Annotated in this window: 93 protein-coding genes, 3 tRNA genes and 2 pseudogenes; 36 read left to right on the top strand and 62 right to left on the bottom strand. The window is 44.2% G+C overall.

All coding sequences use genetic code 11. The annotated features are described in order from the left end of the window. Positions 1–84: 84 nt before the first annotated feature. Positions 85–726 (bottom strand): fumarylacetoacetate hydrolase family protein, encoded by a 642-nt coding sequence (locus C8322_RS01685; RefSeq protein WP_108675540.1) that lies wholly within the window; start codon positions 724–726, stop codon positions 85–87. A gap of 31 nt (positions 727–757) precedes the next feature. Beyond that, positions 758–1,255 carry a YcxB family protein gene (locus C8322_RS01680; protein WP_004809751.1) on the bottom strand — a complete coding sequence of 166 codons (498 nt, stop codon included), beginning with the start codon at positions 1,253–1,255 and terminating at the stop codon, positions 758–760. A 171-nt stretch (positions 1,256–1,426) separates the two neighbouring features. Here C8322_RS01680 and C8322_RS01675 point away from each other — a divergent pair, with 171 nt between their 5' ends. Beyond that, positions 1,427–2,728 carry a hypothetical protein gene (locus C8322_RS01675; RefSeq protein WP_108675541.1) on the top strand — a complete coding sequence of 434 codons (1,302 nt, stop codon included), beginning with the start codon at positions 1,427–1,429 and terminating at the stop codon, positions 2,726–2,728. A gap of 101 nt (positions 2,729–2,829) precedes the next feature. Here C8322_RS01675 and C8322_RS01670 read toward each other — a convergent pair. The 3 genes from C8322_RS01670 to C8322_RS01660 all read right to left on the bottom strand — a co-directional run bounded on the left by C8322_RS01670 (position 2,830) and on the right by C8322_RS01660 (position 3,385). Then, a tRNA-Arg gene (locus C8322_RS01670) sits at positions 2,830–2,906 on the bottom strand. 296 nt (positions 2,907–3,202) lie between these two features. Continuing rightward, positions 3,203–3,279, bottom strand: a tRNA-Arg gene (locus C8322_RS01665). A gap of 16 nt (positions 3,280–3,295) precedes the next feature. Continuing rightward, positions 3,296–3,385, bottom strand: a tRNA-Ser gene (locus C8322_RS01660). A 262-nt stretch (positions 3,386–3,647) separates the two neighbouring features. Between C8322_RS01660 and rnr the strand changes: the two genes are divergently transcribed. The 6 genes from rnr to C8322_RS01630 all read left to right on the top strand — a co-directional run bounded on the left by rnr (position 3,648) and on the right by C8322_RS01630 (position 10,439). After that, positions 3,648–6,095: a ribonuclease R gene (gene rnr, locus C8322_RS01655; RefSeq protein WP_008302611.1), complete on the top strand. Its 2,448-nt coding sequence runs from the start codon at positions 3,648–3,650 to the stop codon at positions 6,093–6,095. A 119-nt stretch (positions 6,096–6,214) separates the two neighbouring features. Continuing rightward, positions 6,215–6,592 carry a hypothetical protein gene (locus tag C8322_RS01650; protein WP_004809758.1) on the top strand — a complete coding sequence of 126 codons (378 nt, stop codon included), beginning with the start codon at positions 6,215–6,217 and terminating at the stop codon, positions 6,590–6,592. Positions 6,593–6,755: 163 nt separating this feature from the next. After that, complete coding sequence (locus C8322_RS01645; RefSeq protein ID WP_004809760.1) at positions 6,756–8,795, top strand: M3 family metallopeptidase; 2,040 nt, start codon at positions 6,756–6,758, stop codon at positions 8,793–8,795. A gap of 40 nt (positions 8,796–8,835) precedes the next feature. After that, entirely contained in the window at positions 8,836–9,036 is a 201-nt protein-coding gene (locus tag C8322_RS01640) for a YheV family putative zinc ribbon protein (protein WP_171056624.1), read from the top strand. Between the two features lie 28 nt (positions 9,037–9,064). Next, on the top strand, positions 9,065–9,496 hold the full coding sequence (locus C8322_RS01635) for a hypothetical protein (RefSeq protein ID WP_004809764.1): 432 nt from the start codon (positions 9,065–9,067) through the stop codon (positions 9,494–9,496). A gap of 55 nt (positions 9,497–9,551) precedes the next feature. After that, positions 9,552–10,439: a DMT family transporter gene (locus tag C8322_RS01630; protein WP_004809765.1), complete on the top strand. Its 888-nt coding sequence runs from the start codon at positions 9,552–9,554 to the stop codon at positions 10,437–10,439. 43 nt (positions 10,440–10,482) lie between these two features. Here the strand turns inward: C8322_RS01630 and C8322_RS01625 are convergent, their stop codons facing one another. From C8322_RS01625 to C8322_RS01605, 5 genes are all read right to left on the bottom strand, one after another. Next, positions 10,483–12,678 (bottom strand): TRAP transporter large permease subunit, encoded by a 2,196-nt coding sequence (locus tag C8322_RS01625; RefSeq protein WP_008302626.1) that lies wholly within the window; start codon positions 12,676–12,678, stop codon positions 10,483–10,485. 176 nt (positions 12,679–12,854) lie between these two features. Continuing rightward, positions 12,855–13,433: a rhombosortase gene (rrtA, locus tag C8322_RS01620; protein WP_008302628.1), complete on the bottom strand. Its 579-nt coding sequence runs from the start codon at positions 13,431–13,433 to the stop codon at positions 12,855–12,857. A 59-nt stretch (positions 13,434–13,492) separates the two neighbouring features. After that, positions 13,493–14,533, bottom strand: a complete 1,041-nt coding sequence (locus C8322_RS01615; protein WP_034592054.1) for a hypothetical protein — start codon at positions 14,531–14,533, stop codon at positions 13,493–13,495. Positions 14,534–15,068: 535 nt separating this feature from the next. After that, complete coding sequence (locus C8322_RS01610) at positions 15,069–15,455, bottom strand: hypothetical protein (RefSeq protein WP_008302633.1); 387 nt, start codon at positions 15,453–15,455, stop codon at positions 15,069–15,071. Beyond that, positions 15,448–15,705: a succinate dehydrogenase assembly factor 2 gene (locus C8322_RS01605; protein ID WP_008302635.1), complete on the bottom strand. Its 258-nt coding sequence runs from the start codon at positions 15,703–15,705 to the stop codon at positions 15,448–15,450. Before C8322_RS01605 ends, C8322_RS01610 begins: the two co-directional genes overlap by 8 nt. 176 nt (positions 15,706–15,881) lie before the next feature. Between C8322_RS01605 and C8322_RS01600 the strand changes: the two genes are divergently transcribed. Beyond that, entirely contained in the window at positions 15,882–17,054 is a 1,173-nt protein-coding gene (locus tag C8322_RS01600) for an acyl-CoA dehydrogenase family protein (protein WP_004809773.1), read from the top strand. A 63-nt stretch (positions 17,055–17,117) separates the two neighbouring features. Here the strand turns inward: C8322_RS01600 and C8322_RS01595 are convergent, their stop codons facing one another. From C8322_RS01595 to C8322_RS01450, 30 genes and pseudogenes are all read right to left on the bottom strand, one after another. Further along, the gene (locus C8322_RS01595) at positions 17,118–18,623 is read right to left on the bottom strand and encodes a flavin-containing monooxygenase (RefSeq protein WP_111810308.1); all 1,506 of its coding nucleotides are present in this window, start codon (positions 18,621–18,623) and stop codon (positions 17,118–17,120) included. A 219-nt stretch (positions 18,624–18,842) separates the two neighbouring features. Further along, positions 18,843–19,208, bottom strand: a complete 366-nt coding sequence (gene rplQ / locus C8322_RS01590) for a 50S ribosomal protein L17 (protein ID WP_004786886.1) — start codon at positions 19,206–19,208, stop codon at positions 18,843–18,845. Positions 19,209–19,226: 18 nt separating this feature from the next. Beyond that, a complete protein-coding gene (locus C8322_RS01585) occupies positions 19,227–20,234 on the bottom strand; it encodes a DNA-directed RNA polymerase subunit alpha (protein WP_004809777.1) in 1,008 nt (335 codons plus the stop codon). A 16-nt stretch (positions 20,235–20,250) separates the two neighbouring features. Next, a complete protein-coding gene (rpsD, locus tag C8322_RS01580) occupies positions 20,251–20,877 on the bottom strand; it encodes a 30S ribosomal protein S4 (protein ID WP_004809780.1) in 627 nt (208 codons plus the stop codon). A 12-nt stretch (positions 20,878–20,889) separates the two neighbouring features. Further along, the gene (gene rpsK / locus C8322_RS01575) at positions 20,890–21,276 is read right to left on the bottom strand and encodes a 30S ribosomal protein S11 (protein ID WP_001040166.1); all 387 of its coding nucleotides are present in this window, start codon (positions 21,274–21,276) and stop codon (positions 20,890–20,892) included. A gap of 19 nt (positions 21,277–21,295) precedes the next feature. After that, complete coding sequence (gene rpsM / locus C8322_RS01570; RefSeq protein WP_004281492.1) at positions 21,296–21,652, bottom strand: 30S ribosomal protein S13; 357 nt, start codon at positions 21,650–21,652, stop codon at positions 21,296–21,298. 107 nt (positions 21,653–21,759) lie between these two features. Further along, positions 21,760–21,876: a 50S ribosomal protein L36 gene (gene rpmJ / locus C8322_RS01565; RefSeq protein WP_000867907.1), complete on the bottom strand. Its 117-nt coding sequence runs from the start codon at positions 21,874–21,876 to the stop codon at positions 21,760–21,762. Between the two features lie 19 nt (positions 21,877–21,895). Then, positions 21,896–23,215 carry a preprotein translocase subunit SecY gene (secY, locus tag C8322_RS01560; protein WP_171056626.1) on the bottom strand — a complete coding sequence of 440 codons (1,320 nt, stop codon included), beginning with the start codon at positions 23,213–23,215 and terminating at the stop codon, positions 21,896–21,898. Between the two features lie 45 nt (positions 23,216–23,260). Further along, positions 23,261–23,701, bottom strand: coding sequence for a 50S ribosomal protein L15 (gene rplO / locus C8322_RS01555; RefSeq protein WP_004809786.1), 441 nt, complete (start codon positions 23,699–23,701; stop codon positions 23,261–23,263). 3 nt (positions 23,702–23,704) lie between these two features. After that, a complete protein-coding gene (rpmD, locus tag C8322_RS01550) occupies positions 23,705–23,881 on the bottom strand; it encodes a 50S ribosomal protein L30 (protein ID WP_004809788.1) in 177 nt (58 codons plus the stop codon). 5 nt (positions 23,882–23,886) lie between these two features. Next, positions 23,887–24,384 carry a 30S ribosomal protein S5 gene (gene rpsE, locus C8322_RS01545; protein WP_004657688.1) on the bottom strand — a complete coding sequence of 166 codons (498 nt, stop codon included), beginning with the start codon at positions 24,382–24,384 and terminating at the stop codon, positions 23,887–23,889. A gap of 2 nt (positions 24,385–24,386) precedes the next feature. Next, a complete protein-coding gene (rplR, locus tag C8322_RS01540) occupies positions 24,387–24,737 on the bottom strand; it encodes a 50S ribosomal protein L18 (RefSeq protein WP_004281497.1) in 351 nt (116 codons plus the stop codon). Between the two features lie 14 nt (positions 24,738–24,751). Continuing rightward, on the bottom strand, positions 24,752–25,285 hold the full coding sequence (gene rplF / locus C8322_RS01535) for a 50S ribosomal protein L6 (protein WP_004809790.1): 534 nt from the start codon (positions 25,283–25,285) through the stop codon (positions 24,752–24,754). 13 nt (positions 25,286–25,298) lie between these two features. Then, on the bottom strand, positions 25,299–25,694 hold the full coding sequence (rpsH, locus tag C8322_RS01530) for a 30S ribosomal protein S8 (RefSeq protein WP_004809793.1): 396 nt from the start codon (positions 25,692–25,694) through the stop codon (positions 25,299–25,301). A gap of 12 nt (positions 25,695–25,706) precedes the next feature. Then, positions 25,707–26,012 (bottom strand): 30S ribosomal protein S14, encoded by a 306-nt coding sequence (gene rpsN / locus C8322_RS01525; RefSeq protein WP_004809795.1) that lies wholly within the window; start codon positions 26,010–26,012, stop codon positions 25,707–25,709. A 9-nt stretch (positions 26,013–26,021) separates the two neighbouring features. Then, positions 26,022–26,558, bottom strand: a complete 537-nt coding sequence (gene rplE / locus C8322_RS01520) for a 50S ribosomal protein L5 (RefSeq protein WP_004809796.1) — start codon at positions 26,556–26,558, stop codon at positions 26,022–26,024. A 16-nt stretch (positions 26,559–26,574) separates the two neighbouring features. Then, positions 26,575–26,892 carry a 50S ribosomal protein L24 gene (gene rplX, locus C8322_RS01515; RefSeq protein WP_004809797.1) on the bottom strand — a complete coding sequence of 106 codons (318 nt, stop codon included), beginning with the start codon at positions 26,890–26,892 and terminating at the stop codon, positions 26,575–26,577. A 9-nt stretch (positions 26,893–26,901) separates the two neighbouring features. After that, positions 26,902–27,270: a 50S ribosomal protein L14 gene (gene rplN, locus C8322_RS01510; protein WP_001982634.1), complete on the bottom strand. Its 369-nt coding sequence runs from the start codon at positions 27,268–27,270 to the stop codon at positions 26,902–26,904. 91 nt (positions 27,271–27,361) lie between these two features. After that, positions 27,362–27,619 (bottom strand): 30S ribosomal protein S17, encoded by a 258-nt coding sequence (gene rpsQ, locus C8322_RS01505; protein ID WP_004809803.1) that lies wholly within the window; start codon positions 27,617–27,619, stop codon positions 27,362–27,364. Beyond that, on the bottom strand, positions 27,616–27,813 hold the full coding sequence (rpmC, locus tag C8322_RS01500) for a 50S ribosomal protein L29 (RefSeq protein WP_004786915.1): 198 nt from the start codon (positions 27,811–27,813) through the stop codon (positions 27,616–27,618). Before rpmC ends, rpsQ begins: the two co-directional genes overlap by 4 nt. Then, positions 27,813–28,226, bottom strand: a complete 414-nt coding sequence (gene rplP / locus C8322_RS01495) for a 50S ribosomal protein L16 (RefSeq protein ID WP_004809805.1) — start codon at positions 28,224–28,226, stop codon at positions 27,813–27,815. The genes rpmC and rplP overlap by 1 nt, the downstream gene beginning before the upstream one ends. Next, positions 28,205–28,982: pseudogene (gene rpsC / locus C8322_RS01490) on the bottom strand (30S ribosomal protein S3). The gene rplP and the pseudogene rpsC overlap by 22 nt, the downstream one beginning before the upstream one ends. 1 nt (position 28,983) lies before the next feature. Continuing rightward, positions 28,984–29,313, bottom strand: a complete 330-nt coding sequence (rplV, locus tag C8322_RS01485) for a 50S ribosomal protein L22 (protein ID WP_001982638.1) — start codon at positions 29,311–29,313, stop codon at positions 28,984–28,986. Between the two features lie 11 nt (positions 29,314–29,324). After that, positions 29,325–29,600: a 30S ribosomal protein S19 gene (rpsS, locus tag C8322_RS01480; protein WP_004673001.1), complete on the bottom strand. Its 276-nt coding sequence runs from the start codon at positions 29,598–29,600 to the stop codon at positions 29,325–29,327. Positions 29,601–29,619: 19 nt separating this feature from the next. Further along, on the bottom strand, positions 29,620–30,444 hold the full coding sequence (gene rplB / locus C8322_RS01475) for a 50S ribosomal protein L2 (protein WP_004809807.1): 825 nt from the start codon (positions 30,442–30,444) through the stop codon (positions 29,620–29,622). Positions 30,445–30,455: 11 nt separating this feature from the next. Further along, positions 30,456–30,776, bottom strand: coding sequence for a 50S ribosomal protein L23 (gene rplW, locus C8322_RS01470; protein ID WP_004809809.1), 321 nt, complete (start codon positions 30,774–30,776; stop codon positions 30,456–30,458). Continuing rightward, positions 30,773–31,375, bottom strand: coding sequence for a 50S ribosomal protein L4 (gene rplD, locus C8322_RS01465; RefSeq protein WP_004786925.1), 603 nt, complete (start codon positions 31,373–31,375; stop codon positions 30,773–30,775). Before rplD ends, rplW begins: the two co-directional genes overlap by 4 nt. A gap of 11 nt (positions 31,376–31,386) precedes the next feature. Next, on the bottom strand, positions 31,387–32,025 hold the full coding sequence (gene rplC / locus C8322_RS01460) for a 50S ribosomal protein L3 (RefSeq protein ID WP_004809812.1): 639 nt from the start codon (positions 32,023–32,025) through the stop codon (positions 31,387–31,389). A 60-nt stretch (positions 32,026–32,085) separates the two neighbouring features. Further along, the gene (gene rpsJ / locus C8322_RS01455) at positions 32,086–32,397 is read right to left on the bottom strand and encodes a 30S ribosomal protein S10 (RefSeq protein ID WP_000070912.1); all 312 of its coding nucleotides are present in this window, start codon (positions 32,395–32,397) and stop codon (positions 32,086–32,088) included. A 274-nt stretch (positions 32,398–32,671) separates the two neighbouring features. Further along, complete coding sequence (locus tag C8322_RS01450; RefSeq protein WP_004809814.1) at positions 32,672–33,406, bottom strand: type 1 glutamine amidotransferase; 735 nt, start codon at positions 33,404–33,406, stop codon at positions 32,672–32,674. 162 nt (positions 33,407–33,568) lie between these two features. Between C8322_RS01450 and C8322_RS01445 the strand changes: the two genes are divergently transcribed. The 7 genes and pseudogenes from C8322_RS01445 (at position 33,569) to C8322_RS01415 (ending at position 40,847) form a co-directional block, all read left to right on the top strand. Continuing rightward, positions 33,569–34,771, top strand: coding sequence for a PLP-dependent transferase (locus tag C8322_RS01445; protein WP_004809816.1), 1,203 nt, complete (start codon positions 33,569–33,571; stop codon positions 34,769–34,771). Positions 34,772–34,789: 18 nt separating this feature from the next. Continuing rightward, positions 34,790–36,373 (top strand): helicase HerA-like domain-containing protein, encoded by a 1,584-nt coding sequence (locus C8322_RS01440; protein ID WP_004809820.1) that lies wholly within the window; start codon positions 34,790–34,792, stop codon positions 36,371–36,373. A 152-nt stretch (positions 36,374–36,525) separates the two neighbouring features. Beyond that, positions 36,526–37,734, top strand: coding sequence for an NO-inducible flavohemoprotein (hmpA, locus tag C8322_RS01435; RefSeq protein WP_004809822.1), 1,209 nt, complete (start codon positions 36,526–36,528; stop codon positions 37,732–37,734). An 85-nt stretch (positions 37,735–37,819) separates the two neighbouring features. Next, positions 37,820–38,260: an RrF2 family transcriptional regulator gene (locus C8322_RS01430; RefSeq protein WP_034424017.1), complete on the top strand. Its 441-nt coding sequence runs from the start codon at positions 37,820–37,822 to the stop codon at positions 38,258–38,260. A 99-nt stretch (positions 38,261–38,359) separates the two neighbouring features. After that, positions 38,360–39,136, top strand: a pseudogene (yihA, locus tag C8322_RS01425) (ribosome biogenesis GTP-binding protein YihA/YsxC); the annotation flags it as partial. 249 nt (positions 39,137–39,385) lie between these two features. Then, entirely contained in the window at positions 39,386–40,330 is a 945-nt protein-coding gene (locus C8322_RS01420) for a metal-dependent hydrolase (RefSeq protein ID WP_004809828.1), read from the top strand. Positions 40,331–40,427: 97 nt separating this feature from the next. Further along, positions 40,428–40,847: a VOC family protein gene (locus C8322_RS01415; protein ID WP_004809829.1), complete on the top strand. Its 420-nt coding sequence runs from the start codon at positions 40,428–40,430 to the stop codon at positions 40,845–40,847. Here C8322_RS01415 and C8322_RS01410 read toward each other — a convergent pair. Beyond that, positions 40,829–42,079 carry a dicarboxylate/amino acid:cation symporter gene (locus C8322_RS01410; RefSeq protein WP_004809831.1) on the bottom strand — a complete coding sequence of 417 codons (1,251 nt, stop codon included), beginning with the start codon at positions 42,077–42,079 and terminating at the stop codon, positions 40,829–40,831. The two genes, C8322_RS01415 and C8322_RS01410, sit on opposite strands and share 19 nt — an antisense overlap. A gap of 199 nt (positions 42,080–42,278) precedes the next feature. Between C8322_RS01410 and C8322_RS14660 the strand changes: the two genes are divergently transcribed. Beyond that, entirely contained in the window at positions 42,279–42,407 is a 129-nt protein-coding gene (locus C8322_RS14660; protein ID WP_005223361.1) for a hypothetical protein, read from the top strand. Positions 42,408–42,465: 58 nt separating this feature from the next. On the opposite strand, the gene C8322_RS01405 is transcribed toward C8322_RS14660, so the two are convergent. Beyond that, entirely contained in the window at positions 42,466–43,338 is an 873-nt protein-coding gene (locus C8322_RS01405) for an acyl-CoA thioesterase (protein WP_004809832.1), read from the bottom strand. A 285-nt stretch (positions 43,339–43,623) separates the two neighbouring features. Here C8322_RS01405 and plsB point away from each other — a divergent pair, with 285 nt between their 5' ends. Continuing rightward, entirely contained in the window at positions 43,624–46,185 is a 2,562-nt protein-coding gene (gene plsB / locus C8322_RS01400) for a glycerol-3-phosphate 1-O-acyltransferase PlsB (protein ID WP_111810307.1), read from the top strand. Positions 46,186–46,305: 120 nt separating this feature from the next. On the opposite strand, the gene C8322_RS01395 is transcribed toward plsB, so the two are convergent. Continuing rightward, the gene (locus tag C8322_RS01395) at positions 46,306–47,124 is read right to left on the bottom strand and encodes an NAD-dependent epimerase/dehydratase family protein (protein ID WP_111810306.1); all 819 of its coding nucleotides are present in this window, start codon (positions 47,122–47,124) and stop codon (positions 46,306–46,308) included. Positions 47,125–47,158: 34 nt separating this feature from the next. Here C8322_RS01395 and recG point away from each other — a divergent pair, with 34 nt between their 5' ends. Together recG and C8322_RS01385 are read left to right on the top strand one after the other, a co-directional pair. Next, the gene (recG, locus tag C8322_RS01390; RefSeq protein WP_008303014.1) at positions 47,159–49,204 is read left to right on the top strand and encodes an ATP-dependent DNA helicase RecG; all 2,046 of its coding nucleotides are present in this window, start codon (positions 47,159–47,161) and stop codon (positions 49,202–49,204) included. Next, complete coding sequence (locus C8322_RS01385; protein ID WP_004809839.1) at positions 49,191–49,826, top strand: ComF family protein; 636 nt, start codon at positions 49,191–49,193, stop codon at positions 49,824–49,826. The genes recG and C8322_RS01385 overlap by 14 nt, the downstream gene beginning before the upstream one ends. Before the next feature lies 1 nt (position 49,827). Here C8322_RS01385 and C8322_RS01380 read toward each other — a convergent pair whose 3' ends face one another. Together C8322_RS01380 and C8322_RS01375 are read right to left on the bottom strand one after the other, a co-directional pair. Then, the gene (locus C8322_RS01380) at positions 49,828–50,229 is read right to left on the bottom strand and encodes an NUDIX hydrolase (protein WP_004809841.1); all 402 of its coding nucleotides are present in this window, start codon (positions 50,227–50,229) and stop codon (positions 49,828–49,830) included. Positions 50,230–50,260: 31 nt separating this feature from the next. Continuing rightward, entirely contained in the window at positions 50,261–50,851 is a 591-nt protein-coding gene (locus C8322_RS01375; RefSeq protein ID WP_008303018.1) for a TIGR00730 family Rossman fold protein, read from the bottom strand. Between the two features lie 153 nt (positions 50,852–51,004). Between C8322_RS01375 and C8322_RS01370 the strand changes: the two genes are divergently transcribed. Beyond that, a complete protein-coding gene (locus tag C8322_RS01370) occupies positions 51,005–52,018 on the top strand; it encodes a CorA family divalent cation transporter (protein ID WP_004809844.1) in 1,014 nt (337 codons plus the stop codon). A gap of 270 nt (positions 52,019–52,288) precedes the next feature. On the opposite strand, the gene C8322_RS01365 is transcribed toward C8322_RS01370, so the two are convergent. The 8 genes from C8322_RS01365 to dxs all read right to left on the bottom strand — a co-directional run bounded on the left by C8322_RS01365 (position 52,289) and on the right by dxs (position 61,088). After that, positions 52,289–52,579 (bottom strand): STAS domain-containing protein, encoded by a 291-nt coding sequence (locus C8322_RS01365; protein WP_004809846.1) that lies wholly within the window; start codon positions 52,577–52,579, stop codon positions 52,289–52,291. A 12-nt stretch (positions 52,580–52,591) separates the two neighbouring features. After that, positions 52,592–53,227 (bottom strand): MlaC/ttg2D family ABC transporter substrate-binding protein, encoded by a 636-nt coding sequence (locus C8322_RS01360; protein WP_004809849.1) that lies wholly within the window; start codon positions 53,225–53,227, stop codon positions 52,592–52,594. 17 nt (positions 53,228–53,244) lie between these two features. Then, positions 53,245–53,922 carry an outer membrane lipid asymmetry maintenance protein MlaD gene (locus C8322_RS01355; protein WP_004809851.1) on the bottom strand — a complete coding sequence of 226 codons (678 nt, stop codon included), beginning with the start codon at positions 53,920–53,922 and terminating at the stop codon, positions 53,245–53,247. After that, positions 53,922–54,701, bottom strand: a complete 780-nt coding sequence (gene mlaE / locus C8322_RS01350) for a lipid asymmetry maintenance ABC transporter permease subunit MlaE (protein WP_004809853.1) — start codon at positions 54,699–54,701, stop codon at positions 53,922–53,924. Before mlaE ends, C8322_RS01355 begins: the two co-directional genes overlap by 1 nt. Beyond that, positions 54,698–55,516, bottom strand: a complete 819-nt coding sequence (locus C8322_RS01345) for an ABC transporter ATP-binding protein (RefSeq protein ID WP_004809856.1) — start codon at positions 55,514–55,516, stop codon at positions 54,698–54,700. The genes mlaE and C8322_RS01345 overlap by 4 nt, the downstream gene beginning before the upstream one ends. A 401-nt stretch (positions 55,517–55,917) precedes the next feature. Next, the gene (locus tag C8322_RS01340) at positions 55,918–57,783 is read right to left on the bottom strand and encodes a DEAD/DEAH box helicase (protein WP_111810305.1); all 1,866 of its coding nucleotides are present in this window, start codon (positions 57,781–57,783) and stop codon (positions 55,918–55,920) included. Positions 57,784–58,233: 450 nt separating this feature from the next. Beyond that, on the bottom strand, positions 58,234–59,064 hold the full coding sequence (locus C8322_RS01335) for an inositol monophosphatase family protein (RefSeq protein WP_004809859.1): 831 nt from the start codon (positions 59,062–59,064) through the stop codon (positions 58,234–58,236). 119 nt (positions 59,065–59,183) lie between these two features. Then, complete coding sequence (gene dxs / locus C8322_RS01330) at positions 59,184–61,088, bottom strand: 1-deoxy-D-xylulose-5-phosphate synthase (protein WP_004809861.1); 1,905 nt, start codon at positions 61,086–61,088, stop codon at positions 59,184–59,186. 310 nt (positions 61,089–61,398) lie between these two features. Between dxs and ribA the strand changes: the two genes are divergently transcribed. After that, positions 61,399–62,001, top strand: coding sequence for a GTP cyclohydrolase II (ribA, locus tag C8322_RS01325; protein WP_048881805.1), 603 nt, complete (start codon positions 61,399–61,401; stop codon positions 61,999–62,001). Positions 62,002–62,139: 138 nt separating this feature from the next. On the opposite strand, the gene hemN is transcribed toward ribA, so the two are convergent. Beyond that, the gene (hemN, locus tag C8322_RS01320; RefSeq protein WP_111810304.1) at positions 62,140–63,513 is read right to left on the bottom strand and encodes an oxygen-independent coproporphyrinogen III oxidase; all 1,374 of its coding nucleotides are present in this window, start codon (positions 63,511–63,513) and stop codon (positions 62,140–62,142) included. A 238-nt stretch (positions 63,514–63,751) separates the two neighbouring features. Here hemN and hemF point away from each other — a divergent pair, with 238 nt between their 5' ends. From hemF to C8322_RS01295, 5 genes are all read left to right on the top strand, one after another. After that, on the top strand, positions 63,752–64,696 hold the full coding sequence (gene hemF / locus C8322_RS01315; protein ID WP_111810303.1) for an oxygen-dependent coproporphyrinogen oxidase: 945 nt from the start codon (positions 63,752–63,754) through the stop codon (positions 64,694–64,696). 282 nt (positions 64,697–64,978) lie between these two features. Beyond that, the gene (locus C8322_RS01310) at positions 64,979–65,185 is read left to right on the top strand and encodes a hypothetical protein (RefSeq protein WP_004809869.1); all 207 of its coding nucleotides are present in this window, start codon (positions 64,979–64,981) and stop codon (positions 65,183–65,185) included. A 91-nt stretch (positions 65,186–65,276) separates the two neighbouring features. Continuing rightward, positions 65,277–66,065 carry a shikimate dehydrogenase gene (gene aroE / locus C8322_RS01305; protein ID WP_111810302.1) on the top strand — a complete coding sequence of 263 codons (789 nt, stop codon included), beginning with the start codon at positions 65,277–65,279 and terminating at the stop codon, positions 66,063–66,065. Between the two features lie 391 nt (positions 66,066–66,456). Beyond that, complete coding sequence (locus C8322_RS01300) at positions 66,457–68,280, top strand: acyl-CoA dehydrogenase C-terminal domain-containing protein (RefSeq protein WP_071319837.1); 1,824 nt, start codon at positions 66,457–66,459, stop codon at positions 68,278–68,280. A gap of 356 nt (positions 68,281–68,636) precedes the next feature. Continuing rightward, a complete protein-coding gene (locus C8322_RS01295; protein ID WP_004786992.1) occupies positions 68,637–68,846 on the top strand; it encodes a cold-shock protein in 210 nt (69 codons plus the stop codon). A gap of 340 nt (positions 68,847–69,186) precedes the next feature. Here C8322_RS01295 and C8322_RS01290 read toward each other — a convergent pair whose 3' ends face one another. Both C8322_RS01290 and hemW read right to left on the bottom strand, forming a co-directional pair. Then, entirely contained in the window at positions 69,187–70,149 is a 963-nt protein-coding gene (locus C8322_RS01290) for an HNH endonuclease (protein ID WP_111810301.1), read from the bottom strand. A 119-nt stretch (positions 70,150–70,268) separates the two neighbouring features. Beyond that, positions 70,269–71,423 (bottom strand): radical SAM family heme chaperone HemW, encoded by a 1,155-nt coding sequence (gene hemW, locus C8322_RS01285; RefSeq protein WP_108675556.1) that lies wholly within the window; start codon positions 71,421–71,423, stop codon positions 70,269–70,271. 124 nt (positions 71,424–71,547) lie between these two features. On the opposite strand from hemW, the gene C8322_RS01280 reads away from it, so the two are divergent. Both C8322_RS01280 and C8322_RS01275 read left to right on the top strand, forming a co-directional pair. After that, on the top strand, positions 71,548–72,006 hold the full coding sequence (locus C8322_RS01280; RefSeq protein ID WP_048881797.1) for a DMT family transporter: 459 nt from the start codon (positions 71,548–71,550) through the stop codon (positions 72,004–72,006). A 40-nt stretch (positions 72,007–72,046) separates the two neighbouring features. After that, on the top strand, positions 72,047–73,405 hold the full coding sequence (locus C8322_RS01275; protein ID WP_005223401.1) for an MATE family efflux transporter: 1,359 nt from the start codon (positions 72,047–72,049) through the stop codon (positions 73,403–73,405). 238 nt (positions 73,406–73,643) lie between these two features. On the opposite strand, the gene C8322_RS01270 is transcribed toward C8322_RS01275, so the two are convergent. Further along, on the bottom strand, positions 73,644–73,853 hold the full coding sequence (locus C8322_RS01270) for a DUF1737 domain-containing protein (RefSeq protein WP_005223403.1): 210 nt from the start codon (positions 73,851–73,853) through the stop codon (positions 73,644–73,646). Between the two features lie 255 nt (positions 73,854–74,108). Between C8322_RS01270 and C8322_RS01260 the strand changes: the two genes are divergently transcribed. Then, positions 74,109–75,407: an ABC1 kinase family protein gene (locus C8322_RS01260; RefSeq protein ID WP_004809887.1), complete on the top strand. Its 1,299-nt coding sequence runs from the start codon at positions 74,109–74,111 to the stop codon at positions 75,405–75,407. 117 nt (positions 75,408–75,524) lie between these two features. Continuing rightward, entirely contained in the window at positions 75,525–75,776 is a 252-nt protein-coding gene (locus C8322_RS01255; protein WP_004809889.1) for a type B 50S ribosomal protein L31, read from the top strand. 62 nt (positions 75,777–75,838) lie between these two features. Here C8322_RS01255 and crcB read toward each other — a convergent pair whose 3' ends face one another. Continuing rightward, positions 75,839–76,219, bottom strand: coding sequence for a fluoride efflux transporter CrcB (crcB, locus tag C8322_RS01250; protein ID WP_008303056.1), 381 nt, complete (start codon positions 76,217–76,219; stop codon positions 75,839–75,841). A 167-nt stretch (positions 76,220–76,386) separates the two neighbouring features. Here crcB and C8322_RS01245 point away from each other — a divergent pair, with 167 nt between their 5' ends. After that, positions 76,387–76,719 (top strand): HopJ type III effector protein, encoded by a 333-nt coding sequence (locus C8322_RS01245; protein ID WP_005223408.1) that lies wholly within the window; start codon positions 76,387–76,389, stop codon positions 76,717–76,719. A 79-nt stretch (positions 76,720–76,798) separates the two neighbouring features. Here C8322_RS01245 and C8322_RS01240 read toward each other — a convergent pair whose 3' ends face one another. Further along, positions 76,799–77,350, bottom strand: coding sequence for a hypothetical protein (locus C8322_RS01240; RefSeq protein ID WP_004809895.1), 552 nt, complete (start codon positions 77,348–77,350; stop codon positions 76,799–76,801). Between the two features lie 195 nt (positions 77,351–77,545). Between C8322_RS01240 and C8322_RS01235 the strand changes: the two genes are divergently transcribed. Next, complete coding sequence (locus C8322_RS01235) at positions 77,546–78,184, top strand: class I SAM-dependent methyltransferase (RefSeq protein ID WP_004809897.1); 639 nt, start codon at positions 77,546–77,548, stop codon at positions 78,182–78,184. A gap of 2 nt (positions 78,185–78,186) precedes the next feature. On the opposite strand, the gene C8322_RS01230 is transcribed toward C8322_RS01235, so the two are convergent. Both C8322_RS01230 and C8322_RS01225 read right to left on the bottom strand, forming a co-directional pair. Continuing rightward, complete coding sequence (locus tag C8322_RS01230; protein ID WP_004809899.1) at positions 78,187–78,765, bottom strand: hypothetical protein; 579 nt, start codon at positions 78,763–78,765, stop codon at positions 78,187–78,189. Positions 78,766–78,776: 11 nt separating this feature from the next. Then, the gene (locus C8322_RS01225; protein ID WP_004809901.1) at positions 78,777–79,253 is read right to left on the bottom strand and encodes a Holliday junction resolvase-like protein; all 477 of its coding nucleotides are present in this window, start codon (positions 79,251–79,253) and stop codon (positions 78,777–78,779) included. Between the two features lie 123 nt (positions 79,254–79,376). On the opposite strand from C8322_RS01225, the gene C8322_RS01220 reads away from it, so the two are divergent. The 4 genes from C8322_RS01220 to C8322_RS01205 all read left to right on the top strand — a co-directional run bounded on the left by C8322_RS01220 (position 79,377) and on the right by C8322_RS01205 (position 82,479). Continuing rightward, on the top strand, positions 79,377–80,021 hold the full coding sequence (locus C8322_RS01220) for a ParA family protein (RefSeq protein ID WP_004809903.1): 645 nt from the start codon (positions 79,377–79,379) through the stop codon (positions 80,019–80,021). A 116-nt stretch (positions 80,022–80,137) separates the two neighbouring features. Further along, complete coding sequence (locus tag C8322_RS01215; protein WP_076754433.1) at positions 80,138–81,277, top strand: AI-2E family transporter; 1,140 nt, start codon at positions 80,138–80,140, stop codon at positions 81,275–81,277. A gap of 128 nt (positions 81,278–81,405) precedes the next feature. Beyond that, complete coding sequence (sodC, locus tag C8322_RS01210) at positions 81,406–81,969, top strand: superoxide dismutase family protein (RefSeq protein ID WP_004809907.1); 564 nt, start codon at positions 81,406–81,408, stop codon at positions 81,967–81,969. 213 nt (positions 81,970–82,182) lie between these two features. Beyond that, positions 82,183–82,479: a DUF3817 domain-containing protein gene (locus tag C8322_RS01205; protein ID WP_111810300.1), complete on the top strand. Its 297-nt coding sequence runs from the start codon at positions 82,183–82,185 to the stop codon at positions 82,477–82,479. Positions 82,480–82,728: 249 nt separating this feature from the next. On the opposite strand, the gene C8322_RS01200 is transcribed toward C8322_RS01205, so the two are convergent. Further along, positions 82,729–83,958 (bottom strand): MFS transporter, encoded by a 1,230-nt coding sequence (locus C8322_RS01200; RefSeq protein WP_111810299.1) that lies wholly within the window; start codon positions 83,956–83,958, stop codon positions 82,729–82,731. Positions 83,959–84,101 lie beyond the last annotated feature (143 nt).

Here is an 84,101-nt window from a genome sequence, read left to right as displayed (position 1 = left end):
GTTAGGACTCAGGTTTTTTTATTTAAAGCAAACTATGGGACAGCAGTGGCCTTTCGACTCCCTTATTTCCACGCAAGACTCAGCTTATTTCACAAAGGTGGTCCAGATATATTCCTGGTTTTTACCCTTTAAGGTCATTTTCAGCTGTTCACCGGAGTGCAATGCTGCTACACCCGCTGGTGTACCAGTCATTACCACATCCCCTTCTTCTAGGGTAAATACCTGACTGATATCTGCCAGCAATGTTCCCACATCAAAGATCAGTAAAGCAGTATCGCCTTTCTGACGCAGTGCATCATTTACATGCAGCGTATAGTGTACATCTTTCCAGTCATTTACTACGTCTTCAACTGACACCCAGTCAGAGAGCAGGCAAGCGCCATCGTAAGCCTTGGCACGTTCCCATGGCTGGCCTTTTTTCTTAAGGTCATCCTGCAAATCACGTAAAGTCAGATCCAGACCCAAAGTCACAGCACCCACTGCTTCTAAAGCTTTTACAGGATCAGTTTCATTTTTCAGGGTACGGTCAATACGCAGGCTCAGCTCACATTCATAATGACAGCTGCCCAGATCACGATTCCATTCAATTCCTGCATCCAGATCGCCTAATGCACTTGGTGGCTTGATAAACAGGACCGGTCGATCCGGAATGGCATTACCCAGCTCTTTGGCATGATCTGCATAACTGCGGCCGACACAAACGATCTTGGATGGACGTGTACTCATGATTGACTATTTTCCCTTTTAAATATTGAAATTATTTCTTGAAAGTACGTTCGAAAATGCTTTGTTCGGTGGCATCGGCAAAGGCGCGTTTAGGTACGATCACCACAGTACGATTTTTAAGTTCCAGCATATAGGTCAGCTTGCCTTTGGCAAAGTTTTGCACTTCACTGTAATGCACGATCTTGTTGCGGCCATTATGGAAGATTTCAGCATGGTCCTGATACAGGTCAATACCCTGCTCGCTCTTGCCGAACTGGTATTTTACAAACTGGCGTTTGAACATCATCGGCAGGAACCAGTAACGCATGATGCCCTGTAAAAGCAGAAAGAATGCACCCAGTGCCACGTAATAACGCCCTACCCCATCAAAGCCCATAGAAAAGCCCCAGATGATGATCCCGACACTCACCAAAGGAGTCAGAAATCGGCTGATCTGCTTTTTGCCAAAAGTGGCCAAAGCAAATCCATCCTGAGATTCTTCTAAAGTCAGAAAATAGCGGGTCGATAAAGTCGGTGCTGACTCAGTCATAGCATCACATCAAAATATAAAAATCCTTGGCTCATACTATATCAAATTCACTGCTATCCCCATTAGCAAAATGTATTCGGAAATGAATTACATATCTTTGCTTCCGCTGGTTATAAAAATCGTTTTTAATCCACAACTATCAGAATAATAAAATGCACAACAGGACGTTGTATGAAATCACTAAAATCGTGTCTGCTTCTTTGCCTCTGCACAACTTATATTCCTTTCAGCTGGGCGAAAATTATTCCCTGGACGCCGGCACTTCCGAGCAGTATCGATGTCTTTTCCGGTATTCCACAGCAGCTAGCGGATTTGACCGGTGACCGACTATTCATCTATGCACATCCTCGACAATCCTTACAGCTTCCGACCTTTAAGCAGGCAACTGCCCAAAGCGTGCAATTTTACAGCAGTGCGGTGATATTATCGATTCCTGAAGCTCAGGTTAAAAAACATCTTTTAAATTATCAGGGCTATGCCGGCCTGTTTCCAGCGCTCAAGTCCGCTCAAATTCTGGAGTCCCGCGGACACATCCAGCAGGTGCGTTATCAGGTACATATTCCTACGCCTATTCCAGTACTGAATTTCAAGGAAAATGTGGTGATGCAGCATCATGTGTCAGAAAACAGTATTGAAACTTTAATTGTGGATGCCCCGATTCCTTATGGTGCTGGACGGCTGGAATGGTTTGCACTTGGAGCAAATAAAACTTTGGTCACCGTGACGCAATGGGGCGACTTAAATCAGCCGAAAGGCTTTCTATTTAGCAAAATTTTAAATGCCTTACCTGAAGCTAAACTGGGTATTCCTGCTGGCACCAATGCTTTCCTGCTTGAAGCTTTACAGCAACGTTTTAAATCCCAGTCGAGCATTCCATTATCTGCAAGCCAGATCCCTCAAGTACATTTTAATGCCGGGCAAATTCAGAAGATCACTCAACTGAGTCAGCAGTCTGCCCAGCCTGTCAGCTTTATTCTGCCTGCACGTCAGCTCAAATATGGTCAAGCCTCAGAAAACATGCGTTTTAGTAGCAGTTTTCATTATTATCCACAACCGGTTCAGAAACTGCAGCCTTGGCTTGCAGCTGATGCCAGTCAGCAATTATTCCCACGACAGATTCGTAAAGTGGAACTCAATCCAGTGAATCGTCAGCAGATGGATGCTAACTATAAGGTATCGGTTGGATTGGGAGTGATCCAGATTCCATTCGATTTTAAGCTTCGTTATCAGCAGCCCTCGCCTTTACAAAGCCAGTTTGATGCGATTGGCGGAGATTTAAAATTTGTAAAGGCAGGAATGAAACTGCTGCCACAAGCTCATGGCACTTTATTTCAAATGACCAGCAGCATGAAGATTCATGATCAGGCCCCATTTTTATTACGTGCCATGCGCAGTATGCCTTATCACGATATTCTGCCAGCAGTTGGAGCAAATACGGTCTATGCACTTAAAGTACAGCAAAAGCTGAAGTAAATTTAAAAGCAGTTATTGTTTTTTTATATCTATAAATCAAAAACTACAGACATAAAAAAACCGCATCAATGTGCGGTTTTTTTGAGAATTCTCATCAAGATTGGTGCGCTCAGAGAGATTCGAACTCCCGACCCCTTAGTTCGTAGCCAAGTGCTCTATCCAGCTGAGCTATGAGCGCGACGTCTTGATGGGGTGCATTATATATGTTTTTCTAAACTTGTTAAGTCTTTTTTAATAAAAACCCAACCGAACGTACAGTAAATAAACGATATAGTTAAATTCAGGTTTTATAGGTGAATTTTCCTGCAGATTTATACCTAAAAGCAATTAATAGCGTATCAGCTTTCGACCTTAAGCTAGTTTAGTTATCAGATTGATAGTGGCATAGCGAAAATTAAGCGCTGGCATTTGAGCCTAATTCCAGAAAATTTCAGGCACAAAAAAACCGCAACATGTGCGGTTGATTGTTCAAGTTGGTGCGCTCAGAGAGATTCGAACTCCCGACCCCTTAGTTCGTAGCCAAGTGCTCTATCCAGCTGAGCTATGAGCGCGCGACGTAAGTAAGCGTGGCGGTGAGAGAGGGATTCGAACCCTCGATACAGTTACCCGTATGCGTCCTTAGCAGGGACGTGGTTTCAGCCACTCACCCATCTCACCGTAACGTGCCGCCATAATACAAATTTCGGCATAGCACTGCAAGCAAAGCTTTAAAAAAAAGTGCAGTTTTTTGCTCGATTAAATACTTTTTAAACAATTCATCTGTTTTTCTACACTTATTGCGCGAAAAAGCTCCGCTTTCTAACCAATAGTCGAAAATCCGCCGAAAAACGGAAACTTAAACAGATTATTGCAATCATTTACGTGCAGTCTGAGCGCACATGTCTTATGCTAATCCCATCTCCTAGGAAAATTTAAAGACATGATGAAAAATTGGGTCGATCCTGAAGCAAAAGCTGAAGCTGAACGTTATGACAACCCTATCCCAAGTCGCACGCTGATTTTAGAAACCATAGAAAAGAATAATGCCCAGTCGCATGCCGACCTGGTGGAACATTTTGAAATTGCAGATCAAAAAAGTATTGATGCCCTGAGTCACCGCTTGATTGCCATGGTGCGTGATGGCCAGTTAATGAAAGATGGTTATAAATTCCAGATTGCTACTGAACAACCGGAATATGAAGCCACGGTGTATATCAATTCTAAAGGCATGGGTACAGCCAATATTTCCGGTCAGGATGATCTGTTACTGCCCGAGCGTGAATTGCGCCAGGTCTTTAATGGTGACCGCGTTAAAGTCCGCCAAACTTCAGTCGACCGCAAAGGTAAGGCCTGGGGTTTTATTACTGAAGTGATACAACATCGTGTCAAACAGGTTATTGGTAAAGTCTGCCAGCATGAAGGTGAATATTTCGTACAACCTGCCAGTCCGAATGCGCATCAGCCCATCACCCTAGAAAAAGAACTGATTGAACATGCTCAGGTTAAAGTTGGTGATTCGATTCGTGTTGCGATTGATACTTACCCAACCAAAGAAGAATTTGCGACTGCGCATATTATCCAGTCAATGGCAGATAAAGCAGATACGGAAATCATCATTCCACAAACCATTCTGGAATATGGCCTGCCTTACGAATTCCCTGATGAAGTTATCAAAGAAGCAGAAAGTTTTAAAGAACCCAATGCTAAGGATCGAGAAGGTCGTATCGACCTGCGTGACCTGGCCTTAGTCACCATTGATGGTGAAGATGCCCGCGACTTCGATGATGCGGTGTATGCAGAGAAACGTCCTGGCGGTGGTTATCGTGTTGTCGTGGCAATTGCAGATGTGAGCCATTATGTCCGTGTTGGCAAGCCACTGGATGACGAAGCTCAGGAACGTGGTACATCGGTTTACTTCCCGCATTATGTCTTGCCGATGCTGCCTGAAGCACTCTCCAATGGCTTATGTTCCTTAAACCCGCATGTTGACCGTCTCTGTATGGTCTGTGATTTAAAACTGTCACGTGCAGGCCGTGTGACCAGTTTTGAGTTCTATCCTTCTGTGATGCATTCCAAAGCGCGTCTGACCTATAACCAGGTTGCGCAGTATTTTGATGGTGACAGTAACGCGATTACTGAAGATCGTGATGTACGCAAATCACTCAATACACTATTCCAGCTGTATCAGGTGCTGAAAGAATTGCGTGCGGATCGTCATGCGATGGAATTCGAAACTGTCGAAACCTATATGACTTTCGATGAGCTGGGTGGTATTCAAGAAATTCTGCCACGCACCCGTAATGATGCGCATAAGCTGATTGAAGAGTGCATGTTGCTCGCCAACGTGGCGGCGGCTGAATATGCGCTGAAAAATGAAATTCCAATGCTGTACCGTGTGCATCAGCCACCAGAGTTTTCCCGTATTCAGAAAGTACGTGACTTCGTCAAGCTACTCGGTCTGAAATTCCCGGAACAACCCACCCAGAAAGATTATCAGGAAGTGATTGAAGCGACCAAAGACCGTATTGATGCCCCAAGTATTCATGCAGTCCTGTTACGCTCAATGATGCAGGCCTACTACGGCGCGAAGAATGATGGTCACTTCGGTCTGGCATATGATGCCTATACGCATTTCACCTCGCCAATCCGCCGCTACCCTGACCTGTTGTTACATCGGGCGATTAAAGCACAGTTGGCACAAAAACCATATCCGATTTCGGGTGCATCACTGGATGATGCCGGTGAGCATTTCTCTTCAACTGAACGTCGTGCTGATGAAGCTTCACGTTCTGTAACGACCTGGTTGAAATGTCACTACATGCAGCAGCATCTGGGTGAAGAATTTGTTGGCATTATCAGTGCGACTGCAGAATTTGGTCTGTTTGTTACCCTGAAAGATCTTTATGTAGATGGCATGGTACATGTCAGCCAGCTCGGTGATGATTTCTTTGTCTTTGATCAAAGCAGCCAAAGCCTGGTCGGTCAGAACCGTGGACAAATCTTCGGTCTGGGGGATGAAGTCAAGATCAAGGTTGCCGGGGTAAATCTGGAAGAACGTAAGATTGACTTTGAACTGGTACAACAGTTAACTCATGCTGGCCGTCAAATCCGCGCCCGTGCCCCCCGTGTCGCAGAGAAAAAGCCTTTAGTCCGTCCGGAAGCGACTGAACAAGTCTTTGGCAAACATGAACGCGAGTCCAAAGCCAAAGATAATGCAGATGGAGAACAACCCATACGACGCAAAAAAGACAAAGGAAAACCCAGTTCCTACAGCAAAAAGCCTGCTAAAAAATCTGCAGGAAAGCCTGAAACAAAGGATAAAGGTAAAGTAAAGAAAAAAGCCAAAGTGAAAAAGAAAAAATCCAATGCAAAGCCAAAGGGTGAATGATTTTCACAGTTAAAAAGAGCGCTACGGCGCTCTTTTTTATTTTCTATAGACCTAAATCTAAACAGCTTGACTAAATTATTGGAAAAGATATCTTTTAACATTTTTAAAAGGGGTAACAAATGAAAAAGATTCTAACACCTATTCTAGCTGCATCATTTCTCTTCAGCGCAGGGTGTGCAACTATGTTTAATGGGTCAAGTCAAACTGTAAATATTCGCAGTAATGATGCCGAAGCTAAACTTTATGTGAATGAAGAATATATGGGGAAAAATAACGCCGTTTATACTTTTAAAAAGAAAGAAAATTATGTACTAAAAGCTGAAAAAAATGGCTGCAAAACAACAACAGTGATCCCTCAGAAAACTTTTGATCCTACTACTCTTCTAGGTGTATTTATTGACTGGGGTATTATTTCTATTTTAGTAGTCGATGGTGCTGCTACAGGCGCATGGCAAAAATTTAATCAAACAAGCTACATTGTAGATCCAGACTGTTAAAATTTAATAGCCTATAATTTTATATTTATAGGCTTTTTTAATAATTTTCATAGAAAATTTCTTTCTCTCAATATTCAAATAATAAATACCAGTTTCACCTTGATTTCCTTGCCAATAAGCCCTACATCTAAATTTAACATAGGAAATAAATCGGCAGACCGACATGACTTTAGAAAAGGCAACTTTGCCTGTTCCACAATTTGATCAGATTACACTAGCAGAACTGAAACAAAAGATTGAAAGCTGTATTGCTGAAGGTCAAAAATTCCTGAATGAACTTACCGAAACACCGGATTCAGCTCAGGAACAGCTTGCCATTTTGGAACATGTCGACACACTTGAAAATAATATGAGTGAGGCTTGGGGCATTCTCTCGCATCTCAATGCCGTGAAAAACAATGCGGAAACGCGTGAAGTTTATCAAGCCTTATTACCGGGCTTAAGTGAATACTATACCCAACTCGGCCAACATACGGCCCTGTATCAAACTTATCAGCATGTGCATGATGCGCCGGTATTTACTGACCTGCCTACAGCACAGCAAAGCGCGATTAAATTAGCACTGCGCGACTTCAAACTTTCGGGCGTAGCGCTAGAAGGTGAAGCGAAAAAACGTTATGCAGAAATTTCCGCACGTTTATCTCAGCTATCTTCAGATTTTTCCAACCATGTATTGGATGCGACTCAAGCCTACTTCAGACCATTAAATGAGGATGAACTGGCAGGCTTATCGGCAAGTAATATTGAACTGCTCAAACAGTATGGCAAACAGCATGAACTGGATCAACCCGTAGCCACTCTAGATTTCCCGTCCTATTTAGCCATTATGACCCATTCAGAAAACCGCAGTCTGCGTGAGGAAATCTATAAGGCCTATACCACACGTGCATCAGATCAGTCCGACAAATCTGAATTTGACAATACAGCTGTGATGGAAGAAATCCTGAGTCTGCGTCAAGAAATGGCTGCACTCCTCGGCTTTAACAACTATGCTGAATATTCACTGGCCAGCAAAATGGCACCAAGTGTTGACGCCGTAGATGAGTTTTTACGTGATCTGGCTGAGCATGCGCGTGCGCCTGCTAAAAAAGAGATTGCCGAGCTGAAAGCAATTGCAGCAGAAGATGGTATTACCGAGCTGCAACCTTGGGACAGCAGTTATTATTCTGAAAAGCTGAAAATGCAGCAGTTCAGCCTGTCACAGGAAGCACTGAAACCTTATTTTCCGACCCCAAAAGTAATTCGAGGTCTATTCAGCATTGTGAACCGTCTGTATGGCATTCAGGTCATCGAACGTGAAGCTCCGCTTTGGCATCCGGATGCACATTATTTTGAACTGGAAGATCAGGGTGAAGTCATCGGTGGTTTCTACTTTGACCTGTATGCCCGTCAAGGTAAACGTGGTGGTGCCTGGATGAGTGGTTTCCGCTCTCGCATGCGTACCCATGACGGCGTACAAAAGCCCATCTGTTATATGGTCGGCAACTTTACCCCACCGGTCGGCGACAAACCTGCCCTGCTAAGCCATGATGAAGTGATTACCCTGTTCCATGAATTTGGTCATGGTCTGCATCATATGCTGACTGAAGTAGACAATATCTCTGTTGCCGGTACACATGGTGTGGCTTGGGATGCAGTTGAGTTACCAAGTCAGTTCATGGAATTCTGGGCCTGGGATCAGGACAGTCTAAATCTGCTCAGCGAGCATATAGAAACCAAGGAAGTCCTACCAGCAGATCTGCTGAAAGCCCTGCTAGATGCCCGTTTCTTCCAGTCAGGCATGCAAACCTTGCGTCAACTCGAGTTTGCCCTGTTCGATCTGACCATTCATCGTGCCAATCCAGCGCTGAATGCTGAACAGGTTCAGGCGACCTTGAATGAGATCCGAGACAAATATGCCGTGTTGGCAACGACACCGTATAACCGTTTCCAGCATAGCTTTAGCCATATCTTTGCAGGTGGCTATGCTGCCGGATATTATTCTTACAAATGGGCAGAAGTACTCGCCAGTGATGCCTTTGACCGTTTTGAAACAGAAGGCATTTTCAATACTGATACGGGTCATGCTTTCCGCAAGAACATTCTGGCAGTTGGTGGAAAAGACACTGCACTAGATGCTTTTGTAAACTTCCGGGGCCGTGAGCCGAAAATTGATGCCCTACTCCGTCATCAAGGTTGGACGAATACATTAAAAAATGCTTAAACTAGCTGTTTAAATTAATCAACAGGTGAGTATGATGACCATCAAGCGTCGTTTCATTGCAGGTGCTAAATGTCCAAAATGTCAGGCGATGGATCGGATTGTCATGCTGACCTCTGGCGAGAATGAATGGATTGAGTGTATTGAATGTGGCTATGAGGAAAACCGTCCAACCCACGTTGAGCAACCTGAAGTTCCTGCTGTACCTGATGAAGTGGGTGTGATTCAGTTTAAACCGCGTTAAGTATAGAAAAATAAATAAGGTTGAACATATGAGTGTAGAGCAAAGGCATAGTTCTAAACTTTTAATGGGGATTATTGGGGCTTTAGTTACTGTCGTGATTCTGGTATTTGCTTATCAGTGGTTTAGTGCATCTTCATCTCAGGAAATACCTGAACAGGAAACTGTAACAGTTACTCCTGCTCAAGAGCCTATTAAGACTGAGGCAACGGCTCAAGTAGCTCCAATTGAAACAGAAGCAAATCTTGCCAATCGATTGGTACAGGACGATCTCATTAAAGCTCCAGTACCTGAAAATCCTGCACTGGCCAAAGAGGAAATATCCCGTCTGGAAGATATCCAGTCACAGCTAGATGAGCAAAAAGCCATGCTAGATGCTCAGCACAAGGATGCCGATGAACTGATCAGGCTGAAGGAAGAACAGCTCAAGCTACTGGAAGCCCAACTTGCAGAAGAATCATAATTTTTGATCAAATAGTTCGCTAGAATATTCCACAATCTTCTAGCGATGCTTTCTTATGCCCAGCGCAGCCCCTTCTGATCTAATTAAAGCCATCCTTCTGCTCACCTGCTCGGCTTTGCTGTTCTCTATGATGGGGGTGTGTATTCGTTATGCTTCACATACGGTTGATAACGCGACTGTCGTATTTTTCCGTAATGCGGTGGGTATGTTGTTATTCCTACCTTTGCTGCTCAGTAAAGGTGTTGGTTTCTTTAAAACTGAAAAGTTATGGATGCATGTCTGGCGTTCTGTGGTGGGTTTAATGGCAATGTATGGTTTCTTCTATGCCATTGCCCATCTCAAGCTGTCTAATGCCATGGTGTTTACCTATTCCTCTCCAATTTTCATTCCCTTCATTGCCTGGCTATTTTTAAAAGAAAAGATCACCAAAGCGATGCTGCTTGCCGCTGCTATCGGATTTATTGGTGTCTTGTGTGTAACAAAGCCAGATTCGGGGCTGTTTAATCTCATGTCAGTGATTGGACTCAGTGCCAGCTTTTTAGCGGCTATGGCTTTTGTCACTGTACGTGCGCTGACAGATACTGAACCACCAGAACGGATCGTGTTCTATTTTTGCTTTATTGGCACACTGGTTTCAGTGATTCCGATGTTCTGGCACTGGCGCCCTTATCATCTGACTGAACTGGCTTATCTGATTGCAGCAGGCGTTTTGACTAATATCAGCCAGATCCTGATGTCCAATGCCTACAAGCTGGCACCTGCCGGACAGATCGGACCTGTCAACTATGTGGCGATCATCTTTGCCGGAATTTGGGGCTATATCTTCTGGAAAGAAATCCCCGATATTATGGGCCTGCTTGGACTGGCTCTGATTTTCTCAGCCATTTTGCTATGTAGTCCTCTATTACAAAACAGCTTTAAACGAAATCATCCGTCCTCTTAAAGGCAGAAAAAAGCACCCGTAGGTGCTTTTTTAATATCCGGTGTTAGTGATACCAGCCGAACAGCTTGAACAGGTAGGGGACATAGGCAATGATCAGCATTGCTGGCAGTAACACAATTACGGGTAGAATCCAGCGTTCATAGCGGTAATAGAAAGACAAATGTCGTACCTCTGCATCTGCTTCTGCCACTTCAGCATCACCAATCGACTGCCGGGCCAGCAGATGATTCAATGCTACTGGTGGCGTCACATACCCCAGTTCAAAGCCAATCAGGGTGATCATCCAGAAATGTACCGGATGAATGCCATATTGGTACGCTACCGGCGCTACCGTTGCAGAAATCAGAATCACAGCGCCGAACGGATCCATGATCATGCCCACAAAGATCATCAAGCCAACAATCATGGTAATGACCAGAATCGTGCTGTTAATATCTGTCGGGAAAGCTTCCATGATTTCCAGACGTTCCAGCAAACCGCCAACGCTGACGGACAAAGCCATCAAAATGACCAGTGCACCGATATGCCCTACTGTTTCGCTGCTGGAGATATGCATGGATTTCCAGAAACCGAACTGACGTAAGGATGAACCAGGTGACGATTCAGGCTGTGCTGCTGTACCACCAATCCCATTCAGATTCATATTAAGACTTTCATCCCAATGCCCTACTGGTGGTATTGGTGCAGGCTGATGGCGCAGTTTGTCATACAGTACAATCATTAACAGGATGACTGGCATCATTACTGGTGCAGTGAACTCGTTCAGATTGGTCGACAATGCATATTTGTAGAACATCCAGATCAGTACAAAGATCACGATGTATGGAATCACAGCCAGGAAGGCACGACCTGATTGTGGTGCTGCTACGCCTGCTGGGGCAATACGGAACTTGCTTTCAGCAAAAAACAGTGAAATTACCAGGAACAGGGTCGAGCTCAGCAAGAATACATACACACCGTAGTGATACAGCAAGTCTGTCGTTACTTCTTTATTTAATGAGGCTACAACCACAATTAACAGACATGGACGTAATACGACACCCAGAGAGCCCGACATGGCAGTAGCTGCCAAGGCAAACTGACGGCGACCGCCGGCATTCCAGACTTCCTTATAGATAATCGCACCAGCAGCAATGACGAAGATCCCTGATGCCCCGGTATAAGCGGTTGGCAATGCAGCTGCCAGCAGGATTAACCAGGTCAGGGTTTCCGGTGCCAGATTCCATGGACGCAGAATATTCAGGAACATATCCACGACACGGGTCTGTTTCAGCAACATGCCGGCCCAGATAAACAGCGCCAGGTTCAGGAAGATGCTAGAGAACTCGACCAGCTGACCTAGATAAATCCCTTGCCCCATTGGATAATCCATGAAGAAGGTAAAGTTAATCCCGGTACTGATGGCCATATAGGCATACAGCGGTACGCTCAGGAAAGCCAGACCAAAACTGCCGCCTTCACGGGTAGGCTTCGGCAACTTAATCACCTGGAACAAGCTGATCAGGGTTAAGGTGCTAAACAGAATCATCCACAGCCAGTAGATATATTTCATCTCTCCCATGGCCACGCCAGAGTTCAGTACTGACTGATACTGGCTATAGGAGGAGAATGCCAGGAAAGCATTTGCGACGAGCATAGCCAGTGTATAGACCCGGAAATCAATTTTGGTGGCTGGGCTGCGCAGACCAATATGATGAGTTTTTAGGGTCGCACTAATGGCAGCAAATACCACCATAATCACCAGCAGCAACGCACGGTTTTCCACACCAAACTTGAACAGACCAAAGAAACTGGTTTCAAAGCTACGGTAAGCACGAATACTCGGATGAGCATTGATATGATTTATGGCCTGGGTATAGAAAGCATGAGACTCTTCACAAACCTGTTGCGCCTGCATGACTGCTGCACGTACATCCGCCTCGGAGCGCACTCCAAAGAAATCGGCATATTCATCGGCAGCATCAGCTTTCATCTGCTGTTGGACACGGCTATCGACATCGATGTTCCGTTCACATTGCGGTCGGGTTGGTTCAGCACGTAGGAATGAATACTGCATCCCCGTAGCTGGGTCGCCATAAAGCCGTTCACCCATGCGCAGCAATTGCCCATGGATCATTTCACCCGTACCAATGACAAGAGTCAGTAACAGCAAGACCAGTACGACAAATGTCGAGATCCATTCTGTCCAGATATAACGCAACAGACCTATTCCCGATCTGTTTTCAGCATCATTTTGCATGTGTATTCCTATTGTTATTCTCTGGGAATGTCTACCATACTTGGCTTCCCTTTCCCTTTGTCTTGTAAGTCCGATTTACAGACCAATCTGATTATTATGCTTCTGACTCTGCACCAGACTGTGCGAAATGAAAATGACAATTTACATTTTCTTTTTTGTTATTTATGCCAACTGCATCATTGATCCAGCCAGTAATTACCAATGATATATAGATTGGTCACTACAATCCCCCAGATCACACCCAGCAAATGCGCTTCAACCAGTACCGGACTACCAATCAATTGGGCCGTGCCCTCACTGCCGATGGTATTTTCCCAGACCAGCTTGGCAAAAATCAGAAACAATACCAAGGCTGCAAAACTGCGTTCTTTCTTATACAACAGATGCACACAGGCCACAGCGGCATACGCACCATGCAAGACACCCGACAGTCCAGCATAAGCCTCAATATCTGGCAGGAAATAATAAAAGCTAAGACTGATCAGCGGAGGCAAGACCAGTAGAATACTGACGAAGTTCCACACCGAAACACGTGGAAAGATAAAGGGCAAGCAGATAAAGGCCAGCATATTCAGGAAATAGTGCGTCCAGCCAACGTGCACCCAATGTGCCGTCCACAGCCGCCAGGGCTCACTTATCAGGCTAGCTTGCCAAAAGATAAAACTATCTTTAAATATCTGCAGCCATGCGCAGAAAGCAACAAAGACTGCCAGAAAGACAATCTTGTTACGAAGATAGTGATCATGCATCTGCATTGCTTAGTCCCTTAGCGTATGTCAATTTAGGTCCGCCTTAACGTACGGACCTGACTGGATCAGGAATCCGCATTAAACAGATCATCAAGGTCAGATGCTGTATCCGCTTCATCCCAGAAACGTTGCATGCCATCGTCTCCAGTACGAACACCGGTATGCTCGGTCCAGTAACGGTCTGCAATGCCACCCACCATAATCGAAGCCATACTGTCGATCAGCTTGAATTGTGGATTGACCGGTTTTTCATCAGAACGTGCCTGTGCAAAAGTTTTCAGCGCATCACGTAACTTGGCATCATCACCTGATGCCTGAGCAGCTACGGCATAAAGTGCATGTGATAAACGCACACCTTTCTGTTCACCAATCTGGGTCGACTGTTTCAAGGTCTGATATGGATCCGGCTTTCCATCACCTGCGCCTGGCAACAAGGTCCAGATCACGGCACGTGTAGCATTTGGTGCGCCCCAGAATTTTTCATTGTTCAGACAGGTCATCCCGCGTTCTACCACAGCAGCGATGTCCTTCGGTACCTGCACCGCTCCACCCGAGTTAATATCATTGGTCATGGCTTGTAGGCCACTGAGCATGCCCAGCAGATAGACAGTCTGTTCTGTATCACCCTTCAAGGTTGGGCAACTTTCACCCAGCGCGACATTATATTTTTTCTCGTAACGCTTCTGGAACATCTGGTAACCGGTATATTGACGCTGTGCAGCCAATGCTGCCCAACGTTTCTGCTCTACGCGAGCATCCTGCGCCTCAGTAACCTGATTGGCTTTAGATGCACGCATATAGCGTAGTTCGGCATCTAGCGCTTTCTGCTCCGCACAAATACCGGCTGCAGAGTACATCAGTACTGCAACACGGGTCGGATCTGCCCCCATCTCCTTGGTTGACATGATCGCTGGTGTTAAGGCATTGCCTGAATTACACACCATTTCTGCATCATCCATCGCCAGAATTGGTGGCACTATATGTTTTTCAGTGAAACCCAGCGCCACATTGGCACCCGTTTTAACCACCTGTGAGCAACCTGTTAAAGCCGTTGTTGTTATTACTATGGCCGCCATACCCTGGCATATTTGTTGGACTTTTGACATTTTCCTGTCCTCTATAATTGTGATTATGTCCATGCTGCTAAACATAGCAGATGAACTATATGAATTAAAGAGTATTTACTCTAAATTAGATGAGTCACTTTGCCATTGATTACCGGTTCTGCAATTGACTTGATCGAAAGAAATACTGAATTTTGGGCAAAAAAAAGTAGCATTGCGACGGTTCAGCACATGCTACTTATTAACTGGGAAAGCTTTAACTTATCGTTTTAGCTTGTTAATGTGATTGAGTTGAAATTTGTTCCCTAACTATAGTGCCGAGTCGTCCAATGACCAGTGCCAGAATTACCGCGATTACTGGAAATATCCACGTTGGAAATTCCATATTAATCTCCTCTGTTGACTTCGGTGATTCAAATGTACCTGTTTAAAATAAAAGCAATTAAGAAAATTGTCCGACAATTCAAATATTTTCCGAAGAATTATGTGAATTGTCTGACAAAGGATCAGTATATAAAGATAAGAATTTGAAAAATATATAATTTTAATTTTGATGAAAATACCGATTGCCTGGCAATCAGATCATTTTCGTAAGGACTTTCAATGACTTCCATTGTTGTGTTGGTAACTGGTCACACCAGATCAGCAATGGCGGTATTTTGGCATGCTGAAAATACACCACCAGATAAGCTTGGTGATCAATCACATGACTGATCTGGGCACGCTGTATGCGCTGATCATGATGGGTAATGGTCCATTCCCGACCATCCAGATATTCAAACTGGGCGATCTGCGGACGCTTGCGATAAAACAGATGATAGATGATCAGTCCTGCAACCAGACAGATTCCCCATAGCCATAAGGGCAATAACTGGTACATCACAAACATCAACACAATAAAAATGAAAAACTGAAACGTAAGTGCAAGCAGGCTGCGTTTCAGCTGATAACAACGATTATCCATGAACGTAGTGTTTAAGCTTGTTAATAAACTCGCGTAATTCAGGACGTGGCGGTTCGGATACTTCCATAAACCAGTCCAGCAGGTCCGGGTCTTCTTGCGCTACGAGTTCAGCAAACATTTCTTTTTCAAATGGGTCTGCTGTCAAATAGCAGTTTTTGACATAGGGATCAAAATACACATCCAACTCTTTAAGACCACGACGTGCGCGGTAAATCACTTTACGCTCTTCCAGGCTGATGTCTTCAGTCATCATATTTCCCCAACGTGTTAAAAACATGAGTAGTTTACCTAAGCGCCAAGTAATTTTCGAGGGAATTGGCGGAAAGCATCAGCATTATCTGTATTTTGTACATTTCGCACATTGTCCCCAGATAGACCCTGCCCTTATGTTCATGAGAACAATAACCAGAACAAGGAATCCTGATCATGCAATCTGCTGCGATTCGACCAATGTCGCATCTTTTACCGCGTACTTTGTTTAATGCTGAGCATGATGCTTTCCGCGAGACGGTGCGCAAATTCTATCAAAAGGAAGTCATTCCGCATACCGAACGCTTCGAACAGCAACAACACGTAGATCGCGAACTATGGAATAAGGCAGGAAGCCTAGGGCTACTCTGCCCGACTTTACCAGAACAATATGGTGGTTCAGGTGTGGATCGGCTTTACAGTATGATTCTGATTGAAGAACAAGCTTATGCCGGTGATTCAGCGACCGGTTTTTCCCTACATTCCGATATCGTCGCGAATTATATTCTGAATTTCGGCAATGAAGCCCAGAAACAGCAATGGCTAGCAAAAATGGCCAGTGGCGAAGTGATTACTGCGATTGCGATGACTGAACCCGGCACAGGTTCAGATCTTCAGGCTGTACGCACCAGTGCCGTGTTGGAGGGTGATGAGTATGTGATTAATGGCTCGAAAATATTTATCACCAACGGCTATCTTTGCGATATGGCAATTGTAGTGTGTAAAACAGGCGATAGTGACAAAGGCTCAGCTAATCTTTCATTGATCATGGTAGAAGCTGACCGTGCTGGTTTTAGTAAAGGCAAACCGCTAAATAAAATCGGCATGAAAGGCCAGGATACCTGTGAACTATTCTTTGATAACGTGCGTGTTCCTAAAGAAAATTTATTGGGTATGCCCGGTATGGGTTTTATGATGCTGATGAAAGAACTGGCCTGGGAACGCCTGATTGTGGCAATGATCTGTCAGGCAGGCGCTGAAGCTGCTTTTGCACATACGGTGAAATACACTAAGGAACGTCAGGCTTTTGGCAAACCTATCTCAGCATTTCAGAACACTCGTTTTAAGCTGGCGGAACTACGTACTGAAATCGAAATCTGTCGAGCTTATCTGGATTGTTGTATGCAACAACAGTTACAGCAACAGCTAGGCGTAGATGCAGCTGCTGCCGCAAAATACAAAATTTCAGAAATGTTCAGTAAGGTAGTCGATGAATGTCTGCAACTACATGGTGGATATGGCTATATGCTGGAATATCCAATTGCTCGTGCCTACATCGATCATCGTGCGAACCGTATATATGCTGGAACCAATGAAATCATGAAAGAATTGATCTCACGAGCAATTTAATTAAGATCATATAAACAGATAACAAAAGGAGCATTTAATGCTCCTTTTCTATAGGTTCAGATATTAAGATACTAGACGTGGTTTAACTTTTTTGCCGTTAACTTTTCCCTGTTCAACTTTAGATTTAAACTGAAGAATATCATCCTCGAAAGTTGCAGTTTTAAGATCTTTACGGTCAGCTAAATAATTATTGCTGACACGCCAAGGGCCATGCTTACCTTGTTTTGGCATGACGTTTGCGGCACGGGCAATATAACCTGAGGTCAGGCTACCCATCACCGTATCTTCGAGTAACTCTGCAGCATTACCTTCGGGTAATACCTCATCAAAACCGTTCATATCCATATAGTTCAGCAGACGGCAGATATATTCGGCTGCGATGTCTACTTTCAGTGTCCAAGATGCATTGATATAGCCAATAATCAGCGCCATATTCGGAATATCACTCACCATCACGCCGCGATACAGCATATGTTTGGAAGTATCGATGGGCTTGCCATCGATGAAAGCCTGCATCCCACCCAAAATCTGAATATTTAATCCTGTTGCTGATACGATAATATCGGCATCAAGATGTTTACCGGATTTAAGCTGAATACCGGTTTCAGTAAATCTATCGATATGGTCAGTTTCTACCGATGCACGACCTTCACGTAAAATTTTGAATAAATCTCCATCCGGTACCACGCACAGACGCTGATCCCAAGGCTCATAGTCCGGGGTAAAGTGTTTCATATCCACCTTACCCTTAAGTTGGAACTTCACCGCATTTAAAAGCAGCTTTTTAAGCAATTTCGGCTGTTTTTGTGCCAGCGCATAAATCCCGCGCTGCATACCAATGTTTCGTGCACGGGTAAGCTTATAAGCCATATCTTCAGACAGATACTTACGCATCTTGTCATAGACCATATCAATGGATGGTACAGAAGCAATATAGGTCGGTGAACGCTGCAACATAGTCACATGGCCTGCTCCACCTTTGACCATCGCTGGAACTAACGTAATAGCAGTTGCACCACTACCAATAATTACCACTTTTTTACCGCTATAATCGAAGTTCTCAGGCCAATGTTGCGGATGAATAAAAGTTCCTTTAAATGCATCCTGATTTGGAAATTCTGGTTGAAAACCTTGGTCATAATTATAATAACCAGTACAACCCAAAACAAAATTCGCTACCCAGGTTTCAGTCTTAGCTTGAGCATTTTCGATTTTCACTGACCATTTATGCGTATGCGTATCATAATTGGCATTTAAAACACGGTGCTGATAGTGAATTCTGGATTCAAGTTGGCATTCTTCTACTACTTCAGACAGATAGTTTTTAATTGATGCACCGTCAGCCAACACACTGGCTTTTTTCCAAGGTTTAAAATTAAAGCCAAAAGTCGACATATCAGAATCTGAACGGATGCCTGGATATTTAAATAAATCCCAAGTACCACCTACGCTTTCCCGACGTTCAATAATTTCAAAAGAACGCTTCGGACAATTTTTAGAGATATGTGCTGCTAAACCAATTCCCGAGATACCTGCACCCACAATTAAGATATCAACCTGTTTTTCCATATTCTTCTTTTAACCCAAGTTTGTCATTTATTTTATTAAAGCACAAAACTGACAATACTCTATGTCAAGTTTGTGTGTTTGCCCTATTTTTTTTATCTTTTGGGGACAATTTTATAGCTAAACCGATAATCAATTTATAAAAAGATAAATTTTAGGTATTAAAAAAGGCCGGTTTATTCAACCGACCTTTCCGAACAACGTTTGCTGCTCTTCACGAAATTAGTTAACTTCGCGATCTACTAGCTCAACGTAAGCCATCGGTGCAGCATCACCTGCACGGAAGCCCGCTTTAAGAACACGTAGATAACCGCCGTTTCGCTCTTTGTAACGAGGGCCAAGAACGGTAAATAATTTACCAACAGTTGCAGCTGAACGAGTACGAGCAAACGCCAAACGACGGTTTGCTACTGTATCGACTTTAGCTAAAGTGATTAAAGGCTCAGCAACACGGCGTAATTCTTTTGCTTTAGGCACAGTTGTTTTGATCAACTCGTGCTCGAACAAAGAGTTAGCCATGTTTTGGAACATCGCTTTACGATGACTGCTTGTACGGCCTAATTTCACACCACTATTACGATGACGCATGGTGATAGTCCTACTTAATTAACGGCTACGATAGGCGAAACGATCGTCCATACGGAGACTAGCTGGTGGCCAGTTCTCTAAACGCATGCCGAGTTGTAAGCCTTTAGAAGCCAGAACATCTTTGATCTCAGTAAGCGATTTTTTACCCAGGTTAGGAGTTTTAAGCAACTCAACCTCAGTACGCTGTACAAGATCACCAATGTAGTAAATATTTTCTGCTTTCAAACAGTTAGCAGAACGAACAGTTAGCTCTAGATCATCTACTGGACGAAGCAAAATCGGATCAACTTCTTCACGAGGTTCTTGAGCAACAGGAGCTTGATCTTTCTGAAGATCAACAAAGATTGCAATTTGTTGTTGCAAGATTGTTGCCGCTTTGCGGATTGCTTCTTCAGGATCAACTGTACCGTTGGTTTCAAGATCAATGATCAGTTTATCAAGGTCAGTACGTTGTTCTACACGAGCATTTTCAACTGTGTAAGACACACGTTTGATCGGGCTGTAAGATGCATCTAACTGTAAACGACCCACTGGGCGAGTCTCGCCTTCTGGGAAACGTGAGTCAGAAGTCTCGTAGCCACGGCCTTGAGCCACTTTCAGGCGCATCTTAAGATTGCCTGAAGCACTTAATGTGCCGATCAAGTGTTCAGGGTTAACCACTTCAACATTATGAGGTAAACGAAGGTCAGCCGCAGTTACATCGCCTGGACCTTGTTTCTCTAATGTTAAATAAGCTTCATTTTGATCGAACAGCTTAATAGACAATCCTTTTAGGTTCAGCAAGAGCTCGACGATGTCCTGCTGCAAGCCTTCCAAAGTACTGTACTCGTGCTCAACACCTTCAATCTCAACTTCAACCACAGCAGCGCCAGGCAAAGAAGACAGAAGGATGCGACGTAAAGCATTGCCCAGAGTATGACCAAAGCCACGCTCTAAGGGTTCTAGAATAACTTTTGCCGAGGTCCCGCTTGCCGCTTCGACCTTGATCGCTTGCGGAGTTAGAAACTCATTTGCAGTACGCGTCATATTGCTACCTCAAGGATTATTTAGAATACAATTCTACAATCAAGCTTTCGTTGATTTCAGCAGGTAAATCAGAACGATCCGGTGCAGCTTTGAACGTACCTTCTAGTTTAGAATGATCTACTTCCATCCAAGAAGGAATGCCACGTTGAGCAGCTAATTCAATTGCGTTTTTGATACGTAATTGTTGTTTAGCGCCTTCGTGAACTGCAATCACGTCACCAGCTTTAACTTGGATAGACGCGATGTTAACGCGACGGCCATTTAAAGTGATTGAACGGTGAGATACTAACTGACGAGCTTCAGCACGTGTAGAACCAAAACCCATGCGATAAACAACGTTATCAAGACGGCTTTCAAGTAACTTTAACAAGTTCTCGCCAGTTGCGCCTTTAACACGAGCTGCTTCTTTATAGTAGTTACTAAATTGACGCTCTAAAACACCGTACATACGACGTACTTTTTGTTTTTCACGTAATTGTAGTGAGTACTCAGATTGTTTGCTGCCACGCGCACCACCGTGTTGGCCAGGCGCTTTAGCATGTTTTTTAGTCTTAACGTCAAATGGTTTAACGCCAGATTTTAATTGCAGGTCTGTCCCTTCGCGGCGAGAGAGTTTGCATTTTGGACCAATATAACGAGCCATGAATGTTTCTCCTTACACGCGACGTTTTTTAGGTGGACGGCAACCGTTGTGAGGAATTGGAGTCACATCGGTAATGCTATTAATTTTATAACCCACTGCACCTAAAGCACGAACCGCAGATTCACGACCTGGACCAGGGCCTTTAACAAGGACGTCCAAGTTTTTCAAACCGTAATCCAAAGCTGCTTTACCAGCAACTTCAGCAGCTACCTGAGCAGCGAACGGAGTTGATTTACGTGATCCACGGAAGCCTTGTCCACCTGAAGTGGCCCAAGCCAGTGCATTACCTTGACGATCGGTAATAGTCACAATGGTGTTATTAAAAGAAGCGTGAATGTGTGCAACACCTTCAGAGACGGTACGAGTGACCTTCTTGCGTGTGCGAGTATCTTTAGCCATCTTTTAGCTTCCAGAAATCTTATTTCTTAATTGGTTTGCGCGGACCTTTACGGGTACGTGCGTTAGTTTTGGTGCGTTGACCACGGACAGGCAAGCTGCGACGATGACGAAGACCGCGGTAGCAGCCTAAATCCATTAAACGTTTGATGTTCATGGAAATTTCGCGACGTAAATCACCTTCGGTCGGAACCTTGGCAACTTCTGCACGAATCGCATCAAGCTGAGCGTCATCTAACTCACGGATCTTAGTCGTTGGAGCAATACCTGCAGCAGCTAAGATAGCTTTTGAAGTATGGCGACCAATACCAAAGATATACGTTAGAGAGATAACAGCATGCTTGTTATCCGGAATGTTTACACCGGCAATACGAGCCATTCAATTTTCTCCAAAAAGGCAGTAGAGATAATCAACCGCCCCACAAAAATCTTGAGGGGCGGATAATAACCTAATTCGCCTACTGAAATCAACAGGTCTTGATCAGATTAACCTTGACGCTGCTTATGACGAGGTTCTGCGCTACAAATTACGCGGATAACCCCATTACGACGGATAACTTTACAGCTACCACAAATTTTCTTTACAGAAGCTTGTACTTTCATGATGAAACCTCTAAGTGCGCTATCCCTTAGGATGAGCAGTCGTTTTTCTCATTAATGTTTGATTGTCATACTGGTGCGAAGTGAGATGTGCTTGTAGCTGAGCCATAAAGTCCATCACCACCACTACCACGATTAGCAACGATGTTCCGCCCAAGCTGAATGGAATACCAAAAGAACTCTGCAGGATCATCGGCATTAAACAGATGACAGTGATGTAAATCGCGCCAATGAAGGTCAAACGATTGAGAATATGATCTAAGTAACGAGCAGTTTGCTCACCTGGACGAATACCAGGCACGTAAGCTCCGCTGCGTTTCAAGTTTTCTGACACTTCTTTCGGGCTAAATACTAGCGCAGTATAGAAGTAACAGAAAAAGATAATTAACGCACCAAAGAGCACCAAATACAACGGCTGACCAGGCGACAACACCAATGCCAAATCTTGCAGACTACGCTTGATAATTCCTGCATCAGGATCTGCACTGCCAACCCACTGACCTAAGCTCGCTGGGAACAAAAGCAATGAACTTGCAAAAATTGCAGGAATCACACCGGCCATATTGATTTTTAATGGCAAATGTGTCTGCTGTGCAGTAAATACGCGACGACCCTGCTGCTTCTGAGCATAGTTGACCGGAATACGACGTTGCGCCTTCTCGATAAACACAATTGCTGCAAGCACGGCGATGGATAACAATGCAAATATCGCCAGACCAATAAGACTAGACTGACCATTATCGACAGAAGTCAGGGACTGCATAACCAAAGTTGGCAGACCTGCAACAATACCTGCGAAGATGATCATGGAAATACCATTCCCCACCCCACGCTCGGTAATCTGTTCACCCAACCACATCAGGAACATGGTCCCCGCAACCAATGAGGTTACCGCAGGAACATAAAAAGCCAGACCAGAGGTCAGGGTAATTCCCTGGCTGATCAAGCCCGCGCACATACCGACCGCTTGCACAAATGCAAGGAACAGTGTGCCCTGTCGTGTGTATTGATTTATTTTACGTTTGCCTTGCTCGCCTTCTTTCTTTAAAGCTTCCAGCGAAGGAACGACTGTTGACATCAGCTGCACGATAATCGATGCAGAGATGTATGGCATAATCCCAAGAGCAAGAATAGACATTCGCTCCAATGCACCACCCGAGAACATGTTAAACAAACCAAGGATCGTACCTTGGTTTGCATTAAACAAATTCTCCAGCGCAGCATTGTTAATGCCCGGTACTGGAATATGTGCTCCCAGTCGAAACACCAACAACGCACCAATGAGAAACATCATTCGACGAATAATTTCACGGTATTTCACATGAAATGGTTGGCCTTTCATCATGTTGACATGACCTGAAGAACTAGGAGACATAGACACTGGAGATTACTCCTCGACTTTACCGCCAGCAGCTTCAACAGCAGCTTTAGCGCCTTTAGTCAACACAACACCTTGTACAGTGAATGCGCGAGTAATTTCACCAGAAAGTACGATACGTGCACGAGTCATGTCTTTACGTACAACGTTCGCAGCTTTTAAAGTTTCTAGAGACACGATGTCACCTTCAACTTTAGCAAGCTCAGATAAACGTACTTCAGCAGTTTTCAAAGCCTGTTGGCTAGTGAAACCGAATTTAGGCAAACGACGATAAAGTGCTGTTTGACCGCCTTCGAAACCTGGACGAGTACCACCGCTCTTACGTGAGTTTTGACCTTTGACACCACGGCCACCGGTCTTACCAACGCCAGAACCGATACCACGGCCTAGACGCAGGTTGTCACGCTTAGCACCTTCTGCAGGTGCAATAGTATTTAAACGCAGAGTCATGGCTTATTCCTCTACACTAACCATATAGTAGACTTGGTTGATCATACCACGGTTAGATGGAGTATCTAACACTTCAACAGTATGACCAATACGACGCAGACCTAAACCTTTAAGGCTCAGCTTGTGATTTTTCAAGCGATGCGATGCAGATTTAGTCTGGGTAACTTTAATCGTTTTCATGATTATTACCCTTGAATTTGTTCTACTGAAAGACCACGTTTCGCAGCAACTTTCTCAGGAGAAGTCATGTCACGCAGACCTTTGAAAGTCGCGTTAACTACGTTAGCAGCGTTAGTAGAACCGTAACATTTAGCAAGTACGTTGTGTACACCAGCAGCTTCAAGAACGGCACGCATAGCGCCACCAGCGATTACGCCAGTACCTTCAGAAGCAGGCTGCATGTAAACACGGCTTGCACCGTGACGAGCATTCACAGGGTGTTGTAAAGTCGTACCAGCAAGATCTACAGTGATCATGTTGCGACGAGCAGCTTCAAGTGCTTTAGAAATAGCAGCTGGAACTTCACGTGCTTTACCACGACCAAAACCTACGCGACCATTACCATCACCTACCACAGTTAATGCTGTGAAAGAGAAGATACGACCACCCTTAACAACTTTGGCTACACGATCAACGGCAACCAGCTTTTCAACAAGACCTTCGTTTTGTTCAACTTTAGCCATGATTAGAACTCCAAGCCGTTTTCACGAGCAGCATCAGCCAAGGCTTTGATACGACCATGATATTTGAAACCAGAACGGTCAAATGCAACTTTAGTTACACCAGCTGCCTTAGCGCGTTCTGCGATTAAAGCACCTACTTTTTGAGCTGCTTCAACATTACCAGTTGTACCAGCACGTAGAGTAGCGTCTAGTGTAGAAGCTTGCGCTAATACTTTGCCACCATCTGCTGAGATAACTTGAGCATAGATGTGACGCGGAGTGCGGTTTACACACAAACGAGTCGCACCCAATGCACGGATGTGCAAGCGTGTGCTTTTCGCACGACGCAAACGGGATTGTTTCTTTTCGTTCATAAGAACCTCGCGCCTTATTTCTTCTTAGCTTCTTTACGAAGTACAACTTCGTCAGAATAACGAACACCTTTACCCTTATACGGCTCTGGTGGACGGTAACCACGGATTTCCGCAGCAACTTGACCTAATTTTGCTTTATCAGCAGATTTTAGGATAATTTCAGTCGCTGTAGGAGTTTCTGCAGTTACACCTTCAGGAAGGTTGTAGTCAATCGGGTGAGAGAAACCAAGGTTAAGGTTAACAATGTTACCTTTAACCGCAGCTTTATAACCAACACCGATAAGTTGTAACTTACGTTCGAAACCTTCGCTAACACCTTTAACAAGGTTGTTAAGCACAGCGCGAGCAGTACCAGCCTGCATCCAAGCGTCTTTAGATTCAGCTTTAGGAGCAATAACTAGAGTACCGTCTTCCTGTTTTAGCTCGACCAGCGCATGCAGGTTGAAAGACAATGTACCTTTAGTGCCTTTCACTTCGACCTGCCGGCCGTTCTGAGTAACTGCTACACCGTTAGGTACAGTTACTGGGGCTTTAGCCACACGAGACATGAGGAATCACCTATTAAGAAACAAAAGCAATAACTTCACCACCAATGCCTGCAGCACGTGCAGCGCGATCAGTCATGATGCCTTTGCTTGTAGAAACAATTGCAATACCTAAACCTTGCTTAACGCTTGGAAGTGCATCTTTACCGCGATACTGACGTAGACCTGGACGGCTTACGCGTTTCACAGTTTCGATAACTGGTTTGCCTTCAAAATATTTTAACGTAATAGTTAAAGTTGCTTTGCCTTCAACATCAGCAACTTCTACGTTTGAAATGTAACCTTCTTGTTGAAGAACGTTTGCAATAGCAACCTTCAACTTAGAATTAGGCATAGAAACAGTTTGTTTCTTCGCCATTTGCGCGTTACGAACACGTGTTAGCATGTCGGCAACGGTATCTTGCATACTCATTTATAGTGCTCCTTACCAGCTTGCCTTAACAACGCCAGGTACATCACCTTGCATTACTTTTTCGCGTACCATGTTACGGCTTAAACCGAACTTACGGAAGTAACCATGAGGACGACCAGTTAAACCACAACGGTTACGTAGACGTACTGGAGATGCATTACGTGGTAATGCTTGTAATTTCATCATCGCTTCGAAACGTTCTTCGTCTGATGCATTTACGTTAGCAATAACAGCTTTTAATTCAGCACGTTTTGCAGCGTATTTAGCAACAGTAGCTTCGCGTTTCAATTCGCGATTAATCATACCTTTCTTAGCCATTTCGACCTCTTATTTGAACGGGAAGCCGAATGCACGCATAAGCGCACGGCCTTCGTCATCGGTGCGAGCAGTCGTAGTGATGGTAATGTCCATACCACGAATACGGTCAATCTTGTCAAAATCGATCTCAGGGAACATGATCTGTTCTTTAAGACCCATTGAGTAGTTACCACGACCATCAAATGATTTCGCTGAGAAACCACGGAAGTCACGGATACGAGGAATCGCAATAGAGATCAAACGGTCTAAGAATTCGTACATGCGTTCGCCGCGTAAAGTAACTTTACAACCAATCGGCCAACCATCACGGATTTTGAAACCAGCGATAGATTTACGAGCTAACGTAAGTACTGGTTTTTGACCAGCGATAGCTTGCATATCAGAAAGAGCACCATCAAGGAGTTTCTTGTCAGCAGCAGCTGCGCCAACACCCATGTTGATAGTGATTTTAGTGATGCGAGGGATCTCCATCACATTCTTAACACCCAATTGTTCTTGTAATTGAGCTTTAAGTTCGTCGTTGTAACGTGCTTTAAGTCTGGCCATTGCCTTTTTCAACCTATTACTTCGCTACCGCCACTGATTCACCATTTGATTTGAATACGCGAGTTTTCACGCCATCAATCACTTGGTAACCAACACGGTCAGCCTTTTGGGTTGTAGCATTAAAAAGTGCCACGTTTGAGATGTGAAGAGAAGCTTCTTGAGTTACGATGCCGCCTTCAGCGCCAGTAGCTCGGTTAGGCTTCTGATGTTTCTTAACTAGGTTAAGACCTTCTACCTTCACTTGGTCATTTGAAACAGACAGAACAGTACCCTGTTTGCCTTTTTCTTTACCTGCGATCACAATTACTTGATCGCCTTTTTTAATCTTAGCCATGATTGCCTCTTATAGAACTTCAGGAGCCAATGAAATAATTTTCATGAACTGTTCAGTACGAAGTTCACGAGTCACTGGTCCGAAAATACGAGTTGCAATCGGCGCTTTGTTGTTGTTCAAAATAACAGCAGCGTTATCGTCGAAACGAATCACTGAACCATCTGGACGACGGATGCCGAATTTAGTACGAACTACAACTGCATTCATCACGTCACCTTTTTTAACACGTGCGCGTGGAATTGCTTCTTTTACAGTAACTTTAATAATGTCGCCAACAGAAGCATAACGACGATGTGAACCACCAAGTACTTTAATACATTGTACGCGGCGAGCACCACTGTTGTCTGCTACGTCGAGCATAGTTTCGGTCTGAATCATTGCCCTACTCCAAAACCGAGCATCACCGGTCGCAAATTCGAAAGGCTCAAAGAGTACTCGAATTTGACCGATGATGCAACAAGAACGTTAATTACTCAGCAGCTGCTTCAATAACTTCAACTAGAGTCCAAGACTTAGTTTTAGAAATTGGGCGGCTTTCTTTGATTGTTACAACATCACCAGTTTTAGCTGTGTTGTTTTCATCATGAGCATGTAATTTTGTTGAACGGCGGATTGATTTGCCATACAACGGGTGTTGAACACGACGTTCGATAAGCACAACAATAGACTTGTCCATTTTGTCGCTTACTACTTTGCCTGTTAACGTGCGGACTGTTTGTTCACTCATTGTCCGTTCCCCTGTTTTTCGGTAAGGAGGGTCTTGATACGAGCAATAGTCTTGCGAGTTAATTGCACTTCGTGCGATTTACCCAATTGACCAGTTGCTTTCGCCATACGAAGACGGAATTGGTTAAGCTGTTGCTCATCAAGCAAAGCCGTCAACTCTTCTACCGACTTTTCACGTAGATCTTTAGTTTTCATTACATTACCGTCCGAGTCACGATAGTGGTTTTAAACGGAAGTTTAGCAGCTGCAAGCGTAAATGCTTCGCGAGCCAATTCTTCGTTAACACCATCAATTTCGTACAAGACTTTACCTGGTTTGATTTGGCAAACCCAGTATTCCACAGAACCTTTACCTTTACCCATACGAACTTCAAGAGGTTTAGAAGTAATAGGTTTGTCTGGGAAGACACGGATAAAGATCTTACCACCACGTTTAATACGACGGCTGATAGTACGACGCGCTGCTTCAATTTGACGCGCAGTCATTTGACCACGTTCAATTGATTTAAGAGCGATTGTACCGAAAGATACTGAACTACCGCGGTGTGCAAGACCAGTGTTACGGCCTTTTTGCACCTTACGGAATTTCATACGTTTAGGTTGCAACATGGATTATTCTCCTTTTTCAGCAGAACGATCATTGCGACGACCACGACGCTCTTGACCTTCACCACGACCGCGACCGCGTTTAGCTGGACGTTCTTCAGCTGGAGCCGGGTTCATGACTTGTTTCATGCCGCCCAAGATCTCACCACGGAAGATCCAAACTTTAACACCAATCGTACCGTAAGTAGTTTCAGCACGCATAGTAGCATAGTCGATGTCTGCACGAAGTGTATGTAGAGGTACACGACCTTCACGATACCATTCAGTACGAGCGATCTCAGCACCACCTAAACGGCCTGAAACTTCAACTTTGATACCTTTAGCGCCAGCACGCATTGTGTTTTGAACCGCACGCTTCATAGCACGACGGAACATTACACGTTTTTCTAATTGAGAAGCGATAGCTTCAGCAACAAGACGTGCGTCTAAGTCTGGACGATCGATTTCGTTGATGCTTACTTGCGCAGGAACACCCATGATAGATGTTAATTCGCGTTGTAATTTCTCAATGTCTTCGCCTTTTTTACCGATCACGATACCAGGACGAGCAGTGCTAATAGTTACTTTAGCAGCGCCTGTAGGACGTTCGATAAGAATATTGCTGATCATTGCATTCTTAAGTTTTTTAGTTAAAAACTCACGAACTTGCAAATCTTTAAGCAAGTATTCAGCGTATTGTTTCGGACTCGCATACCAGTTAGCGTTATGACGTTTCACAACACCTAGGCGGATACCGATTGGATGAACCTTCTGACCCATATCAAACCCCTACCTTAACGGTAATGTGACAAGTACGCTTAGTAATACGATCTGCACGGCCTTTAGCACGTGGCATAATACGTTTCAGGCTCATGCCTTCATCAACGTAGATCGTAGAAACTTTAAGGTCGTCTACATCTAAACTGTTATTGTGTTCAGCGTTTGCAATTGCAGACTCTAACGCTTTCTTAACCAGGACTGCAGCTTTTTTGTTGCTGAAGTTCAAAATGTTAAGTGCGTGCGCAACAGATTTGCCGCGGATAAGATCTGCAACCAAACGAGCTTTTTGTGCCGAGATAGCGGCACCGCGTAATTTAGCAGTTACTTCCATCATAGCACCTATTAACGTTTAGATTTCTTGTCAACACCGTGACCACGGTAGGTACGAGTCGGTGCAAATTCACCAAGCTTGTGTCCAACCATATGTTCAGAGATGATCACTGGAACATGGTTACGGCCATTGTGTACAGAAATTGTTAAACCAACAAAATCCGGGAGGATCATCGAACGACGCGACCAAGTTTTGATCGGCTTACGGTTATTAGCCGCGATAGCCGCTTCAACCTTAGCGAACAAGTGCGCATCGACGAATGGGCCTTTTTTCAGAGAACGAGGCATTGTCAGATTCCTTTACTTGTTACTTAACGCGACGGTCGCGAATAATCATCTTAGTCGTACGCTTGTTGGTACGTGTCTTGTACCCTTTAGCTTTTTGACCCCATGGGCTTACAGGTTGAATACCTTTGCTACGACCTTCACCACCACCGTGCGGGTGATCTACCGGGTTCATCGCCATACCACGAACGGTAGGACGAACGCCACGCCAGCGCGCTGCACCAGCTTTACCCAATGAACGAAGGTTGCTTTCTGAGTTAGATACTTCACCTAACACAGCGCGACATTCAACGTGTACTTTACGCATCTCACCTGAACGAAGACGGATGATAGCGTATGAACCGTCACGACCCAACAATTGAGCAGATGTACCAGCAGAACGTACTAACTGTGCGCCTTTACCGATTTTAAGCTCGATGTTGTGAAGAGTAGAACCGATAGGCATGTTACGAAGTGGTAAACAGTTACCTGGACGAATTGGAGCATCGTTACCAGATTGTACTGAATCACCAGCGCGTAAACCTTTAGGCGCGATGATGTAGCGACGTTCACCGTCAGCATACTTCAACAACGCAATGTGCGCAGAACGGTTTGGATCGTATTCGATACGCTCAACTACAGCTGGGATGCCGTCTTTGTTACGTTTGAAGTCTACGATACGGTAGTGTTGCTTGTGACCGCCACCAACGTGACGAGTCGTAATGTGACCGTTGTTATTACGGCCGCCAGTACGTTTTTTAGCTTCAACTAGTGGAGCATAAGGAGCACCTTTGTGAAGATGGTCGTGAACGACTTTCTCTACAAAGCGACGTCCTGGAGACGTTGGCTTACATTTTTGAATAGGCATAGTTTTCGTCCTTATTCCGCTGCGCTTTCAGCGGCATCGCCCAAGTCAGCCATTTCTACATCTTGGCCAGCTTTCAGGGTGACGTATGCTTTTTTAACATCAGAACGACGTCCGATAGTTTTACCAAAGCGTTTAGTTTTACCTTTAGTGATCGTAGTGTTAACTTTAACAACTTGAACACCAAACAATTGCTCAACTGCTTTTTTGATTTCAAGTTTAGTTGCATCAGTAGCAACTTTAAAAACTTGAACACCAGCAGTTTCACCTAAAACTTGTGCTTTTTCTGAGAAAACAGGTCCTTGCAGGACTTGATATAAACGTTCGTTGTTCATCCGAGTTCTACCTCAATTTTCTTAGCAGCAGCTACAGACATAACAACTTTATCGAACGCGATCAAGCTAACAGGATCGATTGCAGTCGCATCAACCACATCTACGTGTGGAAGGTTACGAGCAGCTAGATACAAGTTCTCATCAACAGCATCAGTAACGATCAATGCACGAGTCGCATTTAAGTCGTTAAGTTTTGCAAGCAATTCTTTAGTTTTTGGAGCTGCAACAGCAAACTCTTCAACTAAAACTAAGCGATCTTGACGAACAAGTTCAGCCAGGATGCATTGCATAGCACCGCGGTACATTTTACGGTTTACTTTTTGAGACCAGTCTTGTGGACGAGCAGCAAAAGTTTTACCACCGCCAACCCAGATTGGGCTACGAATAGAACCAGCACGAGCGCGGCCAGTACCTTTTTGACGGAATGGTTTTTTACCACCGCCAGAAACGTCTGCGCGTGATTTTTGAGCTTTAGAACCTTGACGACCACCAGCTAGGTAAGCTGTAACAACTTGGTGTACAAGAGCTTCATTAAATTCACGACCGAACGCAACTTCTGATAATTCAACAGCAGAGCCGGAAACAGTATTTAAATTCACGTTATTTCCCCTCAGGCCTTGATCGTAGGACGAACAGTTACGTCGCCACCAGTAGCACCAGGAACCGCGCCTTTAACCACTAGAACTGAACGTTCAGTGTCGATAGCAACGATTTCAAGACCCTGTGTAGTTACGCGTTCAGCACCTAAATGGCCAGCCATTTTTTTGCCTTTGAACACGCGACCAGGAGTCTGGTTTTGACCTGTAGAACCTAGAACACGGTGAGAAACAGAGTTACCGTGAGTAGCATCTTGAGTACGGAAGTTCCAACGCTTAACACCACCCTGGAAACCTTTACCTTTAGAAGTACCAGTTACGTCAACGATTTGACCTACTTGGAACAACTCAACAGTAAGCGTACCACCAACTTCACGACCTTCAAGCTCAGCTTCTGAAACGCGGAATTCTTGAACCAGACGACCAGCAGCAACACCCGCTTTAGCGAAGTGACCTTTCTGAGCGTTAGTTACGCGAGATTCGCGACGTTCACCAGTAGTGATTTGAATCGCTTGATAACCATCAGTTTCAAGCGTTTTGATTTGAGTGATGCGGTTAGGATCAACCTCAATCACTGTAACAGGCACAGAAACACCAGCATCTGTAAAGATACGTGTCATACCGCACTTGCGACCGACTAAACCAATAGCCATGTGCATAAACCTCTAAAAAAGCGGCCTAATTAACTTAGAGCGTTAATTAACCCGAAAGCCTTAACCCAATGCGATCTGAACATCAACACCAGCTGCAAGATCTAACTTCATCAATGCATCTACAGTTTTGTCTGTAGGTTGAACGATGTCGATCAAACGCTTGTAAGTACGGATTTCGTACTGGTCACGCGCGTCTTTGTTTACGTGTGGTGATGTCAAAACGTTAAAACGTTCAATGCGTGTAGGCATTGGAATTGGACCACAAACTTGTGCGCCAGTACGTTTTGCTGTTTCTACGATTTCTTGAGCTGATTGATCAATTAGACGGTGATCAAAAGACTTAAGACGGATACGAATTCTCTGGTTAGACATACCAGTAAACTCCAAGCCAAATATATAAAGAATCACTCTTGACGCATCTCACCCCACTAATTTTTGAGGTAAGTGTCAAGAGCAGTGAATTATCACTAAGGTCATGATCGATGCCACGACTGTAACGATAGTTAACTACTTTCTTCGCAGTTAACATCCTTCCTATCGAAGGGTGGCTTATTATAGCCATTGTTTAATGCATAAGCAAATGCCTTTTATAGTTTTCGTCTGCAAATCAATTTGGTTGCTAAATCAAGAGTTTGTTTTTCACCCGTCAGGCTGATTTCTCTACCACATATTCGATTGCGCGATTTAGTATTTGATTTCCTTCAATAAAATTAGATTTTGGGCTTTTTCTGAGCTCATGCACAGGCTGCACATATTTTCCTGAAAATTTTAGCAACTCCTCTTCATCTTCTAAAAACAGAGCCAAGGTTTCCGGGGTTATTTCTGGATGGAACTGGAAACCGAGAACATTTTTGCCCAATTGATACATCTGGTTGCGACAGGCTTCATTTTCTGCCAGATGTACCGCCCCTTTGGGAATTTCAAAGGTCTCGCTATGCCACTGCATGATCCGGAATTGCTCAGGCAAACTAAAACAGTCTGCTGGCACATTGGCCACTTTACTGACAGACATCCACCCCAGTTCCTGTTCTGGATTATAACTGACTGCTGCCCCCAAGGCATTGGCAATCAGCTGTCCGCCTAGACACAAACCAATCGCTGGCTTCCCCTGGGATAAGTAACGACGTAACCAGCGTTTTTCTATTTTCAACCAAGGGAAATTTGCTTCATCATTTACACTCATGGTGCCGCCCATAATAATGAGCAAATCTACTTCTTCTACTGCAGGTAGCGCTTCTATTTCCAAAGGACGATCCACAGGTAAAGCAAAAAATTCAGTCGCTGTAATTTGCGCCTGATGCTGCTTTAAAAATTCATGACAACTACCGTAACCTTCACCAGCAATATGCTGAAAATAATGTACTCGTAAATGCGACTTCATGCGCTCGAACCTGTTCTTGTATCTATATAGGCTAGGTTTTGCAAAAATGAAGCCAACTTTTTATTTTATGTGAGGTTTTTAAACAATTGATAACGCAAGTAGCGCTAAAGCAAAGATTCTCTTAAGCTAAAGCTGTTTTTGACTCCAGATATGAGCTGCAGCATGAAAAAAAATCCTCAAACCGCCCTGATTCATGCACCACGAAAGGCCCCTCAGTACATTTCGACGGTTCAACCTCCCCTCTATCGTGCATCAACCATTATTTTTAACAATACCGATGCCCTGTTTAATCGCCATTGGACCGATGATTATGACTATAGCTATGGCACACATGGTACCCCAACCACATTTACCTTAGGTGATAACATTGCCCAGCTCGAAGGTGGGCTCTACCATTTGCTTACACCTAGCGGTTTATCTGCGATTAATCTCGTGAATTCCTGCTTTTTAAGTCAAGGAGAGGAAGTTTGGGTACCGGACAATATTTATGGCCCAAACATGGAGCATCTACGCAACCTGGAAACACGTTATGGCATTCAGGTACAAGTTTATAATCCATTATGCCTGGAAAGCTTTAATCCTTCAGATAAAGCCAAACTGATCTGGCTGGAAGCAGCTGGCTCAGTCACACTGGAATTTCCGGATTTAAATGGTCTCGTGAAGAAAGCTCAAGCACACAATATTCTGACTGCACTGGACAATACTTGGGGCGCGGGTCTGGCCTTTAATGCCTTTGATTTTGGTGATGAACACCTGAGTGTAGATTTATCCGTACATGCGCTGACCAAATATCCAAGCGGTGGTGGTGACATTCTGATGGGTTCAGTGGTCACGCGCGATAAAGAACTGCATCACCAACTGTTCCGCGCACATGCCATTCAAGGCATTGCTGTCTCAGGTGATGACGTTGCTCAGGTGCAACGTAGTCTTGCTTCCATGCAGCTGCGTTATGCACATCAATCCAGTAGTGCACTCAACATTCTCACCTGGTTAAAACAGCAAGCGGAGTTTGTGCAGGTACTGCATCCAGCCGATCCGCATAGCGCAGGTCATCAATATTGGAAAGAAATTTGCAAGGAAGGTCATAGTGCCGGTCTGGTCAGTGTAATTTTTGACAGTAAATATGAACTGCAAGATATCCGCAGTTTTTGTGACAACTTAAAACTGTTTAAGCTTGGTTTTAGCTGGGGTGGTCCTGTTAGCCTGGTCATGCTATATAACTTAAAAGATATGCGTGTGCTGGAACATTCACACTTGAAAGAAGGCTTCCTGGTGCGCTTCTGTATTGGACTAGAACATCCGGAAGATCTGATTGAAGACATTCAACACGCTCTACAAAACATGAAAAAAGTTAAAAATGAATAAATAACAATAGGAAATTATATGGGTACACCAATCGTAATCGCTAAAAAAACCGCCGATACCACCCAGGATATCGTGCTGCATTCTCAGCTTGCCAACCGTCATGGCCTGATTGCCGGGGCAACCGGTACTGGCAAGACCGTGACATTAAAGGTACTGGCAGAAAGTTTTTCCCGAATTGGTGTACCGGTATTCTTGGCCGATGCCAAGGGCGATGTTTCCAGCTTGGCGAAAGCCGGGGAAAGTAATCCCAAATTTGATGAACGCATTAAAAGCCTGAATATCGAATCCATCCCTTTTTCAGCGTCGCCTGTGGTGTTCTGGGATTTATTTGGCGAGCAAGGCCATCCGATTCGCACCACCATTTCCGAGATTGGCCCTCTCCTTCTTGCCCGTATTTTGAATCTGAACGACACTCAGGAAGGTGTGCTCTCTGCCATTTTCCGTATTGCTGATGATCAGGGACTATTACTGATCGACTTTAAAGATTTAAAGGCCATGATTAGTTATGTCAGCGAACATGCCGCAGATTTTAAAGCGGACTATGGCAATCTGTCTCCTGCCAGTCTGGGCGCGATTCAACGCAATCTGCTTGCCTTGGCTGATCAAGGTGGTGAGCAATTCTTTGGTGAACCAGCGCTGGATCTGATGGATTTTTTACAAACCGACAGTCAAGGTCATGGCAATATCAACTTGCTTGCTGCTGACAAGCTGATGAACACACCCAAGCTATATGCTACTTTCCTGTTGTGGATGCTTTCGGAGCTGTTTGAACAGTTACCGGAAGTCGGCGACCTGGATAAACCTAAACTGGTGTTCTTCTTTGATGAAGCCCATTTGCTATTTGATAATACTAGCCCTGCCTTGCAAGAAAAGATTGAACAGGTGGTGCGTTTGATTCGTTCTAAAGGTGTGGGGATTTACTTTATCACCCAGAATCCACTCGATTTACCCGAAAGCGTTTTAGGTCAACTCGGCAATCGGGTTCAGCATGCTTTACGTGCTTTTACCCCTAAAGACCAAAAAGCGGTAAAAACGGCGGCAGATACTTTTCGAGCTAATCCAGAATTTAAAGTTCAGGATGCCATTACCGAACTGGCTGTCGGTGAAGCACTGATTAGCTGTCTGGATGAAAAAGGCACACCGCAAATTGTAGAACGCGGCTGGGTGATGCCACCACACTCCTCTTTTACCCCCATTTCTCCTGAAGAACGCAAAACTTTAATGCAACAAAGCATTGTGGCTGAGATTTATGAACAGCAAGTTGATCGTGACAGTGCGCATGAAATGCTGCAAAACAAAGTCACTGAACGCCAGCAACAGCTTCAGGCTGCGGAACTTGCCAAACAGCAAGCCAAAGAACAAGAAGCGTATGCCAAACAAGTCGCAAAAGAGCAGGAAACATTTGCTAAGCAGCAAGCCCGCGAACAGGAACGTCTTGCACGCGAACAGCAGAAAGAAGCTGAACGTGCAGCGAAACAGCGTGAAAAGTTCACCCAAGACATTGTTGGCACCTTTGCTAAAAGTGCCGCACGCACTTTGGGTAGCACTACCGGCCAGAAAATTGTCCGTGGTTTATTAGGGTCATTATTTGGTAAGAGATAACCCTTCTTTCTCCGATTATTTTCTTTATTTTTATGGGATATTTTAATATCCCATAATTTTTTCATGGTTTTTACTTAAAGATGTATTGTGAATATATCTTTAAAGATGTATTTTAAATACATCTTATAAATAACAGCCATGAGAGATCTGCTATGACTCCACAGCAAATTGACCTAGTAAAAGCTACAGTACCTGTGCTTCGTGAAAATGGGGTTGCTTTAACCGGTTATTTTTACAACCGCATGTTAAACAATAACCCAGATCTAAAAGAAACCTTCAACATGGGTCACCAGCGTAGCGGTGCTCAGGCGCAAGCCTTGGCAGGTGCAGTTTTAGCATATGCTGAAAATATCGAAGATCCTTCTGTGTTATTACCTGTGGTTGAACTCATTGCGCATAAACATGTCAGCTTAAATATTAAAGCACCTGATTACGGCATTGTTGGGGAAAACCTGCTGCATTCAATCAGTGAAGTACTCAATATTTCTATGGATGATCCACTGATTGATGCGTGGGCTACTGCATATGGACAATTAGCAGACCTGTTTATTGCGACTGAAAAAGCGATTTATGATCAACATGAACAGACTAAAGGTAGCTGGTTAGGCTGGCGCAATTTCAAGATTGCCAAGAAAGTAGTAGAAAGTGAAGAGATCACTTCGTTCTACCTGGCACCAGTCGACGGCGGACCATTACCGAAGTATGAAGCAGGTCAGTATATTTCTGTACGTGTGTTTGTACCTGAACTGAATTTAAGACAACCGCGCCAATATACGCTTTCAACTTGTCCTCAAGATGAATACCTGCGTATTTCAGTAAAACGTGAAGATCAAAAAGGTGATTTGGTTCCAGGCTGGGTATCTAACACTTTACATAGCTTGGCAGAAGGCTCAGAAATTGAAGTGTCTGCACCAACAGGTAATTTCTACCTGATTGATCCAAACAAACGTAATGTATTTATCAGTGGCGGTGTAGGCTTAACTCCAATGGTAGCCATGTTAAATCAGTTGGTAACTCTGGATATGCCACAACCTGTGACTTTCATTCATGCCTGCCGTAGCAAACAGGTGCATGCCATGAAACAGCACATTCATGATTTGAAAGCCAAATACCCACGTTTAAGCACGCTGACTGCTTACGAATTCCCACACCAAGGTGACAAACTGGGTGAAGACTATGATGTAGCAGGCCGTCTGGATCTGAGTACAATTGATCGTGCTTTATTACCAGAAAATGCTGATTACTATCTATGTGGCCCAATGCCATTTATGGCAGAACAACACAAAGCGCTGGTTGCACGAGGCATTCCTGCTGAGAATATTCACAGTGAAGCCTTTGGTACTGGTGGCGTTCGCCACTAAGCAGTCAGCTTAAACTGAAATCAAGCAAGGGCTAGTCTGGCTGTGTTAGACTAGCCCTGCTTTGTATGAAAACTCTAGATTTATAATGCAGTTAAATAAATTTACCGATTACGCCTTACGGATTCTTATGTACATCGCTCAGCCGAAAGAAATGCCGTATACCATTGCGGAACTCGCGAATGAGCTGCAGGTGTCAGAGAACCATGCCATGAAAATCGTACATTTTATGGCAAAGCAGGACTGGCTCATCACTACTCGTGGGCGAGGCGGCGGCATTCGCATGAATCCGCTCACCTTAAAAATACCATTGGGTCAAGTCGTGCGTATCCTGCAACAGGATAGCCAAGTGGTAGAATGCAATACCCCACCCTGTGTGCTGCGTAAAAATTGTGGTTTAAAAGGCATTTTAGATGATGCCGTAGAGCAGTTTTATGCCAGCCTGGAACAATACACGCTCAGTGAAGTGGTAATACCACTGCAAGGCCATTACAGCATCCAGTCACCAATCGGCCTGATCAATCTTTAGTTTTCACTTTCTGCTTACCAAGTCTTGCATTGAAAGTTCGCTTGCCCAAGCGACTTCCTTTATAATAGCTGCTTGTAAATTTAAGTTTGAAGTTGAGCCATGCACCACAGCAGAGGAAAATCGAAAAACAGTAAGGCAGCTGCTGCCCCAAAGCAAAAGATTAGCTATACCAAAAAAGTCGATCCTGCGATTACTGAATACTCTGTGCGCTCGCTCAATTGGCTGCGCAAAGCTGAATTTTTAATGAGTGCACCCAAACTTAATCTGTGTGTTGAAGATACAGGTTATGAAGTGGCATTCGCCGGTCGCTCCAATGCGGGTAAATCCAGTGCCATCAATGCCCTGACCAATCAGAAACAGTTGGCCCGTGCCTCCAAAAAACCAGGCCGTACCCAGATGATCAACTTCTTTAGCCTTGGCAATCCGGATCAGCGTCTGGTCGATTTACCGGGTTATGGCTACGCAGCTGTCCCAGAAGCCATGAAAATTGTCTGGCAGAAAGAACTGGAAAACTATCTGATTCACCGTAAGAGCCTGCAAGGTCTGGTGCTGCTGATGGATATCCGTCATCCGCTACAACACTTTGATGTGATGATGCTGGAATGGGCCTATTCACGTCACCTGTTCGTGCATGTCTTGTTGACCAAATCAGACAAGCTGAATCGTGGTCCTGCGTCCAAAGCCTTGCAGGAAGTCAAAGCAACATTAAATAAAATGAAGCTAAACTTCTCGATTCAATTATTTTCCTCTTTAAATAAAGAAGGTCTGGAAGAACTGGCAAGCGTGATGGCTGGTCGTCTTAACTTTACCCTGGATCAACCAACGGAATTTGATCTGGATAACATTCCAGAAGCGTCAATCCATGATTTAAACGAAGCTGATGAACCGATTGAATCTGTGGAGCTAGAAGATGAAACTGACTCAGACCCAGATCATGAAATTACTGCGAGTGAATTAAATAATCTGGATGAGCCGGTTGAGGCTGATCAAACAGAGATTGTCAACCAAGAACAGCCAAAATAAGTCCGATGTGATCCAAGTGACAAAATAATGTCCCGTATTGCCTGCAGCAATTCGGGACATTTTTTTCATACTGTATTGATCAAGCAGTGATGGATCCACCCCATGTCTTTACTCTCACGATTCAAAACAACAAAAATTGGCTCTTCAATTTCCTATTTTATCCAACCGCGCAAAGTTAAGTTTGAATGGCAGGCTACCCCGATTGACTGGATTCCAAATCAGCCTTTCGCCAGTTACTTTGTGAATGAAATTAATAATATTTTGCCGGCCGGTGAATTCTGGTTCTGTCGCTTGTATAATAAGGTTCTCGCTCAGATCACCGACGAAAAATTAAAGCATGATGTACAGGCTTTTATCCGTCAGGAAGCCATGCATGCTCAGGCACATAATTCGGCCAATAAAGAGTATCTATCTGAACGCCAGATTGATATCCAGCGCAATCTGGACATTATGAATTTCCTGTTCAATCAATTGCTGGCCGATCAGCCGCTTGGTCTGAAAATTCCTAAAATCGCAGAACATCAATGGGATCTGTTCCGGCTTGGTGTCGTCGCAACTGTAGAGCATATGACCTGTGTCCTTGGAAAATATGCGCTCTATAACACCGAGTGGGAACGGCTCGGTGCTGACGCGAATATGCTAGATCTGGTGAAATGGCATGGCGCAGAAGAAATTGAGCATCGCAGTGTGGCATTTGACTTATATCGTCATCTTGGTGGCGGTTATATTGCCCGCTACTATTTAAGTGTGGTGGTGATTATTGGAGTGATTGGTCTGTGGGTCGACGGTGCAGCACACTTGTTGGCACAAGACCCTCGTTTTAAGCAGCTGAAACCAGCGGTATATAAACCCTGGATCTGGAAAGAATGGTTCCGTATTTCACAGCAGGACAATCGTTTGCTATCCAATCCCCTCTGGCTGGTTTCTCAGCAACTCGGCTATCTGATGCCATGGTATGACCCGGTGCATGAAGGCAGTACCGATGATGCCCTGTATTATCTTGAGCATTCCCCTGCGGCCAAACGGGCAGGTTTAAAAGTCGCCTAAGCTCTCCTCTTATTACAATTTCTAACAGCAGGGATCATTTCCCTGCTTTTTATTTGACCTAAGATAAAGCTACAGACATGACCATAAGGATGAGCTCATGCAAGCACGGATTTCAGTGATTACACTCGGTGTTCGCGACCTGGAGGCTGCACTACGCTTTTATTGTGATGGGCTGGGCTTTCCCAGCAAAGGCATTGTTGGGAAAGAATTTGAATGTGGCGCAGTCGCATTTATTGAACTACAGGCTGGATTAAAACTGGCTTTATGGCCGCAAAGCAGCATCCAGCATGATACCGGACTCGAACCGAGCCCGATGTGTCCCACTCAAATGACCTTGGGACACAATGTGTATAGCCCATTAGATGTCGATCAGGTCATGACTCAGGCTGAAAAAGCTGGAGCCAAGATTGTAAAACCTGCACAGGCCACATTTTATGGCGGCTATGCAGGCTATTTTCAGGATCCAGATGGACATCTGTGGGAGGTGGTTTTCAATCCTCAACTAGAGATGGACTGATCCAGCTGCGGTTCACGGGTATGTCGGTCAACCACGACACTGATCATCATATCACCCTGCACATTCACCACAGTCCTGACCGTATCAAGCAGTCGGTCAATCGGCAACAGGATCGCAATAGCTTCTGCCGGCAAGCCAACTGATTGCAGTACCATGATCATGGTCACCATCCCGGCACTTGGAATACCCGGTGCGCCTAAAGATGCAATCATTGCTGTGGCACACACGACCAATTGCTGCCCCAACGTCAGATCAAGTCCCATGAGGTTGGCAATAAACAAAGCTGCTGCAGCTTCATACAGTGCCGTACCATCCATGTTTAGCTGAGTTCCAAGCGGAATGACAAAGCCTGCCGTATGTGGACGTACTCCCAGATTTTCCTGGGCACATTTCATGGATAATGGCATGGTTGCAGAACTGGAACTGGTCGCAAAAGCGGTAATCAAGGCTGCACGAGTGCCTTTAAAAAAGGTAATCGGGTTCATTTTCCCGAAGATCCACAACAATAATGGTAGAACTACCAGACCGTGGAAAATGGTGGTGCCCGTTACTACCGCAGCAAACTCTGCCAGACGGCTCAGCACCGAAATATCTTCAGTGGCAATCAGCTTGGCCAGTAGCGCAAAAATCCCGAATGGCGCCAGTTTCATGACCCAGCCAATCATCAGCATCATGATGTCAAAAAACTGCATACTGAGCTTACGCACCGTCCGAAACTTGTCTCCCCCTGCCACCAGTGCCACACCGACAAAGAGTGCAAAGACCACCACTGCCAGCACATTGCCATCGGCAAAGGCCTTAAACGGATTGATCAGGGTATTCTGAATAAAGTTGGTAAAGAATGAAGATGGCGTTAAAGTATCCAGAGTTTTATGCTGAGCCATGGCATCCTGGAACATTACTACATCGACACCCTTGCCTACATCAAACAGATGGGCACAAGCCAATCCCAAGATTAAAGCCAGGGTGGTCGTGGTGACACAGCATGCCAAGGTAATTTTCCAGGTTCGGCTCAGCTGACCACCAGCTTGCAGATTCGATACTCCAACCACAATCGAGCTAAAGATCAGTGGAACCAGCAACATCTTTAGCAAACCAATAAAGATGCTGCTCATGATACCCAGACCATACAGGCTGAGCTCTTCAAACGTGGTTTGCGGGAAAAGATTTAATAAAAAACCAAATAGGACACCCAATACTGCGGCAACTAGAATCTGCGTATTTAAGCTCATCTTCATGGACATTTTAATATCGAACTTATCCGGCACTATGCCATGCAAGTTTCGGATAATCGAGTAAAATTTTATAAACGCTTTGCAGCAAAATATCTTTTATTATTCATTTAATCCATATGGTGATGTACCAAATTTTGGCACGCAATGTGCTTAATCAGTGCAATAAGCTGGTTTTATAGAAAGGAAATACACGTTCATGAAAAAAATGATCATTGCTGTTGCACTTATTTGCAGCATCGGGCAGGTTTTTGCACATTCTTCGGGCGGTAAAGAACAGCAAGGCTGCCATAAGCATTCAAGCAATGATGTGCCACATTGCCACTAACTTCAAATCACATCCATAAAAAAGCCGGAACTCTAATCCGGCTTTTTTATTTTGACTCTTACTGGGTTTCAATTTCCCGCAAACGGATCAGACCTTCCTGGGTTGTACTACAGACCAGTTCCCCATTTTGCCACATACGACCGAAGTTCAGGCCACGTGAGCTGGCACTCACTGTCGCATCCATGTCGTAAAGCATCCATTCATCGGCCCGGAATGGCTTATGGAAATACATGGCATGGTCGATGCTGGCACATTGCAGGTTTGGTGAAATATAGCTCAGACCATGTGGACGCAATGCTGTTGTCATCAAGGTAAAGTCTGAGTAGAAGGCAGCAATCGCCTGATGCAGCGAAACCTCATCAACTTCCGGAGCGACTTGCCCATGGGTACGGATATAGTGCGCATAATTTGGCGCTTCCGGTTGCGGCTGGAATGGATTCACCGGCATCACAGGACGAATTTCTACATGGCGATCACGCATAAATGAAGCACGGACATTTTCCGGTACGAATTCAACAATCTGATGCTTCAGTTCTGCCTCATTTTTCAGGCTGTCGACTGAGGGATATTCTGGTTCAGAAATCTGATAGTTCAAGCCTTCTTCTGGTTCGGCAAAAGACACCATACACATAAAGATAGTACGGCCATGCTGAATCGCACGCACCTGACGACTGGCAAAACTCTTGCCATCACGGATACGATCTACTTCATAGATAATCGGTGCATTGACATCTCCTCCAAACAGGAAATAGGCATGCAATGAATGTGCTGGACGATCAGTCGTATACGATGCAGCACGCAAAGCCTGTCCTAATACCTGCCCACCGAATACGCGCTTGCCTACCAGGTTACGGCTAATTCCACGGAAAATATTCTCTTCCAGCTTTTCCAGGCTAAGCAATTCAACCAGTTCTTGTGTTAAGACATTCATAGGCAACCTATACGATGTTCGGGATATCCAAAATTGGAAAAATAACAATGTGTTTCATTTCTGGTAATATTCTGCCATAAATTCTGAGTAAATCCCTAGAGATTGACTGACTGACCTGTCATTCCCTTAATGGACGTTTCGCTAAAAAAAACGTTTTTTCACGTTAAAATCAAAGAACTTTTGTAGAATTTGTTAGAAAATGACATATTGTTTTCAAATACAATCTATCAAAATAGATCCCCCTCAGAAATCCTGTGGTTCTGGTCAGTAAAATTAGGAGTAGGTATGTCCAAGAGTGGCTTTGGTCAAATGTATCGCAAGCTTTCAAGTAAGATGCTTGAACTTGTGGTTACCCCGCATGTACTTGGGGAAGTACCAACGGAAGTCCCTGCTCCAGCGGCTGACCAGCAAAATCAGAAAAAGATTGTCTGTTATGTTCTGCAAAACCATTCTCGCAGTAATGCGCTGGTGGTAGATGGTGAAACCCGTCGTCTCAAATTGCCTGCTGCACTTGATCCAATGGATTTAGGTACGCGCCGGGAAAAAGCTTCGGTATTGTTCCTGCAATATCATGATGAAAGCAATCTGCTGAGCTCGCCGCCACATGCTTTTCCACCACGTCTGCTGCGTTTGATTGAAGTACTGGAACAGAATCCAGAACTGGATGTGGAACTGATTCCGGTGACCGTGCTATGGGGTCGTGAGCCAGAGAAAGAAGATTCCTGGTTCAAATTGTTATTTACCGATACCTGGTCAACACCAAGCAAGATGAAACAGCTGGTGAATATTGGTCTGCATGGTCGTCAGTCTTATCTGGAGTTCCATGAAGCACAGTCTCTGCGTGCACTCATTGATCATGCCAAAGTGACACATCCGAACCTGTCTCCAGCAACTTATATTGTCAGTACCTTGAATGACTATCTGGATGCCCAGCGAGAAGTAGTGCTGGGGCCTGACCTTTCAGATCGCCGTAATGTGATGCAGGGTCTGATCAAATCTCCAGATGTGCAGGCGGCTATCCGTAATGAAAGTATCCGCAGCAAGATCAGTGTGGATGAAGCTGAACGCCGTGCCATTGGTTATTTAAATGAAATCGTATCAGATTATTCCAACTCAACCGTACGTTTTGCCGATAAGGCCCTGACCCGTCTCTGGACTCAGCTCTATGACGGCATTGATGTACATAACTTCAGTACGGTACGTGAACTGGCGAAAGACTATGAAATCGTCTATGCACCATGTCACCGTAGTCATATCGACTACCTGTTATTATCTTATGTGATTTATCGTCGTGGTTTGATGGTGCCGTACATCGCAGCGGGTGATAACCTGAACATGCCATTTGTTGGCCAGATCTTGCGTGGCGGTGGTGCCTTCTTTATCCGCCGTACTTTCCGCGGTAATGCACTCTATACGACAGTTTTCAAAGAATATCTATATAGCGTTCTGTCACGTAATACTCCACTGGAATACTTTATTGAAGGTGGCCGTTCACGTACCGGTCGTCTGTTACCACCGAAAACCGGCATGCTGGCAATGACCGTGCATGGTCATTTGCGTGGCAAAGCGAAGCCTATCGTATTTGTACCCACCTATATCGGCTATGAACGTCTGATGGAAGGTGCAACTTATGTAGGTGAAATGAACGGTAAGGAAAAAGAAGCAGAATCTATTTTTGGCATTCTAAAAACCTTGCGCAAGATTGAACGTATTTTCGGTAAGGTACATCTGAATTTTGGTGAGCCCGTCTTTCTGGATGACATGCTGAAACAGCATGGTGCAGATGAAATCAAGATTGAAAAGAATGATGATCCGATCCCGCCAGCAGTATCTGAAGCAGTGAATAGTTCTGCACAGGCGATTCTGGAAAATATTAACCGTGCAGCCGTCATTAACCCGGTATCCCTGCTATCACTCATTTTATTAGCAACACCAAAACATACGCTGGATGAGGCGATTTGTATCAAACAGTTAGATACTTATCGTAATCTGCTGACGTCTTTGCCATATGATGAACGTATGCAAGTGACGCCGTTGTCCGGGAAAGAAATCATTGCCTATGCAATGAAGTTAAAACTGATCAAACGCGTCAATCATGTGCTGGGTAATATTATCGCTATCGAAGATAATCAGGCAATTTTACTGACCTATTTCCGCAACAATATTGTGCATGCTTTTGTATTACCATCACTGGTAGCCGCCCTGGTAAATCATAATGGCATTATTCGCCGTGATGATCTGGTGAATATCAGCAGCACCTTATACCCATTCCTGAAAGCTGAACTGTTCCTGAAATGGCATGAAGATGAAATCAAGGCACCAGTAGACGCTTATATTGATGCCTTAATTGCAGCGAAGTTGATTGCACAGGATGGTGAAAATCTGGTTGCACCTACACCAAACAGCGAAGCGCATCATCAGCTAGAAGTTTTGGCTGCACCTGTCATGCAAAGTATCGAGCGCTATTACATGACGCTGGCACTGATTACCCAACGTGGTTCAGGCAATATCTCCACCCGTCAAGTTGAAGAATTAAGCCATCTGGTAGGTCAGCGTTTGTCTGTACTGTATGAATTCAATTCACCAGAATTCTTTGATAAGGCGCTGTTCCAAAGCTTTATCAAAACGTTAACTCAAAAAGGTTATATCAGTACTAATGAAGACAATGCGATTGTCTTTGATGAAAGCTTCAAAAATATCGCTCAGTATGCGGATCTGGTATTGGACGAAGTGAAGCTGCAAATGCTTCATAACCTTACAGCCTTTACGGATGAAGAATTGAAAGAAGCTTTGGATGCCTTGGCAGCTGAACAAGCCAAGAAGCGTGCGAAACGGAAGAAAAAGTAAGATTATTTAAGCGCCCTCTCCCTCTGGGATGAGAAGCATTGCTTCGCAAGAGGGATGAGAGAAAATGTTTAAAAACTTACCTCTCCCTAACCCTCTCCTAAAAGGAGAGGGAACCCAACTTTATTCAAGATGAGTGAATAACTTCATCAATTCCAAATAATCCTGAAAACAATCTTGATGCTTTAACTCATATCCCATTTTTTGCATACGGGTAGCATATAGTTTCTTCCCCGTCACCTGCTCACTTTCTACCTTTAATAAAGGCAATCTCATCTGCTGCTGAAACCATTGCAGAACTTCATGCAACAGTTGTGGCTGGTTATTGGTCAAAATATATGAAGATTCAAGATGTTCCACGTGAATCATCTCAGCCATAAAACGTGACAAGTCTTCAATATGAATCCGATTCGACCAGTGCAGATTTGGATAACTGGACATAAATCGTGCCATTTTTTCCAAGCGTGCAACTGAAGCTCCATAAATCCCACTTGGGCGGATGATCGTACATTGGTCTGGATAAGCAGCTAAATAAATCTGCTCCATTTGATGCAGGACTTTGCCTTGCGGATCATTCGGATAAATTGCACTGTCATCATCCACCCGCTCTCCGGCATTCTCGCCATAGACCCGGGTGGAAGATACGACAACCAGACGTTGTATCGGATGGGATTTTAGCGCCCTAACAATTGGACCGACTGAATCCAGATAAGTCTGCTGATAAGCTTCGAGCGTACTCTGGTCAGGACTGAGCAAGACGTAGACCCAGTCAATCGGTGCAAGGCTGCTTAAATCGAGCTGATGCACATCCTGAACATGATGAGTGGCACAGGAATCTGTTTTCGCACTGCGACTGATTGTGCTAATTTGATGACCTTGCTCAAATAATTGTTTAGCTATGCGTGCGGATGTTTTACCATAACCGATAAATAAAATATGCATTCAGCACCGAATCACAAAACCTGGTTGAGGGGACATGGCTGCAGTCCATCAGTTACAAGGTGTCGGCAATGCCGCCGCCACATTACTTGAAAAATTAAATCTGTTCACAACTGATGATTTGCTCTTTCATCTGCCACGTGACTACGAAGACCGTAGCACGATCATTCCCATGAATCAATTGACTGTGGGACGTAGTTATTTGCTGGAAGGTATTGTCAAAGGCGTAGATTTTCCACCAGGTAAACGCAAGTCCATGGCCGTACTGCTGGATGATGATTGCGGCAAGGTGACCCTACGTTTCTATCATATCTATAAAGGCATTACCGACCGCTGCAAAGTTGGTGCAAGATTAAGAGTTTTTGGCGAAGTGCGTGTTGGTGCCCGTGGCCTGGAAATGTATCACCCCGAATTACAGGTCATTACTGAACATACCCCACTTCCGCAGACACAACTTACGGCAATCTATCCGGCAACTGAAGGCCTGACGCAACCCAAATTACGTGAATATATCAAGCAGGCGCTCGCCCTACACAGTGATGATCTACCGGAATTGCTACCGGCTAAATTCAGCAATGGCTATGACCTGAAGCAGGCACTGGAATATATCCATCACCCTCCAGTCGATGCCAACATGTTGCAGCTGGCACAGGGTTCCCACCCAGCCCAGCAGCGTCTGATCTTTGAGGAACTGGTCGCGCATCAGATCAGTTTACTGACCCGCCGTGCCTTTATTCAGCAGATTGAAGCGCCTGCATTTTCACCAAGTAAGCGTTATGCCAAACAGTTGCTCGCGGGTCTACCTTTTGAAATGACGGGGGCGCAAAAACGTGTTTCACGAGAAGTTGCCCATGACATGAAAGGCAACAAACCGATGTTGCGTCTGGTACAGGGCGATGTCGGTGCAGGTAAAACACTGGTTGCTGGTGTGGCGGCCTGTCATGCTCTGGAAGAAGGCTGGCAAGTGGCCCTCATGGCACCAACCGAAATTCTAGCAGAACAGCATTATTTAAATTTTAAAAAATGGTTTGAGCCACTGGGACTGACTGTTTCCTGGCTATCTGGCAAGCAAAAAGGTAAAGCCCGTACTGCGGCAGAACAAAGCATTAGAGATGGTAGTGCCAATCTGGTGGTCGGCACCCATGCCTTGTTTCAGGAAAATGTCGAGTTTGCCAAATTGGGGCTGGTAATTATTGATGAACAGCATCGCTTTGGTGTGGATCAGCGTCTGGCTCTACGCAATAAAGGGCTGGATGGTATGTCCCCACATCAACTGGTCATGACGGCGACACCAATTCCACGTACGCTTGCCATGTCTGCGTATGGCGATCTGGACACTTCAGTTATTGATGAACTGCCACCCGGTCGTACTCCGATTCAGACCGTCACTATCCCACTGGACCGCCGTGAAGAGGTACTCCAACGTATTGCCACCAACTGTGCTGAAGGTAAGCAAGCGTATTGGGTCTGTACTCTGGTCGAACAGTCGGAAACTTTAGATGCCCAAGCAGCCGAAGCCACTTTTGCCGAAATTAAGGAACGCTTCCCGGAAATCAATATCGGTCTGGTCCATGGCAAGATGAAGCCTGATGAAAAGCAGGCGGTGATGCAACAATTTAAAAATAATGAATTGCAGCTATTGATTGCCACGACCGTGATTGAGGTGGGTGTCGATGTACCGAATGCTTCTCTGATGGTGATTGAGAATGCTGAGCGTCTCGGCCTCTCACAACTGCATCAGCTGCGTGGCCGTGTTGGTCGGGGTGCCAAAGCCAGTTTCTGTGTACTCCTGTATAAGCATCCTCTTTCTCAGAATGGTCAGGAACGTTTGCGTATCATGCGGGAAACCAATGACGGCTTTATTATCGCAGAAAAGGATCTGGAACTGCGTGGTCCAGGTGAACTGCTTGGCACCAAACAAACCGGAGATATGGGTTTCCGGGTAGCCAAGCTGGAACGGGATGACCACCTGCTCAATCAGGCACATTATGTGGCGCAGCAGATGTTAAAGGATTATCCGAAACAGGCTGATGCGCTATTAAAACGCTGGTTACCTGAGGCACCACGTTATGCCTATGTCTAAGCTGATTCAGCAAGGCAAACATTGGCTGGGCAAGTTACAACCCTGCCAGCTTTGTCACAACGATTATCAAACAATTCATTCAGTATGCCAGGATTGCTGGAACCAGTTACCCTGGGCACATCAGACCATCCAGCGCCAGGAAATGCAGGTACAGATTGCCTGCCATTATGATTATCCGATGGATCGTCTGATTCAGTTGTTCAAATATGAGCAAAAGCTTTATCTGGAAAACTTGTTAGCAGGTGCGCTTATCAGTTTGAAACTTCCCAAAGTCAGCGCAGTCGTTCCGATGCCAATCTCGACAGACAAACTGGTACAGCGTGGCTATAACCAGTCCTTACTGCTGGCTAAACAGGTCGCAAAGCATCTTCAAGTTCCAGTATGGCAACCGGTGAGCCGGCTCAAACAGCATTCACAAAAAGGCTTAAGCCGCCTGGAACGGATTGAAGATATTGAAGCACAATTTCAGATTAGTACATCATCAAAATTGCGTTATCGTAAAGTACTGATTATTGATGATGTGGTAACAACTGGCAGTTCAATTCGTGCACTTAATCAGAAGCTCGAAGAACTTGGCTGCCAGCAAATTTATACAGCCTGTGTCGCAGGTGCAAAGCTTTAAATTAAGCTTGAGCCAATAGATTTGACTTCACCCATGGAATCACAATTTCTGTGGTTAACGGGGCCAGTGCTAAGTCTTGTTCATTGAGATCAATCCATTTCATCTCGGCAATCTCCGCCTCAATTGTTGGCATTTGATCCAGTTTGACCAGATATACATAACTGACCAGTTGGTGGTCAGGTTCATTCGCGGTCTTCGTTTCAAAACGACCAACAAATTGCTGTACTTCAGCCTGACAGCAGATCTCTTCCTGAATTTCACGAACAATCGTCACTTCAGGTGCTTCATTCGGTTCCAGCTTGCCACCCACCTGCATAAAGCAGCTGGTGCCTTTCTTGCGCACGACCAATAATTGCTGTGCTTCATTCAGTACAATGCCGGCGGCAACAGTAATAACGTTCATAACTACTCAAATTTAAAAATGATCAATGGGCTTATTTCACGAGATCTTGCTGATCAACCATCCCCCATTTCGCTTGCGGTGGTTGATAATTCTCAAAAGCATCCAGAATTGTTTCAATTTCTTCACTGACAATGAGTTTCTCGGTAAAACGTGCCTTGGTAAAACCCTGTTCAGTCGTGTGCTGAATAAAATGAATCAAACCGGTATAGAAGTTTTCTGCATTTAAAAATGCACATGGCTTTTCATGAATACCGAGCTGTGCCCAGGTCCATTGCTCAAAGATTTCTTCCAGTGTTCCTACACCACCCGGTATCGCAATAAAACCATCTGCCAGTTCTGACATTTTGGTTTTGCGCTCGTGCATATTTTCAACAATATGCAGTTCAGTCAGACCTGGATGGGCCAATTCACGGTCTACCAGCTGCTTTGGAATCACCCCAATCACTTGGCCGCCCGCAGCCAGAGTACTGTCCGCAACAATTCCCATCAAGCCTGAACGGCCACCACCATAGACCAGTGTTTGCTGTCTAGCTGCCAGCGTCTGGCCGACTTTTTCAGCAATCTCGGTATAAACAGGTGCGATCCCCAGTGCGGAACCACAAAAAATTGCGATAGAATTCATCATTTTTCACCATTTAGTTCTAGCTGTATCGCAAGGAATCCCTGATCGAAGCTTTTTTTGAAAAAATAACTGTTCAATCAGTGTTTTTATTCAATTCCTTGTCTAAAATACACCCATTCCAATTTACATACTGCGCAAGGGAGAAAAGACAGCATGCTTGAAGCCTTTTATGCCACAGAGCGCGGTAGCCTAGAAGATGCCACTATTAATGGCGACTTTGATTTACATCAAGATTTGGTTTGGGTCGATCTGATTGCTCCTTCACAGGAAGAGCAGCAATGGATCATGGACGCTTATGAGCAAAATCTTCCTACCCTCAAATCATTAGAAGACATTTCATCCAGTGCCCGATTCTACCGCGATGATGACGGTATTTTGCATATCAGCACTTATTTTTTAACGAAAAATAAAAACTATCAGGTTGAAGAAGATACTGAAGATCAATCCAGCATTTTAGCCACGGTGCAAACCGTTGCCTTCATTCTGCATAAAGACCGGCTGTTTACCTTGCGTGGGGAAAAGCTGGTAGCGTTCCGTGCCTTTCGTGCTCGTGCGCGCCGCAATGATTATGAGATTGATTACAAGGATCCGACCTGGATTCTACTTGGCCTGCTTGAAGCCAAGCTGGATGAGCTGGCGGATATTCTGGAAGATGTGCACAAGGATCTGGAAAAATACTCAACCGAAGTCCTGAATAACCGCCATCGTGAACAGATTCTGGATCTGGATGACATGATTACCCGTCTGGCACAGCTCGAGGATATGCTTGGAAAAGCCCAGCTTTGTCTGATCGATTTACGCCGGGTACTGACCTTCCTGTCCCGTCCACGGGCGCTCGGTAGTCATATCTATGATGCGGACATTCGAGAGCTCAGTGAAGATGTACGCTCTCTGGTTGAGCATGATGCTTTCTTATTCCAGAAGGTGCGATTCCTGCTCGATACAACTTCCGGATTCATTAATACCGAACAGAATGACACGATCCGTCGATTCTCGATCTTGCCAAGTATGCTTGCGCCACCGATGCTGATTGCGAGTATTTATGGGATGAACACAGAAGTTCTGCCTTTTGCACATGGCACCACCAGCTTTATTATTGTCGGGCTGATTCTGGTCGCATTCTTCATTGGACCATTGATTTACTTTAGATGGAAGAAATGGATTTGAGCGAGCTTTGAGGCACTGCTTCAAAGCAAAGCGCAAGAAATCTCTGTATTTAACTTATATCTATTTAATCCCTCGTCAACTTCTCTCTAAAAAAGTGAAGAAAATTCCCCCTCCTTTTCCAGAGGAGGAGTTAGGTGAGGATTTTCACCCTCTCTCTTTAACTCTCCCTGAGGGAGAGAGAACTTGCAATCTATACTTAGATCTATTTGATTTTCATTATTTCTTAAAATCTAATCACAATAAAAAAGCACCTTTCGGTGCTTTTTCTCTCTACTGAATGATCTGTAAATCATTCTCCAGGTGACAGGACTGTATGATCTTCATCACTTTTGGAGGAACAGCTTTAAACTGCAATCCTTTGGCTTGTGGCGTCTGACGTAACCATCTGACCAATATCGCCAAAGCCAGAGTACTGCCACTTTCAAGCTCAGCCAGATTTACCACAATAGGAAAAACTGTCTGTGACTGAATTTCACGCAGCCCCTGTTCATAGTATTGCTGCGCATTGTTATAGTCGATTTTGCCTATAACATGCAGTTCCTGATTACTGAATCTGATCACAGCTCACCTATCTTATTTTTTCTTTTCAACCGCTGCTTCTGCATCTGGCTTGAAGTTTGCAATTGCTTTATCCAAGTTACCGCCATTACGTTTTACAGTCGCTGCAAACTGGTTACGGAACTGTAAACCTAGATCAATACCAGACACGTTGATATTACGGATTTTCCATTGTGAACCTTTATCGGCCAACTGGAAAGAAACCGGAATTTTCTCGCCATTATTATGGAAATCAATGGTTACAACTGGATTTTTGCTACCCGTGTCTTTGTACGGACGCATGGTATAAGACTGGTTGGTATATTTGGCAAATGCTGAACCATAATTTTCAGTCAGCGTTTCACGGAAATTACGTTCAAACTGAGCACGCTGTGCAGCAGAGCTATACTGATTAGTTGCATACGTTCCCATCACAATGCGGGTAAATGCTTGTGAATCGATATATGGATCAAGATTCTGACGAATAATAGTTTTCACCAGTGCCGGATTGCTCTGCAACTTGCTATGGTCTGCTTTCAGACGAGCCACCAGATTGTCTGCAACTTTCTTGATAAATGCAGGTGGTGCTTCAGCCGGTGCAGCGAAAACACTTCCCATCGCCATAGTAGATAGAATGCATGCTGCAAGGGTTTGCTTTACTAAAATATTCACTCAAATTTCCTCAATCATTATTCAACAAATGCAGGTTCTGCATCTGTAGCTTCAGAAGTTACTGCATCAGCAGATGCCTCCTGAGTTTCTGATGACTTACTGCCTGCTCCACCTGTCACGAATTTGGTAATTAAATCTTCAATTTCCATCGTGCCCTGGGTATTGGCAATCTGATCACCACGTTTCAAATAATTCAGACCGCCGCCTGGAATAATTTTCAAATACTTTTCACCCAGCAAACCATTGGTTGCTACCATAATGTAAGCATCTTCATCAATATTGGTAATGGATGTCATGTTGTCTAAGAGTTGCTTTTCCATTGCTTTTTGTTGCGCAGGTGCCGCAGCTTCATAGTCAGTGCTGTAACGTAACTCATCTAAGGCTTCTTGCTGTACTTTCTTTAACTGTTCAGCATTAAATGATGTCAGTGAACCATCTAGCGTCATATGTACAGTGGCTAATCGGGTGACTGGATCAAGTGTAATCGTATCGACCTGACCGACTTTCACACCGCTTAAAGCCACTTTGGCACGTGGCTTAATGCCATTTACATTTTCGAAAGTTGCTGTCATTTTATAGCTGTCGGCAATATTGGTTCCGACCAAACCACTGACACGCATTGCCAGGAAGAAAATTGCAATTCCAAACAAAATGACAAAAACACCAACGGCCAGCTCACTGGTACGTGATTTCATTAAACACCTCCGAACATGACCGCAGTCAACACGAAATCAAAACCTAAAACACACAACGATGAATACACCACAGTACGTGTTGTGGACGTTGCAATCCCTTCAGATGTCGGTTCACAGGCATAACCCTGATAGACCGCAATCCATGTACAAATCAATGCAAATACAAAACTTTTAATGATGGTACCGTTAAAGATATCCTTGTAGAACTGCACGGTACTTTCCATACCGCTCCAGTACGCACCTTCATCTGCGCCAAGGAAATCTACACCGACCATTTTACCGCCCATAATCCCTACGGCAGCAAAAATTACGGACAGCATTGGCAGACTGAAAATCCCCGCCCAAAGACGTGGTGAAATGACCCTTTTTAGCGGATCAACCCCAATCATCTCCATACTGGATAACTGTTCAGTGGCTTTCATCAGACCGATTTCGGCTGTCAATGCGGAACCGGCACGACCAGCAAACAAGAGCGCTGCCACAACCGGTGCCAGTTCGCGTAATAAGGTTAGAGCTACTGCGGTACCTAACATGGCTTCACTGCCAAAGGTCGCCAGAATGGTATACATCTGCAAACCGAGAACAGCACCAATAAACAGACCCGAAACTACGATGATCAGTAAAGAGAGCACCCCAACACGGTACATCTGGTAGACAAATAGCTTAAACCCCAGCCAGGTTGGCATCGAAATCAGAATTTGCAACAGCATCAAGGTCGCAACCCCAATCCCGCGCACACGTTCTATGACGCGTCTACCCAATAAGGCAATTGCATTCATGAACGCACCTCATCACTTAAATAAGCCGCATGACTAAACTGATAATCCACAGGTCCCTCAACGGAACCCGTCAGGAACTGCTGAACAAATGCAGAAGGATGTGCTTTTAATTCTTCAGGTGTACCTTCGCCCTGGATCTTTCCTTCTGCCACTACGTAAATGTAGTCCGCAATGGATAGAGTTTCTGCTACATCATGCGAAACGATAATTGTAGTCAGGTCTAATGCTTCACGCAGGGAACGAATCAGACGTGTTAATACACCCATCACGATCGGGTCTTGCCCGGCGAATGGTTCGTCATACATGATCAGCTCTGGGTCAAGTGCAATCGCACGTGCTAGAGCCACACGACGGTTCATACCACCAGATAATTCAGAGGGCATCATCTGCTCTGCACCGCGCAGACCGACAGATTCCAGCTTGAGTGCCACGATTTCTGCGATCAAGTGCTCAGGCAATTTGGTATGTGCACGAATCGGGAAAGCGACATTTTCATAAACACTCATATCTGTGAACAAAGCACCGCTCTGGAATAACATGCCCATACGTGCACGTGCAGCAAACAGCTCACTACGTGACATGCGTGCGATATCCTTGCCATCCAGCAACACCTGTCCTTGATCTGGCGTTAGCTGTCCGCCAATAAGACGCAATAATGTAGTTTTACCGGTACCAGAAGGTCCCATAATGGCAGTGATCTGACCACGTCGAATGTTCAGGCTGACATTCTCATAAATCACACGTTCGCCTCGCTTGAAGCTCAAACCTTTCACTTCTATGAGTGATTGAGTCTCAAACGCTGTTTGATTTTTCATAGCTAAGCGTTTTCCTGCATTTTTTCAGCATGCGTACTATAAAGGATTAACTCTCTAAATGTTACCTTTTGATCGGAATGTTACAATGGCAAAAAGGCAATATCTGAATGAAAAAAATGAGAAAGCATGATTTATTTTTATAATTTTATCGTCTGCTTATATGTTCAATAATCATTCAATTATAAAAATTATAGAGAAAGAGAATGATGTTACATAAGATCAGGATCAGCGCAATATAAGGCATAACAACCTCATGGATATAACGAGCCAAGTGTGATTTTTGAGGATTAGTTATCATAACCGATTCAAATTCAGGAATGGCACACACTTTACCTAAAACTTTAAAAAAATGCATGCATAAAAAACCAGCGTTACCGCTGGTTTTTTCTGGCCAGATTCAATTAGTCATTGAATTTGCGACGTGGACGGTCTTCACCGAACGAACGCTCACCACGTGGTTTGTCATCGAAGTTACGGCGTGGACGATCACCACCGAAATCACGTTTAGGACGGTCATCACCAAATGAACGTGCTGGACGGTCACCGAAACCACCTTCACGACGTGGCGCCGGACGATCACCGAAATCACGTTTAGGACGATCCCCAAAACCACCCTCACGACGTGGCGCCGGACGATCACCGAAATCACGTTTAGGACGGTCACCAAAAGAACCTTCACGACGTGGTTTGTAGTCTACGCGGTTGCCACGGTTGTCATCAGAACCTTCGAAACGAGGACGGTCGCCAAAATCACGTTTTGGACGGTCATCGAAAGAACGTTGCGGACGGTCACCGAAACCACCTTCACGACGTGGAGCTGGACGATCACCGAAGTCACGTTTAGGACGATCACCGAAACCGCCTTCACGACGTGGACGATCGCTGTTGAAGTCACGACGTGGGCGATCTTCGCCACCGAACGCAGGACGTTCGCCACGAGGTTTGTCATCAAAGCTACGACGTGGACGGTCATCACCACCATCACGACGTTTGAAGTTACCTTCACCTTCGAAACGACGACCACCGCCGAAGCCACCACGGCCGCCACGACCGCCATCACGACCACGACCAGCGCCATCACGGCTACCGCGTGCAGGAGGTGGAGATGGCTCAAGACCTTCGATTTCAGATACTTCTAAACGAGCATCCAGGTAGTCTTCAAGCGCACGGATTTTACCGCGTTCACGGTAAGTCGCTAAAGTAATCGCTTTACCAGTACGGCCCGCACGACCTGTACGACCAATACGGTGTACATAGTCCTCGTTCTTCATTGGAAGACCGAAGTTGATGACGTGAGAGATTGTTGGTACGTCTAGACCACGTGCTGCAACGTCAGTTGCAACCAAGATTTTTGCACGACCTTCACGGATGCTGCGTAGACGACGGTTACGAACTGTCTGTGGCATTGCACCGTGAAGTGCTACTACTGATAGACCTGCTTCAGCAAGTTCTTCAGCCAGCATATCGGTATCTTCTTGCGTAGAAGCGAATACAACTGCCTGATCAACGTCTTCTTCGTTTAACCAGTGAGTCAGTAATTTTTTCTTGTGCTCAAAGCCATCAGTCCAGTGCAAAGTCTGAGTGATGTCAGTATTCGTAGAGTGACCAGTTTCGATCGCAATACGCTCTGGCTCATTCATCATACGTTCAGCAAGCGTGATGATACGCGGTGCAAATGTTGCAGAGAACATCAAAGTCTGTTTACGGTTCGCAGCCAAGTCACCGATTGCCTCTAGGTCTTCAGAGAAACCAAGGTCTAACATACGGTCAGCTTCGTCGACGATTAACGCATCAACTTTGTCCAGTTTAATCTGGCGACGGTTAACAAGATCAAGTAAACGACCTGGTGTCGCAACTACAACTTGTGCACCTTTTAATTGTTGGATTTGTTTACCAAATGGCATACCACCCATGATTGCAGCAATACGAACACCTTTCATGTGACGTACAAATGCAATCGCATCCTGACAAACCTGTTGTGCAAGTTCACGTGTTGGTGAAATTACCAGGATATTCGGTTGAGTTACCGCTTTCATGCGTTCTTTGAACGGAACGAAAGTATCTTCAGTTGCAAGGCCATTCAATGTAGGGAGAAGGAAGGCTGCAGTTTTACCAGAACCAGTCTGGCTTGACACTAGAAGGTCTTTACCTTCAAGCGCCGCAGGAATAGATAGTTCCTGTACAGGTGTAGGCGCAGTAAAGCCTAGTGCTTGTAAAGCTTGTTGTAAGGTTTCGTGTAGAGGAAAATCAGCAAAAGTTTTGCTCATAGAGTCTTTCACCCGGAAATTGGGTGCTCCATTAAAAATAAAGTCAAATGAACATCGACAAAAAGCGGTACAGCAATATACGCTGAAAATAAGAGATCATTCAGCGGCGATCCGAGTAACGACGATGTGATATAACGCACGCATGATTACGGCATAACCTGAAGGAATCGCTTTAGCGATTGGGGCGCGAGATATCGTCCTCTCTTTGGACCGCACGCGCATACACAATGATAAGAAGAGAAATGTTCAGGTAACGAACAGAAATTAAGTGCGTGCGCGGATTATAGCAGGATTTAAAATAATGTCATTAAGTTTTATTGTTATTTTGTATTAATCTAAAATTAGTTGATATTTTAACTATATTTAGCAGAAAAAAATATTATCCAGTCATAAAAAAGGCATCCCTTAGGATGCCTCTTATATGTTTTAAACCAAAATGTCTAAACCCGATTATTTAGCTGCCTCGCCCCATGCAGGAACAACTGCCTGCATTAAAGGTTTCAGCATTTTCATAGAGCAGGCAATGACCTGACCTTTTTCCATAGATTCGCTGCCACCACGTGCATCAACCACTGTACCGCCCGCTTCTTTCACAATCAGTTCACCAGCAGCGATATCCCAAGGTTTCAAACCAAGTTCAAAGTAACCATCTAAACGACCTGCCGCAACATAAGCCAGATCCAGCGCAGCAGAACCTGCACGGCGGTATTGAGCACCTGCCTCAGTAACGTTTAATAGTGATTCGAAATGGTTTTTCGCATAAGACACCACTTCACCGCCACGTTGAGCGCGGTAAGCATGACCGACTGCCAGGAAAGAATTCTGCAAGTTGTCTTTCACATTTACACGGATACGACGCTGGTTCAGCATCGCACCACGACCACGACTTGCAGAGAATAGCTCGTCTTTCACAGGGTCATAGATCACACCGTGTTGGGTTACGCCTTTGTGCTGAACAGCAATAGAGATACAGAAATGCGGGAAACCGTTGATGAAGTTCAGTGTACCGTCAAGAGGATCAATCACCCAACACCATTCAGCGTCGTGACCTTTACCTTCTTGCAAACCAAACTCTTCACCAAGGAAGCTGTGGTTTTTATAACTTTTACGCAGCGTATCGATAGTCAGTTGCTCTAGGTAACGGTCAACACGCGTTACAGGACCATCAATGCCTTTCTCTTCGACTTGTAGATCGAGTTTATGACGATTTTGATGCGCTTTTAAAAGCTCTTGACCAACTAATTGAGCCGCACGCGCAGCCATCACCACCATAGGTTCCATTGAACACCCACTACAAATTTGAAGATATTGATAAAGAATAATGCATAAAAGCCCCTACATTTTAGCAAATCTAAGGGCTTTTTGGGAAAAAATGTGTCTAAAATTTTGAAGACGTTGTTTCAGACTGGCTGGGTAAGTGAAGACCAGGCCTGATTCATTGACTTTTCAATGCCTTGAGCATCAAGTCCTGCCTGTTGCAGCATCTGTGCATGGGTCGCTTGCGCCATAAAGGTATCAGCAAGACCAAGATTTAAAATTGGTTTTACGATCTGCGCTTCAGCCAGATATTCATTGACTGCACTGCCCGCACCTGCCATCACTGCATGTTCTTCGACTGTCACGAACAGAGTGGTACTTGGCGCAATATCATCTAGCATTTGGGTATCCAGTGGTTTGATGAAACGCATATTCACCACACGTACTGCCACATCATGTTTTGCAGCAAAGGCTTGGGCTGCATCGATAGCGGCCTGCACTCGGCTACCAAATGCCAGTACAGAGATATAGTCATCATGCTGACCATTAAAGCTCGCTACGATTTCAGCCTGACCCATTGGTAATTCAACCATGTCTTGCTGAATCTCAACACCCAGACCACTCCCACGCGGATAACGTACTGCTGCCGGACCTTTATAGAGATACGCAGTATGTAGCATCTGGCGACATTCATTTTCGTCTTTTGGCGCCATGATCACCAGATTCGGAATGGTACGCATATAAGCATAGTCATATGCTCCGGCATGGGTCGGACCATCTTCACCAACCAGACCAGCACGATCGATAGCAAACGTCACATCCAGATTTTGTAGCGCCACATCATGTACTAACTGGTCATAACCACGTTGCAAAAACGTTGAATAGATCGCTACAACCGGCTTCAAACCTTCGCAAGCCATACCCGCTGCTAGCGTTACCGCATGCTGTTCTGCAATCGCGACATCAAAGAAACGCTCAGGATATTGCTTAGCAAATTCCACCATGCCTGAGCCTTCACACATGGCTGGGGTAATGGCCAGCAAGCGGTCATCTTTCGCCGCTTCATCACACAGCCACTGACCAAAGACATCAGAATATTTTGGTGCTGGATTTGCAGTAGATCCTGCATTTAAACGACTAATCGCATGATATTTAATTTGTTCTGCTTCTGCCGGAGCAAAGCCTTTGCCTTTTTTGGTATAGACATGAATCAGACGTGGACCTTTACGCTTTTTCAGTGCATTAAACACATGCACCAATTGACTCAGATCATGACCATCATAAGGACCAAAATAATCAAAACCAATCGCCTTAAACAGGTTATCGGCAGCATCAGTCGCTGCACAATGCAGACGTGAGTTATACACCCATTCTGGATGCGGCTGAACGAAAGCTTCACCCTCTTCAGTAATATTCACCGACTCACCACGTTCCCACAGTGCAGCGAGATGCTTGGCAAAACCGCCAGTGCTGCAGGAAATCGACATGTCATTATCATTCAGCACCACCATCAGATCTGCATTGTGCGCGACGGCGTCATTCATGGCTTCAAAGGCCATACCTGCCGTCATTGCACCATCACCAATAATGGACACCACTTCACATGGATTCTTTTGATAGCGACGCGCCAAGGCCATGCCCAAGCCTGCTGAAATCGCAGTAGAAGAATGCCCTACCCCGAAAGTATCAAATTCAGATTCATCACGCGCCGGGAATGCAGCCAAGCCATTTTTGGCACGAATCGTGGTTAATTGCTCACGACGACCGGTTAAGGCTTTATGCGGATATGCCTGATGACCTACATCCCAGATCAGGCGGTCGTCTGGCGTATTGAAGCAATAGTGCAAAGCTACAGTCAGCTCAATCACCCCCAGATTGGCACCAAAATGCCCACCACTTTGTCCTGCAGCATACAAAATGTACTGACGTAACTCATCGGCCACCTGCTCAAGCTGATTTTGCTCAAGTGAACGCAATTGCTCTGGATGATCGATCGCATCAAGCAACGGTGTTACAGGGCGTTGAGTTGGTATTTCTGTATACAGCATAAATGGCAAAGCCTTCAAAAGCCTGGCAAATCCTAAGCTAGGTCTGTCTATGGGGAGTCCCGATCATATAGTCGAATTGTAGCAGCTTCAATTGACTAAAGCTGTTAACGGCGCAATATTAAACAATGAGCTTGATCAGGGTAAAATTTGCAGAATACGATTATCCTGAATAATCTTACTGTTTATCAACTATTATCGTTCGCTTTATACAAAAAAGAAAATGTTCTCCAGAAAATCATCTATGCAACCCTACTAATGTCCAATCATTACGCTATACTTTGAGCAATTTCAGGATTTAACGGGTTCAGCTGTGCCTATCGAGTTTGTCGCAACATCAAGATTACCTACCGCTCATGGTGAATTTAAAATTACTGTTTTTCAAGACCCTAAGACTGGCGAAGAACATGTCGCGTTATCTAAAGGACTGGAAGAATCGAGTGATGAACCCGTGCTGGTGCGTGTACATTCTGAGTGTTTGACGGGTGATGCTTTTGCCTCACTGAAATGTGATTGTGGACCGCAACTTCAGGCGACACAAAAGCTGATTAATGAAGTCGGTCGTGGTGTGATTTTGTACTTGCGTCAGGAAGGCCGTGGGATTGGTTTGACCAATAAAATCCGAGCCTATGCTTTGCAGGATCAAGGTCATGACACCGTAGATGCCAACCTGATGCTAAACCTGCCAGCAGATGCACGCCAATACGATATGTGTAGCATCATGCTGGATCATTTAGGGGTAAAAGCTGTACGTTTGATTACCAATAACCCTACAAAAATCAATGCACTTAAAGACTTAGGTATTAATGTGGTGGATCGTGTACCTCTGACGGTTGGTCTAAATCCATTTAATGAACAGTATCTTAAGACCAAGCATGAACGTATGGCGCATCTGTATCGGAAGGATGATTTTTGATTTTTATTTAATCTCCCCTAACCCCTCTTTGAAAAAGAGGGGGAAACTCCTTCATTTAGTAAGAATCGGAAGCCTCCCTGAGTGAGACTTCAGTATTGCTTTAAGTCGAAGTGCAAGAAAGTGAGGTTTGGTGGGATTCTAAATCGTCATCGAAAAAATCCGGTTCTCCGGCATTTTACGTTTTAATCTCAGGTCAAAAGCCATACAGATATTACGTACAAAAGGTTTCCCTTTCTCCAAAATTGTGACTGATGAGTCTGCAATTTTAATTAACTGATCCTGTGACATTTCTTTGAGCTGTTCTAGTACTTCGTCAATTTCAGCAAATTGCATGTGCTCATCTGCCCAAGAAGTGGTGAAACTGCACATCAGATTCAGGATATGCTTACGGATGATTAAATCTTCCTGACTTAATACATGCCCTTTAACGACTGGAATCTCATTCTGTTCCAGACATTCATAATATTCTTCAATGGTTTTTACATTCTGGGCAAAGCTGTACCAGCTATCACTGATTGATGAAATCCCCAGTCCAATCATCACTTGCGTTTTGGAAGCTGTATAACCCATGAAGTTACGGTGTAAAGAACCCTCCTTAAAAGCCTGATACATGCTGTCACTTTCTAGCGCAAAATGATCCATGCCAATTTCATGGTAGCCATGTGCCAATAGTTTCTTCTTGCCTTCTTCATAGCACTGGCGCTTGATTTCATCTTTAGGCACATCGGCATCTTTAAAACCGCGCTGACCATTGCCCTTGATCCATGGCACATGCGCATAGCTATATAAGGCTAAACGGTCCGGCATTAAGGTATTAGTTTGACCAATGGTAGTCAGTACATCATCCAGGCTCTGGAATGGTAAGCCAAAGACCAGATCATGCGAAATCGAGGTATAACCTATTTCACGCGCCCATTCGGTGACCTGTTTGACATTTTCATAAGGCTGGATGCGGTGAATGGCTTTCTGCACAATTTCATTATAATCCTGCACGCCATAGCTGACCCGGCGGAAACCTAAGTCATACAAGCCTTGCAAATGTTCATAAGTGGTATTGTTCGGATGGCCTTCAAAACTGAATTCATGCTCAGACGCTATTTCGGCCTTAACCAAGATACCTTTAATCAGTTGAGTTAAGTGCTCAATCGAGAAAAAAGTCGGTGTACCACCACCAAGATGGATTTCCTTGATCATTGGCTTTTCTTCCAATAATTCACAGTACAGGTCCCATTCCTTCAGCACCGCCTGAATATAGGGTTGCTCAACTTCATGCCGTTTGGTGACACGTTTATGGCATCCACAGAAAGTGCACAGGCTTTCACAAAATGGCAGATGGATATATAGACTGATGCCTTCTTTCTGATTCGATTCAGCAAAAGAGCGCTTTAAAGTCTGTTTCCACTGTTTCAGAGAAAAGTACTGTTCTTCCCAATACGGTACAGTTGGATAACTGGTATAGCGTGGACCTGGGACATTGTATTTTTGAATGAGGGAAGTAGCCTGAACCGACATAATATCCACCTATGACCATCGAAAATTCACCCAAGCATGGGCCATCTAAAGCTATTGTGTGGGGCTCGGAAAAAGAATTCAACCTAGCATCTCGGTCGGATTTAATACGCTACCTTGCTTTAATTTACTGTGAACACAAAGTCTTTTTAGATCATCAGTATCGGCAAATACATCTTAATTTTTATGCCATTTTATGCTTTGATGTAGAAAGTCTTTCTTTCTCCCCATGAGGGCTTTGATGCAGCATCCAACTTCTGCGGATATTCAACGGGTACGCGAATTCCTCCTCGACTTACAGGCGCGCATCTGTGCGGCTCTCGAACAACAAGAACGTACTGGTGGTGGCTCAGCTGAGTTTATCATTGATGACTGGGAACGACCTGAAGGTGGTGGTGGCCGTTCACGTGTGCTGCAAAATGGGACAGTAATTGAAAAAGGCGGGGTGATGTTCTCGCACATCAATATTTCTAAACTACCGGCTTCAGCCACTGAACGTCATCCACAAATTGCCGGAGCTAAGGCACAGGCGATGGGCGTCTCACTGGTGATCCATCCTAAAAATCCCAATGTGCCGACCTCACATGCCAATGTGCGCCTATTTGTTGCTGAAAAAGAAGGCCAAGATCCGATCTGGTGGTTTGGCGGTGGTTTTGACCTGACACCGTTCTATCCGAATGATGAAGATGTGCTTTCATGGCATCAGACGGCGCATGACCTGTGTGCGCCATTTGGCGAAGAAGTTTATGCACAGCATAAAAAATGGTGTGATGATTATTTCTACTTAAAGCACCGTGATGAACAGCGCGGTGTCGGTGGCCTGTTCTTTGATGACCTGAACCAATGGGATTTTGAAACCTGTTTTAAATACATGCAGGCGGTAGGCAATGGTTACTTAGATGCCATCATTCCGATTTTCCAGCGCAATCAGAACAAACCTTATAGCGAAGCACAGCGTGAGTTTCAACTGTATCGTCGTGGTCGTTATGTTGAATATAATCTGGTCTATGACCGTGGCACTTTGTTTGGCTTACAGACCGGTGGCCGGATCGAGTCCATTCTAGTGAGTCTGCCCCCACTCACTGGCTGGTCTTATCGTCCGGAATGGGCCGAAGGTTCACCAGAGAAACAACTCACCGATTATTATCTAAAGCCACGAGATTGGCTGCAAGAGTTAAAGAAGTAGGTGTACGCTTAACCAAAATGCTCTCACTTTGAGGGCATTTTTTATAAAACTGTTCCAATTATTTTTTGCTTACAATACCTCTAATTTTTTTCTCCTGAAAACTTCATGCAATTAATTCGTTCCCAAATTTACAAAACTAATTCTTCAAGAATATTAATTTGAACGAAAAATTTTCCTATAAACATTTAGAAACTTTTCTTTATATAAATAAGTAGAAATGTCCTCACTTCGTCACAAGCTCTGCTGTATAGTAAAATCTTAAAAAATATTGAGTAAAAATATATGCAGCTACGACATTTCAAAAGTCATGTGCTGATGATGTGGGTATTTCTGGCCGTTACAGTCAGTGCAATTACTACAACATTCTTAACCAAGGATCTTATCTTGGACAGTCTGGCAATCAGTGTCAGCATTATTATGATTATCGGTATTATCTTAAGTGGTGCCCTGCTTCTGACCGAACGCATTATTAAAACCTGTAACTCCTAAAATAAGCCCCTAGAATTAGACCTTTCAATGCTTTAGTCCCTACCTGTTTTCACGTATATTGTTGAGCATTTCAGCACATGGACACTGTGAAATGAGCAAACAATTTGCTGTTGTTGGCAACCCGATTGAACAATCACGTTCTCCAGAATTGCATCATGCATTTGCCGCTAAAACCGGTATTGATCTCACCTATAGTAAACGTCTGGCTCCGCTGGATGGCTTTGAAGCCAATATTCAGGACTTCTTTGCCCAAGGCGGTATCGGTATGAATGTCACGGTCCCGTTTAAAGAACAAGCTTATGCTCAGTGTCAAGTGCTGACTGAACGCGCTCGTATTGCCGGTGCAGTAAATACACTATGGATGGAAAATGGCGTCCTGCATGGTGATAATACCGATGGTCAAGGTCTGGTTGAAGCTATTCGTGCTTTAGACTGGAACTTGGAAAATACCGATATTCTGATTATTGGCGCTGGTGGTGCGACTCGTGGCGTGGTCTATCCACTGGTACAGGCAGGTGTGAAGAAAATTGTGATTGCCAATCGTACCCTTACCCGTGCCGAACAGCTGATTGCGGATTTAAAAGATGCAGTACCACAAGCTGAACTGCAAGCGATTGCTTTAACTGATCTGGCGGGTGATTTCGATATCATTATCAATGCAACTTCTGCCAGCTTGAGTGGTGATGCCTTAATCCTGCCGGAAGCACTGCAGTTTAAACACGCTTATGAAATGGCCTATGGCAAACCATCTACTTTTCTAGATCAAGCCCGTGCGCGTGGTGTTCCTAGCGCTGAAGGTTTTGGCATGCTGGTGGGTCAAGCGATTGAATCTTTCTCGATCTGGAATGGGATCAAGCCACAGCTCAAAGATTTCCTTTGAGTCCGTTTAGGCTTCTAATATGATTCAAGAGTCTCTACGGAGGCTCTTTTGCTTTTCCGACAGAAGGCAATATGCAAAGTAATAAGTGGATTTAATGACAGCACTTCTGTTTATTTTCAAACGATAACATTTGTGTACAATTCACCCAAAAAATCACCTAGACAAACAGAATAATTATCTATTAAAGTCGTTTCATATAAGTCTTTTTTATTTTTCAGCTATTTATTATTAGCCCATATCTTTAACCTGAATCACCCTAATTTTCCTATCTCCTCGATTCGCCTTTCTGACATTTTTATTTGCTTGCCTTATCAATGTATTTTTAGCCGCAATGTGAATAATCAAAGAATCGATACAGATAATCCAAAACTATTAATCAGGATTAAAACGCATGCCAGCATATAAAGCCCCGTTACGTGACATTCGCTTCCTTATGAATGAAGTGCTTGATTACCCTGCACATTACCAGACACTATCAAATGGTGAATATGCCGATGCTGATACCGTGGACATGATTCTGGAAGGTGCAGCAGATTTCTGTGAAAATGTACTGTCTCCATTGAATCAAAGTGGTGATCTGGAAGGCTGTCATTTTGAAAATGGTGAAGTCACTACGCCTAAAGGCTTCAAGGAAGCATACGAACAGTTCGTACAAGGCGGCTGGCAAGGTCTTTCTTATCCTGAAGAATTTGGCGGTCAAAACCTTCCACAATCTTTGAATCTGGTTAAGTCTGAAATGATGGGCACTGCAAACTGGTCCTTCCAGATGTATCCAGGTTTAAGTATCGGCTGTATCAATACCATTATTCAATTTGGTTCAGATGAGCAAAAAAATCTTTACCTGCCTCACCTGGTAGCAGGTACATGGTCTGGTACCATGTGTTTGACTGAGCCGCAATGTGGTACCGACCTGGGCCAGGTAAAAACCAAAGCTGAGCCAAATGCAGATGGCACGTATGCTATTTCAGGTACCAAGATCTTCATCTCGGCGGGTGAACATGATCTGACTGAAAATATCATTCATATCGTACTTGCACGCCTGCCAGATGCACCTGCAGGCACTAAAGGTATTTCCCTGTTCATCGTACCGAAATTCATTCCGGCAGCTGATGGCGGCATTGGTGAACGCAATCCGGTTACTTGTGGTTCGATTGAACACAAAATGGGAATCCGTGCATCTGCAACAGCTGTACTGAACTTTGACAATGCGGTTGGTTACCTGATTGGTGAAAAGAATAAAGGTCTGCATGCAATGTTTACCTTTATGAATACGGCACGTATCGGTACTGCAGTTCAGGGTATCTGTCATGCAGAACTGTCTTTCCAAGGTGCCCTGCCTTATGCCAAAGAGCGTATGTCGATGCGTGCCCTTTCTGGCAAGAAAGATCCAGAAAAAGTAGCTGATGCCATCATTCACCATGCTGATGTTCGCCGTATGCTATTGACGCAAAAAGCAATTGCTGAAGGCGGTCGTGCAATGATTTATCATGCAGCACAAATTGCAGACAAAATGAATGATGCTCTGGTTCGTGGCGATACAGCAGCTTTCGAGGCGCATGATGATCACTTAGGTTTCTATACCCCTATTCTGAAAGGTTTCCTGACTGAACTGGGCTATGAAGCAGCCAATCACGGTATGCAAGTCTTTGGTGGTCATGGCTATATCAAAGAATGGGGCATGGAACAGATCGTACGTGACTCGCGTATCTCTACTCTTTATGAAGGTACAACAGGTGTACAGGCACTAGATCTGATTGGCCGTAAAGTGCTGTTAACTTCTAAAGGCAAAGCGATTCGTGATTACACGGCAGAAATCCTGAAATTCTGTGGCCAGCATGCACGTAACAAATACATGCGTCGTTTTGCTTGGGACTTAACCAAACTTTGCGCACAATGGAATGCATTGACGGTTCGTATCATGCTGGCTGCACGTAAGGACCGTGATATTGTTTCTTCTGCATCTGTAGATTTCCTGATGTTCTCAGGCTATGTGATGATGGCATACTTCTGGGCACAACAGGCTGCGGTAGCTTCCGCAAAACTGGCTGAGGGCAACGGTACTGAAGTTCCTGAGTTCTATAAGGCAAAAATCAAGACAGCTGATTTCTACTTTGAGCGCATGTTGCCGCGTACTCAAGGTCATGCTGAAGCCATGGTCAATCCATCTAAAACGATGACTTCACTAGCATCTGAGCACTTCAGTTTCGATTACTAAGTTTTTGGTGACTTTGAAAGTCAAATAACAAAAAGAGCGCTACGGTGCTCTTTTTGTTAAAGCATATTAAGTCCTTGATTTTTTAATTCTGTATAATTTTTCTACAATTTTATTTTGAGTGATATCAACTGCATAAAAAATAATAGCGATATACAGCTTGAATATCTCTGAATTCAGGGTATGATGGTTGCAACTAGAAAAATTCTTGTTTTGGTTAGTCTTCTTTAAGTATCGCAGTTTTAGTCATAAACCTCCGTTTTTATAGATCAAAAGCTCCATCCAGTCTATTTTTCCAAGTTACATCTTAGTCATCCCATAGGTTGACTATAAATCAATAAAACTCAATAGGTTATATTATGTCTAATACAGTTACTGGTACAGTAAAGTGGTTCAACGAAACTAAAGGTTTTGGCTTCATTCAACAAGACAACGGTCCAGACGTTTTCGCTCACTTCAGCGAAATCCAAGGTTCAGGTTTCAAAACTTTAGCTGAAGGCCAAAAGGTTTCTTTCAGCGTTGCTCAAGGTCAAAAAGGCCCTACAGCGACTAACATCACTGCAATCTAATCGTTGCTAAGATGAAAAAGAGCACTCATTAGAGTGCTTTTTTTGTGCCATAAATAAATACACACTTATCTTAGATACATTAATTAAGGTCTTGCTTTTCTCTAGTCCCTAGTCTTTCAATTCAAAATACTCTGTCTAATTTCTTCATCTGCATACAATCATGTAAAAAATTACACTAAGTCATAATCATCGCAACAGCTCATATTACAAAATATCGCCTAGGCCTCGTTAATAACGAATAACTTGAAGGCAAAGTTGAAATAGAAGAAAAGCCCTAGGTAATCCATCGGGCTTTTTTATTTTTAAAAAATCAAAATGATATCAAAGGTTAATCTATTGCTTACTCTAACTTGAAACTGATATCGGCACTGTGATTATCTAAAAATACATGCTGCCGATGCCAAGCTAAAAAGTTTTGATCGGGCTGATAGCTCTTTGGCACCTGTAATCTCTGCCCCTCATACTGTTTTAAATAAATATATAAAGACTGGTCGTGTAGTGCTTTATTCGCGATACAAACTTTAAACTTTTCATCAATAGCAATAAAACCAGTATCAAAAGCTTTATCTAACAGGGAAGATAGACAAATTCCATTCCGTGGGTTAGTTCGTTGCGCATAATTTTCTGACCAAGGAATGATATGTGAAGCTACTAGAAAATCTTTGGTTTTGATCCCTGAAATTGCACATTGATATTGATAATTGAGCTTTACTTTTAAAGCAAATTCTCTTTGTTCAACGCCTCGGATTTTGATATGGGCACGCTTATCTTCAACAAAATAATCAGCAACTTCTTGCTCTACACGAGTTTGGGATGCATTGAATTCATAATTATTACCTTGCACCCCAATATTCAGCAATCGCCAAAAATCATCAGCATGGATTTCATTCATACCATATTGCTGGAAAAAATATTCCCAAGTTGAGCCACGGGTCTTAAAGCTCCACTGAAAATTTTCCAAATCGGATTGCAGGATGGGATTTTCAAAAGCAATGCCTTGTTCAATAGTGGCATAGACTGGCTTTTGACGAACTTTATCGGGCCCAGATGCATTCGAAACTTCAATCATCTGACCAATGCGGCCAGCACCGTAAATATAGAATTGGTTTTTTATTTCTGAAGCTTTTTGTGGTCGACGGTAGAGAAAGAAATCCCCTGGACGAACTTTATTAAATTTGGCGCGGTCCCAATGATATTCCTCAAAATCCAAGTCACCATACACCAGATGATCACTCTTACTATCCAAAATAAAAAAGCGTGCATCGCCTAATTCTACTTTGTAGAAATCTAATAAAGAACTCACCCGCCCCTCGCAATATTGTTATGTTATTCAAATGACTTAATATTTGAATAATCACAAAATTATTGAGAAATTAATAGAGGCAGATGGAATTAAACTTTATTGAATAGAAATCCACAGGCTTATAAAAACTCTTCCAGTACTGAATTTAAAAATATATGCCCCTGCTCGGTACAAGCCAGACGTTCTGGATCTTCAACCATGAGTTTACGTTGACGCAGTGAAGTCAATAATTCATTCAGACCCTCCAGACTGAGCCCAGTACGCTCTGCATAGAACTTCGCTGTTACACCATTATTTAAACGCAAGGCATTCATCATAAATTCAAACGGCATATCTTTAGCTTCAATCCGTTTAAACTGTAAATGCTCTGCTGGCACCTTCGCTAAATAGTCTTTTGGCAAACGGGTTTTCTGAAAACGATAGATCCCATCAGCTTGGGTGACTTTCCCATGTGCCCCTGCCCCAATTGATAAATAATCGCCAAACTGCCAGTAATTCAGGTTATGTGCTGACGGTAACTCTTTACGCCAAGCCGAGACTTCATAGTTGATAAAGCCCTGAGCTTTTAAATAAGCCTCACCCTGTTCCTGAATATCTTCCAAGACCTCATCTATAGGTAAAATAGGCTGCGTACGGAAAAATACCGTATTTGGTTCAATAGTGAGCTGATACCAGGAAATATGAGTCGCTCCATTTTCCACAGCTAATTTCAAGTCATTTAAAGCCTGCTCTAAAGTCTGTTCTGGTAATCCATGCATCAGATCAACATTAATGCGCTCAAAACCTGCCTCTTTCGCATGCGCAATTGCCGAGATCGCATCTTCATTGCTATGAATACGCCCCAGCTTTTTCAAATGCTCAGTATTAAAGCTTTGTACACCGATGGAAAGACGGTTAATACCCGCTGCCAAGTAACCGGCAAATGGATCATGCTCTACTGTACCTGGATTGGCTTCCAAGGTGATTTCACAGCCTTCTTCAAAAGGAAGCAGTGCTTTTAATTGATTAAATAACCACTGATAACCTTGAGCAGAAATCAGGGATGGTGTACCCCCACCAATAAATACACTATGAATCTGACGTCCGTGTGCAAAGTCAAGCTGAGTTTTAAAGTCCTCGACCAAGGCATGCAAATATTCCTGCTCAAGATCCAGAGACAGCTTGCCATCTGGTACCGCATGCGAATTAAAATCACAATATGGACATTTACGCACACACCATGGCATATGAATATACAGGGACAAGGGAATAGCGGCAGGATTTAAATCAGTCAAGGACAGTGCTCAGAACATCAGATGAATTTTGTTGTATTTTAGCATGACAAAAGTACCCTGCTTATGAATTCTCATCCGCTTTACAGTAGACTCAGTTTAACTCAACAAAAACAAGACCCTGAGAATGAAAATATCTTCCGAGATCCTGCTGTTTATCCCTTTGGCAATGGCAATTGGTATTGCCTTAAGTTTTCAGACCGGTATCAATACCCAGCTACGGGAATATTTATATTCTCCCTTACAAGCTGCCCTTTTCTCCTTTCTGATTGGTACAATATTGCTTGCTGTGTTGGTATTTTTTCAACAGGTGGATAAACCGAGCCTCAGTACATTTACGCAATTGCCCTGGTATTTATGGCTGGGCGGTGTCATCGGTGTCTATGCAATTAGCATGAGCATCTATAGTGCGCCTAAGCTTGGGCTACTGACTTTGTCTGCATTGGTGATTTTTGGACAGCTGGTCTCTTCCATGATCATTGATCATTTTGGCTGGTTCGACAGTGAAAAAATACAACTCAACTGGCAACGTCTTCTGGGTGGCGTGGTGATTTTTATTGGTGTGCTTCTCACTTTACAACGCTAAACCTTATATCTAAGCACATGATGAAAGATGAGTATTTTTTGTGTCGAATGTTTCGTCAGCCACAACCCTAAGCTTTGAATTAAAACGACTGTTCACCTTAATGTTGCCCATTTTGATCACCCAGTTTTCCCAAGCTGGTCTTGGTCTGATTGATACCATTATGGCGGGGCATCTGTCTGCAACTGATCTGGCAGCCATTGCGGTCGGGGTCGGGTTATGGATTCCGGTGATGTTATTATTTAGTGGCATCATGATTGCTACTACTCCTTTAGTGGCTGAAGCTTACGGTGCTCGCACTCCCGAGAAAATTTCAACGATTGCCCGTCAATCCCTTTGGGTGGCTTTAGTACTCGGAGTAATCGCAGGGCTAGTTTTGCAGATTTTACCTCTAACCCTACCTTTGCTGGGTGTGCCGGAAAGCTTGCAGCCTAAGGCTGGCCTGTTCCTGCATGCCATTGGTTTTGGTATGCCAGCCGTGACTATGTATGCAGCACTGCGTGGCTATTCCGAGGCAATCGGTTATCCACGCCCAGTCACTGTAATCAGTCTATTGGCCCTGCTGGCATTAATACCACTCAACTTTATTTTTATGTATGGTTTCGGTTCAATTCCTGCATTGGGCAGTGCTGGTTGTGGTTTTGCTACAGCGATTCTGCAATGGCTGATGCTGATTACGCTCGCGATTTATATTCTAAAAAATAAGTCTTATCAGGCAACCCAACCTTTTACTCACTGGGAAAAAATTAATACTTACTGGCTCAAACGTATTCTCAAGCTAGGCTTACCGATTGGCTTGGCAATTTTCTTTGAAGTGAGCATTTTCAGTACGGCAGCGATTGTCCTGAGTCCGCTGGGTGAAACTATTGTCGCGGCACATCAAATTGCGATCTCGATTACATCGCAGCTATTTATGATTCCGATGTCTTTGGCGATTGCTTTGACGATCCGTGTTGGAACCTATTATGGCGAGAAAAACTGGGTCGCGATGCGTCAGGTGCAATGGCTGGGTTTAGTCACTGCTACGGTGCTTGCCGTATTGACCATGCTGCTGCTGTGGTTCTTTAAGCATGAAATTGTGGCGCTGTATACCTCGGAAATGCAGGTCTCCCAGATCGCAGTGTATCTGGTGCTATTTGCAATTGCCTATCAGCTGATGGATGCCTGGCAGATCAGTGCGGCAGGTTGCTTACGTGGTATGCAAGATACCAAAGGCCCGATGTGGATCACTATGATTGCTTATTGGGTGATTGCATTCCCGGTCGGTGTCTATCTGTCCAGATTTACAGATATGAGTGCGGCCGGTGTCTGGGTGGGGCTGATTGTTGGTCTGAGTGTGGCCTGTGTGTTACTACTCATGCGTCTCTATGGCAACAATAAACGTTTAATTCAGCAAGCTTAAAAAGAATTAAAAGGGATGATTTTTCAATCCTATATTCAATTAGCTCGCAAGCGACATGGATGTCGCCGTTGATCAGTCATCTTGCGCCATGCTTTAAAGCAGTGCTTAAAGCGTGCTCAGGATAGAGCATCAGATTAATAAAGGGGTTTTATTACTTTTGCCGCTGTGAAAGTAAAAACTACCTACACAATGAGATAAAAATGCGAATGAAACATTGAGGGCATGATCATTCAAAACTCTAGTTTGTTTCTAAAGCTGCTTTTAAACCCTGTGGAATCTCAGACTCATCTGCTACTTCTTTAATGACGACCTGGCCTACAATCACTTCTGTCCCATTAAAAGTCATGGTTGGTGAACCATACAGTTCATAGCCTTCATTTAATGCCTTGGTGACACGGGCACAAAAATGCACATCATCCTTACCGGTAAAATAACGATAAACTTTCATGGAATAATCTTAGCTTAAATCATGCTGACTATTCTAATCTCATCAATGCATAAAAACTCAGAATTAATGGTTAACCCAATCACTCTAAATAATGAATCAAAGCGGTATTGGCACAGTTTTTGGAAGATTATTGAAGAAATTGTGAAGTATGAGATTGGGCTAGCAACACAACCTCTACAATTAGTTATAGGCATTTACGCCTTTGTCGCCTATGATCAAAGACAGCATTAAAAAGATGATTTTGAGGAATTCCGCATGGCAAAAACGGCTAGCACACCCGGTCGTCGCTTTATGAAACTTGCCGGTATGACAGCAAGTATCGCCAGCAAAACATTATCAAATTCTATTAAAAATTTAACTGCCGACGAAGAGCAGAAAAATGCAGCGCGCAGCAAACTTTTTCAGGATATTGGTGTACAGATTGCCGACACTCTTGGGGAAATGAAAGGCGCGGTGATGAAAGTCGGTCAGATCGCTTCTCAATATAAAGATATTTTTCCGCCTGAAGTCGCACGTGCCATTTCCAAGTTGCAACGTCAGGCGCCAGCCATGCCGTTTAATGTGATTAAAGCACAGGTTGAAAAAGAGCTTGGCAAACCGCTGGAGCAGATTTTCCAGGATTTTGAACCTAAACCTTTTGCAGCTGCCTCGATTGGTCAGGTGCATAAAGCCACCTTGCCGAATGGTCAGCAAGTCGTGGTGAAAGTGCAATATCCGGGTGTGGAGGAAGCTTGTGAAAGCGACCTAAAACAGGTCCGTCTGGCGTTACGTCTGATGGGTGTATTGAAAATTGACCGTAAACTGCAAGATCAGCTGTTTAAGGAAATTCAGCACAGTCTGGACGATGAGCTGAACTATGAAATCGAAGCACAAAATTTAGAGGTTGCTCGTGCTTTCCACGAAACACTGGATAGCAAAATTGTGATTCCACAAGTCTATCCGGATTATTCGTCACGGCATATTCTGACTTTAAGTCTGGAACATGGTGAAAGTATTGAAACTGCCAGTACCTGGCCGGTAGAAATCCGTAATGATCTGGGCCGTCGCCTGTTCCGTGCCATTGGCCAGGAAATTTTCTATCTGCGTCGTTTCCATTGTGACCCGCATCCGGGTAACTTCGCCTTCCGTGAAGATGGCACAGTGATTATTTACGATTTCGGTGGTGTAAAAACTTTATCTACTGAAGTGATTGGTCATTTTAGAGAGTTAGTACATGCAGCTCGGGAACAGAATATTCCGATGATCGAGCAACAGCTAGACTCGCTTAAGTCACTTACAGAACTTGGAAAATTCCCTCAGGAACTGTATGAACAGTGGCTGGAAGTACTGTTACGCCCACTAAATGGCTATTATGATTTTGAGGAAAACTCGGCGCACCATGACGGGGTAGAGCTGATCAAGCCATCCTTGAAATATTGGGACGTATTTAAACCTTCTCCAGATACGTTGATGGTAAACCGGACCATTTCAGGACAATACTGGAACCTGATTCATTTGAAAGTTAAAGATGATCTCAGTGATGTATTTGAGGAGCTGGTGCCGAAACGTGCCTAAGCTTTAACAAGAGTTACACCAGGATACACATCGTTACCGGGCTTATATTGAAAACAATATTGTTATATTATAACATAACATTAAATCTAATCATTGTTGTTCAAGCAAGGTAAAAATATGCGTCCAGATATCCATCCAGAGTATCGTGAAGTACTATTTCATGACACCAATGCCGATGTTTATTTCGTTATTGGCAGCACCATGAATTCAAGCCAGACCCGTGAATACGAGGGCAAAACTTACCCTTATGTCACTCTCGATATTTCAAGTGCGTCTCATCCCTTCTATACTGGTGAACAGCGTCAAACCAGTAATGAAGGCCGCGTAGCAAGCTTCAATAAACGTTTTGCACGCTTTAAACGCAGCTAAACCTTAATGTCTCATTTCTAGATCCTCTATTGTCAGGAAATCTCCCTAGTTTCCTGACTTTTTTATGCCTGCGCTAAAGCCAGCTGAGTCAGATAGAAACCAATTCCCAGTAGCAGTACACCGACAATCACACTGGATACGACATAACTGACAGCAATTGTTAGCGCCCCCTGTTTAAGCAGCTGAAAAGTTTCCAGACCAAAACTGGAAAAAGTAGTAAAACCGCCTAAGATCCCCACCATAAATAACAGCCGTGCTTCATTCTGTAGAAAGCTGTATTTCTGGCTAAAGGCAAAGAAGATCCCCGCACACAAACAACCGATAATATTGATCCACCAGGTCGGCCAGGGAAATAACATCTGCGGCTTGAAAATCAGCATACCTGTTGCATAACGCAGTGTCGCCCCGATTGCGCCGCCCATTGCCACCAAAAGCCAGTTCATGTCCTCTCCGTTATCCTTCAATCCTGAACACGTCATCAACCCTTATACTGGGCGAGAATAATGAATAACATCATGCACCTAAAATTGCACAATGAACATGGATCTTTGCCAAAAAATTGGTATATTCGACGCCATTCATATTTATTTAAGTTCTAAAGGAAAACTCCATGGTTCAGGAATTACTGGCTCAATTGGCTGCTGGCGAAGTAAAATTTGCTGATGTAATTGCATTCATTGATGCACGCTATCAGCACACACCAACAGCTTTTAAAAATGGTCAACAAGCCAATGCCGCTACTGAAAACCAGGGCAGTGCAAAAGTATTCTCTTTTGCCAAATTAAATGGTCTGGATCAGTCGCAAACTTTAAGTCTTTTTGCTGAACACTATGCCGCAGTACTGGCAACGCCGGAAGCGACCGATCATCAGAATATCCGCCAGTTCATGCTCAATGGCTGGGATGGTATTCAGTTTGAAGGCGAAGCGCTAGCTGCTAAATAAATGCTCAATCAAGCTATAAAAAACCGCTCCTTTGAGCGGTTTTCTTTTCCTATAAATTGCCATGAATGAACTTTTATCACTAGCTACGTTGCACCTTTTCAATCCACTGAATTGAATTGACACGAAACACTTCACATGCACCATCACCTGTATCGGTCGGAGTCAATGATGAGGTCCACACCAGATCTTTATCTCGCACTTCAACCAGCTCGCCTTTCAAACGGACCAGATCACCACGTTTGACCTGTTTAATGGCTTTGGCAATCTGCGGATTGGCAGGAATGATATGCATATTGGATACCATCTGCATGGCTTGTGCTTTAGGCACTGGAATACGATCCATTTTCCAGTTCAGATAGCGGTCATACTGGTTTACCGTGATATGCCGGGCAATTTCTGGTTCAGCAAATAGTCCCCAACTTACTGCATAATCAATTGGAGAAAACTTGGCCTGCGGATCATTATTATAAATTTTTGAACCCAAGATCCGGAAATCACCTTTAAACGGCTGCAATACCGAAATTGACTGGCCTTTTGCCACGGGTGGCAAGCCTTTGGCAATATTATGTTCTACGGATGCTTGTGACAGCACCGGTAACATCAGACCCAGACACAGGGCAATATGCTTCATGCTTTTCAACCTCATCTTGCTTTTATCCCAACCATCTCAGTTCATCTGTTTACCAAATATCTTAGCGCGAACTTATGAAGGAAATAGTTGAAATTGGTAACAATGTGCTATGAATGAGTCGTACTAAAAATTATATTTACCAAGGAATTTTCGGTTAAGCTAAGCGCAATCCAGCAATAAATTGAACCTAAAATCATGCTGTATAAACTTTATCAAAAACATATTTTCCCGCACCTGCTAAATCAGGTCATGCAAACCGCATCACTCATGGATCTGCGCCGTGAACTGTTACTTGGGGTTTCTGGTGAAGTTCTGGAAATCGGTTTCGGTACCGGGCTGAATCTGCCCTTCTATCAAGGCGTAGATACTGTCTATGCCTTAGAGCCTAATCTCGAAATTTTTAAATTAGGCCAAGAGCGGATTCAGGCAGCGCCTTTTGTGGTTGAGCACATTCTTGCCAGTGCTGAAGCATTACCTTTTGATCGTGATCAGCTGGAAAATGTAGTTTCAACCTGGACTCTCTGCAGTATTCCTGATCTGCCTCAAAGCCTGAAGGAGATTTACCGGGTACTGATGCCAGGTGGAACTTTGCATGTAGCAGAACATGTACTGAATCGGCAGAATCTGAACGTGCAGCGTTTACAGCATTTATTGACCCCGATTCAGAAGAAAGTCGCGGATGGCTGCCATCTTGATCGGGATATTGAAACTGCTTTACTTGAAGCTGGTTTTGAACTGGATAAAGTAAAATATGTCGATGCCGCTGGTATTCCAAGTATTGGACAGCGTATGTTGCTGGCTCGGGCACGTAAACCTGTTTCAGGCATTAAATAAAATCAATTCACCTGAATAGCATTCACTTTAAGCAGCTGACATTGGGCGCGATGTTTCGACCCGATCCCTGCCTGAAAAGCCTGACCTGTAGTACCCGACTGTACAGTGACAATGTCACCCTGAAGATGAACCTGCTCTCCTGATTTCAGACGGCGAATCTGATTGGCAATATTTTCATTGGCGGCAATCAGGCTAAAATGCTGTACATGGGTTTTAATTGCTTCCTGCTGCGCTGTATTGATCGCACCTTCAATCTGGAAGCAGCGTTTTGGCTGATCGAGCTGCAGTCTGGCCTGCATAGTGGGCAAAGGCTGAGTCGCCAACAAAATATCAATATTGCTGACATAGGCCAGATCATTAAAACTGCCCACAAAGGGACTGGCCTGATGCAAGACCCGACGGTTTGGTTTGATAAACGATTTATCCAGCACTGTATACGTTGCTGAAACAGGCTGCACCGCTTCTACCTTAAAATTCTTGAGGACGCCGCTTTCTTCCAGATGAGGGATAGCGCGAAAATACTCTGACCAGACCCAGATTCCAAATGCGAATAGTGCTGCGGTGATCAGTAATTTATCCATATGATCTTTCCCTAATCCTCGAATTCTTCAAAATCGATACGGATGGTTTCAAAGCGTACCCGTCCTTCCTGAATTGCCCGGGCAATTGCCTGTTGCCCTTTGCTCAGCCGTGCGCCACCACTCTTGATATCGATCAGCACCACTTCAATATCTTCAGCCAGACCATCACCATCACGGAAGTCGGTATAACCATCGAAAACCACATAATCTACGGGATCACCCAGGAACTTGGCATCACTGGGTAAATACTGAAATTCAGGCATAATCGGTGCCAACTGTTCGGCCATTTTCCCCTTGAGTACAGCACGGCTGGTATTCACACTGCGCTTCTGGGCCGCGGTCAGAGCCTGTTGATGTTCCAGTTCCAGCTCGGCAATGTACTGTTCATATTCTGCCTTGATGCGGCCATTACGGCTTTGCCCCAGAATGAGTGTGGTCAGCACAATCCCGATACACGCTCCTATTAACATTGCCATCCATATGGACATTCAATCTTCCTTAATTTTCACTTAAGTTATGGGTAGATTCGACTGAAGTCGAGGTTTTCCGCCATCTGCCGATCAGAAAAGAATGATATGCTAGCAATGTACATAAATAAATCACCCCGACTCATGAAAACAATTTTAGTTGCAAATCAGAAAGGTGGTTGTGGCAAGACAATGACTGCCATCAGCCTAGCATCAGCACTGGCCCAAAAAGGTTACAAGGTTGCGCTTGCTGATGCCGATAACCAGAAATCTGCACTGCAATGGCTAAAACATCGCCCTGAAAATGCTGCTCCGATTCAGAGTCTGGACTGGCGTAGTACCAAATCTATTGGCGATGCACCCAAGAAAATCGAATACCTGATCATTGATGCGCCAGGCGCTTTAAATGGTGAGCATGCGGAACAACTGGTCAGTGAAGCACATGCCATTATCATTCCTTTACAGCCTTCATTTTTTGATATCGATTCGACCCGTCGTTTTCTAAAACATCTTCAGGAAATCAAGCGGATTCGTAAAGGTAAAGTCCAGATTCTGCTTCTGGCAAATCGTAACAGGCCGAATGCAGCATCGAATCAGGAAATTCAGCAGTTCTTTGACCGGATTGAACAGCAGCCAGTGGCATGGATTTCAGAACGTGCACCATATGGACGTCTGGCGATGGAAGGACTGTCGATTTTCGATAAACCGCAAAAAATGTACCGGGAAATGCAGGCACAATGGCAACCTGTATTAAATGCCATTATCGATGATCCAGCCCAATGGTTCTAAACTCGCAGCGTACGATATCTTTTTTTTGATAAAAGAATCCATATAACTTTGTCAGTGTACATTTGCGCCCGGCTTTTTTTCAGTTAATATGCCTGACAGACCTAAGGAATGAGTCATTGAATTCAGTGCAACAATACGCGCCTACATTACAAAAAGTTTTATTGTTTGGATTATTTTTTATCCTGCTTTATTTGAGTTTTAATGTACTCAAATACTTTATTGTACCTGTAGTTTGGGCAGCCATTATTGCCTATATGACTTGGCCTCTGTATCAGTCTATCAAACGCTCTGTCGGTTCAAGACCGAACCTGAGTGCGATTATCATGATGATTATGGTAACGCTGGTGGTCGGTATTCCACTAACATTTGCCATCTTCCTGCTGCAACATGAAGGTCGTAGCCTGTATTACGAATTACAGAAACAGGTCTTTTCTGGTCATCTCAATGTTCCAGACTTTATTCGTAATCTGCCCCTTGTAGGTAAGGAAATTTCCCGTACCTTGCGTGATATCAATAACGACCCGAACAGCATTGTTCAGAATATTTCCATCTGGATTCAGGGGCACCTAAACTACGGTAAAGTGGTATTTAATGAAATCAGCAAAAACCTGATTAAGTTAGGTTTTGCGATGCTGTCTTTGTTCTTTTTCTACCGTGATGGCGAAATCATTCTGAAACAGGTCAGCAAAGCCTTAGAAAAAGTGATTGGCCCACGTGTGCATCATTATCTGGATACCATTTCTGATACCACGCGTGCCGTGGTCTATGGTGTTGGACTGACTGCAATTGCACAGGCCCTCCTTGCGGGTGTAAGTTACTTTGTCGCAGGTGTGCCTAACCCGATGGTTCTGACCATTATTACTTTTATTTTTGCCCTGATTCCGTTTGGCCCGCCTATGGCATATGGTGCAGTATCCCTCTGGCTATTTTCACAAGGTCAAACTATCGAAGCGATTGGCGTGATGGCATGGGGCGTCTGTATCGTCAGCACGGCCGATAACGTGATTCGTCCATTGGTCATTTCCGGCGCAACCCAGATTCCATTCCTGCTGATCATGTTTGGTGTACTTGGCGGTATTGCCAGTTTTGGTCTGATTGGGGTATTTATCGGTCCAGTGATTCTGGCTGTATTACTGGCGATCTGGCGTGAATGGCTGCATGAAAATGGCCAGAATGAACCGCTGATGATGCCGAAAGCCACCATGGCCTATGATCTGGAAGAAGAGAAGAAAGACCCACCAACATCGTCACTCTAAGTAGTGTTGGCAGCGCTTATATCGCATTACAAAGCTAAAACATTTAAGTGCTTAATCCATATAGAATTGTCATAAATTCTCTGTTTCAATGAGGACACAAAATCAAAATAAGTATGGGATGCCATATCATGTCTGCATTGTTTAAGTCATCAATGTTCAAGTTATCTGCACTGGGTATCATCAGTGCGGCCCTGTTCACTGGTTGTGCAACCTCTTCGACTCAACCAAGTATCGACAATATGAAAGCGGTTACGGTAAATGCTGTATCTCCACAAGGTGTGGGTCAGTCGATTGGTATGGTTTACCTGGCTGACAGCCCGGCAGGTCTGGTGATTCGTACCAATTTAAGCAACTTGCCTGCGGGTGAACGTGGTTTCCATATCCATGAAAATGGTTCATGTGCTCCTGCTGAAAAAGACGGTAAAGTCGGTGCTGCAATTGCTGCGGGCGGTCACCTGAATACCAATCAGGCACCGAATCACGGTACGCCAATGAGTGGTCACCTCGGTGACTTGCCAGCGCTGAAAGTAGCTGCTGATGGTACTGCGAAAGTGACTGTGGTTGCACCACGCTTAAAGCTGGCTGATGTTCAAGGCCGTGCCATCATGGTTCATGCCGGTGGTGATAACTACTCTGATTCACCTAAACCACTTGGCGGTGGCGGTGACCGTATTGCCTGTGGCGTGATCTAATTTATTGACTACAGCAAAGCACCTTCCCGGAGGTGCTTTTTTATATCTTATAAATCATACAGATCATTTTACCAATATAAAAATATAGCTAAAACCAACCACACAACTCTGAATTATTTATTTTAAATACAATTACTTATAGTTATAAAGCCTATTTATTCTGCTACTTATATCGGCTACACTCGTAGAGTTTCCAAATATTCTGACTTGCTTATGAACATCAAAACCCTACGCCTTATTGGTCTGATTGAAGGTATTTCTTTCCTGCTGTTGTTATTTATTGCCATGCCAGTGAAGTACATGATGGACAATCCTGTTTTGGTGAAATATATCGGCATGGGGCATGGCGTGTTATTTATTCTTTTTCTAGTAGTGCTGTTTGCGGTATGTGAAAAACAGAAATGGTCACTCAGTATGTTTATTATGGGCCTGATCGCTTCAATTCTGCCATTTGGGCCATTTATCTTTGATATGAAATTGAAGAAGCTAGAACAGCCAGCTGAAGCTTAATTTTGGGATTGCAATCATTATCAAATGGTAATGGACATTCCTACTCCTTTTAGGAGATGAGCAGCACTGCAGCGCAAGGGTGAGGTTATTTTATTAATATTTCCCTCTCTCTAACTCTCTCCCATAGGGAGAGAGGACTTCTTATATTTTTTCACTTTCTACTCTGAATTCCAAAAACTATTAAATTTATAATGAATGTTACCTCTCCTCTCAGGAGAGGGTTAAGGTGAAGTTATTAAGAAAATAATATCAAAACTCCCCTCTTTCCTTTCTTTCTGCCATCAGTGTTTTTAAACATGCTCTTGGAATGCCAAACCACAGTGCAGTCAGCACAGTACAAGAAATACTATAACCCCAAATAGCATAAGCTTCATAAATCACCCGAACCAGCTCAATCATAGCGAAGAAGCTCAGCATCATCAGTACAGATAATGCAGCCGCTACGGTGCCCTTAGACACTTCAGAAGACATCAAAGCAAAACGGTAAATAACCGAAAAACTCAAGCCTTCACCGAAACTGATTAGAGTCATGCCAAGAATCAGGCAGTGTACAAAATAGTCTGGAATAAACAGCCCCGCGACGATGACCAATGTTCCAATAAACATCAGCGGGACGGCACGCATGACAGTGTGACCTAAGGGCATTTTGTCGATGATTTTCAGCAAGACCAGATTACCTGCTATCAGGCCGCCCAAAACTGGAATCTGGGCCAAACCATACTGCATACTGGTCAGGCCCAAATGCTCGACCAGCATAACTGGGGATAATGCAATCCACAGCATTAACGGCATGCAAATGGTAGGCAATGACATGGTTAATGTCACAAAGCGCTTATTCTTCAGTACTTCTTTGAAGTCATCCCAGATATAACTCAGCGGCTGTTTAACCCGACTGATTTGAGGATCAGGCATTTTGGCTTTCAGACCAAACCAGCTCAAAAAAGCCAAGAAGGCAATCCCGATAAAACCCCAATGCCAGGATACATGCTCAATCATAAAAGCACCGAGCACAGGCCCCAACAATGGTGCGAGCAAAGACACATTTGCCATAAGTGCCATGACTTTAATGGCATCACGTTCTTCAAAGGTTTCCTGAATTGCGGCATAACCTACTGCACCGATCACAGACAGGCCGAAGCCTTGTAAAAAGCGCAGTGCAATAAAGCTTTCAATATTTGGAGCAAACAGAATTGCCAGACAAGTTATAACAAAGAAAGCGACACCGCCAAGTAATACGGTTTTACGACCGAGTCGATCTGATAAGGGCCCAAGCACAGCCGCAATAAATGCCCCACCCAATAAATAAAAAGACATGGACGACGGCGCCCAGGTACTGCTCACACCAAACTCTTTGGTAATAGCGAGCATGGCGGGTTGTACCAGGTCATTGCCGATATAGACAGAGAACTCAAACAGTACCAGTGCCAACGGGAACATAATGGTGGCACGGGTGAGTTTTGTCGTTTGAATATTTTGCATGGAAGAGTTAAGGCTCATTTACTCTTTTTAGAATTTTAAAAGAGCTGAATTTAAAAAATTGAGCGAAGTGTAGCAGAGTTTATTGTTTAAAGCGAGACTGTAAATAAAACTGTGTAAACGCTTAAACTATCCCTCAACGCTGT

Source organism: Acinetobacter sp. SM1B (assembly GCF_003289665.1).
GTDB classification, from domain to species: domain Bacteria; phylum Pseudomonadota; class Gammaproteobacteria; order Pseudomonadales; family Moraxellaceae; genus Acinetobacter; species Acinetobacter schindleri.
Note: the sequence above shows the minus strand (reverse complement) of the source record. Positions and strands in the feature narration are given on the sequence as shown.

Coding starts and splice junctions, on each gene's coding strand:
- C8322_RS01685 (WP_108675540.1), bottom strand. CDS start 726: ATGAGTACACGTCCATCCAAGATCGTTTGTGTCGGCCGCAGTTATGCA.
- C8322_RS01680 (WP_004809751.1), bottom strand. CDS start 1,255: ATGACTGAGTCAGCACCGACTTTATCGACCCGCTATTTTCTGACTTTA.
- C8322_RS01675 (WP_108675541.1), top strand. CDS start 1,427: ATGAAATCACTAAAATCGTGTCTGCTTCTTTGCCTCTGCACAACTTAT.
- rnr (WP_008302611.1), top strand. CDS start 3,648: ATGATGAAAAATTGGGTCGATCCTGAAGCAAAAGCTGAAGCTGAACGT.
- C8322_RS01650 (WP_004809758.1), top strand. CDS start 6,215: ATGAAAAAGATTCTAACACCTATTCTAGCTGCATCATTTCTCTTCAGC.
- C8322_RS01645 (WP_004809760.1), top strand. CDS start 6,756: ATGACTTTAGAAAAGGCAACTTTGCCTGTTCCACAATTTGATCAGATT.
- C8322_RS01635 (WP_004809764.1), top strand. CDS start 9,065: ATGAGTGTAGAGCAAAGGCATAGTTCTAAACTTTTAATGGGGATTATT.
- C8322_RS01630 (WP_004809765.1), top strand. CDS start 9,552: ATGCCCAGCGCAGCCCCTTCTGATCTAATTAAAGCCATCCTTCTGCTC.
- C8322_RS01625 (WP_008302626.1), bottom strand. CDS start 12,678: ATGCAAAATGATGCTGAAAACAGATCGGGAATAGGTCTGTTGCGTTAT.
- rrtA (WP_008302628.1), bottom strand. CDS start 13,433: ATGCAGATGCATGATCACTATCTTCGTAACAAGATTGTCTTTCTGGCA.
- C8322_RS01615 (WP_034592054.1), bottom strand. CDS start 14,533: ATGTCAAAAGTCCAACAAATATGCCAGGGTATGGCGGCCATAGTAATA.
- C8322_RS01610 (WP_008302633.1), bottom strand. CDS start 15,455: ATGGATAATCGTTGTTATCAGCTGAAACGCAGCCTGCTTGCACTTACG.
- C8322_RS01605 (WP_008302635.1), bottom strand. CDS start 15,705: ATGACTGAAGACATCAGCCTGGAAGAGCGTAAAGTGATTTACCGCGCA.
- C8322_RS01600 (WP_004809773.1), top strand. CDS start 15,882: ATGCAATCTGCTGCGATTCGACCAATGTCGCATCTTTTACCGCGTACT.
- C8322_RS01595 (WP_111810308.1), bottom strand. CDS start 18,623: ATGGAAAAACAGGTTGATATCTTAATTGTGGGTGCAGGTATCTCGGGA.
- rplQ (WP_004786886.1), bottom strand. CDS start 19,208: ATGCGTCATCGTAATAGTGGTGTGAAATTAGGCCGTACAAGCAGTCAT.
- C8322_RS01585 (WP_004809777.1), bottom strand. CDS start 20,234: ATGACGCGTACTGCAAATGAGTTTCTAACTCCGCAAGCGATCAAGGTC.
- rpsD (WP_004809780.1), bottom strand. CDS start 20,877: ATGGCTCGTTATATTGGTCCAAAATGCAAACTCTCTCGCCGCGAAGGG.
- rpsK (WP_001040166.1), bottom strand. CDS start 21,276: ATGGCTAAAGATACTCGCACACGCAAGAAGGTCACTCGTACCGTCTCT.
- rpsM (WP_004281492.1), bottom strand. CDS start 21,652: ATGGCTCGTATTGCCGGTGTAAACATTCCGGATAACAAGCATGCTGTT.
- rpmJ (WP_000867907.1), bottom strand. CDS start 21,876: ATGAAAGTACAAGCTTCTGTAAAGAAAATTTGTGGTAGCTGTAAAGTT.
- secY (WP_171056626.1), bottom strand. CDS start 23,215: ATGAAAGGCCAACCATTTCATGTGAAATACCGTGAAATTATTCGTCGA.
- rplO (WP_004809786.1), bottom strand. CDS start 23,701: ATGACTCTGCGTTTAAATACTATTGCACCTGCAGAAGGTGCTAAGCGT.
- rpmD (WP_004809788.1), bottom strand. CDS start 23,881: ATGAAAACGATTAAAGTTACCCAGACTAAATCTGCATCGCATCGCTTG.
- rpsE (WP_004657688.1), bottom strand. CDS start 24,384: ATGGCTAAAGTTGAACAAAACGAAGGTCTTGTTGAAAAGCTGGTTGCC.
- rplR (WP_004281497.1), bottom strand. CDS start 24,737: ATGAACGAAAAGAAACAATCCCGTTTGCGTCGTGCGAAAAGCACACGC.
- rplF (WP_004809790.1), bottom strand. CDS start 25,285: ATGTCTCGTGTGGCTAAAGCCCCAGTAACTGTACCTAACGGTGTAGCA.
- rpsH (WP_004809793.1), bottom strand. CDS start 25,694: ATGAGTATGCAAGATACCGTTGCCGACATGCTAACACGTGTTCGTAAC.
- rpsN (WP_004809795.1), bottom strand. CDS start 26,012: ATGGCTAAGAAAGGTATGATTAATCGCGAATTGAAACGCGAAGCTACT.
- rplE (WP_004809796.1), bottom strand. CDS start 26,558: ATGGCCAGACTTAAAGCACGTTACAACGACGAACTTAAAGCTCAATTA.
- rplX (WP_004809797.1), bottom strand. CDS start 26,892: ATGGCTAAGATTAAAAAAGGCGATCAAGTAATTGTGATCGCAGGTAAA.
- rplN (WP_001982634.1), bottom strand. CDS start 27,270: ATGATTCAGACCGAAACTATGCTCGACGTAGCAGACAACAGTGGTGCT.
- rpsQ (WP_004809803.1), bottom strand. CDS start 27,619: ATGAGTGAACAAACAGTCCGCACGTTAACAGGCAAAGTAGTAAGCGAC.
- rpmC (WP_004786915.1), bottom strand. CDS start 27,813: ATGAAAACTAAAGATCTACGTGAAAAGTCGGTAGAAGAGTTGACGGCT.
- rplP (WP_004809805.1), bottom strand. CDS start 28,226: ATGTTGCAACCTAAACGTATGAAATTCCGTAAGGTGCAAAAAGGCCGT.
- rplV (WP_001982638.1), bottom strand. CDS start 29,313: ATGGAAGTAACTGCTAAATTACGCGGTGCCGCTATCTCGGCACAAAAA.
- rpsS (WP_004673001.1), bottom strand. CDS start 29,600: ATGCCTCGTTCTCTGAAAAAAGGCCCATTCGTCGATGCGCACTTGTTC.
- rplB (WP_004809807.1), bottom strand. CDS start 30,444: ATGCCTATTCAAAAATGTAAGCCAACGTCTCCAGGACGTCGCTTTGTA.
- rplW (WP_004809809.1), bottom strand. CDS start 30,776: ATGAACAACGAACGTTTATATCAAGTCCTGCAAGGACCTGTTTTCTCA.
- rplC (WP_004809812.1), bottom strand. CDS start 32,025: ATGGCTATTGGTTTAGTCGGTCGCAAGTGCGGTATGACACGTATCTTT.
- rpsJ (WP_000070912.1), bottom strand. CDS start 32,397: ATGTCTAACCAGAGAATTCGTATCCGTCTTAAGTCTTTTGATCACCGT.
- C8322_RS01450 (WP_004809814.1), bottom strand. CDS start 33,406: ATGAAGTCGCATTTACGAGTACATTATTTTCAGCATATTGCTGGTGAA.
- C8322_RS01445 (WP_004809816.1), top strand. CDS start 33,569: ATGAAAAAAAATCCTCAAACCGCCCTGATTCATGCACCACGAAAGGCC.
- C8322_RS01440 (WP_004809820.1), top strand. CDS start 34,790: ATGGGTACACCAATCGTAATCGCTAAAAAAACCGCCGATACCACCCAG.
- hmpA (WP_004809822.1), top strand. CDS start 36,526: ATGACTCCACAGCAAATTGACCTAGTAAAAGCTACAGTACCTGTGCTT.
- C8322_RS01430 (WP_034424017.1), top strand. CDS start 37,820: ATGCAGTTAAATAAATTTACCGATTACGCCTTACGGATTCTTATGTAC.
- C8322_RS01420 (WP_004809828.1), top strand. CDS start 39,386: ATGTCTTTACTCTCACGATTCAAAACAACAAAAATTGGCTCTTCAATT.
- C8322_RS01415 (WP_004809829.1), top strand. CDS start 40,428: ATGCAAGCACGGATTTCAGTGATTACACTCGGTGTTCGCGACCTGGAG.
- C8322_RS01410 (WP_004809831.1), bottom strand. CDS start 42,079: ATGAGCTTAAATACGCAGATTCTAGTTGCCGCAGTATTGGGTGTCCTA.
- C8322_RS14660 (WP_005223361.1), top strand. CDS start 42,279: ATGAAAAAAATGATCATTGCTGTTGCACTTATTTGCAGCATCGGGCAG.
- C8322_RS01405 (WP_004809832.1), bottom strand. CDS start 43,338: ATGAATGTCTTAACACAAGAACTGGTTGAATTGCTTAGCCTGGAAAAG.
- plsB (WP_111810307.1), top strand. CDS start 43,624: ATGTCCAAGAGTGGCTTTGGTCAAATGTATCGCAAGCTTTCAAGTAAG.
- C8322_RS01395 (WP_111810306.1), bottom strand. CDS start 47,124: ATGCATATTTTATTTATCGGTTATGGTAAAACATCCGCACGCATAGCT.
- recG (WP_008303014.1), top strand. CDS start 47,159: ATGGCTGCAGTCCATCAGTTACAAGGTGTCGGCAATGCCGCCGCCACA.
- C8322_RS01385 (WP_004809839.1), top strand. CDS start 49,191: ATGCCTATGTCTAAGCTGATTCAGCAAGGCAAACATTGGCTGGGCAAG.
- C8322_RS01380 (WP_004809841.1), bottom strand. CDS start 50,229: ATGAACGTTATTACTGTTGCCGCCGGCATTGTACTGAATGAAGCACAG.
- C8322_RS01375 (WP_008303018.1), bottom strand. CDS start 50,851: ATGAATTCTATCGCAATTTTTTGTGGTTCCGCACTGGGGATCGCACCT.
- C8322_RS01370 (WP_004809844.1), top strand. CDS start 51,005: ATGCTTGAAGCCTTTTATGCCACAGAGCGCGGTAGCCTAGAAGATGCC.
- C8322_RS01355 (WP_004809851.1), bottom strand. CDS start 53,922: ATGAAATCACGTACCAGTGAGCTGGCCGTTGGTGTTTTTGTCATTTTG.
- mlaE (WP_004809853.1), bottom strand. CDS start 54,701: ATGAATGCAATTGCCTTATTGGGTAGACGCGTCATAGAACGTGTGCGC.
- C8322_RS01345 (WP_004809856.1), bottom strand. CDS start 55,516: ATGAAAAATCAAACAGCGTTTGAGACTCAATCACTCATAGAAGTGAAA.
- C8322_RS01340 (WP_111810305.1), bottom strand. CDS start 57,783: ATGAGCAAAACTTTTGCTGATTTTCCTCTACACGAAACCTTACAACAA.
- C8322_RS01335 (WP_004809859.1), bottom strand. CDS start 59,064: ATGGAACCTATGGTGGTGATGGCTGCGCGTGCGGCTCAATTAGTTGGT.
- dxs (WP_004809861.1), bottom strand. CDS start 61,088: ATGCTGTATACAGAAATACCAACTCAACGCCCTGTAACACCGTTGCTT.
- hemN (WP_111810304.1), bottom strand. CDS start 63,513: ATGTCGGTTCAGGCTACTTCCCTCATTCAAAAATACAATGTCCCAGGT.
- hemF (WP_111810303.1), top strand. CDS start 63,752: ATGCAGCATCCAACTTCTGCGGATATTCAACGGGTACGCGAATTCCTC.
- C8322_RS01310 (WP_004809869.1), top strand. CDS start 64,979: ATGCAGCTACGACATTTCAAAAGTCATGTGCTGATGATGTGGGTATTT.
- aroE (WP_111810302.1), top strand. CDS start 65,277: ATGAGCAAACAATTTGCTGTTGTTGGCAACCCGATTGAACAATCACGT.
- C8322_RS01300 (WP_071319837.1), top strand. CDS start 66,457: ATGCCAGCATATAAAGCCCCGTTACGTGACATTCGCTTCCTTATGAAT.
- C8322_RS01295 (WP_004786992.1), top strand. CDS start 68,637: ATGTCTAATACAGTTACTGGTACAGTAAAGTGGTTCAACGAAACTAAA.
- C8322_RS01280 (WP_048881797.1), top strand. CDS start 71,548: ATGAAAATATCTTCCGAGATCCTGCTGTTTATCCCTTTGGCAATGGCA.
- C8322_RS01270 (WP_005223403.1), bottom strand. CDS start 73,853: ATGAAAGTTTATCGTTATTTTACCGGTAAGGATGATGTGCATTTTTGT.
- C8322_RS01260 (WP_004809887.1), top strand. CDS start 74,109: ATGGCAAAAACGGCTAGCACACCCGGTCGTCGCTTTATGAAACTTGCC.
- C8322_RS01255 (WP_004809889.1), top strand. CDS start 75,525: ATGCGTCCAGATATCCATCCAGAGTATCGTGAAGTACTATTTCATGAC.
- crcB (WP_008303056.1), bottom strand. CDS start 76,219: ATGAACTGGCTTTTGGTGGCAATGGGCGGCGCAATCGGGGCGACACTG.
- C8322_RS01245 (WP_005223408.1), top strand. CDS start 76,387: ATGGTTCAGGAATTACTGGCTCAATTGGCTGCTGGCGAAGTAAAATTT.
- C8322_RS01240 (WP_004809895.1), bottom strand. CDS start 77,350: ATGAAGCATATTGCCCTGTGTCTGGGTCTGATGTTACCGGTGCTGTCA.
- C8322_RS01235 (WP_004809897.1), top strand. CDS start 77,546: ATGCTGTATAAACTTTATCAAAAACATATTTTCCCGCACCTGCTAAAT.
- C8322_RS01230 (WP_004809899.1), bottom strand. CDS start 78,765: ATGGATAAATTACTGATCACCGCAGCACTATTCGCATTTGGAATCTGG.
- C8322_RS01225 (WP_004809901.1), bottom strand. CDS start 79,253: ATGTCCATATGGATGGCAATGTTAATAGGAGCGTGTATCGGGATTGTG.
- C8322_RS01220 (WP_004809903.1), top strand. CDS start 79,377: ATGAAAACAATTTTAGTTGCAAATCAGAAAGGTGGTTGTGGCAAGACA.
- sodC (WP_004809907.1), top strand. CDS start 81,406: ATGTCTGCATTGTTTAAGTCATCAATGTTCAAGTTATCTGCACTGGGT.
- C8322_RS01205 (WP_111810300.1), top strand. CDS start 82,183: ATGAACATCAAAACCCTACGCCTTATTGGTCTGATTGAAGGTATTTCT.
- C8322_RS01200 (WP_111810299.1), bottom strand. CDS start 83,958: ATGCAAAATATTCAAACGACAAAACTCACCCGTGCCACCATTATGTTC.